The sequence below is a fragment of the Mycobacterium sp. NTMscope_MAC_269 genome, assembly GCF_976985695.1.
The window spans coordinates 1699313-1811865 of sequence record NZ_OZ335668.1 but is presented as its reverse complement, the minus strand read 5'-3'; the positions used below and the strand labels follow the sequence as shown (position 1 = coordinate 1811865).

General features: G+C 68.0%; 106 protein-coding genes, 4 pseudogenes and 2 riboswitches (1 of these 112 cut by a window edge). Of the genes and pseudogenes, 54 read left to right on the top strand and 56 right to left on the bottom strand.

The features are described from left to right. Positions 1-1085: the 3' portion of an MFS transporter gene (locus ACZ50Z_RS08470; protein ID WP_464483140.1), read on the top strand. It extends 259 nt beyond the left edge of the window; 1085 of the gene's 1344 nt are visible here — the last part of the coding sequence; its start codon lies beyond the left edge, outside the window; the stop codon is at positions 1083-1085. Here the strand turns inward: ACZ50Z_RS08470 and ACZ50Z_RS08465 are convergent. Beyond that, positions 1082-2368 carry a competence/damage-inducible protein A gene (locus ACZ50Z_RS08465; RefSeq protein ID WP_464483139.1) on the bottom strand — a complete coding sequence of 429 codons (1287 nt, stop codon included), beginning with the start codon at positions 2366-2368 and terminating at the stop codon, positions 1082-1084. The two genes, ACZ50Z_RS08470 and ACZ50Z_RS08465, sit on opposite strands and share 4 nt — an antisense overlap. Before the next feature lie 115 nt (positions 2369-2483). On the opposite strand from ACZ50Z_RS08465, the gene ACZ50Z_RS08460 reads away from it, so the two are divergent. After that, positions 2484-2978 carry a macro domain-containing protein gene (locus ACZ50Z_RS08460; RefSeq protein WP_464483138.1) on the top strand — a complete coding sequence of 165 codons (495 nt, stop codon included), beginning with the start codon at positions 2484-2486 and terminating at the stop codon, positions 2976-2978. On the opposite strand, the gene ACZ50Z_RS08455 is transcribed toward ACZ50Z_RS08460, so the two are convergent. Continuing rightward, positions 2975-3280, bottom strand: coding sequence for an MTH1187 family thiamine-binding protein (locus ACZ50Z_RS08455; RefSeq protein WP_464483137.1), 306 nt, complete (start codon positions 3278-3280; stop codon positions 2975-2977). The two genes, ACZ50Z_RS08460 and ACZ50Z_RS08455, sit on opposite strands and share 4 nt — an antisense overlap. A gap of 51 nt (positions 3281-3331) precedes the next feature. Here ACZ50Z_RS08455 and dtd point away from each other — a divergent pair, with 51 nt between their 5' ends. Beyond that, positions 3332-3763: a D-aminoacyl-tRNA deacylase gene (gene dtd, locus ACZ50Z_RS08450; RefSeq protein WP_464483136.1), complete on the top strand. Its 432-nt coding sequence runs from the start codon at positions 3332-3334 to the stop codon at positions 3761-3763. A 26-nt stretch (positions 3764-3789) separates the two neighbouring features. Then, positions 3790-4701, top strand: coding sequence for a class I SAM-dependent methyltransferase (locus ACZ50Z_RS08445; protein ID WP_464483135.1), 912 nt, complete (start codon positions 3790-3792; stop codon positions 4699-4701). Here ACZ50Z_RS08445 and ACZ50Z_RS08440 read toward each other — a convergent pair. From ACZ50Z_RS08440 to ACZ50Z_RS08430, 3 genes and pseudogenes are all read right to left on the bottom strand, one after another. Further along, positions 4612-5731: pseudogene (locus ACZ50Z_RS08440) on the bottom strand (alcohol dehydrogenase catalytic domain-containing protein). The gene ACZ50Z_RS08445 and the pseudogene ACZ50Z_RS08440 overlap by 90 nt on opposite strands. A 10-nt stretch (positions 5732-5741) precedes the next feature. Beyond that, complete coding sequence (locus ACZ50Z_RS08435) at positions 5742-7691, bottom strand: flavin-containing monooxygenase (protein WP_464483134.1); 1950 nt, start codon at positions 7689-7691, stop codon at positions 5742-5744. 185 nt (positions 7692-7876) lie between these two features. Continuing rightward, positions 7877-8536, bottom strand: coding sequence for a hypothetical protein (locus ACZ50Z_RS08430; protein WP_464483133.1), 660 nt, complete (start codon positions 8534-8536; stop codon positions 7877-7879). Between the two features lie 174 nt (positions 8537-8710). On the opposite strand from ACZ50Z_RS08430, the gene ACZ50Z_RS08425 reads away from it, so the two are divergent. Together ACZ50Z_RS08425 and ACZ50Z_RS08420 are read left to right on the top strand one after the other, a co-directional pair. After that, a complete protein-coding gene (locus ACZ50Z_RS08425; RefSeq protein WP_464483132.1) occupies positions 8711-9172 on the top strand; it encodes a hypothetical protein in 462 nt (153 codons plus the stop codon). Between the two features lie 113 nt (positions 9173-9285). Beyond that, positions 9286-10416, top strand: a complete 1131-nt coding sequence (locus ACZ50Z_RS08420; protein WP_067175477.1) for a nitronate monooxygenase — start codon at positions 9286-9288, stop codon at positions 10414-10416. 18 nt (positions 10417-10434) lie between these two features. On the opposite strand, the gene ACZ50Z_RS08415 is transcribed toward ACZ50Z_RS08420, so the two are convergent. From ACZ50Z_RS08415 to ACZ50Z_RS08405, 3 genes are all read right to left on the bottom strand, one after another. Beyond that, a complete protein-coding gene (locus ACZ50Z_RS08415; protein ID WP_464483131.1) occupies positions 10435-10656 on the bottom strand; it encodes an Rv1893 family protein in 222 nt (73 codons plus the stop codon). 90 nt (positions 10657-10746) lie between these two features. Further along, a complete protein-coding gene (locus tag ACZ50Z_RS08410) occupies positions 10747-11037 on the bottom strand; it encodes a hypothetical protein (RefSeq protein WP_464483130.1) in 291 nt (96 codons plus the stop codon). A gap of 11 nt (positions 11038-11048) precedes the next feature. Next, complete coding sequence (locus ACZ50Z_RS08405) at positions 11049-11453, bottom strand: hypothetical protein (RefSeq protein ID WP_238955845.1); 405 nt, start codon at positions 11451-11453, stop codon at positions 11049-11051. A 245-nt stretch (positions 11454-11698) separates the two neighbouring features. Here ACZ50Z_RS08405 and ACZ50Z_RS08400 point away from each other — a divergent pair. From ACZ50Z_RS08400 to ACZ50Z_RS08390, 3 genes and pseudogenes are all read left to right on the top strand, one after another. Next, positions 11699-12983: pseudogene (locus ACZ50Z_RS08400) on the top strand (cytochrome P450). Positions 12984-12992: 9 nt separating this feature from the next. After that, the gene (locus tag ACZ50Z_RS08395) at positions 12993-14006 is read left to right on the top strand and encodes an alcohol dehydrogenase (protein ID WP_464483129.1); all 1014 of its coding nucleotides are present in this window, start codon (positions 12993-12995) and stop codon (positions 14004-14006) included. 12 nt (positions 14007-14018) lie between these two features. Then, positions 14019-14579: a YceI family protein gene (locus ACZ50Z_RS08390; protein ID WP_464483128.1), complete on the top strand. Its 561-nt coding sequence runs from the start codon at positions 14019-14021 to the stop codon at positions 14577-14579. A gap of 18 nt (positions 14580-14597) precedes the next feature. Here ACZ50Z_RS08390 and ACZ50Z_RS08385 read toward each other — a convergent pair whose 3' ends face one another. Next, complete coding sequence (locus ACZ50Z_RS08385; protein WP_464483127.1) at positions 14598-15746, bottom strand: DUF7159 family protein; 1149 nt, start codon at positions 15744-15746, stop codon at positions 14598-14600. A 613-nt stretch (positions 15747-16359) separates the two neighbouring features. On the opposite strand from ACZ50Z_RS08385, the gene ag85B reads away from it, so the two are divergent. The 8 genes from ag85B to ACZ50Z_RS08345 all read left to right on the top strand — a co-directional run bounded on the left by ag85B (position 16360) and on the right by ACZ50Z_RS08345 (position 22236). Next, on the top strand, positions 16360-17352 hold the full coding sequence (gene ag85B, locus ACZ50Z_RS08380; protein WP_464483126.1) for a diacylglycerol acyltransferase/mycolyltransferase Ag85B: 993 nt from the start codon (positions 16360-16362) through the stop codon (positions 17350-17352). Between the two features lie 80 nt (positions 17353-17432). Beyond that, positions 17433-18017: a chorismate mutase gene (locus tag ACZ50Z_RS08375; RefSeq protein ID WP_464483125.1), complete on the top strand. Its 585-nt coding sequence runs from the start codon at positions 17433-17435 to the stop codon at positions 18015-18017. A 105-nt stretch (positions 18018-18122) separates the two neighbouring features. Next, positions 18123-18560 (top strand): resuscitation-promoting factor RpfC, encoded by a 438-nt coding sequence (rpfC, locus tag ACZ50Z_RS08370; protein ID WP_464483124.1) that lies wholly within the window; start codon positions 18123-18125, stop codon positions 18558-18560. Positions 18561-18595: 35 nt separating this feature from the next. Next, positions 18596-19075 (top strand): SRPBCC family protein, encoded by a 480-nt coding sequence (locus ACZ50Z_RS08365; RefSeq protein ID WP_179960340.1) that lies wholly within the window; start codon positions 18596-18598, stop codon positions 19073-19075. Continuing rightward, on the top strand, positions 19072-19905 hold the full coding sequence (locus ACZ50Z_RS08360; RefSeq protein WP_464483123.1) for an SDR family oxidoreductase: 834 nt from the start codon (positions 19072-19074) through the stop codon (positions 19903-19905). Before ACZ50Z_RS08365 ends, ACZ50Z_RS08360 begins: the two co-directional genes overlap by 4 nt. A 12-nt stretch (positions 19906-19917) precedes the next feature. After that, entirely contained in the window at positions 19918-20340 is a 423-nt protein-coding gene (locus ACZ50Z_RS08355) for a lipoprotein LpqH (RefSeq protein WP_464483122.1), read from the top strand. A 55-nt stretch (positions 20341-20395) separates the two neighbouring features. Further along, positions 20396-21718 carry a cytochrome P450 gene (locus tag ACZ50Z_RS08350; protein ID WP_464483121.1) on the top strand — a complete coding sequence of 441 codons (1323 nt, stop codon included), beginning with the start codon at positions 20396-20398 and terminating at the stop codon, positions 21716-21718. A 74-nt stretch (positions 21719-21792) separates the two neighbouring features. After that, positions 21793-22236 carry a nuclear transport factor 2 family protein gene (locus tag ACZ50Z_RS08345; protein WP_464486138.1) on the top strand — a complete coding sequence of 148 codons (444 nt, stop codon included), beginning with the start codon at positions 21793-21795 and terminating at the stop codon, positions 22234-22236. Positions 22237-22650: 414 nt separating this feature from the next. Here the strand turns inward: ACZ50Z_RS08345 and ACZ50Z_RS08340 are convergent, their stop codons facing one another. The 6 genes from ACZ50Z_RS08340 to bfr form a co-directional block, all read right to left on the bottom strand. After that, positions 22651-23784, bottom strand: coding sequence for an amidohydrolase family protein (locus ACZ50Z_RS08340; protein WP_464483120.1), 1134 nt, complete (start codon positions 23782-23784; stop codon positions 22651-22653). Positions 23785-23794: 10 nt separating this feature from the next. Continuing rightward, complete coding sequence (locus tag ACZ50Z_RS08335) at positions 23795-25147, bottom strand: type I glutamate--ammonia ligase (RefSeq protein ID WP_464483119.1); 1353 nt, start codon at positions 25145-25147, stop codon at positions 23795-23797. 65 nt (positions 25148-25212) lie between these two features. Further along, entirely contained in the window at positions 25213-26094 is an 882-nt protein-coding gene (locus ACZ50Z_RS08330) for a TIGR03854 family LLM class F420-dependent oxidoreductase (protein WP_464483118.1), read from the bottom strand. A 76-nt stretch (positions 26095-26170) separates the two neighbouring features. Further along, positions 26171-26665 (bottom strand): carboxymuconolactone decarboxylase family protein, encoded by a 495-nt coding sequence (locus tag ACZ50Z_RS08325; RefSeq protein ID WP_464483117.1) that lies wholly within the window; start codon positions 26663-26665, stop codon positions 26171-26173. Between the two features lie 65 nt (positions 26666-26730). Next, positions 26731-28803, bottom strand: coding sequence for an MDR family MFS transporter (locus tag ACZ50Z_RS08320; protein WP_464483116.1), 2073 nt, complete (start codon positions 28801-28803; stop codon positions 26731-26733). Between the two features lie 37 nt (positions 28804-28840). After that, complete coding sequence (gene bfr, locus ACZ50Z_RS08315) at positions 28841-29320, bottom strand: bacterioferritin (RefSeq protein ID WP_464483115.1); 480 nt, start codon at positions 29318-29320, stop codon at positions 28841-28843. A 328-nt stretch (positions 29321-29648) separates the two neighbouring features. On the opposite strand from bfr, the gene ACZ50Z_RS08310 reads away from it, so the two are divergent. Next, positions 29649-29834: a (2Fe-2S)-binding protein gene (locus ACZ50Z_RS08310; RefSeq protein ID WP_064934839.1), complete on the top strand. Its 186-nt coding sequence runs from the start codon at positions 29649-29651 to the stop codon at positions 29832-29834. A gap of 15 nt (positions 29835-29849) precedes the next feature. On the opposite strand, the gene ACZ50Z_RS08305 is transcribed toward ACZ50Z_RS08310, so the two are convergent. The 4 genes and pseudogenes from ACZ50Z_RS08305 to ACZ50Z_RS08290 form a co-directional block, all read right to left on the bottom strand. Beyond that, positions 29850-30599 (bottom strand): enoyl-CoA hydratase/isomerase family protein, encoded by a 750-nt coding sequence (locus ACZ50Z_RS08305; RefSeq protein ID WP_464483114.1) that lies wholly within the window; start codon positions 30597-30599, stop codon positions 29850-29852. 18 nt (positions 30600-30617) lie between these two features. Beyond that, entirely contained in the window at positions 30618-31061 is a 444-nt protein-coding gene (locus tag ACZ50Z_RS08300) for a PPOX class F420-dependent oxidoreductase (RefSeq protein ID WP_464483113.1), read from the bottom strand. Between the two features lie 19 nt (positions 31062-31080). Next, a pseudogene (locus ACZ50Z_RS08295) lies at positions 31081-31773 on the bottom strand (EthD domain-containing protein); the annotation flags it as partial. Positions 31774-31809: 36 nt separating this feature from the next. Then, positions 31810-32745, bottom strand: a complete 936-nt coding sequence (locus tag ACZ50Z_RS08290) for a hydrogen peroxide-inducible genes activator (protein ID WP_464483112.1) — start codon at positions 32743-32745, stop codon at positions 31810-31812. 102 nt (positions 32746-32847) lie between these two features. On the opposite strand from ACZ50Z_RS08290, the gene ACZ50Z_RS08285 reads away from it, so the two are divergent. Genes ACZ50Z_RS08285 through ACZ50Z_RS08275 form a run of 3 tightly spaced genes read left to right on the top strand, consistent with a single transcriptional unit; the run spans position 32848 to position 35361 of the window. After that, positions 32848-33435, top strand: coding sequence for a peroxiredoxin (locus tag ACZ50Z_RS08285; RefSeq protein WP_464483111.1), 588 nt, complete (start codon positions 32848-32850; stop codon positions 33433-33435). A 38-nt stretch (positions 33436-33473) separates the two neighbouring features. Beyond that, positions 33474-34010, top strand: a complete 537-nt coding sequence (locus ACZ50Z_RS08280; RefSeq protein ID WP_464483110.1) for an alkyl hydroperoxide reductase — start codon at positions 33474-33476, stop codon at positions 34008-34010. A gap of 10 nt (positions 34011-34020) precedes the next feature. Beyond that, positions 34021-35361 carry an alpha-amylase family glycosyl hydrolase gene (locus ACZ50Z_RS08275; protein ID WP_464483109.1) on the top strand — a complete coding sequence of 447 codons (1341 nt, stop codon included), beginning with the start codon at positions 34021-34023 and terminating at the stop codon, positions 35359-35361. Here ACZ50Z_RS08275 and ACZ50Z_RS08270 read toward each other — a convergent pair. Then, positions 35358-35840: a DUF1810 domain-containing protein gene (locus ACZ50Z_RS08270; RefSeq protein WP_464483108.1), complete on the bottom strand. Its 483-nt coding sequence runs from the start codon at positions 35838-35840 to the stop codon at positions 35358-35360. The genes ACZ50Z_RS08275 and ACZ50Z_RS08270 overlap by 4 nt on opposite strands. Before the next feature lie 18 nt (positions 35841-35858). Here ACZ50Z_RS08270 and ACZ50Z_RS08265 point away from each other — a divergent pair, with 18 nt between their 5' ends. The 8 genes from ACZ50Z_RS08265 to ACZ50Z_RS08230 all read left to right on the top strand — a co-directional run bounded on the left by ACZ50Z_RS08265 (position 35859) and on the right by ACZ50Z_RS08230 (position 43728). Continuing rightward, positions 35859-37103 (top strand): alpha-hydroxy acid oxidase, encoded by a 1245-nt coding sequence (locus tag ACZ50Z_RS08265; protein WP_464483107.1) that lies wholly within the window; start codon positions 35859-35861, stop codon positions 37101-37103. A 114-nt stretch (positions 37104-37217) separates the two neighbouring features. Further along, on the top strand, positions 37218-39539 hold the full coding sequence (gene lon / locus ACZ50Z_RS08260) for an endopeptidase La (RefSeq protein WP_464483106.1): 2322 nt from the start codon (positions 37218-37220) through the stop codon (positions 39537-39539). Between the two features lie 470 nt (positions 39540-40009). Then, the gene (locus ACZ50Z_RS08255; protein WP_464483105.1) at positions 40010-40219 is read left to right on the top strand and encodes a hypothetical protein; all 210 of its coding nucleotides are present in this window, start codon (positions 40010-40012) and stop codon (positions 40217-40219) included. A gap of 66 nt (positions 40220-40285) precedes the next feature. Next, the gene (locus ACZ50Z_RS08250) at positions 40286-40675 is read left to right on the top strand and encodes a nitroreductase family deazaflavin-dependent oxidoreductase (RefSeq protein ID WP_464483104.1); all 390 of its coding nucleotides are present in this window, start codon (positions 40286-40288) and stop codon (positions 40673-40675) included. Between the two features lie 39 nt (positions 40676-40714). Further along, positions 40715-41047 carry a TfoX/Sxy family protein gene (locus ACZ50Z_RS08245; RefSeq protein ID WP_464483103.1) on the top strand — a complete coding sequence of 111 codons (333 nt, stop codon included), beginning with the start codon at positions 40715-40717 and terminating at the stop codon, positions 41045-41047. 43 nt (positions 41048-41090) lie between these two features. Beyond that, positions 41091-41717 carry an HhH-GDP family DNA glycosylase gene (locus tag ACZ50Z_RS08240; protein ID WP_464483102.1) on the top strand — a complete coding sequence of 209 codons (627 nt, stop codon included), beginning with the start codon at positions 41091-41093 and terminating at the stop codon, positions 41715-41717. Positions 41718-41724: 7 nt separating this feature from the next. After that, the gene (locus ACZ50Z_RS08235; protein ID WP_464483101.1) at positions 41725-42450 is read left to right on the top strand and encodes a DUF72 domain-containing protein; all 726 of its coding nucleotides are present in this window, start codon (positions 41725-41727) and stop codon (positions 42448-42450) included. Between the two features lie 45 nt (positions 42451-42495). Beyond that, on the top strand, positions 42496-43728 hold the full coding sequence (locus tag ACZ50Z_RS08230) for an NAD(P)/FAD-dependent oxidoreductase (protein WP_464483100.1): 1233 nt from the start codon (positions 42496-42498) through the stop codon (positions 43726-43728). Here ACZ50Z_RS08230 and ACZ50Z_RS08225 read toward each other — a convergent pair. From ACZ50Z_RS08225 to ACZ50Z_RS08215, 3 genes are all read right to left on the bottom strand, one after another. Next, the gene (locus ACZ50Z_RS08225) at positions 43702-45861 is read right to left on the bottom strand and encodes a Rossmann-fold NAD(P)-binding domain-containing protein (RefSeq protein ID WP_464483099.1); all 2160 of its coding nucleotides are present in this window, start codon (positions 45859-45861) and stop codon (positions 43702-43704) included. The genes ACZ50Z_RS08230 and ACZ50Z_RS08225 overlap by 27 nt on opposite strands. A gap of 113 nt (positions 45862-45974) precedes the next feature. Continuing rightward, entirely contained in the window at positions 45975-47459 is a 1485-nt protein-coding gene (locus ACZ50Z_RS08220; RefSeq protein WP_464483098.1) for an acetyl-CoA acetyltransferase, read from the bottom strand. 94 nt (positions 47460-47553) lie between these two features. After that, on the bottom strand, positions 47554-49959 hold the full coding sequence (locus ACZ50Z_RS08215; protein ID WP_464483097.1) for a CaiB/BaiF CoA-transferase family protein: 2406 nt from the start codon (positions 49957-49959) through the stop codon (positions 47554-47556). A 193-nt stretch (positions 49960-50152) separates the two neighbouring features. Between ACZ50Z_RS08215 and ACZ50Z_RS08210 the strand changes: the two genes are divergently transcribed. The 4 genes from ACZ50Z_RS08210 to ACZ50Z_RS08195 all read left to right on the top strand — a co-directional run bounded on the left by ACZ50Z_RS08210 (position 50153) and on the right by ACZ50Z_RS08195 (position 55376). Beyond that, positions 50153-51076 (top strand): undecaprenyl-diphosphate phosphatase, encoded by a 924-nt coding sequence (locus tag ACZ50Z_RS08210; RefSeq protein WP_464483096.1) that lies wholly within the window; start codon positions 50153-50155, stop codon positions 51074-51076. A gap of 102 nt (positions 51077-51178) precedes the next feature. Continuing rightward, positions 51179-52039: an SDR family oxidoreductase gene (locus ACZ50Z_RS08205; protein WP_464483095.1), complete on the top strand. Its 861-nt coding sequence runs from the start codon at positions 51179-51181 to the stop codon at positions 52037-52039. 30 nt (positions 52040-52069) lie between these two features. Continuing rightward, the gene (locus ACZ50Z_RS08200; RefSeq protein WP_464483094.1) at positions 52070-54451 is read left to right on the top strand and encodes a phosphoketolase family protein; all 2382 of its coding nucleotides are present in this window, start codon (positions 52070-52072) and stop codon (positions 54449-54451) included. Between the two features lie 163 nt (positions 54452-54614). Next, on the top strand, positions 54615-55376 hold the full coding sequence (locus tag ACZ50Z_RS08195) for a lysostaphin resistance A-like protein (RefSeq protein WP_464483093.1): 762 nt from the start codon (positions 54615-54617) through the stop codon (positions 55374-55376). Between the two features lie 6 nt (positions 55377-55382). Here ACZ50Z_RS08195 and ACZ50Z_RS08190 read toward each other — a convergent pair whose 3' ends face one another. The 6 genes and pseudogenes from ACZ50Z_RS08190 to ACZ50Z_RS08165 all read right to left on the bottom strand — a co-directional run bounded on the left by ACZ50Z_RS08190 (position 55383) and on the right by ACZ50Z_RS08165 (position 60004). Continuing rightward, the gene (locus tag ACZ50Z_RS08190) at positions 55383-56411 is read right to left on the bottom strand and encodes a zinc-binding alcohol dehydrogenase family protein (RefSeq protein WP_464483092.1); all 1029 of its coding nucleotides are present in this window, start codon (positions 56409-56411) and stop codon (positions 55383-55385) included. A gap of 47 nt (positions 56412-56458) precedes the next feature. Then, entirely contained in the window at positions 56459-56758 is a 300-nt protein-coding gene (locus ACZ50Z_RS08185; protein WP_064938848.1) for a GlsB/YeaQ/YmgE family stress response membrane protein, read from the bottom strand. A gap of 147 nt (positions 56759-56905) precedes the next feature. Continuing rightward, positions 56906-57973, bottom strand: coding sequence for an alanine and proline-rich secreted protein Apa (locus ACZ50Z_RS08180; RefSeq protein ID WP_464483091.1), 1068 nt, complete (start codon positions 57971-57973; stop codon positions 56906-56908). 141 nt (positions 57974-58114) lie between these two features. After that, a complete protein-coding gene (locus ACZ50Z_RS08175) occupies positions 58115-58360 on the bottom strand; it encodes a TOBE domain-containing protein (protein WP_464486137.1) in 246 nt (81 codons plus the stop codon). Positions 58361-58777: 417 nt separating this feature from the next. Beyond that, a pseudogene (locus tag ACZ50Z_RS08170) lies at positions 58778-59149 on the bottom strand (ATP-binding cassette domain-containing protein); the annotation flags it as partial. Between the two features lie 78 nt (positions 59150-59227). Further along, positions 59228-60004 (bottom strand): ABC transporter permease, encoded by a 777-nt coding sequence (locus tag ACZ50Z_RS08165; protein WP_464486136.1) that lies wholly within the window; start codon positions 60002-60004, stop codon positions 59228-59230. A gap of 250 nt (positions 60005-60254) precedes the next feature. On the opposite strand from ACZ50Z_RS08165, the gene ACZ50Z_RS08160 reads away from it, so the two are divergent. Then, positions 60255-60935, top strand: a complete 681-nt coding sequence (locus tag ACZ50Z_RS08160) for a DUF2510 domain-containing protein (RefSeq protein ID WP_464483090.1) — start codon at positions 60255-60257, stop codon at positions 60933-60935. Between the two features lie 12 nt (positions 60936-60947). On the opposite strand, the gene modA is transcribed toward ACZ50Z_RS08160, so the two are convergent. Then, positions 60948-61724, bottom strand: coding sequence for a molybdate ABC transporter substrate-binding protein (gene modA / locus ACZ50Z_RS08155; RefSeq protein WP_464483089.1), 777 nt, complete (start codon positions 61722-61724; stop codon positions 60948-60950). A gap of 187 nt (positions 61725-61911) precedes the next feature. Here modA and ACZ50Z_RS08150 point away from each other — a divergent pair, with 187 nt between their 5' ends. The 3 genes from ACZ50Z_RS08150 to ACZ50Z_RS08140 all read left to right on the top strand — a co-directional run bounded on the left by ACZ50Z_RS08150 (position 61912) and on the right by ACZ50Z_RS08140 (position 65140). After that, positions 61912-62589 (top strand): SDR family oxidoreductase, encoded by a 678-nt coding sequence (locus tag ACZ50Z_RS08150; protein ID WP_464483088.1) that lies wholly within the window; start codon positions 61912-61914, stop codon positions 62587-62589. 63 nt (positions 62590-62652) lie between these two features. Then, complete coding sequence (locus ACZ50Z_RS08145) at positions 62653-63570, top strand: LLM class F420-dependent oxidoreductase (RefSeq protein ID WP_464483087.1); 918 nt, start codon at positions 62653-62655, stop codon at positions 63568-63570. 184 nt (positions 63571-63754) lie between these two features. Further along, on the top strand, positions 63755-65140 hold the full coding sequence (locus tag ACZ50Z_RS08140; RefSeq protein ID WP_464483086.1) for an NAD(P)/FAD-dependent oxidoreductase: 1386 nt from the start codon (positions 63755-63757) through the stop codon (positions 65138-65140). A 43-nt stretch (positions 65141-65183) separates the two neighbouring features. Here the strand turns inward: ACZ50Z_RS08140 and ACZ50Z_RS08135 are convergent, their stop codons facing one another. Next, entirely contained in the window at positions 65184-65606 is a 423-nt protein-coding gene (locus ACZ50Z_RS08135) for a PaaI family thioesterase (RefSeq protein ID WP_067248114.1), read from the bottom strand. 337 nt (positions 65607-65943) lie between these two features. On the opposite strand from ACZ50Z_RS08135, the gene ACZ50Z_RS08130 reads away from it, so the two are divergent. The 7 genes from ACZ50Z_RS08130 to mbtN all read left to right on the top strand — a co-directional run bounded on the left by ACZ50Z_RS08130 (position 65944) and on the right by mbtN (position 73430). Beyond that, positions 65944-66363 carry a BlaI/MecI/CopY family transcriptional regulator gene (locus ACZ50Z_RS08130; RefSeq protein WP_464483085.1) on the top strand — a complete coding sequence of 140 codons (420 nt, stop codon included), beginning with the start codon at positions 65944-65946 and terminating at the stop codon, positions 66361-66363. 14 nt (positions 66364-66377) lie between these two features. Further along, the gene (locus tag ACZ50Z_RS08125) at positions 66378-67328 is read left to right on the top strand and encodes a M56 family metallopeptidase (protein WP_464483084.1); all 951 of its coding nucleotides are present in this window, start codon (positions 66378-66380) and stop codon (positions 67326-67328) included. A 102-nt stretch (positions 67329-67430) separates the two neighbouring features. Beyond that, positions 67431-68900 carry an NADP-dependent phosphogluconate dehydrogenase gene (gene gndA / locus ACZ50Z_RS08120; RefSeq protein ID WP_464483083.1) on the top strand — a complete coding sequence of 490 codons (1470 nt, stop codon included), beginning with the start codon at positions 67431-67433 and terminating at the stop codon, positions 68898-68900. A 39-nt stretch (positions 68901-68939) separates the two neighbouring features. Then, positions 68940-70376, top strand: coding sequence for a GuaB1 family IMP dehydrogenase-related protein (locus tag ACZ50Z_RS08115; protein ID WP_464483082.1), 1437 nt, complete (start codon positions 68940-68942; stop codon positions 70374-70376). 53 nt (positions 70377-70429) lie between these two features. Continuing rightward, on the top strand, positions 70430-70684 hold the full coding sequence (locus ACZ50Z_RS08110) for an acyl carrier protein (protein ID WP_464483081.1): 255 nt from the start codon (positions 70430-70432) through the stop codon (positions 70682-70684). Then, positions 70677-72245: a long-chain-fatty acid--ACP ligase MbtM gene (gene mbtM, locus ACZ50Z_RS08105; RefSeq protein WP_464483080.1), complete on the top strand. Its 1569-nt coding sequence runs from the start codon at positions 70677-70679 to the stop codon at positions 72243-72245. Before ACZ50Z_RS08110 ends, mbtM begins: the two co-directional genes overlap by 8 nt. Before the next feature lie 9 nt (positions 72246-72254). Next, positions 72255-73430, top strand: a complete 1176-nt coding sequence (gene mbtN / locus ACZ50Z_RS08100) for a mycobactin biosynthesis acyl-ACP dehydrogenase MbtN (protein WP_464483079.1) — start codon at positions 72255-72257, stop codon at positions 73428-73430. Here the strand turns inward: mbtN and ACZ50Z_RS08095 are convergent. Then, positions 73388-74020, bottom strand: coding sequence for a GNAT family N-acetyltransferase (locus ACZ50Z_RS08095; protein ID WP_464483078.1), 633 nt, complete (start codon positions 74018-74020; stop codon positions 73388-73390). The genes mbtN and ACZ50Z_RS08095 overlap by 43 nt on opposite strands. Before the next feature lie 301 nt (positions 74021-74321). Here ACZ50Z_RS08095 and ACZ50Z_RS08090 point away from each other — a divergent pair, with 301 nt between their 5' ends. From ACZ50Z_RS08090 to ACZ50Z_RS08055, 8 genes are all read left to right on the top strand, one after another. After that, positions 74322-75695: a hemolysin family protein gene (locus ACZ50Z_RS08090; RefSeq protein ID WP_464483077.1), complete on the top strand. Its 1374-nt coding sequence runs from the start codon at positions 74322-74324 to the stop codon at positions 75693-75695. Beyond that, positions 75692-76732, top strand: a complete 1041-nt coding sequence (locus ACZ50Z_RS08085) for a hemolysin family protein (RefSeq protein WP_464483076.1) — start codon at positions 75692-75694, stop codon at positions 76730-76732. Before ACZ50Z_RS08090 ends, ACZ50Z_RS08085 begins: the two co-directional genes overlap by 4 nt. A gap of 322 nt (positions 76733-77054) precedes the next feature. Next, positions 77055-79262 (top strand): malate synthase G, encoded by a 2208-nt coding sequence (locus ACZ50Z_RS08080; RefSeq protein WP_464483075.1) that lies wholly within the window; start codon positions 77055-77057, stop codon positions 79260-79262. A 102-nt stretch (positions 79263-79364) separates the two neighbouring features. Then, complete coding sequence (locus tag ACZ50Z_RS08075) at positions 79365-81533, top strand: substrate-binding domain-containing protein (RefSeq protein ID WP_464483074.1); 2169 nt, start codon at positions 79365-79367, stop codon at positions 81531-81533. A 140-nt stretch (positions 81534-81673) separates the two neighbouring features. Continuing rightward, on the top strand, positions 81674-82525 hold the full coding sequence (locus ACZ50Z_RS08070) for an oxygenase MpaB family protein (RefSeq protein ID WP_464483073.1): 852 nt from the start codon (positions 81674-81676) through the stop codon (positions 82523-82525). Positions 82526-82553: 28 nt separating this feature from the next. Continuing rightward, positions 82554-83444: an oxygenase MpaB family protein gene (locus ACZ50Z_RS08065; protein WP_464483072.1), complete on the top strand. Its 891-nt coding sequence runs from the start codon at positions 82554-82556 to the stop codon at positions 83442-83444. A gap of 31 nt (positions 83445-83475) precedes the next feature. After that, complete coding sequence (locus tag ACZ50Z_RS08060) at positions 83476-84459, top strand: oxygenase MpaB family protein (RefSeq protein WP_464483071.1); 984 nt, start codon at positions 83476-83478, stop codon at positions 84457-84459. A 104-nt stretch (positions 84460-84563) separates the two neighbouring features. Continuing rightward, complete coding sequence (locus tag ACZ50Z_RS08055) at positions 84564-85208, top strand: TetR/AcrR family transcriptional regulator (RefSeq protein ID WP_464483070.1); 645 nt, start codon at positions 84564-84566, stop codon at positions 85206-85208. A 19-nt stretch (positions 85209-85227) separates the two neighbouring features. On the opposite strand, the gene gcvP is transcribed toward ACZ50Z_RS08055, so the two are convergent. From gcvP to ACZ50Z_RS07995, 12 genes are all read right to left on the bottom strand, one after another. Further along, positions 85228-88077, bottom strand: a complete 2850-nt coding sequence (gene gcvP, locus ACZ50Z_RS08050; RefSeq protein ID WP_464483069.1) for an aminomethyl-transferring glycine dehydrogenase — start codon at positions 88075-88077, stop codon at positions 85228-85230. 53 nt (positions 88078-88130) lie between these two features. After that, a riboswitch (glycine riboswitch) is annotated at positions 88131-88257 on the bottom strand. 1 nt (position 88258) lies between these two features. After that, positions 88259-88356: riboswitch (glycine riboswitch) on the bottom strand. 61 nt (positions 88357-88417) lie between these two features. Next, complete coding sequence (locus ACZ50Z_RS08045; RefSeq protein ID WP_464483068.1) at positions 88418-89047, bottom strand: MerR family transcriptional regulator; 630 nt, start codon at positions 89045-89047, stop codon at positions 88418-88420. 257 nt (positions 89048-89304) lie between these two features. After that, positions 89305-89799 carry a bifunctional nuclease family protein gene (locus ACZ50Z_RS08040; protein ID WP_008256980.1) on the bottom strand — a complete coding sequence of 165 codons (495 nt, stop codon included), beginning with the start codon at positions 89797-89799 and terminating at the stop codon, positions 89305-89307. Positions 89800-89911: 112 nt separating this feature from the next. Beyond that, positions 89912-90673: a transcriptional regulator FtsR gene (ftsR, locus tag ACZ50Z_RS08035; protein ID WP_464483067.1), complete on the bottom strand. Its 762-nt coding sequence runs from the start codon at positions 90671-90673 to the stop codon at positions 89912-89914. Continuing rightward, positions 90673-91146, bottom strand: a complete 474-nt coding sequence (gene garA, locus ACZ50Z_RS08030; protein WP_014382626.1) for a glycogen accumulation regulator GarA — start codon at positions 91144-91146, stop codon at positions 90673-90675. Before garA ends, ftsR begins: the two co-directional genes overlap by 1 nt. 238 nt (positions 91147-91384) lie before the next feature. Beyond that, positions 91385-91783: a glycine cleavage system protein GcvH gene (gene gcvH / locus ACZ50Z_RS08025; RefSeq protein ID WP_464483066.1), complete on the bottom strand. Its 399-nt coding sequence runs from the start codon at positions 91781-91783 to the stop codon at positions 91385-91387. 27 nt (positions 91784-91810) lie between these two features. Then, a complete protein-coding gene (locus tag ACZ50Z_RS08020) occupies positions 91811-92515 on the bottom strand; it encodes a DUF881 domain-containing protein (RefSeq protein WP_464486135.1) in 705 nt (234 codons plus the stop codon). Between the two features lie 183 nt (positions 92516-92698). Further along, complete coding sequence (locus ACZ50Z_RS08015; RefSeq protein WP_464483065.1) at positions 92699-93031, bottom strand: small basic family protein; 333 nt, start codon at positions 93029-93031, stop codon at positions 92699-92701. Between the two features lie 49 nt (positions 93032-93080). Then, a complete protein-coding gene (locus tag ACZ50Z_RS08010) occupies positions 93081-94007 on the bottom strand; it encodes a DUF881 domain-containing protein (RefSeq protein WP_464483064.1) in 927 nt (308 codons plus the stop codon). Beyond that, positions 94000-94629 (bottom strand): CDP-alcohol phosphatidyltransferase family protein, encoded by a 630-nt coding sequence (locus ACZ50Z_RS08005; RefSeq protein WP_464483063.1) that lies wholly within the window; start codon positions 94627-94629, stop codon positions 94000-94002. The genes ACZ50Z_RS08010 and ACZ50Z_RS08005 overlap by 8 nt, the downstream gene beginning before the upstream one ends. Positions 94630-94821: 192 nt before the next feature. Further along, entirely contained in the window at positions 94822-97146 is a 2325-nt protein-coding gene (secA2, locus tag ACZ50Z_RS08000) for an accessory Sec system translocase SecA2 (RefSeq protein WP_464483062.1), read from the bottom strand. 37 nt (positions 97147-97183) lie between these two features. Beyond that, positions 97184-98827, bottom strand: a complete 1644-nt coding sequence (locus tag ACZ50Z_RS07995) for an acetolactate synthase (RefSeq protein ID WP_464483061.1) — start codon at positions 98825-98827, stop codon at positions 97184-97186. Between the two features lie 71 nt (positions 98828-98898). On the opposite strand from ACZ50Z_RS07995, the gene ACZ50Z_RS07990 reads away from it, so the two are divergent. Continuing rightward, positions 98899-100818: an ABC transporter ATP-binding protein/permease gene (locus ACZ50Z_RS07990; protein ID WP_464483060.1), complete on the top strand. Its 1920-nt coding sequence runs from the start codon at positions 98899-98901 to the stop codon at positions 100816-100818. A gap of 3 nt (positions 100819-100821) precedes the next feature. Here the strand turns inward: ACZ50Z_RS07990 and ACZ50Z_RS07985 are convergent, their stop codons facing one another. The 3 genes from ACZ50Z_RS07985 to ACZ50Z_RS07975 all read right to left on the bottom strand — a co-directional run bounded on the left by ACZ50Z_RS07985 (position 100822) and on the right by ACZ50Z_RS07975 (position 103737). Next, positions 100822-102315, bottom strand: coding sequence for an FAD-binding protein (locus tag ACZ50Z_RS07985; protein ID WP_464483059.1), 1494 nt, complete (start codon positions 102313-102315; stop codon positions 100822-100824). Positions 102316-102417: 102 nt separating this feature from the next. Then, positions 102418-102921 carry a VOC family protein gene (locus tag ACZ50Z_RS07980; RefSeq protein ID WP_464483058.1) on the bottom strand — a complete coding sequence of 168 codons (504 nt, stop codon included), beginning with the start codon at positions 102919-102921 and terminating at the stop codon, positions 102418-102420. Between the two features lie 132 nt (positions 102922-103053). Beyond that, positions 103054-103737, bottom strand: coding sequence for a TetR/AcrR family transcriptional regulator (locus ACZ50Z_RS07975; protein ID WP_464483057.1), 684 nt, complete (start codon positions 103735-103737; stop codon positions 103054-103056). A 110-nt stretch (positions 103738-103847) separates the two neighbouring features. Here ACZ50Z_RS07975 and ACZ50Z_RS07970 point away from each other — a divergent pair, with 110 nt between their 5' ends. Beyond that, positions 103848-104294: a nitroreductase/quinone reductase family protein gene (locus tag ACZ50Z_RS07970; protein WP_464483056.1), complete on the top strand. Its 447-nt coding sequence runs from the start codon at positions 103848-103850 to the stop codon at positions 104292-104294. A gap of 27 nt (positions 104295-104321) precedes the next feature. Here the strand turns inward: ACZ50Z_RS07970 and ACZ50Z_RS07965 are convergent, their stop codons facing one another. From ACZ50Z_RS07965 to ACZ50Z_RS07925, 9 genes are all read right to left on the bottom strand, one after another. Then, positions 104322-104990, bottom strand: coding sequence for an Rv1815 family serine proteinase (locus ACZ50Z_RS07965; RefSeq protein WP_464483055.1), 669 nt, complete (start codon positions 104988-104990; stop codon positions 104322-104324). Positions 104991-105083: 93 nt separating this feature from the next. After that, positions 105084-106019: a sterol desaturase family protein gene (locus tag ACZ50Z_RS07960; protein WP_464483054.1), complete on the bottom strand. Its 936-nt coding sequence runs from the start codon at positions 106017-106019 to the stop codon at positions 105084-105086. Between the two features lie 31 nt (positions 106020-106050). Further along, positions 106051-106767: an MgtC/SapB family protein gene (locus tag ACZ50Z_RS07955; protein WP_464483053.1), complete on the bottom strand. Its 717-nt coding sequence runs from the start codon at positions 106765-106767 to the stop codon at positions 106051-106053. 120 nt (positions 106768-106887) lie between these two features. Continuing rightward, positions 106888-107205, bottom strand: coding sequence for a DUF732 domain-containing protein (locus tag ACZ50Z_RS07950; RefSeq protein ID WP_464483052.1), 318 nt, complete (start codon positions 107203-107205; stop codon positions 106888-106890). Next, a complete protein-coding gene (locus ACZ50Z_RS07945; protein WP_464483051.1) occupies positions 107202-108605 on the bottom strand; it encodes a PPE family protein in 1404 nt (467 codons plus the stop codon). The genes ACZ50Z_RS07950 and ACZ50Z_RS07945 overlap by 4 nt, the downstream gene beginning before the upstream one ends. A 157-nt stretch (positions 108606-108762) precedes the next feature. Further along, positions 108763-110007, bottom strand: a complete 1245-nt coding sequence (locus ACZ50Z_RS07940) for a PPE family protein (protein WP_464483050.1) — start codon at positions 110005-110007, stop codon at positions 108763-108765. A gap of 311 nt (positions 110008-110318) precedes the next feature. Next, positions 110319-110642, bottom strand: coding sequence for a DUF732 domain-containing protein (locus tag ACZ50Z_RS07935; protein WP_464483049.1), 324 nt, complete (start codon positions 110640-110642; stop codon positions 110319-110321). 96 nt (positions 110643-110738) lie between these two features. Then, positions 110739-111065, bottom strand: coding sequence for a DUF732 domain-containing protein (locus tag ACZ50Z_RS07930; protein WP_464486134.1), 327 nt, complete (start codon positions 111063-111065; stop codon positions 110739-110741). A 57-nt stretch (positions 111066-111122) separates the two neighbouring features. Beyond that, positions 111123-112526: a PPE family protein gene (locus tag ACZ50Z_RS07925; protein ID WP_464483048.1), complete on the bottom strand. Its 1404-nt coding sequence runs from the start codon at positions 112524-112526 to the stop codon at positions 111123-111125. Positions 112527-112553 lie beyond the last annotated feature (27 nt).

The window sequence follows — 112553 nt, the reverse complement described above, 5'->3', positions numbered from 1 at the left end:
TTGGCGCGTTGCTGTTCGGGCTGTGGGCCGACCGCGTCGGTCGGAGGCTGCCGCTGATGGTCGACGTCATGTTCTATTCCGTCGTGGGTTTCCTGTGCGCCTTCGCGCCGAACTTCACCGTGCTGGTGATCCTGCGCCTGCTGTATGGCATCGGCATGGGCGGTGAATGGGGGCTTGGTGCCGCGCTCGCCATGGAGAAGGTTCCGGTGGAGCGGCGGGGATTTTTCTCCGGGCTGCTGCAGGAGGGTTACGCGTTCGGCTACCTGCTGGCCAGCGTCGCCGCTCTGGTGGTGATGGATTGGCTCGAGCTTTCGTGGCGATGGTTGTTCGGCCTGAGCATCGTTCCCGCCCTGATCAGCTTGATCATTCGCTACCGGGTGGAGGAATCCGAGGTGTGGGAGGCGGCCCAGGACCGGATGAAGCTCACCAGCACCAGGATCCGCGACGTGTTGCGCGACGGCGCGATCATCCGGCGCTTCGTCTACCTGGCGCTGCTGATGACGGCGTTCAACTGGATGAGCCACGGCACGCAGGATGTCTACCCCACCTTCCTGGGCGCGCACGCAAATCAGGGCGCGGACCTGTCCAGCGCGACGGTCAAGTCGCTCGTGGTGGTCTACAACGTCGGCGCCATCATCGGAGGACTCGTCTTCGGAACGCTGTCGCAACGATGGAGTCGGCGTCACACGGTCGTCTTCTGTGCGATGTTGGCGCTGCCGATCGTTCCCCTGTTCGCCTACTCGCGCAGCGCGGCCATGCTGTGCCTGGGGTCGTTTCTGATGCAGCTGTTCGTCCAAGGAGCGTGGGGCGTGATCCCCGCCCACCTCACCGAGATGTCGCCGGATGCCATCCGCGGCCTCTACCCCGGTGTGACCTACCAACTCGGAAACCTGTTGGCGGCGTTCAATTTACCGATCCAGGAGCGACTCGCCGAATCCCACGGTTACCCGTTCGCCTTGGCGGCCACGATCGTGCCGGTGTTGACCGCGGTGGTGGTCCTGACGCTGATCGGAAAGGACGCGACGGGAATCCGCTTCGGCACGAAGGAAAGTGCTTTCCTTGCAACCGAAGTGACCCAACGCTAGTCGGTGCCGCTCAGCAGGCGCCGCAGCAGGTGCATGGCCACCGTCGTCGAGCGTTCCCGGATGTCGGACCGGTTGCCGGGAAGGCGCAGTGTGCGGGTATCGGTTTGACCGGCGACCGTTACGGTGAAACAGACCGTGCCCACCGGCTTTTCCTCCGTTCCCCCGCCCGGTCCGGCGATCCCGGTGATGGCGACCGCGGTGTCGGCGCCGAAGCGTTGCAGCGCGCCCGCGGCCATCGCCTCGGCCACCGGCTCGGACACCGCGCCGTGGGCTTCGATCAGCGCCGGGTCGACGCCTAGCAACTCCGCCTTTGCCTCGTTGGAGTAGGACACAACCCCGCCGGCCACGTAGTCCGAGGAGCCGGGCCGGTCGGTCAGCCGCGCCGCCAGCAGTCCCGCGGTGCACGACTCCGCCGTCGCGATCCGGTGCCCGGCGAGAAGCTTCGCGACCAGATCGTCGACACGCGAGCCGTCCTCGGAGTACAGCTGATGCCCGTGTCTTTCGCGCAGCAGCTTGGTGAGTTGGGCGTACGCGTCGACGGCGTCCGGCTCGTAGCGCGTGACCATTTCGATCTCCCCGCGCCGCAGACAGGTGGTGATCTCGAGCCGGTCGAAGCCGGGGACGGCCTTTTCGGCGTCGCGAAGCGTCTCGGCCAGCCCCGACTCGGGCAGGCCGAACATCCGCAGCATTTCCTGCCGATAAATGGTCCGGCCGGCGATCGCGTCCTGCGCCGCGGGCGTCTGGATGGCCGTGTGCCACATCGGCTGCAGCTCACGCGGCGGCCCCGGCAGCACGATCACGGTGGGCTCGCCGGGCACCACGACGCCGGGCGCGGTGCCGACCGGATCGAGCACCTGCGCCCCGGCCGGAACCATGGCCTGCTTGCGGTTGGCGGCCCGCAGCGACTCGAAAGTGCCGGGGTCCAAGGCCGATTGGAACGCGGGATTGCGCCCCATCAGCTTCTTGAGGATATTCGCAATCTTTTCTTCGACCTCGGCGTCCAACACCAGCTCGCGCCCGCAGAAGCGGGCCACCACCTCGACGGTCATGTCGTCGGCCGTGGGCCCCAGGCCGCCGCTGGTGACGATCAGGTCCACACCTTGATCGGCGAGGAACCGCAGCTGCGCTTCGATGTCGGCGGGCCGGTCGCCGCAGATCGTGATGTGCGCCAGCTCGACGCCCAGTTCCAGGAGACGATCGGCGATCCACGGGCCGTTGGCGTCTTGGACGCGTCCGGTGAGGACCTCGGTTCCGGTGACAACGATGCCTGCGCGTGCGCTCACCGGGATGAGCCTACGCATGGGCCTTCGCGACGCCCCTGAGAGACGACGCGCTGAGAGACGACGCGCTGAGAGACGACGCCACTCAGAGACGACGCCGCTGAGAGACAATGACTCGATGATCGAGTTGGAGGTACGTCAGGCCGACGTGACCAAGCTGGACGTCGACGCGATCGCCAACGCCGCCAACACCCAATTGCGGCACGGCGGCGGCGTCGCCGCGGCCATCGCCCGCGCCGGCGGGCCCGAAGTGCAGCGCGAATCGACCGAGAAGGCGCCGATCGGGCTCGGCGAAGCGATCGAGACCACGGCCGGCGACATGCCCGCCCGATACGTCATCCACGCCGCGACCATGGAGCTCGGGGGCCCGACCTCGGCCGAGATCATCGGCGCCGCCACGGCTTCGACGTTGCGCAAGGCGGACGAACTCGGCTGCCGCACGCTGGGGCTGGTTGCCTTCGGCACCGGGGTCGGCGGCTTCCCGCTCGACGAGGCGGCCCGGCTGATGGTCGACACCGTCCGGCGACACCGGCCGCGTTCACTGCGCAAGGTGGTGTTCGCCGTGCACGGCGATACGGCCGAGCAAGCGTTTCGGGCCGCGGCGCGGCGCTAGCTCTCCGACAGGTAGCGCTCGACCGAGGCGACCTTCTGCGTCATCGCGTCGTTTGCCCCGGTGCGCCAGTCGGCCTTGATCACCGTGCTGACCCGAGGCGCCCTTGCGGCCACGGCCTCGACGGCGCGCTGCACCACCGCCATGACTTCCTCCCACGTGTCGCCCTCGATCACCGTGAACATCGAATCGGTCTTGTTGGGCAGGCCGGACTCACGAACGACGCGGACCGCCTCGGCGACGATCTCGCCGACACCCTCGCCGACCCCCATGGGGGTGACGGAAAACGCGACGAGTACGGACACCCTTTCGAGCGTACCCACCCCATCGCGGTGGGTCTGGCACCATCGAGGGCCATGCGGGTGTTGGTGCAACGGGTCTCGTCAGCGACGGTGTCGGTCGAGGGCGCGGTGGTGGGCGCGATCCGACCGGATGGCCAGGGACTGTTGGCATTCGTCGGTGTCACCCACGCCGATGACCGCGATAAGGCGCACCGGCTCGCCGAGAAGCTATGGAACTTAAGGATTCTCGCCGAGGAGCGGTCCGCCGCCGCCGCCCGCGCCCCGATCCTGGTCATCAGTCAGTTCACCCTGTACGCCGACACCGCCAAGGGCCGCCGCCCCTCGTGGAATGCGGCCGCTCCCGGGGTGGTGGCCGAGCCGCTGGTGGCGGAGTTCGCCGCGGCGCTGGCGGGGCTGGGGGCCGAGGTACAGACCGGGGTGTTCGGCGCGAATATGCAGGTCGAGTTGGTCAACGACGGCCCGGTGACGGTGCTTCTCGAACTCTGAAGCCGCCCCGCAGGTACGTTGGCCCCGTGGGCACGACACCCGAATTCGGATCGCTTCGCTCCGACGACGACAACTGGGACATCGTCAGCAGCGTCGGCTACACCGCGCTGCTCGTGGCGGGATGGCGTGCGCTGCACGCCGTGAGCCCGCAGCCGTTGGTGCGAGATGAGTACGCGAAAGTCTTCATCGCCGCCTCGCGCGACCCGTATCTGGCGGGGGTGCTTGCCAATCCGGGCAGCTCCGAGGACGAGATGGCCTTTCCGCGCCTGTACGGCGTGCAGACCCGGTTCTTCGACGACTTCTTCGCCGCCTCCGGGCAGGCAGGCATCCGGCAGGCGGTGATCGTCGCCGCCGGCCTGGATTCGCGGGCGTTCCGCCTTGAATGGCCGGACGGCACAAGGGTCTTCGAAGTCGATTTGCCGAAGGTGCTGGAATTCAAGGCGCGCGTCCTCGGTGAGCAGGGTGCCGCGCCGAAGGCGCGCCGGATCGAGGTCGCCGCCGACCTGCGCACCGACTGGTCTCGGCCCTTGGAAGCCGCCGGTTTCGACGTCGAGAGCCCGAGCGCCTGGTCGGTGGAAGGGTTGCTGCCCTACCTGACCGACGAGGCGCAACACGCGCTGTTCACTCGGATCAGCGGGCTCAGCGCGCCCGGCAGCCGGATCGCCGTCGGCGCGTTGGGGTCGCGCCTGGACCACGACCAGCTCCACGCCCTGGAGACGAATCACCCGGGGGTCAACGTGTCGGGCAACGTCGACTTTTCGGCTCTGACGTACGAACCGCAGTCCGATCCCGCGGAGTGGCTGGCCGGGCACGGGTGGGCGGTCGAACCCGTCCGCACCACGCTCGACCTACAGGCCGGTTACGGGATGACCCCGCCGGAGGTCGACGTCAAGATCGACAGTTTCATGCGGTCCCAATACATCACCGCCACGCGCTGAGCACTCAGGGCTTCAACAGAATCTTCACGTCGTCGCCCGATCGCGACTCCGCCGTCGCGTAGCCCTTGGCCGCTTCGTCCAAAGGCATTGTCGTGGTGAAGATGCCGTCGACATCGAGGCGGCCGGACTGCAGCAGCGGGATCAGTTCCGGCCAGGTTCGCTGCACCGGCGCGGTGGTCATCCGCAGCGTGATGCTGCGGATCAGGCAGCCCAGCGCGTTGAGCGGAAACGGATTCATGTCGTGCACACCGACGACCGAGACGGTGCCACCCGGCCGAACGGCGTTGAGCGCCTCGGTCAGGGATGTGTCCGTGGCTACCGCGTCGATCACCGCGTCGACGCCGCGACCGCCGGTGGCGGCGAGAATGGCCTCGAGCGCCGGCGCCTTGACGGGGGTCGCCCCCCACCGGGCGGCGCGCTGCAACCGGCCGTCGACCTGGTCAACCGCGAAAACCGTTGCCGCGCCCTGAAAGAGCGCGCTGCGCAGCGAGCACAGGCCGACCGCCCCGAGGCCGATGACAGCCACTGTCCCGCCGAACGGAATGTCGGCGCGCTGCGCCGCGGCCCAGCCGGTGGCGAGATTGTCGGTGAGCAGCAGCGCCTGTTCGGTAGTGATGCCCTCGGGCACCTTCAGCAGCTGGAAATCGGCGGCGGGCACCGCGAGCAGATCGGCCTGCGCGCCACCGAGCACGCCGCCGCCAAAGATCTGAAAGCCGGAGTGGCACATGACCGGATCGCGGGTGGCGCACCCCGCGCAGGCCCCGCAGCCGGCGACCGAAGACACCATGACCTGATCGCCGATCTTCACGTTATGCACCCGCGGTCCGGCGTCTACGACTGTGCCGATGGCTTCGTGGCCGAGGGCGATGGGATCGGGCATCGGAAAGTCGGCCTCGTAGAAGTGCAGGTCCGAACCGCAGATTCCGGCGGCGCTCACCTCGACGATCGCTGCGTCGGGTCCCGGGAGCGTGGGGTCGGGGCGGGTGTCGACCCGGATGCTGCGGGGCCCATCGACGACTACCGTGCGCATATCGGTGTGCTCACTTTCCTTGTCGCGCTTGATCTTTCTGGCGCACCACAAACTGTGACCAGTCGGGTTCGCGCACCGCCGACCAGTACTCGTTGAGGCGCCACGGACTGACGGTGTGGATCTCGCCGTCGGCGTTCTTGAAATACGAGTGTGTGACCGCCGGGTGTGACCACACCATCTTCTTGATCTGGGTCTGCGTCCTTCGATGCCAGTCCGTGGCGGCGTCGGGTTTTGGCTCGATCGATTGCACGTCGGCCTCGGCCAGGCGCGCCAGGCACTGGTCGATGTAGCGCATCTGTAATTCGGACTGGAAGATCAGGCTGCCGCCGTGGGCGAGGTGGGTTCCGGGCCCATAGACGATGAAGAAATTCGGGAATTCCGGGACGGTGATCCCGAGGTAGGCATACGGCCTGCTCCCCCACATCTCGTGCAGGTCGAGGCCGTTGCGGCCGGTGACCTTGAGCGGCCACAGCACATCGGTGTGCCGGAAGCCGGTGGCGTAGACGATGACGTCAACGTCATGCGCGACTCCGCCCTCGGTGACGATCCCGTTCGGCGTGATCCGCTCGATGGCGGTGCGCACCAATTCGACGTTGTCGCGCTGTAGCGTTCGCAACCAGCTGCCGTTGTCCTGCAGGGTGCGTTTGCCACAGGCGGGATAGTCCGGCATCACCTTGGCCAACAGCTCCGAATCGTCGGCGACCTGGCTGGTGATCCACTGGGAGAACATCATGTGCGCGGCGGCGTTGATGTCGCTGACGGCGTGGCGTTGATCGGCGTAGTTCGGATCACCCTCGGCGGCGTCGAGGCCCTTGTCCGAGCCGGGCCACAGCACCAGGAACCGGTACCACCTGCCGTAGAACGGCAGGTGGCGCATCGCCCAGCGCACCCCGTCGCCGACCTCGTCGTGATACATCGCGTTCGGGAACATCCATTGCGCGGTCCGCTGGAACACCGTCAGGTGCTCGACGTCGTCGGCGATGGCGGGCGCGATCTGGAAACCGCTGGCCCCGGCGCCGACGAGCGCGACGCGCTTGCCCGTCAGATCGACCGAGTGATCCCAGGCCGCCGAGTGAAAGGCCGGGCCGCGAAACGTCCGCGCCCCGGGGAATTCGGGAATGTTGGGACGGTTCAGCTGGCCCACCGCCGTGATGAGCGCGCGTGCGCGCGCGGTGGTGGTGTGGCCGTCTGCCGAGCGCAGCGACACGTTCCAGGTGCCGTCGTCGTCGTCCCATTCGGCGGCGAGAACCTCGGTCTGCCAACGTATCCGGTCTGTCAGGTCGTGTTCGGTGATGACCTTGGTGAAATAGTCCTGCAGCTCGTATTGCTCGGCGAAGAAATGCGTCCAGTCGTTGTTGGGTTCGAAGCTGTAGCAATAGAAATGGTTCGCCACATCCACGCGCGCGCCGGGATAGCTGTTCTCCCACCATGTTCCGCCGGGGCCGGCATTCTTCTCGACGATGGTGAACGGAATGTTGGCCTGCTTGAGGCGGACGCCGGCCAGGATGCCGGATTCGCCGCACCCGACCACCAGGACGGGAAGCTGCTGCGCGCGCTCGGCCGGCAAGGCGGCCGGCCGCCGCGGATCGGCGCCGTCGAGGTCCAGCTCTTCGGCGACCAAGGACAGATAGTCGTCGGGAACGTGCTCACACGCCGCCCAATCCATCATTTCCCTGATGAGCTCCGCGCTAAGCGGCGCAGGCTCGGGGCAGCCGCGGTCCCGATACTCGGTGATCACCGATAGCGCCTCCGCGCGGGCGCGCGCCTTGTCCTCCTCCGACATGAACCCCTGGACCTCGTTGAGGAAGATGCCCATCTGCTTGTAGTCGCGGATGAACCGGGGGTCGCCGGTGATATGGACGAGGGAGAGCAACAGCGTCGGGATGCTGACATCCTCGAGGGCGGTAGCGATCTCGGGCGTGGGCGTGGTGAAGGGATCGCCGGCGTAGCGGCTGCGCATCAAGGGAGATCCTCTCGGTGGTGTGGAGGGCCAATTACGCTACGGATGGTTTCGTAATTGGCAGCATTACGCTACCCGGTCGCTCGGCGCGGGATCAAGGCATCGGACGCTACGGCTCGTCGGCCTCGCCGTCCGTATCCGCGAGGCGTTTCAACCGAAGGCGTCGGTCCGTGGTGGGCACCGATTCACTCGAGCCCGTATCCGCCGCGCAAGTCCTTGTGCGCGGCCTCCAGGGTGCGGTCGCACAGGTCCACGAGTGCGCCGAGATCGAGGTCCGATTCCCTGCCCAACCTCTCCAGCCAGACCGTCTCCACCTTCCTCAGCTCGGACCACTTGAGTTCGCCCTCGTAATACACGGTCACGTCCTCACGGGGAGCAGGGCAGGCCGTAGTCTGCGCCAATTCCCGCTTGCACGAATCCAATTGGGTCAGTGAGTAGCCGTGCTCGCGGAACTGACGATCCCACTGGTCGAGGAGCAGACTCACCAATTCGCGCACCGGCGGCGCGGCGTAGACCAACAGCTCGGCTACCCCGTCGTCCAGGCCCAGACGCATGCGGAAGTCGTAGAGCTCCCGGATGGCCTCGGCGCGGCGCTGGCTCGCGATCTCCTCGGCGGTGCCGACGCCTTCGTACTGGGCCGCGCGTTTGACGTATACGGTCGCAGAGATAAGCGACTTCAATACGGCCTTCTTGTCATCGGCCGCCCGCTTCTCGAAGTCGAGCGCGCGTTCGTGGCGGCGGTCTTCCGCCTTGTTCTTGGCGTCGATGCGCTTCGTCCAGATCGCGACGGTTGCGCTCGAAATCACGGATGCAAGCGGTACGACGGCGTTGAGCACCAGCGTCATCCAGTTCATTCGTCGACCCTAGGCTCACGTTTGTCGGTCCGCATGCGAATCGCGACCAGCGACCGCGGGCTTTGCCGGCGCCCCGACGCCCCTTGCGCCGCCGAGAACAATGGGCCCAAGTGGCGACTGCGGTGCGGCGCTGCGCCGGGGGTGAATCGGAAGTGGGTGAGCGCCATGGCCCCGTTGCTCACGGCCTGCAGCGGGTTCCTGCTCGCCGTGTTGTGGATGGACTTGATCTTTGACGTCCAGGTTCTGCGCTACCGAAACGCAACCGAACTGCCCGAGTCCGTGCTTGCGTCTATCGCGGCTTATTACCACCGCGCGACGACGTCATCGCGGCCGATGAGCCATGTGATCGCGCTCGTCATGGCCGCGCTGCTGGGAACGCTCGTGCTGAGGTCCGCGCGCGGCCACGACCCCGGGCGGCTGCTGGTGATCTCGGCCGCGCTCGCCGGAGTTCCGATCATGCTGGCGATGACGCACACCGTGCCCAACGCGGTGCGGCTCGGCCACCGTGAGGACAGCCCGCCCGAGCAGACGCGGCTGGCTCGGTCGGTCTGCCGGGACCATGTGCTGTGCGCCGGCTGCATGTTCGCGTTTCTCATCCTGTGGGCTGCGGTCAGCACCACAATCTGAATTGCACGACGGATCGTAGTAATAAGGCGCAGGTCAGGACCCGCTGGCCACGTCAGGAAGCTCCGTACTAAACTAGAACACGTTCCAATTCGGCGAGCATCCCAGGAGTTGTAATGCACACCCCTATTTGCGACGAACTCGGCATCGAGTTCCCGATCTTCGCCTTCACCCACTGCCGCGACGTCGTCGTGGCGGTCAGCAAGGCCGGGGGGTTCGGCGTGCTCGGGGCCGTCGGCTTCACGCCCGAGCAGCTCGAGATCGAGCTCAACTGGATCGACGAGAACATCGGTGACCACCCCTACGGCGTCGACATCGTCATCCCGAACAAGTACGAGGGCATGGACTCGCACCTGTCCGCGGAGGAGCTGGCCGACACGCTGCGCAAGATGGTGCCCCAGGAGCACCTGGACTTCGGGAAGAAGATCCTCGCCGACCACGGTGTGCCGGTCGAGGACAGCGACGGCGACAGCTTGCAGCTGCTCGGCTGGACCGAGGCGACGGCCACGCCCCAGGTCGAGGTGGCGCTCAAGCACCCGAAGGTGAAGATGATCGCCAACGCGCTGGGCACCCCGCCGGCCGACATGATCAAGCACATCCACGACGCCGGACTCAAGGTCGCCGCGCTGTGCGGCTCCCCCTCGCAGGCCCGCAAGCACGCGGACGCGGGCGTCGACATCATCATCGCCCAGGGCGGCGAGGCCGGCGGGCACTGCGGCGAGGTGGGCTCGATCGTGTTGTGGCCGCAGGTCGTCAAGGAGGTCGCCCCGGTTCCGGTGCTGGCCGCCGGTGGCATCGGCAGCGGTGAGCAGATCGCGGCCGCGCTGGCGTTGGGCGCGCAGGGCGCGTGGACCGGGTCGCAGTGGTTGATGGTCGAGGAATCCTCGAACACCCCGGTCCAGCAGGAGGCCTACGTCAAGGCCGGCAGCCGCGACACCGTGCGCAGCCGGTCGTTCACCGGCAAGCCCGCCCGGATGCTGCGCAACGACTGGACCGAGGCGTGGGAAGCCCCGGACAACCCGAAGCCCCTCGGAATGCCGTTGCAGTACATGGTGTCCGGCATGGCGGTTCGTGCCACGAACCGCTACCCCAACGAATCCGTCGATGTCGCGTTCAACCCGGTTGGCCAGGTCGTCGGGCAGTTCACCAAGGTGGAGAAGACATCGACGGTCATCGAACGCTGGGTGCAGGAGTACCTGGAGGCGACCAACAGGCTGGACGAGCTCAACGAGGCCGCCTCCGTCTGACGACGGGGGCGCCCGGGGCTAAACGTCGTCGACGTCTTGGCGGCCGGTGAACACTTCCTTCGTCCGGTCCAGCGCGTACGTGCCGATGTCGATGGAATTCTGAACGATTCCGCTGGCCCCGCCGGCGACGTCACCCCGGATGATGTCGCTGGCATGCTCGACGATGTCGGAGGCTTTCTCGACGGCGTTGGTCGCGATGTCCCTCGCCGCGTCGACCGCATCTTTGGGATTGAAGGCCATCTCCGGGTCTCCTTTGTCGCAGGTTCGTTGCCCTGAACTCTAGTCCGGGCGGCGCGCCATTTCTCGGCGACCTCGGGCCTGTAGTGGGCCTCAGTAGTGCACCAGGGTGCGCCAGTAGTCCTCGGGAATTTCGGCCCCGGAGCGCAGGATTCGGGCCAGCCCGATGGCCATCGCGATGCCCAACAGCCCTAACCAGAGCCCGGCCAACGCGATGATGCCCCACAACACCGTGGTGACCGCGGGCCACGGCGAGAACACGGCCAGGAGCGGCGCGAAGAAGAATCCGGTGCCGATGTACCACGCCGACCCGGCGCGATCCGAGGCCAAGACGAAGCGCAGCCAGCGGGGCACGGGCGACGCATCGGGCTGGCTACGCTTCATCGTCGTACCGATCAGTCGGAGGGCGGGAAAAACCCTGCCCCGGTAAACCATCCGGGTTGCCACCCCTGATCTCCCAGGCACAGCATGGGCAGCCCGTCCGGAGTCTGCGCCGCCGCCTGCGAGCCGGGGCATTTCGCCCCGGTCTGCTGGACGCCGTACAGCGGGTAGGAAGCCACCCAGTACCCGATGGTGGCCGCCGGGAACTGGTTGGGCGGCGGGAAATGACAGGCCTCGGCCTGGCCGCTGGGTCCTCGGCCGAAGATGAAGCGCTCGTAGTTGTCGCAGGGGGCGCCCAGCGAAGCTTGATAATTCATGCCCGGGACGTCGCCGTCGTAATGCGGGTCGGCGGCCGCGCACGGCGCCATGCCGATCGTGATGCCCGCTATCGAAGCGGCGCTCAGCAATTCCCGAATCATGTTCCACCCCGCCTGTCGTCGCCGGTGACCTGCACCAAAGCATATCGGTCGGGCCGCCGCCCACAAGACGGTTTGTGCGTGCGGCCGCGATCCCCGGCGGTGGCCCGCCGCGGCGGAAAAACCGCACCTGCGGAACACGTTCCAATTTGCCGCCGGCGATCTTGCGTCAATGCTTCCCAACCGTGGTCCGGCAATGGTTTCCTTGCACAAGGACGCCTAGACGACTTCGTATCGAGGAGTGCGGCATGTCAATCGTCGAGCCCAGCACCAAGCCGGTCCCCAATCTGCCTCCCGGCTTCGACTTCACCGATCCGGACATCCACGCCGAGCGATTGCCGGTCGAAGAACTGGCCGAGCTGCGCCGCACGGCGCCGATCTGGTGGAACGAGCAACCGATCGGCGCCGGCGGGTTCGACGACGGCGGTTTCTGGGTGGTGTCTAAGCACAAGGACGTCAAAGAGGTCTCGCTGCGCAGCGACGTGTTTTCCAGCCTGGAGAAGACGGCGCTGCCGCGCTATAAGGACGGCACGGTCGGCGAGCAGGTCGAGCGTGGCAAGTTCGTCCTGCTCAACATGGACGCGCCGCAGCACACCCGGCTGCGCAAGATCATTTCGCGGGCCTTCACCCCCCGCGCCATCGAGCGCCTGCGCTCAGACCTCGCCGAGCGCGCCCGCCACATCGTCGAGGAAGCGGCCGCCGAGGGCCGCGGCGACTTCGTCGAACAGGTGTCGTGCGAGCTGCCGCTGCAGGCCATCGCCGGGCTGATGGGCGTGCCGCAGGAAGAACGCAAGAAACTCTTCCACTGGTCCAACGAGATGGTCGGCGACCAGGACCCCGAATTCGCCAACAACGACGCCATCACCGCCTCGGTCGAACTCATCATGTACGGCATGCAGATGGCCGCCGACCGGACGGCGAATCCGGGGGAAGACCTCGTCACCAAGCTCGTCCAGGCCGACATCGACGGGCACAAGCTTTCCGACGACGAATTCGGCTTCTTCGTCATCCTGTTGGCGGTGGCCGGAAACGAGACCACCCGCAACTCCATCACCCAGGGCATGATGGCCTTCACCGACTTTCCCGACCAGTGGGAGCTGTTCAAGAAGGAGCGACCGGGCACCGCGGCCGACGAGATCGTCCGGTGGGCCACCCCGGTCACGTCGTTTCAGCGCACCGCGCTGGAGGACTACGAACTGTCCGGCGTCCAGATCAAGAAGGGCCAACGGGTCGTAATGGTCTACCGCTCAGCCAATTTCGACGAGGACGTCTTCGACGATCCGTTCACCTTCAACATCCTGCGCGATCCCAACCCGCACGTCGGGTTCGGCGGAACCGGCGCCCACTACTGCATCGGCGCGAACCTGGCGCGCATGACGATCGACCTGATGTTCAACGCGATCGCCGACGGCATCCCCAACCTCGAATCCATCGGCAAGCCCGAGCGGCTACGGTCGGGCTGGCTCAACGGCATCAAGCACTGGCAGGTCGACTACCACACCTGACGGGACGAAAAGTCCTGTCGCGCAGTAGCATCACGGCATGACAACCCATCGTGCTGTTCATGTCCAATCCGCCGGCGCACCGCTGGAACTCGTCGACGTCGATACGGTGCCGCCGGGCCGTGACGAGGTACGGCTGACAGTCTCCGCGTGCGGCATCTGCGGCACCGATGCCCATTTCGTCTCCGGCGGGTTTCCGGGGATGTCGTGGCCGCTGACCCCCGGGCATGAGATCGCGGGCAAGATCGCCGAAGTCGGCGACGGTGTCGAGGATTTCGCGGTCGGCGATCGCGTCGCGGTCGGCTGGTTCGGTGGGTGTTGCCAGCACTGCGATCAATGCCGCAAAGGCCTGTTCATTCACTGCGAGAACGGAAAGGTGCCGAGCTGGCAGTATCCCGGCGGATACGCGGAGTCGGTGACCGTGCCGGCGAACGCCCTGGCCCGAGTACCGGCCGAGCTCTCCGACGCCGAAGCCGCCCCCATGGGTTGTGCCGGTGTCACCACCTACAACGCCTTGCGTCACACCAAAGCGCTGCCCGGCGATCGCGTAGCGATACTCGGCGTCGGCGGCCTGGGGCACCTCGGCGTGCAGTTCGCCCGGGCCATGGGCTTCGAGACCATCGCGATCAATCGCGGTGCCGGAAAGGCCGATGACGCCCGCAAACTGGGCGCCCATCACTACATCGATTCCACCGCCAACGATCCCGCCGAAGCGCTGAAGGATTTGGGCGGCGCGACGGTCGTCCTGGCCACCGCGGGCAATTCGAAGGCGATGGCCGCCACGGTCGGCGGCATCGTCCCCCAAGGCGAACTGGTCACCATCGGCGTCACGCCCGAGCCGTTGCCGATCAGTCCCGTACAGCTGATCACGCCCGGACTCAGCATCGTCGGTCATCCCTCCGGGACGGCCAAAGATGTCGAGGAGACCATGCGTTTCGCGGTCCTGTCCGGCGTTCGGGCCTGGATCGAGGAGTTGCCGTTGACCCAGGCGGCCGAGGGCTATGCGGCGCTGGAACAGGGGCGAGCGCATTACCGCACCGTCTTGACCATGTGACACTGTCGGTCCGTGACTTCTGACAACGGTGCGACGTGGACGATCGGCCCGACCGACGGTGAATTGCTGCTCCACACCGGTGTCACCGGCCGGGCGGCACGAATGGGCCACCGCCTCACCATTGCCATGTCGCGCTGGCGTGCCACCGTGCACTGGGCGGGCACCCGCCCCGTCAGCGCCGAACTCGCGGTCGACGTCGATTCCTTCGCCGTGCGAAGCGGTGAGGGCGGCATCAAAGGCCTTTCCACGATCGAGAAGGCACAGGTACGGTCTAACGCCTTGAAGTCGTTGCGCGCCAAGCGATTCCCCGAGATTCGCTATATCGCGGATGCCCTCGAGCGGGCCGACGACGGGTTCCGCCTCACCGGCACGCTCGAGATCCGGGGCACCTCGCGAGACCACGTAATCGACTTGCGCACCGAAGATCTCGGGGAGTCATGGCGCATGTCCGGTGAAACCACCGTCCGTCAAACCGATTACGGCGTCAAGCCCTACTCGCTGTTGATGGGGTCGGTCCAGGTCGCAGACGACGTGTCATTGACCTTTACCGCGGTTCACGCCAAGGACGGGTGAGTTACCCGCCGGGGAGAATCAGGACTGTGGCTCAGTCGCTGTGCGGGGCGCCGGGTCAGTTGCCGCGTCGCCGGCGTCGCCGGGGATGTGCTCGAGCACCCGAGTCAAGTAGGGCTGCCCGTTGCCGGGGTCCGACTGGCGGTCGCCACCAACGCCCGGTTGCTCGTCGGGCGTGACCGGTCCGGCGGCGGGTTCGCCGGCGGGGGGCGCGGCGTGCGTGCCGGGGCGTTTGACCGGTGGGGGCGCCGGAAGCGGCGCGACGGCCTTGGCCGCCTCGGCGGCCTGGGGTATGGGTGGATGGGTGGTGTGCTTCGCCGCGGGCGCGCTGGCCGGACCGACGTGAATCCCCACCGCGAGCGACACCGAGCCGACGAAGGTGATCGCGCCGGCCGCCAACGCGGTGAGGGCCCCGGCGTAGGACAGGTGCCGCTGCCGTGCCGGGGCTGAAGGAACGGGTTCGCTGCGGTGCGCCACCAACTGTTCGTCGGTGAACTCGGTGCTGCGGGCCGCGGACAGCGCCGCGCCCCGCGCGATCGTCACCTGGGCCATCGACTGCACGAAAACCGGCACCGGCAAAGCCTTTTCGAGTTGCCAGGAGAACCCGTCGATGTCGCGGTGTGCGCCGACGACGACGACCCCACCCGGCTGCCATCCGTCGCGGTCGAACATGCCGGTCAGCCAGCGGGTGAGGCCGTCGAGGCCGCCGCGCACCTGCTTGGTCGCCGTCTGGGTCTGTCCGTCATGGGTGTCGACCATGACGACGGTCGTGGCGTCACGGTCGAGGATGCACACCGCGGTCTGTTCGTAGCCGATGACGGGTGCGATGGCCTGCGCCAGGGTCTCGACGGCCTCGAGGAACCGGACTGGCACGACGTTGTCGAAACCCGCGTCGGTCAACGCCTCCTGCACCAGCGCGGCCTGAGCCGACGCGTCGTCGTTCCAGGTGACCCCGATGACACGCAGGCGGTGATCGCTCGCGGCCGCCGCCGTCTCCACCCGCAAAACCTCGGCTACCACTTGCTCCGCGGTGCTCACGGCACGGACACCCCGGCCGGCGCGCAGCGCCAACTCCTGGTGATCCAGGATGGTGCCTTCTGCGCCGTGTCCCTCAGCGAGGACCCACCCGACGGCGGTCGGCGTCACTGACAGGCCAAGTACCGTGTCCAAATTCTATGCCCCAATCGGTCCCGCGCCTCGGCTCCCAGACACACCGGCGCGCACCAGGAAACCGCTGGTGCGGAGGTTCGTGAGAGCCGGAACAGACACGGGATAGCGTGGTCTTCATCGGCTTGCTTCGAGAGAGCCTACGCGCCCGGCGCAAGCCCGGCCGCCCCGGTCCACATCGCCTCGCGACACGCCGGTAATCCAATTTGTGGTTGATCGGTAAGGGGTGCCGCACCGTCTCATCGGATATGCACACAATTCCGGTGGCGCGGTCCGCCGATGGCGGGATCAAACCGTTGACGGCGCGGCGCGCGTCATCGCTGACTCCCGCCGAAATCGGATCGGTGCTTCGTTATCGCGCGGTATCAAGCGCTTTCGGCGCTCTGCACGCCGGACGGCGCAACCGGCGGGCCAATTTTGCGGCGGTCCGGTTAGTCGGACGTCGAGCGGGTACCCGCCGATCGTCGCCGCCCGGATCCCCGGGTGGCGAAATTGCGAGGTAAAAAGCGATGCGAAACCGAGACGCGTCCGCGTCCCAATCGACATTTGACGGACTCACACGGTAAATTCCTGTGAGACCGCGATCACATTCGACCACATCCGACAAGGGGCAGGTATGACAGATCTGAGCGAGAAGGTCCGGACCTGGGGGCGCCGACTTGTGGTCGGTGCAGCCGCGGCTGTAACCCTGCCGGGCCTGATCGGCATTGCCGGCGGCGCGGCGACCGCGAATGCATTTTCGCGTCCGGGCCTGCCCGTCGAATACCTGCAAGTGCCATCCGCGGGAATGGGCCGCGACATCAAGGTCCAGTTCCAGAGCGGTGGTAACGGCTCCCCCGCGGTCTACCTGCTGGACGGACTGCGAGCTCAAGACGACTACAACGGCTGGGACATCAACACCCCGGCGTTCGAGTGGTACTACCAGTCGGGCTTGTCGGTCATCATGCCGGTCGGCGGTCAGTCCAGCTTCTACGCCGACTGGTACCAGCCCGCGTGTGGGAAGGCCGGCTGCTCGACCTACAAGTGGGAGACCTTCCTGACCAGCGAACTGCCGCAATACCTGGCCTCGAACAAGAGCGTCAAGTCCACCGGTAGCGCCGCGATCGGCATCTCGATGTCCGGCTCGTCGGCGATGATCCTGGCCGTGAACCACCCCAACCAGTTCGTCTACGCGGGATCGCTTTCGGCGCTGCTGGACCCGTCCCAGGGCATGGGCCCCTCGCTGATCGGCTTGGCGATGGGAGATGCCGGTGGTTACAAGGCGGACGCCATGTGGGGCCCGTCGAGCGACCCGGCCTGGCAGCGCAACGACCCGAGCCTGCAAATCCCGCAGCTGGTCGGCAACAACACGCGGCTCTGGGTGTACTGCGGTAACGGGACACCGTCGGAGCTGGGCGGGGCAAACATGCCCGCGGAGTTCCTGGAGAACTTCGTGCGCAGCAGCAACCTGAAGTTCCAGGATGCATACAACGCCGCGGGCGGCCACAACGCCGTGTTCAACTTCAACGCCAACGGCACACACAGCTGGGAGTACTGGGGAGCCCAGCTCAACGCCATGAAGCCGGACCTGCAGAGCGCCCTGGGCGCTTCCTCGGGCGGCGGCGGATAACTTATTCACCTGACGCCACTACTGCGCTTGACGACACCGTCAGGCGCAGTAGTGCGTTAAGGGGCAGCAGAATCTTCGTCATGCCCAGCAGCACGCGTTCGCGCCGCATCACCCTGGCTGCGCTGTGCGTCGCCGTCGCCGGCGGCCTGGCGGTGTGGGCGGCGCCCGCTCGGGCCGACGGCGTCAATCCCCTGGCCCCCTTGGTCGACGCCGCCGCGCAGCGCTTACAGGTCGCCGATCCCGTGGCCGCGTACAAATGGAAGACCCATGGGGCCATCGAAGACCCGGTGCGTGTCCGCCAGGAGCTGGCAAAGCTGGGCGACGGCGCCGTCGCCGCGCACATCGAGCGCGACTACGTCACCCGGGTCTTCACCGACCAGATCAGCGCCACCGAGGCCATCGAGTACAGCCGGTTCGCGGACTGGAAGCTCAATCCGGGTGACGCCCCGGCCGACTCCCCGGACCTGGCGGCGTCGCGGTCGGAGATCGATGCCCTCAGCCAGGCGATACTGACCCAGATATCGGCCAACTGGGACACGCTGCATTCGCCGCTGTGCGCGCCGCAGCTCGATGCCGCGAGGGCCGACATCGTCCGGAGTCGTCAGCTCGACGGCGTTTACCGACGGGCCCTCTGGTCAGCGACGCAATCGTATTGCCAGCAATAATTTAATTTTTCCTCACCATTTCCTAACCGACGAATTTGGCCCGGCGATAAGCCGATTTCCGCAGATAGAAGGCATATCTCGCGCCATTTTCGAATAGGTAACGCTTTGGCCACACGCGCCGAAAAGCTTGACATGAAGAATCTCTGCAAGCTTCTCGTCAAGTCCGTAGCGGTCGGCGGGTTCGTTGCAGCATCGATGGCTTCGTCCACGGGTGTGGTGAGCGCGGACGCTGCTCCCAACTGGGACGCGATCGCTCAATGCGAATCCGGCGGCAACTGGCACGCCAACACCGGAAACGGCAATTACGGTGGACTGCAATTCAAACCCGGTACCTGGGCTCGCTACGGCGGCGTGGGCAACCCGGCGGCCGCATCCAGGGAGCAGCAAATCGCTGTGGCCAACCGGGTTTTCGCCGAGGAAGGCGTGGAGCCCTGGCCGAAGTGCGGTGCGCAGTCCGGCCTGCCGATCGGTTGGTACTCGCATCCGGCTCAGGGCATCAAGCAGATCATCAACGGGTTGATCCAGGCGGCCATCCCGCGCTGATGACACACCCGTGTGGTCTATGACCCGACACGAAGCTGTGTTTGGATCAGCCCATGGAAGGTTCGGCGACTGTTCACATGGCGGCGCCTGCGGCCAAGATCTGGGATCTCATCGCGGACGTGCGCAACACCGGACGGTTTTCCCCGGAGGTTTTCGAAGCCGAGTGGCTGGGCGATGCAACCGGCCCGGCCCTCGGCGCGAAATTCCGCGGCCACGTCCGGCGCAATGAAATGGGACCGGTGTATTGGACGACCTGCAAGGTCACCGCGTGCGAACCCGGCCGCGAATTCGGCTTCACGGTGCTGCTCGGTGATCGGGAGGTCAACAACTGGCACTACCGGCTGGCGCCCAGCGGCGGCGGGACCGACGTCACCGAGTCGTTTCGGCTCAACCCCGCGCCATGGCTCGGCATGTACTGGTTGTTCGGCGGCTTTCTGCGCAAGCGCCGCAACATCCGCGACATGACCAAGACGCTGAACCGCATCAAAGATGTGGTCGAGGCTGACGCGTCGTGAAATCGGTCTTCATCACCGGCGCGGGCAGCGGAATGGGGCGCGAAGGCGCAAAGCTGTTCCATGCCAAGGGTTGGCGGGTGGGTGCGGTGGATCGCAATGACGACGGCCTGGCCACGCTGACCGAAGAACTGGGTGGCGAGCGGCTGTGGACCCGCGCCGTCGACGTGACGGACAAGGCCGCCCTGGACGGTGCCCTGGCCGACTTCTGCTCCGGTAACACCGGCGGCGGCCTGGACATGATGTGGAACAACGCCGGCGTCGGCGAATCCGGGTGGTTCGAGGACGTGCCCTATGACGCGGCGATGCGCCTCGTCGACGTGAACTACAAAGCCGTGCTGACCGGCGCCTACGGCGCGCTGCCCTACCTCAAGAAAACCCACGGCAGCATGATGTTTTCGACGTCGTCCTCCTCGGGGACCTACGGCATGCCCCGCCTCGCCGTCTACTCGTCGACCAAGCACGCGGTCAAGGGGCTGACCGAGGCGCTGAGCGTGGAATGGCAGCGGCACGGGGTGCGCGTCGCCGACGTGCTGCCCGGTCTGATCGACACCGCCATCCTCACCACGACGACCAACCATTCCGATGACGGTGGCGCGCCGAGAACCGCCGAGGAGTTGCGCGCCACCGCTCCCAGAAAGGGCCCGCTGCGGTTGATGCCGGCCAGCAGCGTGGCCGAAACGGCGTGGCAGGCCTACCACCATCAGAAGCGGTTGCATTGGTATGTGCCCAAAAGCATTCGCTTGATCGACTTCTTCAAGGGCCTGAGCCCCGAATTGGTGCGACGCAGTATCGTCAAGGCCCTACCCGCGCTCTCGCCGAAGCGGCAGTAAGGAGGTCGGCTGGTGCAAAACCGCTTGCCCACAGTCGTTTTGGTCCTGGCGGCGGTGGTCGTCAGCGTCGCCGGATGCAGCGCGGCGCAGACCACACCACGCCGGGCCGCCCGCCTGACCATCGACGGCGCCACACACACCACACATCCCCCGGCGTGCCGCCAAGACCAGATGTACCGGACCATCAAAATTCCGGACCACGACGGTGGCGTCGAAGCGGTCGTGCTGCTCAGTGGCTACCGGGTCATGCCGCAGTGGGTGAAGATCCGCAATGTCGACGGCTTCACCGGCAGCTTTTGGCAAGGCGGCGTGGGGGACGCGCACGTCGACCTGACCAATGACGCGTACACCATCACCGGGAGTGCGTACGGCATCAACAGCAGCAATCCCAACAAAGTGGTGACCACCGACTTCAAGATCGTCGCGCAGTGCTGAGGGCCCCGATGCGCGAGGCCTACGCTCGTACCGACACCTGAGCGAGGGAGGGCCGGTGAAGGAGCGACTCCACTGGTTCGCGATGCACGGCTTCATCCGCGGCGTGGCCGCTTTCGGTGCCCGCCGCGGCGACGTCCAGGCCAGGTTGATCGCCGATCCGGCGGTGGCCGCCGATCCGGTGCGCTTCTATGACGAAGTCCGGGCCCGGGGCAAATTGGTCAAGGGCCGCGTCGCCTATCTGACGGCCGATCACGCGGTTGCCCAGGAGTTGTTGCGGTCCGACGACTTCCGGGTGCTGATCTTCGGATCGAACCTGCCCGCACCCCTGCGGTGGCTGGAGCGCCGCACCCGTGACGACCTGCTGCATCCGCTGCGCGCCCCCTCGCTGCTGGCGGTCGAGCCCCCCGACCACACGCGCTACCGCAAGACGGTGTCGGCGGTGTTCACGCCCAGGGCGGTCGCCGCACTGCGAGAGCGGGTCGAGCACACGGCCGCCGACCTGCTCGAGCGGCTCACCGGCGAGTCCGGCGTGGTCGACATCGTCGGACGCTATTGCGCGCGACTGCCGGTCTCGATCATCAGCGAGATCCTCGGCGTGCCCGAGTCGGATCGGCCGCGCGTCCTGGAATTCGGCGAGCTTGCCGCGCCGAGCCTGGACATCGGGTTGCCGTGGCGGCAGTACCGCAGCGTGCAGGACGGGATCGCCGGCTTCAGCTCCTGGCTCGCCGAACACCTGCAACGGCTGCGCCTGAATCCCAGCGACAACGTGATGAGCCAGCTGATCCAGAACGCCGAAAGCGGCTCTGCGGACACGTATCTCGACGAGAACGAACTTCAGGCGATCGCCGGACTGGTGTTGGCGGCGGGCTTCGAGACGACGGTCAACCTGCTCGGCAACGGGATTCGCATGCTGTTGGACGCGCCCGAGCACCTCGATGCGCTGCGGCGACGCCCGGAGCTGTGGCCCAACGCCGTCGAGGAGATCCTGCGCCTGGAATCGCCGGTGCAGCTGACCGCGCGGGTGGCGCGGGGCGATGTCGAGATCGCGGGACGCCAACTCGCCCGTGGTGACCTGGTGCTGGTGTATCTGGCCGCCGCGAACCGGGATCCGGCCGTCTTCAGCGACCCGCACCGCTTCGACATCGAAAGGCCAAACGCCGGAAGGCATCTCGCGTTCTCCGGCGGCCGGCACTTTTGTCTCGGCGCGGCGTTGGCCCGCGCCGAGGGCGAAGTGGGCCTGCGGACGTTCTTCGACCGCTTCCCCGACGTGCGCGCCGCGGGCACCGGAAGCAGGCGCGAGACCCGCGTGCTGCGGGGATGGTCGTCACTGCCCGTGACGCTCGGGCCGGCCCGGTCGATGGCTGCCGCCGGAGGCTGACTGGCCGCGATCCAGCGCGATGGTTGACACCGGCGCGGCGACCGAGTTTATTTGCCGGTATGACAGAGGTATCTATGATCGCGGTCGAGGACGTCGTCCGCGGGCTGTGGCAGGCCCTTTCGCAGCGTGATTGGGAGGCGATCCCGACGTTTTTGTCCGACGACTGCCTTTACGTCGACATGCCTGTTCCGGCCTTATCGGCCCGCGGTCCCGAGGGCATCGTCAAACGACTCAAGATGGGTCTCGAGCACCTGGCGGGCTACGAGAACCACACCGGCGTGCTGGTGTCCAACGGTTCCGACGTGCTCTACGAGCACTCCGAGACATGGACATTCGCGACGGGCGAGCAGGGCGTACTTCGATTCGTGACGGTCCACAAAGTCGTCGACGGCAAGATCACCGTCTGGAAAGACTATTGGGACATGAACAGCCTGGTGGCCTTCGCTCCCCCGAACCACTTCGAGGGTTTGGCGACCGGCGATGTGAGCTGGGTGTTCGACGCGTCAGCCCTCGTCTGAGCGTCCCTTTTCACGAGCGGCGCGTGATTTGCGCTGCTGCCCACGGCAATACGCCGATACGGCGCGTGGTGCCGTTGGAATGCCGGCATGGCCACCCCTCATAGACCATTCCGGCAATCCTCGGCACAAACGGCGATAGGGCGTGACTACAACGTGCCCTGTTGCGGATATGACACGCAGTCACCAGAACCGGCGGTGTAGCAACCCGCACTGGGTGACGCGTAGGTCGGAGGCGCCAAAGCGGCGGCGACGGTAACGATGGCTGCGTCGACGGACGCAGCGCGGGACAACATGTGCCCAAACCTCCTTGATGCCTCAGTTTGGTGACGTTGCCCGATTCGTCTCCCGAAGCCTATGCGCCCCGACGGTTGGTTACACCGGAATTTGTGAAAATTTTGTGCCGACCCCGATTCCTCACGGTCCGGCGCCGGGCGACGGGAGGTCGTAGATTCTGCGGGCGTTCTCGCGGGCGATGAGATCGACCACCCGGATGGCGTCGGCCTCGCTCCAGTCGCCGCCGTCGACGAAGGCACGCAGCACTCGGTTCAGCCCCCGGCGCCACAAAACCGCTCCGAGAAAGTGCAGTTCCGCGGGACCGAATCCGTCTGACGAGTAGAGAATCTTGGAAAAGGGCGCCAGCTCCAACAGGCGCGCGAGGAACGCCGGCGACCGCGCCCCCAGGTGGTTCACGCTCAATCCGCCGTCGAGGTAGACGTTGTTGAACGCCTGCGCCAGGTAGCCGGCCTCACGTTCGTAGGGATAACAGTGCAACAGCACGATCGGGACCTCCGCAGACCGGCGCAGAAAGTCAAGCAGCAGGAGCGGATTGGCCTTGTGCAGATCGCAGTCACGATCGCCGAACCCGACGTGGAATTGCAGCGGCTTGCCGAGTCGCAGCGCCTGGTGCAACCCGAACCGCAGCAGGACCCGATCCCGCAATCGCGTCCCGCCGCGCTCGCGCCACCGGTCGGCGGCTTCGGCGACCTCCGCCGTCGACGGCTCGCTGAGGTCGCCCTCGAAACCGCCCCGGTAGGCCAGGATCGATTTGGTGCCAACGGCGCCGGCCGCGCGTCCGTGCAGGATCTCCTCGAACGCCCCCGCATAATCACCCGGCGTTCGCGCCGCCTGTTCGGCCACCTCCTCGAGGCGCACGATTTCGTGCGCGCGGTTGCCCGACAACCGGGCCATCTGCCCGACCCCGGCGACTCCACCCCCGCCGATCCCGGTGTCCACCAACCAGTCTCCGACGCCGGCGCCGGCCAGGAACACCTGCGCCAGTTCCTCTTCCCCGAACTGGCGGCGACGGTCCCAATAGGCCTGCGGGTCGACGTGTTCGGGCAGACCCAGCGCGGGGGCGCAGTGAGCGCGCACGGCGAACCCGAGCTGTGAGTCGAAACCCGAATCGGTGATGGGTTCGGTGTTGGCCTCGTTGAGTGCGTTTTCGAATCGCTGCCGGTCTCCGGCCGTCGACCAACAACCGTGGACATGCTGATCGATCAGCGACACCGAGCCGATGTGCTCGGTCAGGTCACGGGTGTCGGCGCTCATCACCGGCCGCTCACAAGCTCCAGGCCATGCGGAACCGATCCGCCAGCTGCTCGGGGTCCAGATCGCCGTAGCGCTCGTGTTCCAGGCGGCGAACCGCGACCACCATGTCGACCGCCGGATCCCCCAGAATGCACCGCATTCGCGCCGAATCATCAAGTCTTGCAATCGCCTTGGCCTGCGAATCGGTCAGGCGCACGACGCCGTCCCGTGCAAGGTCGGCATCGGTCCGGGCGGCCGGATCGACCGTGATCTCCGGCGGCAGCGCGACCTGAGATCCGATGCCGTCCAACGCGAGTCCGAGGATGGCCGCCGACGCCAGGTACGGATCGGCGGAGGGATCGACGATCTTGACCTCGACGTTTGCACCGCGCGGGCTGGCGGGTCCGCCGGTGACGAATCGCACTGCGGCCTCGCGGTTTTCGGTGCCCCAGCATGCGTAGGCGCCGGCCCAGTTGCCGGGCCGCATCCGCAGACCCGAGACAATCGATCCGCACAGCACGCCCTGGGCCTCCGGCAGGCCGCGGATTACGCCCGCCACCGCGCTCTCCCCCGCCGGCGTCATGCCCGCGGCGCCCGCGCCGTCGGAGAACAGCGGACCGTCGGGTGTGGCCAGCGAAAAATGTTGGTGGGCACCGGATCCGACGTCACCGGCGAACGGGGCGGGCGACAGGCTGATGCCAAGGCCGTGGCGGCGCGCCACGCGGGCGACGATGAGCCGCACCAGGATCAGCTGATCGGCGGCGGAGACCGGCGGCTGCGGCGGCAGCGAGATCTCGAACTGGTTGGCGCCATACTCGGGGTGGAACTGTTCGATCGCGACGCCGGCGGCCGTCGCCGACCCGATCACCTCCCGGATGAACGTTTCGCGCTCGAGCACGCCGGCGAGGCCGTACGGGGCCCACGGCGTCGACGGCAGCCGGCCGCCGTCGGGCGAAACCAAGAGGAATTCGAGTTCGTGCCCGACGGTCGCCTCGATCCCGGCGTCGGCGAGCGCGGCCTCGACGCGCCGCAGCGTTCCCCGGCCACAGGTGGGTACAGGCGTGCCGCCCTGGGAGAAAAATGCGGCGGGGGCCCATGCCAGGCCGTCGCCGACGATGCGCAACGCCGACAGGTCGATCCGGAGCCGTTGGTCGCCCACCACGCCCACCTCAGCGGTGAAGGCGATCCCGCTCTGGTCGATGGCGAACGCGTGCCAGGACGGGCTGGCGCCCAGGCCGGGATCGGCGAAAGTGTTCGTCTGGCGGATCGGAACCGCTTTGGCCAGGGTGAGTCCGGCGGGGTTGACGACGGTGCCGATGACCGTGTCGACGCCCTCGGCCTCCAGCTGGGCGATCGCCGCGGCGGCAAGCGGTGTGCCGGTCATGGCAGTCATTCTGCAGCCTCGTGGTGCCCGGGTAGGGCAAACCGCGCCGTCACCCGCCTGGCCGGTCAGTTCTGGCGGGCGACGAGTTCGGAGACGAACCGATCGAGAAATTCGTCCACGGGTGTGCCACCGGCGGCCCGGATGACGAATTTTGTCAGCCCCGCCTCGAGGTAGGCGTCCAGTTGACGGTGCAGCTCATCCCATCCGGCGGCGATCAGGTCGGCGGGATCGAGGTCGGGGCGGCGGTTGCGGACCGCCGCGGCCAACGGCGCGGGCAGCTCGCCGTCGGTGACGGCCAGCGAGATCCCGTAGTGGTCGGGTTCGATGTGCCGCCCGGCCTGCGCCGCGGCCCGCTCGATCGTCTCGCGGCCGGCCTTGGCCTCGGCCGGGGTGAGGAAACTGCCCAGCCAGCCGTCGCCCAGCGCGCCGGTGCGCCGGAAGGCCGCCGGCGCCGAGCCGCCCAACCAGATGTCCAGCGGCGGTGCCGGACTCGGGGCGACGGCCGCGCCGGTGACGGTGAAGTATTCGCCGGTGAATGTGGCGGGACTGCCTTGCAGCGCCGCACGAAGCACCCGCAGCGACTCGTCGAAGACCGCCGCCCGCCGGCCGTCGGGAACCACGAACACCTCGCGCTCGGCCGGAATCGCCGAGCGCAAACCGAACACCGGAAGGACCCGCTTGGGGGCGACGGCCGCCAACGACGCGAGCTGCTTGGCCACCAGCACCGGGTGCCGGCCCGGCAGCACGGCCACCGAGGTGCCCACCTTCAACCGGCTGGTCCGGGCGAGCGCGTACGCCATCCCGATCATCGGATCCACCGCCGGCGAGTAGACCAGCTCGGAAAACCACAGCGAATCCACGCCGTTGGCCTCGAGGTGGTCGACGATGCCGGCGAGCTGATGCGGGGCGGTGTCCGCTCCCAGCCCGACGCCGAAGCGCACCTTCACCGGCGCCTCCCTCTGCGTTGCCTCACCCGTGGCGCCGGGCGTCGCCGGTCGCACGGTCTCGGAGAGCGCGAAACGGCTAGACGCGGCTGGGGATGGTCAGCTTGCAGGCCTGGCCGATGTCGAGGGTCCGCAACACCCGGCCCATCCCCACCCACAGCGCGCAGGACAGCGCCAGGTCGGCCAGCAGCTCATCGGAGAAGTGTCCGGCGCAGCGCGCCCAGAAGTCTTCGTCGTCGCGCAGGCCCGTGTGATCGGTGGCGAAGCGGTCGGCGAACTCTGCCGCCAGCCGCTCCTGGTCACTGTATCCGGGCCAGGTGCGCCATTCGTGGACGTGGTCGTAGAGCTCTTCGTCGACGCCCGCGGCGGGTCCGTCCTCGTCGCGGGTGTTGACGCAGACGACGCATTCGTTGCGATGCGCGATCACGGCGCGCGCCAATTCGCGAGTGCGCAACGGCAACCGGTTCTTGGTGTACACCGCCTGGCTGAAGGCGCCGAGGGCGCCGCCGATGTCCGGAGACTTCACAAACCAGCCGGCCAGGTCGTCGTCAGCAAATGTTCCGATTCGGCTCATGGCGTGATGGTACGCCCGGGCGCGCGCGCCGGTTGCGGTTGCCGGGAAACGGGTGGCGCCGCCGGCTAGCGGCCGGCCGAGCCGATGGCGGTGGTTGGCGTTTCGTCGTGCCAATCACGTTGGGCGAGAACCCGATGCGCAACGCGTTCGAGCGCGGCCTGCACCGCGCGGCGGTCGGGGCGGCCCTCGAAGCCCGGTGAGCGGGCGAGCTTGTCGACGAGCCAGGCGACCAGCAGCGAGTGCACGTAGCCGACCTGCTGGGCGCCGGCCGGGGTGAGCCACAGCTGTTCGCCGTCGCCGTGCGCGTAACCGCCGGCCACCAGGCGCGAGAAGGTGGGCTCGAGGACCTCGAACGGGATCCGGTGATAGTCGGCCATGTCGGTGAGGCGGGCGGCCCCGTACATCTGCGTGAAGCGGTTGATGCGCAGAACCCCCCACAGCCCGGCGACGTCGAGCCGGCAATCGGGCCGCATGGCGATGCTGCGCAACCGCATCCCGGTTTCGCCGCGCAGCATCCGCGCGATCGCGTTCTCCAGCATCTGTTCGGGTGTCTCGGTGGTCGGCATGCCGAACGCGTCGCCGAGATCGACTGTGCTGTCGTGGATATCCCGCAGTGGGATCTCGCGCAGGAACAGCGCGAGCACGAAACCGACCAGGGCGACCGGGGCGGCCCAGAAGAAGACCTCGGTGAGCGATTGGGCATAGGCCGCCACGATGGGCGCGGCCACGTCATGCGGTTGCCGGTGCAAGGCACCGGGCGAACTGACGGAGCCGGGCGGCACGCCGCTGGCCGCCAGGGCCGGGCCGATGCGGCGGTCGAGGAAGTTCACGAACAGCGATCCGAATATCGCCGCGCCGAAAGAACTTCCGATGGTGCGGAAGAACGTCACCCCCGACGTGGCGACGCCGAGGTCGTCGAAGTTCGACGTGTTCTGCACGATGAGAACCAGCACCTGCATGGACAATCCGATGCCGGCGCCCAGGATGACCAGGTACAGCGACTGGATCAGGGCGGACGTGGAGGGCTGCATCCGCGACATCAGCAAGAACGCCAGCGCCATCAGCGCGGTGCCGGCGACCGGAAAGATCTTGTAGCGCCCCGTGCGGCCGACCAGGGTGCCGCTGCCGGTCGAGGTGATCAGCATCCCGACCACCATGGGCAGCGTGCGCAGGCCCGAGGTGGTCGCCGAAACGCCGTTGACGTACTGCATATAGGTCGGCAGGAACGTCAGCGCGCCCAGCATGGCAAAGCCCACGACAAAGGACAGCACGCAGCACACCGTGAACACCGGACTGGCGAACAACCGGATGGGCAGGATCGGCTCGGCGGCGCGCCGTTCCACCACCGCGAAAACGCCCAGCGCCACCACGGCGCCGACGAACAAGCCGATGATCGTCGGCGACCCCCACGCGTACAGCGTTCCGCCCCAACTCGTGGCCAGCGTCAGGCCCGCCGCGCCCAGGCCGACGAACGCTATTCCGGAGTAGTCGATGAGCGGCTTGGCGGACGCGGACAGCGCCGGAATCGCCGCGGCGGCAACGAAAATCACGACCACTGAGATCGGCACGTTGATCCAGAACGCCCACCGCCAAGTCAGGTAGTCCGTGAAGTAGCCGCCCAGCAATGGACCGATAACGGTCGTGACGCCGAAGACCGCCCCGAGGATGCCCTGGTAGCGGCCCCGCTCCCGCAGCGGAACGACCTCGCCGATCAACGCACTGGCGGTGACGGTGATGGCGCCGCCGCCGATCCCTTGCAGGGCACGCGATCCCACCAGCATGGCCATCGACTGGGACAGCCCGCACAACGCCGATCCGATGACGAAGAAGACGATGGCCGCCTGGAACACCCGCTTGCGCCCATAGAGGTCCCCGAGCTTGCCCGCCAGCGCGGTGACGACGGTCGATGCGAGCAGATAGCTGGTGACGACCCAGGACTGATGGCCGGCGTCCCCCAGGTTGGCGACGATCGTCGGCAGCGCCGTGGCAACAATGGTCTGGTCCAGCGCCGCGAGCAGCATCCCGAGGACGATCGCGACGAAGATCAGGTTGCGCCGCTGCGGACTGATCAGCTCGCCGCTGGCCGCGGAATTCGCCGCCGGGCTCGCCTGGGTCACCGCTGCTCTCGGGCTCGTCATGCCGGCCCGACGTTACCGACTTTCGCCGCCGCCCGGGTCAGCTGGGTGGCCGCGAGACACACTGCGCCGAGTACAGCTCCACGCCCAGCTTGTCCATCAGCTCCAACTGCGTCTCGAGGTAGTCGATGTGCTTTTCCTCGTCGGCCACGATCTCTTCGAACAGGGTGGCGGTGGTGGAGTCCTGCTTGTCCCGGCACAGCACGATGGCCGGTTTGAGGCGGTCCATCACCTCGTATTCGATGGCCAGGTCGGCCTCGAACTGCTCGCGCAACGTCTGGCCGATGCGCAGCGAGAACAGGCGCTGGTAGTTCGGCAACCCATCGAGCAACAGGATGCGGTCGGTGATGGCCTCGGCGTGTCGCATCTCGTCGAAGGACTCGGCGCGAGTGTGCTCAGCTAACTCGGTGAACCCCCAGTTGTCCTGCATCTTGGAGTGCAGGAAGTATTGGTTGATCGCGGTGAGCTCGCTGGTCAACTGTTCGTTGAGTAGACGCAAAACTTCCGGATCCCCTTGCATTTTCACTCCTACGGTGTCTGCGGCTGTCATGTTCGGCCGCGGTCGGTGCGCTGGGCTGAAGCGCACAAACCTGGGCTGTAGCAGCACTTTGCCACGGCCGCCGCAAATGTTCTAGCAAGGTTTGGCTGCACTCAGTGCGTTGTCGAGCTAGTCTAAGCACCCCTTTGTTAGGTTAGACTTCACTAATCAGGTTAGGTTAGACTCCACTAATATGCGGCGTGTGTGTTCGGCCCCTTCGGCGGGCTCCCGAGTACCCCGGGAGGGCTGACATGCGATCGCCCGGCCGAGTCGTCGACGAAGGGGATGCCGACATGCAGGAGGTGCGCTGATGTACGTGTGCCTGTGCGTCGGGGCTACCAGCCAGACCGTGTGCGACGTCGTCGCGCAGGGCGCGTCGACCTCGAAAGAAATCGCCGCCGCGTGCGGGGCGGGCGGTGACTGCGGTCGCTGCCGGCGCACCCTGCGCGCGATCCTCGCCGACTCCGCAAAGTTGGAGACGGCGCCGTCGGCCTGACGCCGGAGCGTCGCGTCAGCCCTTATTGAAATCGGCCAGGGCCGCCGCGTTGGCTTGCGCGCCCATGAGCTCTGCGAAGTGCGCGTTTTCCCGCGCGGTGGCCGCCGCGATCTCCGGGCGGACCGGCTCCATCATCGTGTGTTTGACGGCCATCAAGCTCGAGATCGGCCGGGAGGCAAGGATTTCGGCGTGGTGGCGCGCCTGCGGCAGCAGCTCGTCCGGTTGGCACACCCGCCAGACCAGACCCATCCGCAGCGCCTCGTCGGCGTCGACCCATTCCGAGGACATCAACAGCCACGCGGCGTTCTGCCGGCCCACCAGCTGCGGCAGCAGATAGGACGACGCCGCTTCCGGGGCCACGCCCAGGCTGGTGAAGGGGCACTTCAGGCGGGCCGTCGATGACATGAACACCAGATCGGCATAGCCCAGAATCGTGGCGCCGATCCCCACGCCGACGCCGTTCACCGCGCAGATCAGTGGCTTGGGAAAGGCGCTCAGCGCGTTGATGAGTCCGATGAAGCCATGCTTGCCCGGGGTGAAGTCGGGGTCGGTGATGCGGGCCTGCATCTCGCCCAGGTCGGTACCGGCGCTGAACCCGCGACCCGCGCCGGTCAGCAAGACCACGGCCACCTCGGGGTCGTCGGCGGCGGCCAGCAGCGCCTCGGCCGTGGCGTCGTAGAGGGCTTCGTTGAAGGCGTTGAGCGCCTCCGGGCGGTTCAGCGTGAGGGTGCGTACCCGCTTGTCGTCATCGATCTGCAGCGTCACCCCCGCAGCCTAACGAGGCTAGCCGTTGCTGTAGACGCGGGTTGGGGCGATCAGCACCACGGCGCGGCCCTCGGAAGCCATCACCCGGTCGTACTCGTCCCAGTTGTCGTGGGTACCGCCGGCCGCGGTGAACACGTCGCGCAGCAGCGCCCGCAGCCGATCGGGATCCGCCAGCCATGGCTGGGCGTCGTCGGGGCCGATCAGCTCCGCGCGGCCCTCGACGGTCGCCCACTGCCAGCCGTTGCGGAAGGTGACGGCCAACTGCGGCCGGGCGCGCAGGTTGGCCAGCTTGACCCTGCCGTAGGTGGTAAAGCCCAGCACCGGTTGGTCATTCGCCGGGTGCGACAACAGTCCCACGTTGACCAGCGACGCCTGCACCGTCCCGTCAGCGCGAACGGTGGATACCACCGCCAGCCCGCTTTCCGCCGCGGCCAATGCCACGGCGTCGCGCAGTGTGGTCATCTGAACCCCTTATGCCATTGAACGGTGTGCTGATGACGTAGCGGCTCGTCGGCACGGTGTCGATGTTCTCGTTGGCGCCAAAGGCCGTCGTGCTGGCTACCATTCGTCCTAACCGATGTTGTAGATCGTCGTCGTCGGCGGCCCCGAAGAACGCCCGAAGATCGGTGATCGCCTCCGTAGGGAACAACTCCTCGACGATGCCGGCGATTCCCGGCGCATCCGGGGTGAGCGCGCGCACCACCCAATTCTGCGTGTAGCCGAACGTCGACTGCGTCTCGATGGCCACCGGCGTATGGTCGCGTTGCCAACGGGTCAGCCACGTCGCCTGGTCCATGCCCGCGGGCCGACGCAGCAACGCGATGTTAGCCAAACCCGGTGTGCGGGAACCGAACTCGACAGCCGGTGCGCTCAGCGGAACCGATTCGGTCACCAGATACGCGGCGAGCTGCTCACACTCCTTGGACAGCAGGTCGAGCGCGGCCGTCAGCTGCTCGCCGTAGCACTGCTGGGTCCACATGCTCACCACCGCGGCGACCGGCGGGTCCAGCGTCGTCAGAGTCATCAACGACTGGCGCACCGCGTCGTCACGGACGTTGACCGACAGCCCGAGCAGACCGAGCTCCAGCAGCGCATCGGCAACCGGCCCCCGCTGCCGCTCGCACCAGTCGTCCTCGGAGTCGGCGCGCATGAGCACCGCGATTACCTTTTCCATAGGCCGAACCTACCGTCGGCGGGGCCTCAGGTAGACCTACTTCACCAGCCGCACCTGGTGCTGGCTGCTGATCAACTTCCCGATGAGCGCGGCCAGCCGGCGGTAGGACTCGTCGCGGCCACTCGATGACCGGTAGACCAGGCCGATCCGCCGGCCCGGGCGCGGCGTCGCGAACTGTGCGAGGCCCAGGCGGCTTCTCGAGGCCTCGACCGGCACCGCGCTCTGCGGAATCAGCGTCACGCCCAGACCGCCCGTCACGCATTGCACCGCGGTCGCCAGTGACGCCGCCCGGGTGTTGGCCAGCTCCGCTCGCACCCCCGCCTTCTGGCACACATCCAGTGCCTGATCGCGCAAGCAGTGCCCCTCGTCGAGCAGCAGCAGCGGCAGGTCGGCCAGCGCGGTCGCGGGAACGCGGCGCTTGCCCGCCAGCGGATGGCCAGGCGGCAGGGCGAGAACGAAATCCTCGTCGTAGATGGGAATCGCGCTGACCCCGGCGGTCTCGGCGGGCAGGGCGATCAACGCCGCATCCAGCGCCCCCTCGCGCAACACCGCCAACAACCGCTCGGTCTGGTCTTCCGTCACCCGCAGCGTCAGCCCCGGCAATTGCTCGGCGACCCCGGCCAGCACGGTCGGCAACACGTAGGGCGCCACGGTGGGAATCAGCCCCAGGCGCATGCCGGCCCGCAACGGATCCGAGGCGCCCGCCGCGGCGGCGGTGAACGCGTCGGTCGCCTCGACGACGGCCTGGGCGTGCGGCAGCAGTTCCGCGCCTTCCGGTGTCAAGAAGACACGCCGTGTCGAGCGCTCGACGAGCCGGGTGCCCAGGCCCGCCTCGAGCGCCGAAAGGCCTTGCGACAGGGTCGACTGGCTGACGCCGAGAGCTACTGCAGCACTGCTGAATTGGCGCTTTTCGGCCACCGCGACGAACGCGCGGAGACCGGCGAGCGTCGGCTGATAACTCTTATCGGTCATACCTATAAGTATAGTGGGAAGTATCACCTTTACTTCAAGAAGGGTACGCGGCAACATGGGGGAAGAAAGCTAATCTTGAGTTATTCCAGATAAGGAGCGGACATGCCTCTGCTGACCATCGGCGACCAGTTCCCCGACTACGAGCTCACCGCGTTGATTGCCGGCGACCTGTCCCAGGTCGACGCCAAGCAGCCCGACGACTACTTCACCACCATCACCAGCGAGGACCACGCCGGCAAGTGGCGTGTGGTGTTCTTCTGGCCGAAGGACTTCACCTTCGTGTGCCCGACCGAGATTGCCGCCTTCGGCAAGCTCAACGACGAGTTCGCCGACCGCGACGCCCAGGTCCTGGGTGTGTCGATCGACAGCGAGTTCGTCCACTTCAATTGGCGTGCGCAGCACGAGGACCTCAAAAAGCTTCCCTTCCCGATGCTCTCGGACATCAAGCGGGAGCTGAGCCTGGGCACCGGCGTGCTCAACGCCGACGGCGTGGCCGACCGCGCGACCTTCCTCGTCGACCCGAACAACGAGATCCAATTCGTTTCGGTCACCGCCGGTTCGGTGGGCCGCAACGTCGAGGAAGTGTTGCGGGTGCTCGACGCGCTGCAGTCCGACGAGCTGTGCGCGTGCAACTGGCGCAAGGGCGACCCGACGCTGGATGCCACCGAGCTGCTCAAGCAGTCGGCCTGATTCGGGCCTGATCCCGTAGGGTCTGATTAGGAGGCGAGATGAGCGTAGAGAACCTCAAGGAAGCGCTGCCGGAGTACGCCAAGGACCTCAAGCTCAACCTGGGTTCGATCACGCGGACGACCGAGCTGAACGAGGAGCAGTTGTGGGGCACGCTGTTGGCGAGCGCCGCGGCGACCCGGAACACGCAGGTGCTCAGCGAGATTGGTGTCGAGGCGGCCGACACGCTGTCCGCGGAGGCATACAACGCGGCGCTGGGGGCCGCATCGGTCATGGCCATGAACAACGTGTTCTACCGTGGCCGGGGCTTCCTCGACGGCAAGTACGACGACCTGCGCGCGGGGTTGCGGATGAACATCATCGCCAATCCCGGTGTGGAGAAGGTCAATTTCGAGCTGTGGTGCTTCGCGGTCTCGTCGATCAACGGATGCCCGGATTGCGTGGCCGCTCATGAGCACACGCTGCGTGAGGCCGGCGTCAGCCGGGAAACCATCCAGGAAGCACTAAAGGCCGCGGCGATCGTTTCCGGCGTGGCCCAAGCGATCGTCGCTTCCCAGACGCTGGCGACCGTCGGCTGATCGCGCCGTCGTGACCAGCGCCGTGTCGGGACCCGACTGGGTCCAACACGCGATCTGGTGGCAGGTCTATCCCCTGGGGTTCGTGGGTGCGTTCCCCGTGCCGGAGTCAAACGAGCCGCCGCGACCGGAGGAACACCGGTTGCGGCGGCTCGTCGACTGGTTGGACCACGCCATCGAACTTGGGGCGTCCGGCATCGCGCTGGGCCCGATCTTCGCCTCGCGCACACACGGTTACGACACCACCGACCATTACCGCGTCGATCCCCGGCTCGGCGACGACGCCGATTTCGACCACCTCGTCGCCGAAGCGCATCGTCGCGGCCTGCGCGTCCTGCTCGACGGCGTGTTCAACCACGTCGGTGTGGATTTCGCGCGCTACCGCGAGGCCGCCGACGACGACTCCGCGGCGCGCTGGTTTCGCGGGCGTCCGGGGCGCTTTCATACGTTCGAGGGCCACGAGGGGCTGATCACCCTCAACCACGACAACCCCGAGGTCGTCGACTACACCGTCGAGGTGATGGCGCACTGGTTGGGGCGCGGCGCCGACGGCTGGCGGCTTGATGCGGCTTACGCCGTGCCACAACACTTCTGGGCCGCGACCCTGCCGCGGGTGCGCGAGCGGCATCCGGACGCCTGGTTCGTCGGCGAACTCATCCACGGCGATTACGCCGCCGTCGTCGAGGCTGCATCGTTCGACTCGGCCACCCAATACGAGTTGTGGAAGGCGACCTGGAGCAGCCTCAACGACGGCAACTTTTTCGAACTGGACTGGGCGCTGCAGCGCCACAACGACTTTCTGAGCCGCTTCGCGCCGCTGACATTCATCGGCAATCACGACGTCACCCGCGTCGCCAGCCGCCTGGAAAACCCCGCGCATGTGGCGCACGCACTGGTGTTGCTGCTCACCATCGGCGGGGTGCCCAGTGTCTACGCCGGCGACGAGCTCGGGTTCCGCGGCGTCAAGGAAGAACGGTTCGGCGGCGACGACGCCGTCCGCCCCGAATTCGGCTCTCCCCCACTGCAGCTGGATGACTTCGGCGTCGAGACCTGGGGGCTGCACCAGTACCTGGTCGGGCTGCGACGGCGCCACCCGTGGCTGCACCTGGCATCCACCACCGCGCTGCGGCTGCAAAACCGGCACTACGTCTACGAAACGCGCAATGGCGACGATGCGCTGCTGGTGGTGCTCAACATCGACGACGAGCCAGTGCATGTGTCCTTGTCAGAGCTGGGCACGGGACGCGCGCAGGTAATCGGCGGGTCGGCGGCACCGCCGCCGCAGGTCGTCGACACCGTTGCCGTCGAGCCGCATGGGTGGCGGATCCTAAGTCCGGTCCCCCATCTGGCCTAGGGGCGATCGCGAGCGCGGCGTAGCCGGGCGAAGCGGGTCGTCCCCATCTGGCCTAGCCGCTCCAAGGTCACCTCGTCCTGGCGTCCGTCGTAATACTTCTCGAGCACCGCGACGAAGTCCTTATCGTCCTCGGTGGCACGGGCGAACAGCGTCATCGACGAGCGCAGCTTGAGGTCGTCGGGCGAGCCGAAGATCTGGCCGACCGAGCGGCCCCGCACCGCGGTGACCAGCCGGGCGCACTCGCGCAACCGCTGCCCCAGCAGCTCATGGCGCAGGTAGGCGCCCGCTTCGTCGAGGGAGGAGATGCCGTAGTGAACGGCGGTCGGGCTGCCGCCCAGACCACGCAGCTGCGGGAAGACGAACCACATCCAGTGACTGCGTTTTCGTCCGTCGCGCAGCTCATCGACGACGTCGCTGTAGACCCGCTCCTGCGCGTCCACGAAGCGCTGAAGGTCGAACGGGTCGCCCACCGATTGCATATCACTACGGTTGCACACATGGCCGTCCACCGACGAGTGCCCAGAGTGCACGATCTTGCCCCGCTCATGCAGTTCAAGCGGCCGGAGCTCAACGCGACCAAGCGCCGCCTCGCCGCCGCCTACACCATCGAGGATCTGCGGCGCATCGCCAAGCGACGCACTCCCAAGGCGGCATTCGACTACACCGACGGCGCCGCCGAAGGCGAGCTGTCCCTTGAGCGCGCCCGACAAGCCTTCCGCGACATCGAGTTTCATCCGACGATCCTGCGTGACGTCTCCCAAGTCACCGCCGGCTGGAACGTGCTGGGCCAGCCGGTCGTGTTGCCGTTCGCGATCGCGCCCACCGGATTCACCAGGCTGATGCACACCGAGGGCGAGATCGCCGGGGCGCAAGCGGCGGCCAGGGCGGGGATCCCGTTTTCGTTGTCCACTCTGGGCACCTGCGCGATCGAGGACCTCGTCACCGCCGTCCCGCAGGGCCGCAAGTGGTTTCAGCTCTACATGTGGCGTGACCGCGAACGCTCGATGGAGCTGGTGAAACGCGCTGCCGCCGCCGGATTCGACACCCTGCTGGCCACCGTGGACGTCCCGGTCTCCGGCGCGCGGCTGCGCGACAACCGCAACGGGATGACGATCCCGCCCACGCTGACGCTGCGCACCGTGCTGGACGCGGTGCCCCACCCAAAGTGGTGGTTCGACCTGTTGACCACCGAGCCGTTGGCGTTCGCTTCGCTGGACCGCTGGCCCGGCACGGTCGCCGAATATCTGAGCACGATGTTCGATCCCAGCCTGACCTTCGACGACCTGGAGTGGATCAAGGAGCAATGGCCCGGGAAGCTCGTCGTGAAAGGGATTCAGACGCTTGACGATGCCCGCGCGGTCGTCGACCGCGGCGTCGACGGCATCGTGTTGTCCAATCACGGCGGCCGCCAGCTGGACCGCGCGCCCGTGCCCTTCCACCTGCTGCCCACGGTGGCACGGGAGCTGGGGCAGCACACCGAGATCCTGGTGGACACCGGCATCATGTCGGGCTCCGACATCGTCGCGGCGATCGCACTGGGAGCCCGGTGCACGCTCGTCGGGCGGGCGTACCTGTACGGCCTGATGGCCGGCGGTGAGGCGGGGGTGAGCCGCGCGATCGACATCCTTGCCGAGGGCGTGATCCGCACGATGCGGCTGCTCGGCGTCACGTGCCTCGAGGAACTGGCGCCCACGCACGTCACGCAACTCCGACGGCTCGGGCCGATTTCGCCGCCGGCGTAACGCCAGCGCGACGCTCGAGCTCCAGCGTCACGCCGACGTGATCACCGGGCGCCTCGGGAACAAACCGGCTTCCGGCTGGGTTAAGCGCATCAGACTCAACTTTTGGAGGATTTGATGGCTGAAGCAAAGTCGGTGCCGGTGCTGTTTGTCACTGACACCATCGTGCTGCCGGGAATGGTGGTGCCGATCGCGCTGGACGACGCCGCCCGCACGGCGATCGACGCCGCCCAGGCCAGCGAGTCGGGACAGCTGCTGATCGCCCCCCGGCTCGAGGACCGCTACCCATCGCATGGCGTGATCGCGAAGATCCTGCAGGTCGGGCGCATCGCCGGTGGCGGTACCGCCGCGGTCGTGCGCGGCGAGCGCAGGGCCCACATCGGGGCGGGTGCGTCGGGTCCGGGAGCGGCGCTGTGGGTCGAGGTGACCGAGGTCCCCGAGCTCGAGGCGACCGACGAGGTCAAGGCGCTGACGGCCGAGTACAAGAAACTGCTGCTGGCCATGCTGCAACGCCGCGAGGCCTGGGAGATCATCGATTACGTCAACCGGCTGTCCGATCCGTCGGCGCTGGCCGACACCTCGGGGTACGCGTCCTACCTGACCAACGCGCAGAAGCGGCAGCTGTTGGAGACCGTCGATGTCGCCGAGCGGCTCCGGGTGCTGATCGACTGGACCAGCGAGCACCTCGCCGAGGTCGAAGTCAGCGACAAGATCGCCGAAGACGTGCGCGAGGGCATGGAGAAGACGCAGAAGGAATTCCTGTTGCGCCAGCAGCTGGCTGCCATCCGCAAGGAACTGGGCGAGGGTGAGCCCGACGGTTCCGACGATTACCGCACCCGCGTCGAGGAGGCCGACCTGCCCGAAAAGGTGCGTGAAGCCGCGCTGCGCGAGGTGGGCAAGCTGGAACGCTCGAGCGACCAGAGCCCCGAGAGCGGCTGGATTCGCACCTGGCTGGACACCGTGCTCGACCTGCCGTGGAACGTCAGGACAGAAGACTCGACCGACCTCCAAGCGGCGCGGGAAGTCCTGGACGCCGATCACCACGGGCTCGAGGACGTCAAGGACCGCATCGTCGAGTACCTGGCCGTGCGGGCGCGCCGCGCCCAGCGCGGGCTGCAGGTGGTCGGCGGCCGCGGCTCGGGTGCGGTGATGGTGCTGGCCGGTCCGCCCGGCGTGGGCAAGACGTCGCTGGGTGAAAGCGTGGCCCGCGCGCTGGGCCGTAAGTTCGTGCGTGTCGCCCTGGGCGGTGTGCGCGACGAGGCCGAGATCCGCGGGCACCGTCGTACCTACGTGGGCGCGCTGCCGGGCCGGATCGTGCGCGCGATCGGTGAGGCGGGATCGATGAATCCCGTTGTGCTGCTGGATGAAATCGACAAGGTCGGTTCCGATTATCGCGGCGACCCGAGTGCGGCGCTGCTCGAGGTGCTCGACCCCGCGCAGAACCACACCTTCCGCGACCACTACCTGGATCTGGATCTGGACCTGTCCGATGTGGTGTTTTTGGCCACCGCCAACGTGATCGAGAACATCCCGTCGGCCCTGCTGGACCGCATGGAGTTGGTGGCCATCGACGGCTACACCGAGGACGACAAGGTCGCTATTGCGCGGGACTACCTGCTGCCGCGGCAGCGGGAGCGCGCGGCGCTGACCGAGGACGAGGTCGCGGTGACCGACGCGGCGTTGCGCAAGATCGCCGCCGACTACACCCGCGAGCCCGGTGTGCGACAGTTCGAGCGGCTGCTGGCCAGGGCGCTGCGCAAGGCGACCACCAAGCTGGCCGCCAGTACTGAACCGCTGAGCATCGACGAACCCGATCTCGTGGGTTACCTTGGCCGCCCGCGGTTTACGCCGGAGTCCGCCGAACGCACCGCGGTGCCGGGCGTGGCCACCGGGCTGGCCGTCACCGGCCTGGGCGGGGATGTCCTCTACATCGAGGCGGGGTCCACCGAGGGTGACCCGGGTCTTCAGCTGACCGGGCAACTGGGCGACGTCATGAAGGAGTCGGCGCAGATCGCGCTGTCCTACGTGCGCTCGCATGCCGCGGAACTCGGGGTCGACCCCCAGGCGCTGGACCGGCGCATCCACGTGCACGTGCCCGCGGGCGCGGTGCCCAAGGACGGCCCGTCGGCCGGTGTCACCATGGTGACCGCCCTGGTCTCCATGGCCACCGGGCGCCAGGTCCGCTCCGATGTCGGCATGACCGGCGAGGTCACGCTGAACGGCCGGGTGCTGCCCATCGGGGGTGTGAAGCAGAAACTGCTGGCCGCCCAACGCGCAGGTCTGTCAACGGTTTTCATTCCGTCACGCAACGAGCCAGATCTCGATGACGTGCCCGCCGAGGTGCTCGAGGCGCTGGACGTCCGGCCCATGACCGACGTCGCCGAGATCGTGGCCCAGGCGTTGGCACCGGCGGCCGGGGCCGACACGCTGGCCGCCTGATGCGGTGGGGTGCCTGACCGCGAGTCCCGCTGAATCCCTGTCGGGGTCATTCCTGACGCGCTGCCCCGGGGATGGCCAGAAGTTTTGGCCAACCCCGGGGACGGGTACGCGTTAGCGCAGAGGGAAGACCGGCCGAGGGGGGATGACCTCTATCCGACGTCAAAACGGCGCGGATGACGAACAACAAATCACTGCTGTGAGGCCGCCGGATGGCAGCCGATCGGCTCGACAAGGAGTTCATCATGAGGTTGAACAAAATCGCTGCTAGCGCCGTAGTTGCAGGTGCTCTGACGTCCGGTGCGCTCGGGATTGGTGCCGGCATGGCGCAAGCCGATCCGAACGGCCCGAACGTGCCCGGCCCGGGGCCCGTGCCTGGCCCGAATGTGCCGGGGCCGGGGCCTGTTCCGGGCCAGAATGTACCGGGACCGCTGCCGGGACAGGGCATGCCGATTTGTAACGGGGGACCTGGGGTGAACTGCAATGCCCCCGGCACGCCGCTTCCGCCCGGGCAGAACGGATTCCCGCCACCGGGCCAGTACAACGACCCGATCGGCTACGGGCTTCCGGCCCGCTGGATGCCGCCGGGTCAGCCGGGCGACTTTCCAGTCGTCTTTAACCCGGCCGTAAACCAGTGGGGCGTCTTCCTGCCCGGCGGTCAGTTCGTCGCATACGCGACTTAAACCCGCACGAGGGGACAGCCGCCGCTCACCTGCGGCGGCTGTTCTCGTGGGGCAGAATTGCTACACATGACTGACATCCGGGATCTGAAACGGCAAGTGGTCCATCGAGTTCAACGGATGGTGGTGAACCCCGTGGGCCGACAGCTGCCGGTGACAATGCTCGAGACCATCGGCCGAAAGTCGGGACAGCCCCGCCGCACCGCGGTGGGCGGGCGCGTCGTGGACAACCAGTTCTGGATGGTCTCCGAACACGGCGAACGTTCCGATTACGTCCGAAACATCAAGGCCGACCCCGCCGTGCGGGTGCGACTGGGCGGCCGGTGGGCAACCGGAACCGCCCACCTCATGCCCGACGACGACCCATTGCAGCGCCTCGGCAATCTGCCCAAGCTCAACAGCGCGGTGGTGCGCCTGATGGGCAGCGACCTGTTGACCATCCGGGTGGATCTGGACTGACACCGCGTGTACGTCGGCGGTCGGCCTTAAGGTCTGCGCATGGCCTACGACGAAGACCTGGCCAACCGGATCCGCGAACTCCTCGGGTCCGAGCCGGGCATCGAGGAAAAGCGCATGTTCGGCGGCCTGGCGTTCCTGGTCCACGGCAACATGTCGGTCGCCGTGAGCGGCCAGGGCGGACTGTTGGTGCGGGTGCCGCGCGAGGACACCGACAAACTCATCGGGCGCGCGCACGTCAGCCCCATGGTGATGGCCGGGCGGGAAACCCGAGGCTGGCTGCGCGTCGAGGCCGCCGGGGTGCACACCAAACGCCAGCTTCAGAGTTGGGTCACCCGCGGGGTCGACCACGCGCGCAACCTGCCGCCCAAATAGCACCTGCGGTTTGCCCCAGCGGCGTCCGGGTACGCCCCGCGGTATGGACAAGCGGGTGCGACGACTGCTCGATGTGGCCGGCACGACGTATGCGGCGCAGGCGCGCATCACGATGAGCGACAAGCCGATGCCGCTGTTTCAGCTTCTGGTGCTGTGCATGCTGGCCAGCAAACCGATCGATGCGGCCATCGCCACGGGAGCCGCGCGTGAACTCTTCGAGGCGGGCTTGCGGACGCCCAAAGCCGTGCTGGCCTCGGATCGACGAACCATGATCGACGCCTTCGGACGCGCGCATTACGTACGCTACGACGAGAGCTCGGCGACCCGGCTCACCGACATGGCCGAACGGCTCCGCGACGACTACTCCGGCGATATGCGCGAATTGGCCGATCGCAGCGGACATGACGTGGCCGCGGCGAAACGGATGCTCAAGAAGTTCAAGGGAATTGGCGACACGGGCGCCGACATCTACCTTCGTGAAGTGCAGGACGTGTGGACCTGGGTGCGGCCGTACTTCGATGACCGGGCCACCGGGACCGCCAAGCGGTTGGGTCTGCCCGCCGATCCGAAGAAGCTGGGAACTCTTGCGCCGCGGGCCAACGCGCGGCTGGCCGCCGCGCTGGTCAGGGCGTCGCTGGACGACGATGTGCGTCAGCAGGTGACCGGCTGAGCGCGCGGTGGCCATACGAATCGGAACCTCGGGGTGGTCCTACAACCACTGGATCAATGTGCTGTATCCACCGGGAACGCCGTCAGCGCGCCGGCTCGCCCGCTACGTCGAGGTGTTCGACACCGTCGAACTGAACGCGAGTTTCTACCGGTGGCCCAAGGATTCGACGTTCGAGGGTTGGCGCGATCAACTACCGGACGGCTTCACGATGTCGGTCAAGGCGCATCGCGGCTTGACGCACTATCGCAGGCTGGCCTCCCCCGAGCCGTGGATCGAACGGTTCGAACGCAGTTGGCAGCTGCTGGGTGATCGCCACGGGGTGCTGTTGGTGCAACTGCACCCCGACCAGCAGCGCGACGACGAGCGCCTGGATTCGTTCCTCGAGTGCATGCCCGCGTCGATACGCGTCGCGGTCGAGCTGCGGCACCCGTCATGGAACGACCCCGCGGTCTTCGAGATATTGGAGCGCCGCCGCGCCGCGTATGTGGTGATGAGTGGACTCGGGCTGCAGTGCATTCCCCGCGCGACCGCCGACCTGGTGTACATCCGGATGCACGGGCCGGATCCCGAGGCGAACTACGCCGGCTCCTACACCGACGACGACCTGCGACGCTGGGCCGAGCTGCTGGCCCGCTGGGACGGTGAAGGTAAAGACGTGTGGATGTATTTCAACAACGACCTGGGCGGCCACGCCGTCCGCAACGCGCTCGACCTACGCGAGCTGTTGCGTTGAGCGCCCACGAGTAGGCTCAAGATTGCACAGAACGGAGCACCGTCCATGGCCAATTCGACCAGCTTCGTCATCGTCGGCGGCGGACTCGCGGCAGCCAAAGCCGTAGAGGCGTTGCGCGACAACAATTTTGATGGACACATCATTGTGTTCGCCGACGAGGAGCATCTGCCCTACGAGCGACCGCCGCTGTCGAAGGAATATCTGGCCGGCAAAAAGTCGCTGACCGATTTCACGGTGCAGAATTCCGACTGGTACCGGGACAACCACGTCGACCTCCGGCTCGACACGCGGGTGGCCTCGCTGGACGCCGCCGCCCACACCGTGGGACTGCCCGACGGCACCACCGTCTCCTACGACAGGCTGCTGCTGGCGACCGGATCGGCCGCGCGGCGCCCCCCGATACCGGGATCGGACTCCGGCGGCGTGCATTACCTGCGCACCTATGAAGACGCCGCCGCGCTGAATGCCGTTCTCACCCAAGGGGCGTCGCTCGCGGTGGTGGGCGCCGGGTGGATCGGGCTGGAAGTCGCCGCGAGCGCACGTCAGCGCGGTGTGAACGTCACCGTGGTGGAGGCCGCCAAACAACCGCTGATGGCCGCGTTGGGTGAGACCGTCGGCGAGGTGTTCGCCACCCTGCATCGTGAGCACGGGGTGGATCTTCGACTCGAGACGCAGGTCGAGGAGATCACCCGGGCCGACGGTTCGGCGACCGGCCTGCGGATGCGGGACGGCGAGACGATCGACGCCGACGCCGTGCTGGTGGCCGTCGGCGCCAAGCCCAACATCGAACTCGCCGAGCAGGCCGGACTGTCGCTGGGTGAGGGCGGGGTGCTGGTCGACGCGTCGTTGCGCACCAGCGATCCCGACATCTATGCGGTCGGAGACATCGCCGCCGCCGATCACCCGCTGTTCGGTACCCGGATCCGCACGGAGCACTGGGCCAACGCGCTCAAGCAGCCCGCCGTGGCCGTGGCCGGAATGCTGGGCACGCCAGGCGAATACGCCGAGCTGCCCTATTTCTTCACCGATCAATACGACCTCGGGATGGAGTACGTCGGCCACGCGCCCGACTTCGAGCGGGTGGTGTTCCGCGGCGACGTCGCCGGCCGGGAGTTCGTCGCGTTCTGGCTCGACGGCGACAACCGGGTGCTGGCCGGAATGAACGTCAATATCTGGGACGTGCTCGACGACGTCAAAGCGCTGATCCGGTCCAAGGCTTCCGTCGACCCCGACAATCTCGCCGACCCGCGCTTAGCCCTGGGCGAGCTGCTCGGCTGAGCCCGCCTCGGCATCGGGCTCGGGTCCCGAGCCGTCGGCGCTGTGCGCAGTGGGCGCCCAGGCCCCGTCGATGACCTCCGGCGGGTGCTGCGCCTGCAGGCGTTCGCGTTCGGTGCGGCGACGTTTGATCCGCAGGCGCGCATCACCCGGCATGGTGACCAGTTCGTTGCACGTCAGGTAGTACATGTCGTCGACGGCGTCGATCATGTCCGCCTCGACGCGCAGAGATCCCAACGCGCGCAACGTCATCCGCAACTCGTGCGTGAACCGCATCGTGGTGTCGTGGGCCAGCTCCCGCGAACCGCGCGCGTTGGCGCTGAGCCGCTCGGACAGCGTGGCCGGCGCGGGCTCGGGGGGCGGGGCGGCCGCGGCCGCAGTTAACAACATCGTCGGGTCGTCGGCGAAGGTCTTGCTGGCCAGCTCGGCCTCGCCCGGGCCGCGGTGCCCGATTCGATCGACGACGGCATCCACGGTGGCGGCGGTCTTCGGCGACAGCGCGCGAATGCTCGCGAGATTGCCCTCGGCGGCCAGCGCGCGCAACGGCGGGTCCGCGCGCAGCACCGACGCCAACTGCGCGGTCTCCGCCGCGACGAGTCCGCTGTCGGTGATCATGCCCATCCCTGGCACACTGCGACCCGCCTGGCTGCGGACCAGCGCCGCCGCGGTGACACCGCTGTCGATCAACCAGAGCGCGTTGAGGATCCAGCCCTGGTGGATGCGATCGCGCAACAGCCGGAGCCGCACTTCCAGAGCGGCTTCCGGCAGCAACGCCAGTTGGCCGGCTTCGAGGTGCTCGGCGCCCGCGGCGGCGCAATAGGCGCGGGTGTCCGCCCGCAGGTGACGCAACAGCGCAACCGAGCGTCCCGCGGCGAGCGCCCTGGCGACCGAGCCGAGCGCCCCCGCCGTCCAGGCCGGCTCGCCGAACGGTAGAGGATCACCGACCTGGGGCTGACCGGTGAGGGTATCGCGGACGAGCGCGTCCTGATCCCAGCCGGGCAGCTGGCTGGCCGCCACCATGTTGACCGACACACCGACGTAGGGGCGGTGGCCGAACACCGCGATCGCCCTGCTGCCCCATTCGGCGTCGGCCACGCCGCCGAGCGCGAGCACCTGCCCCAGCACGCGGCTCGCGGCACGCAGTCCGCTCAATTGGACGTCCAGCGTGATCGGGGTGAGCGGTCCGGGCAGCGCCTCGGCCAATGCGGCGGCACTGAAAACCGGGAACCGCGAATCGATCTGATCGTCGAATTCGCCTTCCATACCTTCCGGCGCGGCGGTGTGCACGTCGTCGTCGGCCGGTCGCCGGGCGGGCGGCAGCACCTCGACGGGCAACGCGAGCTGTCCCCCCTGGTTGATCGCGCCGGCGGTGTCTAGCCGGCGGCCGACGAGCCCCCGCGCGGTATCGGCGACCGCGTCGAGCGCGTGCCAGCCGTATGAGAACATCCAGTCCTCTTGTGCCGCAGCGACTTCGAACTCCGGCGTCAGCTGCGCCCAACTGCGGACCCGATGCAGCCGGGAGCGCGGGTCAGCGGCCCGCAACACCCGCCAGGCGGTGACCATGTTGACGGTGTCCGGGCTGGCGAGGTCCACCACGCCGGTGCGGTCGGTGTTCAGCGACAGCACCAGAAAACGCATCAGGTCGTCGAGATGCAGCACCCGCATGGGTCGCGCGGAGACCTTGCTGCGCAACAGCGTGGCCACGGTACGGCACACCATCCAGTCGAGTTGGCGTCCGACCGGCGGTGCGATCCGGATGACCGCGGTGGGCCCCCAGCTCGAAGACACCAGGTCCTCGGCCGGCCGATACAGTTCGGGTCGCCCCGCGGCCTGCGACACGAACAACAGGCGGGAGCCGGCGCGGGCGGCCGCATCGGTGACCAGGGCAAGCCCGTCCATGCCGGCGCTGCCGGGCGCGGTGGGATCGATGGGGGCCAGGTGGATGACCGCGTCGGCCGCGTCGGCGAGCTCGCGCAAGACGCGGTCGCGCAGCGATCCGCAAACAAATTCGACGTTGCGGTCGAGGCAGGGATGCGGGAGCTCAGCAATGCCGCTGACCGTGTGCCCGGCAGCGATGAGCTGCCCAGCGACCAGGCGCCCGAGTGCGCCGGTGGCGTCGGTTACCAGGATGTGCACCTGGGCTCACCTCCCCCAACCCTCAGGAACTCAACAATAGGCACGTCGGCATGGGCTACGCGACCGTTACCCCACGATGGGCGCACGGACCCGGCGTCGTGCCCGCGACGGGGCTACTGCAGCGTCGCGCTGCCGTCCGCGGCGACGGCAACCTTGGCGCCACCGAGATCTTCACGCACCGAGGCTCGCGCCGCGGCGGCATCGGTGACCACGGCCAGCGCACGCGACCCTTCGGGCGTGCGGACCGCCAGAAAGGCCTTCTCCGGCTGTCCCTCGCGGTCATACGGCGTGGTCCACGCCTCGACGGTGCCGATGCCTTCCCATTCGACCACCGCCTCGGTCGTGGGCTCCCGATCGACGGCCGGTTGCGTGTCCTCCCAACGAAATTCGGCCGGCGGTTCGGTGCTGTAGACGCCGAAGCTGTGTTTGGTCAGGTAACCGCCGTTCGCGGTGATCAGACCGCGCCGGCCCGGATTGGCCACCAGCAACTCCGCCATCGTGGCGATCGAGTGCATCACGTAGTTGCTCCACGGACCACCGGCGAACGTCAGCCCGCCGGTCACGGTCAGCGGCCGGGCGGGGTCGTCGGCGCTGAGCCCGAGTTCGGCGGCCGCCACCTGCACCGCGGAGGGAAAGCACGAGTACAGGTCGACGTAATCGAGATCGTCGACGCCGAGGCCGGCCAGCTCGAGCGCCCGCGCACCGGCGATCCGGATGGCCGTGGACCGGTGCAGTTCGTGACGCTCGGCGATGGACGGTGTGTCGTGCGCGTCGGTGCCCGAGTGCGGGTATACCCACCGCTGCGCCGGGATCTTCAGCCTCCTCGCCTGCTCCACCGAGGTCACAACGAGCGCAGCGCCCTGGTCGACCATGTTGTTGGAGTTCATCAACTTGGTGTAGGGCCAGCTGATCATCCGGTTCTGCGGGCCCGCGTGGCGGATGTCGTCGGCGGTCGACGGCTTGCGGATCCACGCGTGCGGGTTGTCCACGGCCACCTCGTTGAACCGCGCCCACAGCTCCCCGATGCGCTTGAGGTGATCGTCGATCGACTCGCCGTTCGCCACCCGTAGCGCCTGCTCGAACAGGGGGTAGACGTAGGCCGGGCGATCGAGAGAGATCCTGATTTCGGCGTCGCCGGCCATCGGGACGTCGTCGCCGCTCACCTCGGCCATCGGGACGGAGCGGTCCTGTTCGGTCCACACCAGCTTGCCGCCCTGGGCCCGCAGCCCGCGCCGGGTGCGCCACGTTTCGGCGCCGGCGAGCAGCACGACGCCCGCGCGGCCCCGCTGGATGTCCAGGCAGGCCTGGTTGAGCAGCGATTGCGGCACGTTGCCGCCGACCGGGCTGTACAGCGTGGTGAAGTCGGAGGCGCCGATGCGCTGGCCGAGCAACAGACCGGGATCCCGATATTGGGCCGACAGGATGTTGACCACCCGGATCGAATCGATCGCTTCGATCACCGCGGGGTCGGCGGCCCGCTCGACGGCGGCCACCATCAGGTCGACGGGCTCGACGGACCGCTTTGACGGATCGATGTCGTCGCGATGGTTGACCTGGCCATAGCCGATCAAAACCGGGGTCCTGGGGTCGACGGTCATAGGACGAATTTATCGGACCCCGAACATGCGGCTCGCCGCACAGTCGGGCGCGAGGGTGCGGCCGGCCGCACATTCGGGCGAACGGCGGCGGGCGTCAGTTGTCGACCGGGCCGAAGAGCACGCGGTCGTCGATCAACCGCTGGACGTCGGCGGCGTTCATTCCCAGCACGTTTCGGCAGACCTCGACGGTGTCCTGCCCGGGCTGAGGCGCCGGGGCCTGCCGGGCCGACGGAATGTGGCGGTAGGGCGCCGGTCCCGTCTCGGCAGGCAGCGGGTTCTCGATCAGCGGATGGGTCATGGCGCTGTACACGTTTCGCGCGATCAGCTGTGGGTCCTCGAGTATGTCGGGCGGACGGTTCATCGGCCCGGCCGGAACTCCCGCCGACTGCAGCAGCTCGGCGGCCCGCAGCGGGGTGCGGGTGCGGGTCCAGGCCGAGACCAGTTCCACCAACTCGCCCCGATTGTCCAGCCGCGCTTGGCCGGCGGTGAACCGTGGGTCGTCCGACCATTCGGGGTGATCGAAAACCGAAGCGGCGCGCCGCCATTCGTCGTCCGAGCGGATCGAGACGACGCACCATTCGTCGTCGCCCGCGCACGGATAGACGGCGTGCAGGCCGGTGTCCTCGCGGATCTGGGCGACGCCCGCCGCCAGCGCGGCCTGCGTGACGTAGAGCGTGTCGAGCTGATTGACCACGACTTCGGCCTGCGAGATGTGGACGTGGGCTCCCCTGCCGGCCCGGTCGCGGTGGATCAGCGCGGCCAGTGCGGCGATCGCGGTGACGCGGCCCACCACGTGGTCGGGGAACACCGTCGTCGCGTCGTAGAACGCGTGCCGCGCCGAGTCGGACTCGTCCGCCGGGCGCTCGGATGTCCAGAGCGCGGTGACGCCGGTGGTGGCGCGCACCAGTGGGCCGTACCCCAACCGCGCGCTCCACGGCCCCGCGTCGCCGAAGGCGCTGCTTTCGGCCAGCACGATCCGCGGGTTGACGGCGCGGAGCTCGTCGTAGGAAAAGCCCAGCGCGGCAAGGGTTCCCGGCTTGAAGTTGGCGAAGACCGCGTCGGCTTCGGCGACCAGCCGGCCGAAGATTTTCTTGCCCTCCGCGCTGCGCAGGTCCAGCCCCAGCGCCCGGTGGTTGCGGTGTGTCCAGGCGAAGGACTCGCTCATGGCCTCGCCGGCGCGGGCCTGCCGCAATCCGTCGGGGTAATCGGCGCTTTCGATCTTGATCACCTCGGCGCCCAGGTCGCCGAACAGCCGGCTCAGTTCGCCGCCGGCGACGATGATGCCCAGATCCAAAATCCGCAGTCCCGCAAAGGGATAGTTGCCGAGTCGGCCCGAGGCCGACGGCACCACCGACGGATTGCCTCGCCAGTACGGTTCGTCGTGCCCGGCGGCGGGCACCGGCGTGCGGAAACCCGCGCGGTGGCCGTCGACCACGAAATACCCGGTCGGCACGCCGGTGCGCACGCCGGGGACGAGCTCGGCGTCGGTGATCGCGCCGACCGCCTGGAAGTGTTCGGAACCCAGGATCCGCGCCGGCGTCAGCACCGCCGCGATCGGCACCCCGTGCGCCTGTCCGGCGGCCACCAGGTCCTTCATGGTCTGCCCGGCGAACAGATTCTCCAGCAGCTCGCTGATCTGCGGCCAGACCGCGAACCGCGCGCCGATCACGTCGTATTCGGGATCTTGGAAGTCTGCCGGCTCCCCCAGCCAGCGCCGAAGGCCGCGCCATTGCCGCGGCGCCATCACGCACAGCCGGACGTAGCCGTCCCGGCACGGATAGATCGGGTAGGCATCCTGGTTCTTCGGGCGACCCCGCCACCGCCCGGTGCGCCGGATGCCGGCGGCGGCCTGCCCGTGCGCGCCGAATGCCGGGTCGAGGGCCATGACGACGGCATCGAACCACGAGAAGTCGATGTAATCGCCTGTGCCGCAACGTAATCGGTTGTAGTACGCCGCGAGCGCGGCCCAGGCCGCCTGCACGGCCGCGGTGGCCGAAGCGATGCCGTCCGGCGGCAACACCGGGGTACCCGTGGTGGGGCCGGACCGCGACAGCGCTCCGCACATCGCGTAGAGCACGGGATCGGTGGCGCGCCACGAGGACCGCGGGCCCGTCGCGCCGAAGTCGGTGATCGAGAGCACCACCAGGTGCGGGTAGCGGCCGGCCAGCTCCTCGCCGGACGTCCCGAACATGGCCCCGCGCTCGTCGGCGCCGGTGTCCACGACGATGTCGGCGTCCGCGGCCAACTCAAGGAAGCGGGCGCAGTCCTCGTCGTCGAACGGGTCGAGCACGGCGCTGCGCTTGTTGGCGTTGTGCACGGCGAACGCGATGCTGGCGCCGCGCAGCGTCGGCAGCGCGTCGCGCGCCAGGCAGCCGCCCGGCGGTTCCACCTTCAGGACGTCGGCGCCCAGATCGGCGAACAGGCGGGTCACCGCATCGGCGACCCCACCCGACAAGTCGAGGACGCGCACGGCATCGAGCAACCCGTCGACCATCTGCACACCGTACCTGCCTGGTCAGGGCGCTGCACGGCGGGCGCTCACCCGCCGGACGGGGTGTGAAGGCGGCCAAAATGCCGGGTGGGCAAGCGGATTCGGCGCGCCCCCCGGGTCCGGCCCGGACGATGACTCGCGGACTCGCGTGGGCTATCGTCACAGGCCGACCGCGACCCGTCGTCTGATGGAGGCATCTGCTATGACCGCGCACCTGAGCTACGTCGAGGCCGTGGTGGTCGGCGCGTTCCAGGGCGTCACCGAGCTGTTCCCGGTCTCGAGCCTGGGACACGCGGTGTTGGTGCCGGCGCTCGTCGGCGGGCGGTGGGCTCAGGACCTCAGCGTCTCGGCCCCCCACTCGCCCTACCTGGCCTTCATCGTGGGCCTGCACGTGGCGACCGCCGCCGCCCTGCTGCTCTTCTTCTGGCGCGACTGGGTGCGCATCCTGTCCGGGTTCTTCACGTCGCTGCGGCATCGCCGCATTCAGACGGCCGACGAGCGCCTGGCCTGGCTGATCGTGGTGGGCACCATCCCGGTGGGCCTGGCCGGCCTGGCGCTCGAGCATATGTTCCGCACCACGCTCGGCAAACCCGTGCCGGCGGCGACGTTCTTGTTGCTCAACGGCATCGCCCTTTACGTGGGCGAGGTGCTGCGCCGCCGCATCGCGCCCGCTCCCGCCCCGGGGCAGGCCGCCCCGGCCGACGCCGACCTCGAACACGGCGACGAAGCCTCGGATCAGCGGCTCGCCCAACTTCCGCTGCCGCGCGGCCTGGTGATCGGTGCCGCGCAGATCCTGGCCCTGTTCCCCGGCATCAGCCGGTCGGGTATCACCATCGTCGCCGGCCTGTGGCGTGGTCTGTCGCACGAGGACGCCGCGCGCTTCTCCTTCCTGCTCGCGACCCCGATCATCCTGGCCGCCGGCGTGTACAAGATCCCCGAACTCTTCGGGCCGCTGGGCGCCGGCGTCGGCGGCCAGGTGCTCGCCGGCAGCATCGCCTCGTTCGTCTGCGCCTACCTCGCCGTGCGCTTCCTCACCCGGTACTTCCAGACCCGGACGCTGACCCCGTTCGCGATCTACTGCGCCCTGGCCGGCGGAGCCAGCCTGGTGTGGCTCGCCGTGCGCTGAGGCCACCCGCGGTCCGACCGGCTGTTGCGCGGCCGGACTTCGAGTGCTGTGCTTACCGGATTGTCTAGTTGACACCCGTCAAGAATCTGGAAGGCACCGAATATGGCAGACACGGGTTCCCTCGCCCTCAAGGTCCGCGGAAAAGTTCGCGACAAGGTGGTAGTCATCACCGGTGGAGCCCGCGGGATCGGGCTGGCCACCGCGACCGCGCTGCACAACCTGGGCGCCACGGTCGCCATCGGTGACGTCGACGAGGTGCGGGTGAAGGAGTCGGGCGCGGACCTGGGCCTCGACGTCTACGGGAAGCTCGACGTCACCGATCCGCACTCGTTCTCCGACTTCCTCGACGAGGTCGAACGCCAGCTCGGCCCCATCGACGTGCTGATCAACAACGCCGGCATCATGCCCGTCGGCCGCATCGTCGACGAGCCGGACGCGGTCACGCGGCGGATTCTGGACATCAACGTCTACGGCGTGATGCTGGGCAGCAAGCTGGCGGCCCAGCGCATGGCGCCCCGCGGCGCCGGCCACGTCATCAACGTCGCCTCCCTGGCCGGTGAGCTCTACATCGTCGGCCTGGCGACCTACTGCGCCAGCAAGCACGCGGTGCTCGCGTTCACCGACTCGGCACGGCTGGAGTACCGCTCGTCCGGGGTGAAGTTCTCCGCGGTGCTGCCGACGTTCGTCAACACCGAACTGGTCGCCGGGACGCCGGGAATGAAGGGGTTCCGCAACGCCGAACCCGCCGAGATCGCCGACGCGATCGTCAGGCTGGTGGCCCACCCCAAGCCACGGGTGCGGGTCACCAAAGCCGCGGGCGCGATGGTGGTGTCCCAGAAATTCTGGCCGCGACGAGTCGCCGAGGGCCTCAATCGGATGCTCGGCGGCGACCACGTCTTCACCGACGACGTCGACGTCGAAAAGCGCCAGGCGTACGAAGCCCGCGCCCGCGGGGAGGAATAGCGGAAGGGATCGGTGGGAACAATCGGTGAGATGACCGCCGCAACCGCGCTCTCCGACGACGAACTCGACCTGATCGACAAGTACTGGCGCGCCGCCAATTATTTGTCGGTCGGGCAGATCTACCTGCTGGACAACCCGCTGCTCGCCGAGCCGCTGACCATCGATCACGTCAAACCGCGGTTGCTGGGGCACTGGGGCACCACCCCCGGGCTCAACCTCGTCTACGCGCACCTGAATCGCGTCATCCGGAGCCGCGACGCCGACGTCATCTACGTCACCGGGCCGGGGCACGGCGGGCCCGGGCTGGTCGCCAACGCCTACCTCGAGGGCACCTACAGCGAGGTCTACACCGGGATCGAAGAGGACAGCGAGGGCCTGCGCAAGCTGTTCCGGCAGTTCTCCTTTCCCGGCGGCATCCCCAGCCACGTCGCGGCCCAGACGCCGGGATCCATCCACGAAGGCGGCGAGCTCGGCTACGCGCTGGTGCACGCCTACGGCGCCGCCCTGGACAACCCGTATCTGGTGGTGGCCTGCGTCGTCGGTGACGGCGAGGCCGAAACCGGGCCGCTGGCCGCCAGCTGGCACTCCAACAAGTTCCTCAACCCCGTGACCGACGGCGCCGTGCTGCCCATCCTGGCGCTCAACGGCTACAAGATCGCCAACCCGACGGTGCTGGCCCGCCTCCCGCACGCGGAGCTCGAATCGCTGCTGCGCGGCTACGGGTACCGGCCGATCACCGTTGCCGGTGACGACCCGGCCGCCGTGCACCGACAGCTGGCCGCCGCCCTCGACGAGGCCTTCGACGACATCGCGGCCATCCAGAGCGCGGCGCGCGGCGGCAACGAGGTCGGGCGCCCGGTTTGGCCGATGATCGTGCTGCGCACCCCCAAGGGCTGGACCGGGCCAAAGATGGTGGACGGCAAGAAGGTTGAGGGCACCTGGCGCTCGCACCAGGTGCCGCTGGCCCAGACCCGCGACAATCCCGAGCACCGTGCCCAGCTCGAAGAGTGGCTGCGCAGCTATCGGCCCGAGGAGCTTTTCGACGAAACCGGCCGGCTGCGCCCGGAGCTGCGGGCACTGGCACCCGCCGGGGATCGGCGGATGAGCGCCAACCCCCACGCCAACGGCGGGCTGTTGCTGCACGACCTCGACCTGCCCGACTTCCGCGACTACGCCATCCCGGTCGAGCGGCCGGCCGCCGTCACCCACGAGGCGACCCGGGTGCTGGGCACCTTCCTGCGCGACGTCATCGCCCGCAACAAGGATCGGTTCCGGCTCATGGGGCCCGACGAGACGGCCTCCAATCGGCTCGACGCCGTTTACGGTGCGACCGACAAGGTGTGGCTCTCGGAGGTCGAGCCCGACGACGAGCACCTGGCGCCCGACGGCCGCGTGATGGAGGTGCTGTCCGAGCACCTGTGCCAGGGCTGGCTGGAAGGCTACTTGCTGACCGGGCGGCACGGCCTGTTCAACTGCTACGAAGCGTTCGTACACATCGTCGACTCGATGATGAACCAGCACGCGAAATGGCTTGCGACCAGCCGGGAATTGCCGTGGCGGCGGCCGATCGCTTCGCTGAACTACCTGCTGAGCTCCCACGTGTGGCGCCAGGACCACAACGGCGCGTCCCACCAGGACCCCGGCTTCATCGACCTCGTCGCCAACAAGCGACCCGAGCTGACCCGGGTCTACCTCCCGCCGGACGGCAACACGCTGCTGTCGGTGGCCGATCACTGCCTGCGCAGCCGTGACTACATCAACGTCATCGTCGCCGGCAAGCAGCCCGCGCTGGCCTATCTCGACATGAACGAGGCCATCGCGCACTGCACCCGCGGCGTGGGCATCTGGGAGTGGGCGAGCACGGCCACCGACGAACCCGACGTGGTGCTCGCGTGCGCCGGGGACATCCCGACGCTGGAGACCCTGGCCGCCGCCGACATCCTGCGCGTCGACCTGCCGGAGCTGGCCGTCCGGGTGGTCAACGTCGTCGACCTGATGCGGTTGCAGCCCGATACCGAGCACCCACATGGCTTGCCGGACCGCGAGTTCGACGCGCTGTTCACCCCGGACCGGCCCGTCATCTTCGCCTACCACGGCTATCCGTGGCTGATCCACCGGCTCACCTACAGCCGCACCAACCACGCGCACATGCACGTGCGCGGTTTCAAGGAGCGCGGCACCACGACGACGCCCTTCGACATGGTGATGCTCAACGACCTGGATCGCTTCCATCTGGTGATGGATGTCATCGACCGGGTCGACGGCCTGGCCAGTCGCGCCGCCATGCTGCGGCAGCGCATGGTCGACGCCCGCCTGGCCGCGCGGATGTACACCCGCGAGCACGGGGAGGACGACCCGAAAATTTCGGGGTGGACCTGGGAGGCGAGCGAGCAGAACGAGCGTAGTGAGTGATGCGAGCGAGGCGACCCTTCTAACTGGGAGGCGAGCGAGCAGAACGAGCGTAGTGAGGGATGCGAGCGAGGCGACCCATCTGACTGGGAGGCGAGCGAGTGAGCTTCGCGTGACGGCAATTGCCTTGGCCGGTCGGGCGCGGTCCCGCCGGTAGACTGGCCGGATGCTTGAGGCCACCGGGACAGCCGACGTTCACCCGCTGGTGTCCCAGCTTTCGGCGCTGCACCGGTTCCGGATTCATCTGGACATTGCCGTCGTCGTCGTGGTGCTCGTACTGACGGACCTGATCGCGCATTTCACCACGCCGTGGGCCAGCGTCGCCACGGTCCCGGCCGCCGCCGTGGGCCTGGTCATCTTGATGCGGTGCCGCGGTTTGGGCTGGGCGGACCTCGGCCTCGGCCGCGAGCACTGGAAGCCGGGGCTGGGTTATGCGCTGGCGGCCGTGGCCGTTGTGGCGTCGGTGATCGCGGTCGGCGTGCTGCTGCCGGCGACCCGGCCGATGTTCCTGAACAACCGTTACGCCACCATCTCGGGCGCGATGGTTGCCTCGATGGTCATCATCCCGCTGCAGACCGTCATCCCCGAGGAGTTGGCGTTTCGCGGCGTCCTGCACGGCGCGCTCAATCGGGCATGGGGTTTCCGTGGCGTGGCGTTGGCGGGGTCGCTGCTGTTCGGGCTGTGGCATGTGGCGACGTCGTTCGGACTGACCAGCAGCAACGTGGGTTTCACCCGGCTGTTCGGTGGCGGGATCGTGGGGATGCTGGCGGGGGTGGCCGGCGCCGTGTTGGCGACGGGGGCCGCGGGGTTCGTCTTCAGCTGGCTTCGCCGGCGCAGCGGCAGTCTGATCGCGCCGATCGCGTTGCACTGGTCACTGAATGGGCTCGGTGCGCTCGCCGCCGCGTTCGTGTGGCACCTGACCACCTGACGCCGGTCACACGAGCAGTACCGCTGCGCCCGCGATGCGCCCGGCGCTCAGGTCCCCCAGGGCCCGATCGGCTTGCCCGAGAGGGTATTCCGGCGTCGTCACTTCGAGGTGGTGTTGACCCGCGAAGTCGAGGAAGGCCCGCGCGTCGGCCCGGGTGTTTGAGGTGACCGACCGGACCTGGCGCTCCTGAAACAGGTGGCGCTGGTAGTTCAGCGCGGGGATATCCGACAGATGGATGCCCGCGATCGCCAGCGTGCCACCGCGATCCAGCGCCTGAAGCGCGGGCAGCACCAGATCACCGACCGGGGCGAAGAGGATCGCGGCGTCCAGCGGCGCCGGTGGCGGATCCGCCGCGCCCTGTGCGGATGCGGCGCCGAGGTCCAATGCCAGTTCGCGCGCCCGGGAGCCGCGGGTCATCACGTGCACCTCGGCGCCCTGCGCCACGGCGACCTGCGCGGTGATGTGCGCGCTGCCGCCGAAACCGTAGAGACCCAGGCGCCCGCCGGGCGGTAGCTCGGCGCGAAGGAGCGAGCGGTAGCCGATGATGCCCGCACACAACAACGGGGCGAGTTCGCTGTCGCTGTAGCCATCGGGCAGGGGGTGAGCGAAAGCGGCCGGGACGGTGGCGAATTCGGCGTAGCCGCCGTCGGCGTCCCAGCCGGTGTAGCGGGACTGCGGGCAGAGATTCTCGTCGCCACGTCGGCAGTATTTGCACAGGCCGCAGGTGTGGCGCAGCCAGGCGATGCCCACCCGGTCCCCCACCCGAAACTCGTCGCCGGCCTCGGGGCCGAGTTCGACGACCTCTCCGACCACCTCATGTCCGGGGGTGACCCGGTCGCGGTGGACGGGAAGGTCGCCTTCGGTGACATGCAGATCGGTGCGGCACACCCCGCACGCGCGCACGGCCACCAGCAGTTCGGACGGGCCCGGTCGCGGCACCTCGGTGGTGACCTGCTCGAGCGGGCCGGTATCCATCGGCCCTGGTCGACGCACGCGCCAGGCGCGCATTGCCGTGGTGGTCACCGGTGATGCCATCGCTCCATCATGCCGCTAACCACCACGGCCGCAACGGGTTCGGCAGACTACGTCCTGCGCACCATGCCGACGATCCAGAGCAGGATCAACGAGCCGAGCAGCGCGGTGAAGAAGGTGAAGAAGTAGCCGCCACTCGCGGTGTCGACGAAGAAGCTCAGGATGAAGCCGCCGACCAGTGCGCCCACAATGCCGATCACAATGTCCATCAGGATGCCGGCTCCGCTACCGCGGATGATCTTGCTGGCGATCGCACCGGCGATACCACCGATGATGATGTAGCCAATCCAGCCGACGCTGGTGAGTGTGCTTGATCGAGCGAGGAATTCCGTAGCTGCCATGATGTCCATCGCGGGTCTCCTTGCAATCGCTGGCAAAGCCCAGCGCTTTGCTGGGCCGTCACTTCGGTATACCCAGTTTGGGTCACGAAACGAGTGCCGAATCGGAGACGGTTGACCAACCGGTTTTCCGTCGCGCCTGCGATCAGGCCGTGACGGTCAGGCTGAGCGAGTTTGCTGCGGTGCCGGCGCGGGGCTCGGGCCGACCTCCACGGCTGGTGCCTGGCCCGGAACCGGCGCGGGAGCCGGTGCTGGCGCTCCTGGCGCCACCGGTGCTGCGGGCGCCCCGGGGACCGCGGGCGCGGGGGCTCCCGGAGGCGCAGGCGGAGCAGCCGGCGGCGTCCAAGCCTGGATCGACTCCGTGAGCGCCTTGGCCGCGCCCCGGTCCACCGGGTCGTTGGAGGTTCCGAGCCACACCACGAACCAGCGTTGCGCATTCCCGCCATTGGCCGAGCCGATCACGCCCGTCCAGATCTGCCCGTTCGGCTTGGAGGCGTCACTGAATTTGACTTCGTAGAACGACCCACTGCCGGTGCTTCCGTTGGCGCCGGCGAGCGGGGTGCTCTCCTGGTTGATGCGCGTGCCGGGATAGGGCATGAAGAACTCACCCATGTCGGAACCCAGCCGCACCGCGGCCTTGGCGTTGTCGGCTTCCGCACTGGCGTAAAGCTTTTGGTCGAGGCGGCCCATCACGATGCGGGTGTCGTTGGCCACCTGCGGCGGTTGGTCGGGCATCGGCGGCGGACCGGTCACCTTGCTCAGCAGTGCCGAGCCGTAGTCCAGGTGGGAAGCGTCCGACTCCACCCAGCCTGCGGGCAGGACGTAGCTGAATCCACCGACGGCGTTGTTGATCCGTCCGGCGTTCGGGTCCACCGGCGGTGGCGGCGGCGCGTTCGGATCGACGGGCGGCGGCGGGGGTGCGTTGGGGTCGACGGGCGGCGGCGGTGCCCCGTTGGGGGCGGGCGGCGGCGCGACCGCGTTGGGATCACCCGGTGCCGGTTGCCCATTCGGCGCCGGCGCGGCGGGCGCACCAGGTGCGGCCGGTGCCCCTGGCGCCGCGGGCGGGGCCGTGGCCGTGCTCGGCGGGACGGGGGTCGGGACTTCGGGATCGGCGTTCGAGGTCGCCGGCAACGCGATGGCGAGCGCGCTGGCCCCGCTCACCGTGGTGATCGCCAGCGTCGTCCACAGTCCTTTGCGGCGTGTCGAGGTCGGTTCCACCTGCTCCATGGCGACGAACCTACCGTGTTACCGCTGTGACGCAAGGAGCTTTGCGGACTATTGCAGCGCAGTTGTGTCGATGTTGCCAATGTGCAACCTGCCGAGCGCCGCCGGGACATCGAGTGCTACCGGACTTTGCGCGACCGATGCTCAGTGCGCGGCCGGATACAGCGTCACCTCATGGGCTTTCACGGAGAACCACACCCGGTCCCCCGGCGTCAACCGCAACTCCGCGGCGGCGTCCGCGGTGATCTCCGCGGCCAGGCCGGGCGCCCCATCGGGTTGCTGAGCGCCGCGCACCAACACCGCCGAGCCGCGGACGTCCATCTCGGCCACGGCGACCTCAACGGCGTTGCGGGGGCTGCCGTGCGGCCGGTCGCGATAGACGGCGACCACCGTGGGCGGGAAGACCGCGATCGCGTGCCGCCCGGCTGGGACCAGCGCACCTTGCTCTCGTGGGGCCGCGTACCAGCGGTCCCCGGAGTGCGCGACCAGCGCGCCGTCGGGGTCGACCGTTCCATTGACCAGATTGACACCGGTGATGCGGGCCGCGAAATGACTGCGGGGCGCGGTGAGCACGTCGGGCACCGGGCCGATTTCGGCGACCTTGCCGGACTCGAGGACCAGCACGCGATCGGCCAACGTGAACACGTCCAGGAGGTCGTGGGTGACCAGGATCGCGGAGCAGCCGCTGCGGCTGACGACCTTGCGCAGCACCGCCCGGATCGCTGCGGCCGCGGCGACGTCGAGCCCGGCCAGGGGTTCATCGAGCAGCAGCACGTCGGGTTCGGCTGCCAGCGCTCGCGCGATCGCGACCCGCTGAGCCTGTCCGCCCGAGAGCTGTCGCGGTTTTCGGTCGGCGAAGCGCTCGGCGTCCACCTCGCGCAACCAGCGCGCCGCCGTCGCTTTCTGCGCCGCACGGGCCGGCCGCAGCCGCGCGCGACGGCTGTGCGGTCCGAAGGCGACGTTGGCGGCAACACTCATGTGCGGGAACAGCAGTGCGTCCTGCAGCAACAGCCCCACCCGGCGGTCGTGCGTCGGGATGTCGATCCCGGTCGCGGTGTCGGTCAAGACCCGCTCGCCAAGCCGCACCGTTCCGTGGTCGGGTCGAAGGAGACCCGCGATGACATGCAGGACAGTCGATTTGCCCGCGCCGTTGGGGCCGAGCACCGCGAGCACCTCCCCCGCGGCAACGGAGAACTCCACATCCACCTGGCGGTCGGAGACGACCGCGTGCAGCTCCAAGTCGCTCATGATCCGGCCCTACCTGGCGTCGGCCCCGGTCAGCCGGCGTGTGCCCAGCCCCAGCACCACCAGGGCGGCCACCACCACCAGCAGGATCGACAACGCCACGGCGGCGTCGGCGTCGGTCACTCGCTGCAAATAGATCTCCAGCGGCAGCGTGCGGGTCACCCCTTGCCGCGAGCCGGCAAACGTCAGGGTGGCGCCGAACTCACCCAGCGATCGGGCGAACGCCAACACCGCGCCCGACACGACGCCCGGCACCAGCAACGGCAACGTGACGCGCCACCAGACCGCGCCGGGCCGCGCCCCCAACGTCGCGGCCACCACCTCGAAATCGGCCCCCGCGGTGCGCGCCGCCCCCTCGAGCGAAATCACCAAAAACGGCAGCGAGACGAACGTCTGCGCCAGCACCACGGCGGTGGTGCTGAAGGCGATGCTGACGCCGGCGGCCTCCAAGTACCGGCCGAGCAATCCGAGCCGCCCGAACGCATACAACAAAGCGATCCCCCCCACGACCGGCGGCAGCACCAGCGGCAGCAAGATCAGCGGGCGCAGCAACCGCACCAGCCGAGCCGTGCTGCGGGCGAGCACCAGCGCCATCGGCACGCCGAGCGCCACGCACAACACCGTGCTGGCGGTGGCGGTCTGAAGACTGAGCGCCAGCGCGGTGCGTGACGACGAGCTCGTGATCAGCGACCAGAAATGCGGCCAATCGACCTTGACCGCGATGGCCAGCAATGGCAGCACCACGAAGACGGTCCCCGCGGCCGCAGGCACAAACACCCAGCGAGGCAGACCCGAGCTATGCGCGCTAATACCTACCCTCCTGCCGACGGTCGCTTCGACGACTCACGCGGGACTGCTCACCCACCCCTCGCATTAGACCGGAATGCGCTGGGCTCCGTGCCGTCGTGGCACCGAAACCCGCCGACGCGCGGTAAGTGGTGGGCCCGGCGACCGGTGGTCAGTGGGACCGGCGAGAATGGTTTTGCGCGGCCATCGCCGCGGGTAGCCCGAAGGTCACCGTCAGGACGAAGGTGCATGGATGCCATCTGAACAGGCGCCGCCCCCGCCCAAATCGGCGCCGGGCTGGTACCCCGATCCCGCAGGGGTAGGCCATGGGCTGCAACGGTATTTCGACGGCACCAACTGGACCAGCGAATGGGCTTTCGCCGCCGAGCCGCCCAAGAAGCCGGTCTCCGGAAAGGTGGCCCTGGCGCTCGCGGTACTCACCGTGCTCGTCCTCCTCGTCATTGTCGGCAGAAGCTGGGGTTTCGACGGAAGAAACGACAGCCAATCCTCATCGGGCAGTGCGACCACGGCGGGACCGTCGACACTGACCGAGGCGGCGCCACCGACGCCGGCCGGGCCCAAGAAACCCGACGGGGTCACCTTCACGACCGCTCCAGGCCCCGACGGCGACATCGTCGACGCCCGATTCGCCATTCGGGACAACTACACCGAGCAGCTGATCAGAGACGGTGCGCGCCTGGACACCATCGACATCCTCCGATACGCCCGAGCGACCTATCCCGATGCGTCCGCCGTGAACGTTCAGGGCACCTTCCCGATGACCGACCCGTACGGCAATACCTCGACCCAGGTCGCCATCGACCTCACCTACTCGCGGGCGACGTTGAACAAGATCAACTTCGATGGCGTGACCAAAAGCAGCATCTGGGAGATTCGCGATTCCGGCTCCATTCTTCCGGCCTTTCAGCCCTAGGCGCCGCGGCGATCAGGGCTTGGCGAAGCCGGCCCCAGCCAGGATCTGCTGGCCGGCCGGGGACGTCACCAGGTCGACGAATTTCTGTGCCTGCGTGGGATGGGCGGCCTTCTTCAGCACCCCGAGGGGGTAGACGTTCACCGCGCCGGCGGCCTCGGGGAAGTACACGGTCGCGACCTTGCTCCCGGCCGTCTTGGCGTCGGTGACGTAGACCAGCGCGGCGTCGGCTTGGCCGCTGGTGACCTTGTTCAGGGCGTCCGTCACGCTGAGTTCCTCGCTGACGGGATTGAGCCGCACCCCGGTGCTGTCTTCGATGCGCCGCGTGGCTGCGCCGCACGGTACCGGCCGCTGGCAGATCACCACGTTGAGGCCGGGCCTGGCCAGGTCGGAGAAGGATCCGATCTTTTTCGGGTTGCCCGGCGCGGTGACGATGACCAACGTGTTCGACGCGAAGTTCCTCGCGTCGCCGCTCAGCAGGCCGGCCTTGCTGACCGTGTCCATCTGCGCGGTGTCGGCCGACGCGAAGACATCGGCGCTCGCGCCCTGCGTCAACTGGGTGGCCAGCTCGGAGGAGCCGGCGAACTCGAATTCGACGCCGCTGCCCGGGTTTTCGGCGGTGAACCGCTGGCCCAGCCGCGTGAACGCCGGTTTGAGCGATGCGGCGGCAAACACCATCACTTTCCCGGACGCCTGCGACGACTGCGCCGGGTGCGGTGTGGAACCGCAGCCGAGGAGTCCCGCCAGCAGCACCGTCGAAGCCAACCCGGTCAGGAACCCGATCCGACGCATGGATGCACCCTAGCCCGCCGATGATGCGGTCCGGTTGGTGGCTGAATCGCCGCAAAAAGTGACGCACAAATAGTTACCCAAATGATCCGCGCGTCGCGGCGGCGAAAATTTCGCCAGCTAGCTACTGTCCAGTAACATAAACGGGGATTGACGCCATAACGCGCTGAGGTCCCAGGTAGAGGAGGTCATGGCAGTGGAGGTACTGGTTACCGGCGGAGACACGGAGCTGGGGCGCGCGGTGGCCGAGGGCTTCCGCGATGACGGCCACAAAGTCACCCTGGTGGGCGCGCGCAAGAGCGATCTGGAGATCGCCGCCAAGGAACTCGAGGTCGAGGCGATCGTCTGCGACACCACCGATCCGGCCAGCCTCGAAGAGGCCCGCCCGCTGTTCCCCCACCACCTGGACACCATCGTCAACGTGCCGGCGCCCACCTGGGAGGCCGGCGACCCGCGCACCTACTCGATCGCCGACACCGCCAACGCGTGGCGCAAAGCGCTTGACGCGACGGTCCTTTCGGCGGTGCTGACGCTGCAGACCGTGGGCGATCACCTCCGCTCGGGCGGGTCGATCATCAGCGTGGTGCCCGAGAACCCGCCGGCGGGCAGCGCCGACGCCGCAATCAAAGCGACGCTGACGAATTGGACCGCGGGACAGGCAAGCGTCTTCGGCACACGCGGCATCACGGTCAACGCCGTCGCCAGTGGTCGCAGCGCTCAGGCCGGCTACGACGGGCTCACCCACACGCCGGCGCCGGTGGCCGCGGAGGTCGCGCGCCTGGCGCTGTTCTTGACCACGTCGGCGGCGCGCCACATCACCGGTCAGACGTTGCACGTGAGCCACGGCGCGCTGGCGCAGTTCGCCTGAGGCGTAACCCGCGCCGGTCGCAAACCCTTCTCCCCCGCCCGGCCGATCGCTACGGTGATCAGCGTGGCTATTCGACTCGGTTTGCAGATTCCCAACTTTTCCTACGGCACCGCGGTGGAGCAACTCTTCCCCACCGTCATCGCCCAGGCGCGCGAGGCCGAATCCGCTGGCTTCGACTCGGTTTTCGTGATGGACCACTTCTATCAACTGCCGATGTTGGGGTCGCCCGACCAGCCGATGCTGGAGGCCTACACCGCGCTGGGGGCGCTGGCCACCGCCACCGAGCGGGTCCAGCTGGGCACCCTGGTGACCGGCAATACGTATCGCAACCCCAGCCTGCTGGCGAAGACCATCACCACGCTGGACGTGGTGAGTCAGGGTCGCGCGATCCTGGGCATCGGCACCGGTTGGTTCCAGCTCGAGCATGACCAGTTGGGTTTCGAATTCGGCACCTTCACCGATAGATTCAACCGGCTCGACGAAGCCCTGGAGATCATCCTGCCGATGATCAAGGGCGAGCGGGCGAGTTTCTCGGGCAAGTGGTATCGAACCAGCGAGGCGTTCGCCAATCCCCGCTTCCGAGACCACATTCCGCTGATGATCGGCGGCAGTGGCGAGAAGAAGACAATCCCGCTCGCCGCACGGCATTTCGACCACCTCAACGTGATCGCGGGCTTCGACGAGCTGCCCGGCAAGCTGGAGGCGGTGCGGCGCTCCTGCGAGGAGGTGGGCCGCGACCCCGCGACCCTGGAGACCAGCACGCTGACCACTGTCCTGATCGACGACAATGCGAGCCTCGACCAGATTCCCGCGGAGATGAAGCAGCGCATGGTGGTCGGCACCCCGGACTCGGTCGCCGACCAGATCAAGACCAAGGTGGTCGACGCGGGCGTCGACGGCGTGATCATCAACCTGCCCTTCTACACACTCGGCGTCGTCGAGGCGGCCGGCGAAGCGCTGCGCCCACTCGTCGGGCTGTAGGCCGCCGGGCCCGCGCCGCACCGGCCGGGTGGACATGACGAGAATCACGTTCGACGACCAGGAGTGATGCGCACGGTGTGGTTGATTACACATGTTGTGAGTTAGGTTTCGGGTATCCGCCTGACTAGCGTGGTTGCTAATTGCAGTCGCGCGTCCAAAAGCCCTCGTCAGGAGCAGCGGAAACATGAGCCCCCAGCCAGGTCGCACAGCTGAACCGGAGCGCCGCCACCAGGTCGTCATCATCGGGTCGGGCTTCGGCGGGCTCAACGCTGCAAAGAAACTCAAGCACGCGAACGTCGACATCAAGCTGATCGCCCGCACCACGCACCACCTGTTCCAGCCGCTGCTCTACCAGGTGGCGACGGGCATTGTGTCCGAAGGCGACATCGCCCCGCCCACCCGCGTCGTCCTGCGCCGGCAGCGCAACGTCCAGGTGCTGCTCGGCGACGTCACCCACATCGACTTGGCCGGCAAGTTCGTCGTGTCGGATCTGCTCGGCCACACCTACGAAACCCCTTATGACAGTTTGATTGTCGCCGCCGGCGCGGGCCAGTCATATTTCGGGAACGACCATTTCGCCGAGTTCGCCCCGGGCATGAAGTCGATCGACGACGCCCTCGAGGTGCGAGGGCGGATCCTGAGCGCCTTCGAACAGGCCGAGCGGTCCCGCGATCCGGAACGACGGGCCAAGCTGCTGACCTTCACCGTGATCGGCGCCGGCCCCACTGGCGTCGAAATGGCCGGGCAGATCGCGGAATTGGCGACCTACACGCTCAAAGGCTCGTTCCGTCACATCGACTCCACCAGGGCGCGCGTGATCCTGCTCGACGCCGCCCCCGCGGTGCTGCCGCCCTTCGGCGACAAGCTGGGTCAACGGGCCGCCGACCGCCTGGAGAAGATGGGCGTGGAGATTCAGCTGGGCGCCATGGTCACCGACGTCGACCGCAACGGCATCACCGTCAAGGACTCCGACGGCACCGTCCGGCGCATCGAATCCGCTTGCAAGGTATGGTCCGCCGGCGTTTCGGCCAGTCCATTGGGGCGCGACCTTGCCGACCAGTCGACGGTCGAACTCGACCGGGCCGGGCGGGTCAAGGTGCTGCCCGACCTGTCCGTCCCGGGCCACCCCGACGTGTTCGTCGTCGGCGACCTGGCCGCGGTCGAAGGCGTGCCGGGAGTGGCCCAGGGCGCCATTCAGGGCGCCAAGTACGTCGCGAACACGATCAAGGCCGAGCTCGACGGCGCCAACCCGGCCGAGCGGGAACCGTTCCAGTACTTCGACAAGGGATCCATGGCCACGGTCTCGCGATTCTCCGCGGTGGCCAAGATCGGTCCCGTCGAATTCAGCGGCCTGTTCGCCTGGTTCGCGTGGCTCGTCCTGCACCTGGTCTACCTGGTCGGGTTCAAGACCAAGATCAGCACGCTGCTGTCGTGGACGGTGACGTTCCTGAGCACCCGGCGGGGTCAACTCACCATCACCGAACAGCAGGCGTTCGCCCGCACCCGGCTCGAGCAGCTGGCGGTGCTGGCCGCGGAGACCAAGCGACCGGTCGCCCGACGGGCCAGCTAGGCTCGGCTCCCCAGTCCTGTTCCCGGACTTCGCGATTCGGCGATCAGCCCTCGCGTAGCTCGAGATTCTGCAAGCGCACCTGGCCCCGGGCGACAACGCGATCGTCGTCGTCGGTGATGGTGACCAGCCACAGCTGCTGGCTCCGGCCGCGGTGGATCGGTTCGACGGTGCCGTAGACCATCCCCGAGCCGATCGAGCGCAGGAAGTCGGTGTTGTTGTTGACTCCCACGACATTTCCGCCGCCGCGGGTGGCCAGCCAGGTGTAGGCCGCCACGCTCGCCATGCTTTCAATCATCGAGCAGTAGACGCCGCCGTGCACGAGACCCATCGGCTGCAGCAGCTTGGGCGTCACCTCGAGTTGGGCGCGCGCGCCGTCGGGGCTGAGTTCGGTGAACTGCAAGCCGATCTCGCGGTCGAAGGGCGCGGAGAAATGCGGCGGAATGATGGTTTCCTGCGGCTCTGGCACGCCCCTGTGTCTACACCATGGCGTGCGGGACGGCTTACGCGGCAGGACAACTGGCCGCAGAACACCCCCGGAAACGGCTGAGCCCCGTGCACTAGGCACGGGGCTCGCCGATCGAGTAAGACCGGGGGTCACTGCAGCCCTCAGGACTCTCACGCGGTCCGTTATCGCTCGACTCGATTAGCATAGGCAAGGCTGCCCTAACTTTGCAAGGGGTATTGTTCGACTTGTTCGTAACGGGCGCGCGCGGAGGCCGGCACAGTGATTTGTCAGCTTTCCGTACGACGGCCGGTAGTAAGCGGGAGTAGTCTGGTTTCGACGCTCAGGAGATGAACGAACTATGGCCAAACTGACACGGCTGGGGGATCTGGAACGGGCCGTCATGGACCATCTGTGGTCGACGCCCGAGCCTCAGACGGTTCGCCAGGTCCATGAGGCGTTGTCCGCGCAGCGCGACCTGGCCTACACCACGATCATGACCGTGCTGCAGCGGCTGGCCAAGAAGAACCTGGTCTCCCAGATCCGCGACGATCGGGCACACCGGTACGCCCCCGTGCACGGCCGCGACGAACTGGTCGCCGGCCTCATGGTGGATGCGCTCGCCCAGGCCGAAGACTCCGGGGGCCGGCAGGCCGCGCTGGTGCACTTCGTCGAGCGCGTCGGCGCCGACGAGGCCGAGGCCCTTCGGCGCGCGCTCGCTGAACTGGAAGCCAATCAACGCAATAACTCGCCATCTGCTGGCGCAGGCCCGGAGGGCTGAGGGACACTAACAGTGTGTCCGCGCTGGCTTTCATCATTCTCGCGGTGCTACTGACCGGCCCGGTGCCGGCCATGTTGGCACGTGCGCGCTGGCCGCTGCGCGCCCCCCGCGCCGCAATGGTGTTGTGGCAAGCCGTCGCGCTGGCCGCGGTTCTGTCGGCGTTCAGCGCCGGGATCGCCATCGCCACCCGCCTGCTCATGCCCGGTCCCGACGGGCGCCCCACGACCAGCATCATCGGCGCCGCCGACCGGCTCGGATGGCCGCTGTGGGCGGCCTACATCGGGGTGTTCGCCTTAACCGTGCTGGTCGGCGCCCGGTTGATGGTCGCCATCGCCCGGGTGGCCATCGCCAATCGGAAGCGACGGGCCCACCACCGAATGGTCGTTGACCTGGTCGGGGTCGGCCACGACGCGGCGCTCTCCCAGTCCTGCACCCGCACCCGCGATCTTCGCGTGCTGGATGTCCCGCAACCGCTCGCCTACTGCTTGCCGGGCGTGCGCAGCCGAGTGGTGGTCAGCGAAGGAACGCTGAGCACGCTCGCCGACGCGGAGGTCGCGGCCATCCTCACCCACGAGCGGGCCCACCTGCGGGCCCGGCACGATCTGGTGCTCGAGGCGTTCACCGCCGTGCACGCGGCCTTCCCGCGGTTGGTGCGAAGCGCCAACGCGCTCGGCGCGGTCCAGCTCCTGGTCGAGTTGCTCGCCGACGATGCCGCGGTGCGTGCCGCCGGGCGCGCTCCCCTGGCCCGGGCGCTGGTCGCCTGCGCGTCGGGGCGGGCCCCGTCGGGCGCGCTTGCGGCCAGCGGCCCCAGCACGGTGCTGCGCGTGCGCCGGCTGGGCGGCCGCGGCAACAGCGCCGCCCTGTCGGCGGCCGCCTACCTTGCCGCGGCGGCGGTATTCGTGGTGCCCACCATCGCGCTCGCCGTGCCCTGGCTCACCGAGCTGGAACGCCTGTTCAACCTCTGACGCCGCCGACGGCCGATCACCCCGGGCGCGCATCCATGCGCTGTGCCACAGTGTCACCGAAAGCTTTTGCCGAAGAAGTTCTCCCGATTGAGAGGCGAAGACATGAGTTCGTCGGACACCCAGGCGGGTTCCAAGACCGGCACCGCGCAGATCGGCGTCACGGGCCTGGCCGTGATGGGGTCGAACATCGCCCGCAATTTCGCCCGGCACGGCTACACCGTGGCGCTGCACAACCGGTCGGTCGCCAAAACCGACGCGCTGCTCAAAGAGCACGGTGACGACGGCAAGTTCGTGCGGTCGGAGACCATCGCCGAATTCCTCGACGCGCTGGAAAAGCCGCGACGCGTGCTGATCATGGTCAAGGCCGGCGACCCGACGGACGCGGTGATCAACGAACTGGCCGACGCGATGGAAGACGGCGACATCATCATCGACGGCGGCAATGCCCTCTACACCGACACCATCCGCCGGGAGAAGGCGATGCGCGAGCGCGGCCTGCACTTCGTCGGCGCCGGCATCTCCGGCGGCGAGGAGGGCGCGCTCAACGGGCCGTCGATCATGCCGGGCGGGCCGGCCGAGTCGTACAAGTCGCTGGGCCCCCTCCTCGAGGAGATCTCCGCGCACGTCGACGGCGTCCCGTGCTGCACCCACATCGGCCCCGACGGCGCCGGGCACTTCGTCAAGATGGTGCACAACGGCATCGAGTACTCCGACATGCAGCTGATCGGCGAGGCCTACCAGCTGCTGCGCGACGGGCTCGGCAAAACCGCGGGCGAGATCGCCGACGTGTTCGCCGACTGGAACAAGGGCGACCTGGACAGCTACCTCATCGAGATCACCGCCGAGGTGCTCAAGCAGACCGACGCCAAGACCGGCAAGCCGCTCGTCGACCTCATCCTCGACGAGGCCGAGCAGAAGGGCACCGGGCGCTGGACGGTGAAATCGGCCCTCGACCTCGGTGTGCCCGTCACTGGCATAGCCGAGGCGGTCTTCGCGCGCGCCTTGTCGGGATCGGTCGCCCAGCGCAAGGCCACCACCGGGTTGGCGTCCGGCGACCTCGGCGAAAAGCCCTCCGACGCAACACAGTTCACCGAAGATGTGCGCCGCGCGCTGTACGCGTCGAAGATCATCGCCTACGCCCAGGGCTTCAACCAGATCCAGGCCGGCAGCGCCGAATACGACTGGAACATCACCCCCGGCGACATGGCCACCATCTGGCGCGGCGGCTGCATCATCCGGGCCAAGTTCCTCAACCGCATCAAAGAGGCCTTCGACGAGAACCCCGACCTGCCGACGCTGATCGTCGCCCCGTACTTTCGCGAGGCCATCGAGGCCTCGATCGACAGCTGGCGCCGGGTCGTGGTGACCGCCACTCAGCTCGGCATTCCGATCCCGGGCTTCGCCTCGGCGCTGTCCTACTACGACGCACTGCGCACCGAGCGGCTGCCCGCCGCGCTGACTCAGGGGTTGCGGGACTTCTTCGGCGCGCACACCTACGGCCGCATCGACGACGAGCCCGACAAGCGCTTCCACACGCTGTGGAGCGGCGATCGCACCGAAGTGCCCGCCTAGCTTTGCCACACTGGAGGGCGTGAGGGGGTTCGAGTTGCGATGAGGTTTCTCGACGGGCACCGGCCCGGCTACGACTTGACCTACAACGACGTCTTCATCATGCCTACCCGCTCGGAGGTCGCGTCGCGGTTCGACGTCGACCTGTCCACCGGGGATGGGTCGGGCACCACGATCCCGGTCGTCGTCGCCAACATGACCGCGGTGGCCGGCAAACGGATGGCCGAGACGGTGGCGCGCCGCGGTGGGCTGGTGATCCTGCCGCAGGACCTGCCCATCACCGCGGTCGAGCAGACGGTCGAGTTCGTCAAAGGCCGCGACCTGGTTCTCGACACCCCGGTGGTGCTGGGGCCCGACGACTCGGTCTCCGACGCGACGGCGCTGATCCACAAGCGGGCGCACGGTGTCGCCGTCGTCGCCTTCGAGGGTCGTCCCCTGGGATTGGTGAGCGAATCGTCCTGCCTGGGGGTGGATCGCTTCACCCGGGTGCGCGACGTGGCGATGACCGACTTCGTCACCGCCCCGGTGGGCACCGAGCCGCGCAAGATCTTCGATCTGCTCGAGCAGGCCCCCATCGGTGTCGCGGTCGTCACGCACGCCGACGGCACGCTGGCCGGGGTGCTGACCCGCACCGGCGCCATCCGCGCCGGTCTGTACACCCCGGCCGTCGACGCGCGCGGCCGGCTGCGGGTGGGCGCGGCCGTCGGCATCAACGGCGACGTCGGGGCCAAGGCGCGATCCCTGGTCGAGGCCGGAATCGACCTGTTGGTCATCGACACCGCCCACGGGCATCAGGTCAAGACGCTCGAGGCGATCCGCACGGTCGCGTCGCTCGATCTCGGTGTGCCGCTGGCGGCGGGCAACGTGGTCTCGGCCGAGGGCACCCGCGACCTGCTCGGCGCCGGGGCGAGCATCGTCAAGGTCGGCGTCGGCCCGGGCGCGATGTGCACCACCCGGATGATGACCGGCGTCGGGCGCCCGCAATTCTCGGCTATCGTCGAATGCGCTTCGGCCGCAAGGGAATTGGGCGGTCATGCGTGGGCCGACGGCGGCGTCCGCCATCCGCGCGACGTGGCGCTGGCACTGGCGGCCGGCGCGTCCAACGTGATGATCGGGTCGTGGTTTGCCGGCACCTACGAATCGCCCGGTGACCTGATGCGCGACCGCGAGGACCAGCCCTACAAGGAGAGCTACGGCATGGCGTCCAAGCGCGCCGTGGTCGCCCGCAGCGGCGCCGACACCGCGTTCGACCGTGCCCGCAAATCGCTGTTCGAGGAAGGCATTTCGACGTCCCGGATGGGGCTGGACCCCGCCCGCGGCGGTGTGGAGGATCTGCTCGATCACATCACCTCGGGCGTGCGTAGCACCTGCACCTACGTCGGCGCCGCGAACCTGGCGCAACTGTACGAGCGGGTCGTGGTCGGGGTGCAGTCGACCGCGGGCTTCGCCGAGGGCCACCCGCTACCGCTGGGGTGGTGACACGCGCGGGTAAGGCTAGCCTTGCCTAATAGGGCCTGCTAACCTACTGCGCCATGGCCTCCTCTTCCCCTACCGTCAGCGCCGAGCTGCTGAGCATCCTGCGCGATGAACTCAACGTCGACGCGTCCCGCCTGACCCCCGACGCCCGGCTGGTCGACGACGTCGGGCTGGATTCTGTGGCCTTCGCCGTGGGCATGGTGGCCATCGAAGAACGGCTGGGAGTCTCGCTGTCCGAAGAGGAACTGCTGAACTGCGAGACGGTCGGCGACCTGCAGGCCGCGATCGCCGCCAAACATCGCGATGAGTGAGCTGGCCGCGGCGCTGACGGCGGCGATGCGCGGTGGCACCAGCGATCTGGTGGTCTTCGACCGCGAGACCTCGGCGTGGCGCCGCCACCCGTGGCCCGAGGTGCACGGGCTGGCCGAGAGCATCGCCGCGTGGCTGCTGGACCGGGGCCGGCCGGCCGCCATCGGGCTGGTCGGCGAACCGACCGTCGAGTTCGTCGCCGCCATCCAGGGTGCGTGGCTGACGGGCGCGAGCGTGTCGATCCTGCCCGGGCCGGTGCGCGGCGCCGATGGCCGGCGGTGGGCGGAGGCGACGCTGACCCGTTTCCGCGGCATCGGCGTGCGCACGGTCCTCAGTCACGGCTCCTACCTGGACGGCCTGCAATCGCTGGATCCGGCGGGCCTCGACGACGGCATGCTCGTCGAAGACGTTGGGCCCGCGGCACGTACGGGACGCTCATGCGGTGAGCCGCCGGCCCGAAGCGACAATCCGGCGATCTTGCAGGGGACCGCGGGCTCCACCGGCTCGCCCAAAACCGCGGCGCTGTCGCCGGGCGCGGTGCTGGCCAACCTGCGCGGCCTCAATCAACGGCTCGCGGTCACCCCGGCGGACGTCGGCTGCTCGTGGCTGCCGCTCTACCACGACATGGGTCTGTCCTTCTTGCTCGCGTCAACGCTGGGTGGCATGTCGGTATGGCTCGCCCCCACATCGGCTTTCACCGCCTCGCCGTTTCGCTGGCTGGGCTGGCTGTCGGAAGGCCGCGCCACGATCACCGCGGCACCGAACTTCGCCTACAACCTGGTCGGCCGCTACGCCCGCCGCGTCTCCGGCGTCGACCTCGGCGCCGTGCGGGTGGCGATCAACGGCGGCGAGCCGGTCGACTGTGACGGATTCGGCCGATTCGCCGAGGCGATGGGCCCCTTCGGGTTCGACGCCGGCGCCGCCACCCCGTCCTACGGCCTGGCGGAGTCGACGTGCGCGGTGAGCGTGCCCACCCCGGGCGCCGGGTTGCGGTTCGCCGACGTCACCGACGAGACGGGGTCGCGCCGCCACGCGGTGCTGGGCGCGCCCATTCCAGGCACCGAGATTCGGATCTCGCCGCGCGACGGCGCACCGGGCGACATCGGTGAGATCGAGATCCGCGGCGCGTCGATGATGGACGGCTACCTGGGCCACGACCCCGTCGACCGCGAAAGCTGGTTTCCCACCGGCGATCTCGGCTTCTTCGCCGACGACGGGCTGGTGGTGTGCGGCCGGGCCAAGGAGCTCATCACCATCGCCGGACGCAATATCTTCCCGACCGAGATCGAGACGGTCGCCGCGCAGGTCCGCGGGGTGCGCGAAGGCGCCGTGGTGGCGCTGGCCACCGGCGAGCATTCCGCGCGCCCCGGCCTGATCGTCGCCGCCGAATTCCGGGGGGCGGATCAGGCGGGCGCGCGCGCCGACGTCATCGCGCGGGTCGCCTCCGTGTGCGGCGTCGTTCCCTCCGACGTCATCTTCATGGCACCGGGGTCGCTGCCCCGAACGTCGTCGGGCAAACTGCGCCGCCTGGACGTGCGGCGCTCTCTCGAGACCGTGGACTAAGTGACGGCAATGACCCAGACAACCGAGACCGACCTCGACGGCTACCGGTCCCTGCTCGCCGACGCGTTCAACGAGCAGGTCCTGGCATGGACGACGGAAGCCGAGGCGCGGCAACAGTTTCCACGTGAGTTGATCGAACACCTCGGCGCCCGCGGGGTTTTCAGCGAAAAGTGGGGCGACGGCCCACTACCCGACGTCGGTAAGTTGGTCGCACTCGCGTTCGCCCTGGGCGGGCTGTCCTCAGCCGGCATCGGGGTGGGCGTCAGCCTGCACGACTCGGCGATCTCCGTCCTGCGCCGGTTCGGCAAGTCGGAGTATCTGCGGGACATCTGCGAACGGGCCATACGCGGGCAGGCCGTGCTGTGCCTCGGCGCCTCCGAGGAGTCCGGCGGCTCCGATCTACAGATCGTCGAAACCGAGATCTCCTCGCGCGACGGCGGTTTCGATGTCCGCGGCACCAAGAAGTTCGTCTCGCTGTCCCCCATCGCCGATCACATCATGGTGGTGGCGCGCAGCGTCGACCACGACGCGACGAGCAAGTACGGCAACGTCGCGCTGATCGCGGTGCCGACCGCCCAGGTCAGCGTGCAGCGGCCCTACAACAAGGTCGGCGCCGGTCCGCTGGACACCGCCGCCGTGCACATCGATACCTGGGTTCCCGCCGACGCCCTGGTCGCGCGCGCCGGCACCGGGCTGGCGGCTATCAGTTGGGGGCTGGCCCACGAGCGGATGTCGATCGCCGGTCAGATCGCCGCGTCGTGCCAGCGGGCGATCGGGATCACGTTGGCCCGCATGATGACTCGACGCCAGTTCGGCCACACGCTGTTCGAACACCAGGCGTTGCGCCTGCGGATGGCGGATTTGCAGGCACGTGTCGACCTGCTGCGGCTTGGCCTGCACGGCATCGCGGCCCAGGGCCGGCTGGACCTGCGTGCGGCCGCGGGGGTCAAGGTGACCGCGGCCCGCCTCGGCGAGGAAGTGATGTCGGAATGCATGCACATCTTCGGCGGCGCGGGCTACCTCATCGACGAGACGCCGCTGGGCGCGTGGTGGCGCGACATGAAGCTCGCCCGGGTCGGCGGCGGCACCGACGAGGTGTTGTGGGAGTTGGTCGCCGCCGGGATGGCGCCCGATTACAGCGGCTATGCGTCGCTGGTCGGCGATGCCGGGGCTTTTAGCGCGTAGAGCGTCATGCGCCGGTTCGTCGTGTCGTGCTCGCCGAGAAACGTGCAGCCCACGTACTCGCACAGTCTGCGCGCGGCGGTGTTGCGGTGATCGGGGTCGAACATGATCCGGCGGCTCCGCGGCTCCGCCGCAAAGGCGCTGGCCACGATGCGGGGCAACAGCATCGGTCCCAGGCCCCGGTTCACCAGCTTCACATCCGCGATGGCGGCGTGCAGCCCCAGATCGTAGGGGTCGGCGTCGTAATAGCGCGAGATGAGATCTTTTGCGCCCCAATATAGTTCGAGGTAGGCGCAATCTTTGCCGCGTATGGTTCCGATCAGCGGCAGGGAGTAGGTGCCTTCGAGTTGGGCATCCAGGTGCTGCCGCCAGCGCGGTGTCGGCCAGTCGTACTCCCACGCCTCGGCCAGGTGTGGCCGGTTCATCCACTCGGCAACCATGTCCGCGTCCTCGAGCTGGGCGACGCGCAGCGCGAAGGGGGCATCCAGGGACGGCGTGGGCGGGCGGGGGATCTGGGCGACCTCGTCGGCGATGTCGGAGCGCTGGCGCGGCAGGATCTGAACGGACGGCGTTTCCGCTGGGGCGTCGGGCATAGTGCGCAGAGCGTACCTGAGTAAGGGTAGGCATACCGTAGTTGGGCCCGCTCAGCGGTTGTTTCCGGGGCCGGCTGCGGCGACGCCGCGAACGGTCGGCGCCGAAGCGCCGTAACCCGGGCTAGCATAAGGCAGCAAAGACGGAAGCAACCGCGTCCGCTCGGCCACCAGGCAGCGAAAGGATCGACGTGCCGCAGGCACCCGCGCAGGCCATCGGCTTGCCGGCGCACGGGCCGTCGGACGAGCCGCCCGATGCGGAGCCTCCCCCGGCGCGTTCCTCGACCCGCGGGCGGCGTAATTCATGAACGTCACCGTCACCGTGATCAGCATTGTGGCGATCGCGGTGCTGATCTTCGGCAACGCCGTGTTCGTCGCCGCCGAATTCTCGTTGACCACGCTGGACCGCAGCGCCGTGGAGGCGAACGCCCGCGGCGGCGGCCGCCGCGACCGGTGGATCCGGCGCGCGCACCAGCGCCTGTCGTTTCAATTGTCGGGCGCCCAGCTCGGGATTTCCGTCACGACGCTGGCGGCCGGTTACCTGACCGATCCCATGGTCGAGGACTTGCCGCACCCGTGGCTGGACGCGCTCGACATCCCCGACAGGGTCGGCGACGCGATCATGGCCGCCCTGGTGCTGGTGATCGTGACGTCGGTGTCGATGGTGTTCGGCGAGCTCGTCCCCAAATACCTGGCGGTGGCGCGACCCCTGTCGACCGCCCGCGCCGTCGTGGCCGCCCAGCTGCTGTTCTCGCTGCTGCTGACCCCGGCGATCCGGTTGACCAACGGCGCGGCGAACTGGATCGTGCGCCGGCTGGGCATCGAGCCCGCCGAGGAGCTGCGGTCCGCCCGATCCCCCCAAGAGCTGTTGTCGCTGGTGCGTTCGTCGGCACGCAGCGGAGCGCTGGACGCCCCGACGGCGGCCCTGGTGCGCCGATCGTTGCAGTTCGGAACCCTCAGCGCCGAGGAGTTGATGACGCCCCGGTCCAAGATCGTCGCGCTGCAGACCGATGACACCGTCGCCGACCTGGTGGCCGCGGCCGCGGAGTCCGGGTTTTCCCGTTTCCCCATCGTCGACGGCGACCTCGACGAGACCGTCGGCATCGTGCACGTCAAGCAGGTGTTCGCGATCCCGCGGGCCGAGCGGGCGCGCACGCTGCTGACCACGGTGGCGCAACCCGTCGCGGTGGTGCCGTCCACGCTCGACGGTGACGCGGTGATGGCCGAGATCCGGGCCAACAGCCTGCAAACCGCGCTCGTCGTCGACGAATACGGCGGCACCGCGGGCATGGTGACCGTCGAGGACTTGATCGAAGAGATCGTGGGCGATGTCCGCGACGAGCACGACGACGCCACTCCCGACGTGGTGCCCGCCGGCACCGGATGGCGGGTGTCGGGCCTGTTGCGCATCGACGAGGTGGCCACCGCCACCGGCTTCCGGGCACCCGAAGGCCCCTACGAGACGATCGGCGGGTTGGTGCTGCGCGAGATCGGTCACATCCCGGCGGCCGGTGAAACCGTGAAGCTGCCCGGCCTGGACGCCGACGGGTTGCTGGAAGCGGTGACGCGCTGGCAGGCGCGGGTGATCCGGATGGATGGCCGCCGCATCGACCTGCTCGAATTGACCGAACTCAGCGGTCACGACGACGAAATCCCCGCGGCAGGGGGGCACCGATGAGCGACACCATGGGCGTGCTGCTCGCGTGCCTGCTGATCGCCGTGAACGCGTTCTTCGTCGGGGCCGAGTTCTCGCTGATCTCGGCGCGGCGCGACCGGCTCGAAGCGCTGGCCGAACAGGGCAAGGCGGCCGCGGTCACGGTGATCCGCGCCGGGGAGCAGCTGCCGGCCATGCTGGCCGGCGCCCAATTGGGCGTCACGGCCGCGTCGCTGCTGCTCGGCCGGATCGGTGAGTCGGCGGTCTCGGACCTGCTGAGAACGGCGCTCGGGCTGACCGCGATCCACCCCGCGCTGTTGCACACATTGTCGTTGGTGGTCGCGCTGGTCATCGTGGTGACGCTGCACGTGCTGCTGGGCGAGATGGTGCCCAAGAACATCGCGTTGGCCGGCCCCGAGCGCACGGCGATGCTGCTCGTCCCGCCGTATCTGGCCTACGTGCGGGCGGCCCGGCCGTTCATTGTGTTCTACGACAAGTGCGCCAGCGTGGTGGTGCGCGCGCTGGGCGTCGAGCGCAAGGAGGAGCTGGAGATCACGGTCTCCCCCGTCGAGCTGAGCGAGATGATCGCCGAGTCCGCGTCGGAAGGGTTGCTGGACCAGGAGGAAGGCACCCGGCTGGCCCGGGCGCTGCAGATCCGCCACCGGGTGGTCGGCGACGTGGCAGTACCGCTGTCCGGGGTGCGCGCGGTGCCGGTGGCCGGCGCGGGCAAGGGCCCCACGGTCGGAGCGGTCGAGGACGCCCTGGCCCAGAGCGGCTACTCCCGCTTCCCGGTGGCAAACCTCGACGGCAGCTTCGTCGGCTATCTGCACATCAAGGACGTTCTGACGCTCGACGATGATCCGCAGACGGTGATCGATCTGGCAAAGGTGCGGCCCCTGCCGGGGCTGCCGCGGTCGCTGCCGCTGGCCGATGCGCTGTCGCGGCTGCGCCGCAACAACAGTCACCTGGCGCTGGTCACCGACGAGCGCGGCGCGGTGGTGGCCATGGTCGCGATGGAAGACCTGGTCGAGGACTTCGTCGGGACCATGCGCGAGGCCTAGCCGCACTGTCCGGCGGGGCCGACCGCGCGCAGCCCGTATGATCTTTCACGGCTACCAGTTAAGAAAGTGCTGGAGGGCGCTAGCGCACACAGTGCCGCGTGCGCGCGGAATGTGCGTTGCTGGACATCGATTCCGGCGCCCGTCGCAGCATCGTTCTTGGGGCTGTCAGCGTGTCCTGACCTGCTATGGCGGGTCGGCGAATAACGCTCGCCAGGCTGAGCTCGGTAGGCTGATGACATTGCCATTCTGGGGCCATGCTGGGCCTTTCCGGCCCGTGGATGGCCCATGGACGGTCCAGGGCGGCCCATGACGGAGGAGAATCATGACTGATCGCGTGTCGGCGGGGAACTTGCGCGTCGCCCGGGTGCTGTACGACTTCGTGAACGAAGAGGCCTTGCCCGGCACCGATATCGACCCGGACAGCTTCTGGGCGGGCGTCGACAAGGTGGTCACCGACCTCACTCCCAAGAACCAGGACCTGCTGCGCCGGCGTGACGAGCTGCAGGCGCAGATCGACAAGTGGCACCGGCAGCGCGTCATCGAGCCGCTCGATATCGACGCCTACCGCGAGTTCCTCACCGAAATCGGTTATCTGCTACCCGAACCCGCGGATTTCACCATCACGACCTCGGGTGTCGACGACGAGATCACCACGACCGCGGGCCCCCAACTTGTGGTGCCGGTGCTCAACGCCCGGTTCGCGCTGAACGCCGCCAACGCCCGCTGGGGTTCGCTCTACGACGCCCTCTACGGCACCGACGTCATCTCCGAGGATGACGGCGCCGAAAAGGGGTCGAGCTACAACAAGGTTCGCGGCGACAAGGTCATCGCCTATGCGCGCAAATTCCTGGACGAGGCCGTGCCCCTCGAGTCCGGCTCGTGGGCCGATACGACCGGCCTGTCCGTCGAGGACGGCCACCTGAAGGTGGCGACCGCCGAGGGCTCGACCGGTCTGGCCGACCCGGACAAGTTCGCCGGCTACACCGGCGAGCTCGGCTCCCCCAACTGGTCGGTGCTGCTGGTCAATCACGGCCTGCACATCGAGATCCTCATCGATCCGGACTCGCCGATCGGCAAGACCGACGCCGCGGGCATCAAGGACGTGATCCTGGAATCGGCCGTCACCACGATCATGGACTTCGAGGACTCGGTGGCCGCCGTCGACGCCGACGACAAGGTGCTCGGCTACCGCAACTGGCTCGGCCTGAACAAGGGCGACCTGTCCGAGGACGTCGACAAGGGCGGCGAGACGTTCACCCGCGTGCTCAACCAGGACCGCACCTATTCCACGCCCGACGGCGAGGGCGAACTGACCCTGCCGGGCCGCAGCCTGCTGTTCGTCCGCAACGTCGGGCACTTGATGACCAACGACGCGATCGTCTCCGTCGGCGACGGTGACGAAGAAAACGAAGTGTTCGAGGGCATCATGGATGCGCTGTTCACCGGCTTGACCGCGATCCACGGGCTCAAGACGACCGAGGCGAACGGACCGCTGGCCAACAGCCGCACCGGGTCCATCTACATCGTCAAGCCCAAGATGCACGGGCCCGACGAGGTCGCGTTCACGTGCGAGCTGTTCAGCCGGGTCGAAGACGTCCTCGGCCTGCCGCAGGGCACCCTCAAGGTCGGCATCATGGACGAGGAGCGGCGCACCACCGTCAACCTCAAGGCCTGCATCAAGGCCGCGGCCGACCGGGTCGTGTTCATCAACACCGGCTTTTTGGACCGCACCGGCGACGAGATCCACACCTCGATGGAAGCCGGTCCGATGATCCGCAAGGGTGCGATGAAGAGCACCGCCTGGATCAAGGCCTACGAGGACGCGAACGTCGACATCGGCCTGGCCGCCGGCTTCAAGGGCAAGGCGCAGATCGGCAAGGGCATGTGGGCGATGACCGAACTGATGGCCGACATGGTCGAGCAGAAGATCGGCCAGCCGAAGGCCGGCGCGACCACGGCGTGGGTGCCCTCGCCGACGGCGGCCACCCTGCACGCGATGCATTACCACTACGTCGACGTGGGCGCGGTGCAGGAGGAGCTGGCGGGCAAGAAGCGCACCAACATCGATGAGCTGCTGACCGTCCCGCTGGCCAAGGAATTGGCCTGGGCTTCCGAGGAGATCCGCGAGGAGGTCGACAACAACTGCCAGTCCATCCTCGGGTACGTGGTGCGCTGGGTCGCGCAGGGTGTCGGCTGTTCGAAGGTGCCCGACATCCACGACGTCGCGCTCATGGAAGACCGTGCGACACTACGGATTTCGAGCCAGCTGCTGGCCAACTGGCTGCGCCACGGCGTGATCACCGAGGAGGACGTGCGGGCCAGCCTCGAGCGGATGGCCCCGTTGGTGGACGAGCAGAACGCCAAGGATGCGGCATATTTGCCAATGGCGCCCAACTTCGACGACAGCCTGGCATTCCTCGCGGCGCAGGACCTGATCCTGACCGGAACGCAGCAGCCCAACGGCTACACCGAGCCGATCCTGCACCGCCGCCGGCGCGAGGCCAAGGCGCGCGCCGCGCAGTCGAATTGAGCCTGCGCTCGAATCGGGTTCGCACGTGTAGGAGGCCGCGGATGGCTAAAATCGGCGGCGAGTTCATTCGGATGGATCGACGGAAAGGCCGCGGGCACTGCTATGGGTAGGCACAGTGCGCCCGACCCTGACGACTCCCTCGACGAGCCTTCTCGCGACGACATGGTCGACGAGCCGTCCCGAGGTGACGACGCAGGACATCAGCATCGGGATGACGGCGCCGACGAGGCGGCCGATTACTACTCGGACGCCGATGACACGGACGCCGATGACTTCGACGCCGATGACTCGGGCGCCGATGTCTACACGGACGAGGATTACTACTCGGACGAACGCCACTACGCCGACGACGATGAGCCCTACGCCGACGACGAGCCGTACGCCGCGGGCGATGCGTTCGCCGCGGGCGATGCGTTCGCCGACAGCACGGCCGACGAGTACCCGGAGTTTCCGCCGCGCCGCGGCGGCCCGTCGGATTCGGAGCCACCGGCCGCCTCACCGTCGTCGCTGTTCCGGGGCGGGCATCGGGGGCTGGCCGATTGGCGGGGCGGTCATCGCAGCGAGGGCGGACGCCGGGGCGTCAGCATCGGCGTGATCGTCGCGCTGGTCGCCGTCGTCGTGGTGGTGGGCTCGGTCATCCTGTGGAGCTTCTTCGGCGACGTGCTGTCCAAGCGGTCGCACAAGGCGGCCGGCCGCTGCGTGGGCGGTCAAGAGACCGTCGCCGTCGTCGCCGATCCCTCGATCGCCGCCTCCGTGCAGGAACTCGCGGAAAGTTACAACAAGTCGGCGGGACCGATCGGCGACCGCTGCATGGTGGTCAACGTCAAGCCGGCCGACTCCGACGCCGTGCTCAACGGTTTCATCGGCAAGTGGCCCGCGGAACTGGGCGGCCAACCGGCACTGTGGATCCCGGGCAGCTCGATCTCCGCCGCACGGCTGGCGGGGGCCGCGGCCCAGAAGACGATCAGCGAGAGCCATTCACTGGTCAGCTCCCCGGTGGTGCTTGCCGTACGCCCCGAGCTGGCGCCTGCGCTCGCCAAGCAGAATTGGGCGGCACTGCCCGGGCTGCAGACCAACCCGAATGCGTTGGCCGGGTTGAATTTACCCGCGTGGGGTTCGCTGCGACTGGCGCTGCCGATGGGCGCCAACGGCGACGCGGCGTTTCTCGCCGGTGAGGCGGTAGCGGCCGCATCGGTGCCGCCCGGCGCCCCGGTGACGCAGGGCACCGGTGCGGTGCACACCCTGTTGAGCGCGCAACCCAAGCTCGCCGACAATTCGCTGAGCGAGGCGATGAACACGCTGCTGAAGCCCGGTGACGCCGCGACCGCACCGGTGCACGCGGTGATCACCACCGAACAGCAGCTGTTCCAGCGCGGCCAATCGCTTCCGGACGCCAAGGGCGCCTTGGCGTCCTGGCTTCCGCCCGGGCCCGCGCCGGTGGCCGACTACCCGGCCGTGCTGCTCAGCGGTTCGTGGCTCACCCGCGAACAGGCCACGGCGGCCAGCGAGTTCTCCCGTTACATGCGCAAGCCCGACCAGCAGGCCAAGCTGGCGAAGGCGGGCTTCCGGGTCGACGGGGGCAAAACCCCCAGCAGCCCGGTGACCAATTTCCCGGCGCTGCCGTCCACCCTTTCGGTCGGCGATGACCCGATGCGCGCCACCCTTGCCGAGGCGATGGCCGCCCCGTCGACCGGACAGGCCACGACCATCATGCTCGACCAGTCGATGCCCGGCCAGGAAGGCGCAAAGTCCCGGCTGGCGAACGTGATTGCGGCGCTTCAGGACAGGATCAAAACCCTGCCCCCCAGCGCGGTCGTCGGCCTGTGGACCTTCGACGGTCACGAGGGTCGCTCCGAGGTGGCCAGCGGCCCGCTGGCCGACGCCGTCAACGGCCAGCCGCGCTCGGCGGCACTGTCGGCCGCGCTGGACAAGCAGTACTCGTCGGGTGGCGGTGCGGTGTCGTTCACCACGCTGCGCATGATTTACCAGGATATGCAGGCTAATTACCGTGCGGGCCAAACGAATTCGCTGCTGGTGATCACCGCCGGACCGCACACCGACCAAACCTTGGACGGGCCGGGGCTACAGGATTTCATCCGCAAAAGCGCCGACCCGGCCAAGCCGATCGCGGTGAACGTCATCAACTTCGGCGCCGATCCGGACCGGTCGACCTGGGAAGCGGTCGCCCAGCTCAGCGGCGGCAGCTACCAGAACATTGCCTCATCGGCGACCCCCGAGCTCACGACGGCGGTCAACGCGTTCTTGAGCTAACCCGCAGGGCCGGCGCCACCGCGCGCGTCGCCAGATAAATTCCGGCCGCCATCTATCCAATCGCGATCGGCTGTGCCACACTCCTGATAGAACTTACCGTTCTTTCTATCAACGTTGATCCAGAAAGACGCAGCGCAAAGATGTCCTCTGCACCACCGGACGCCGCCGCGGCGCCGGCATTGCGCCCGATCGGACCCGGTTCGGCCACTTGGCGGCGCGGGATCGACTGGCGCGCGCTGCTCGGCAGCCGGGCGGCGCTGCTGCTGGAAGTGGCCCACCCGGTCGTCGGCGCCGGCGTGATCGATCACTCCGAGTTTTTGCGGGACAGGTGGGGCCGCATCTCGCGGACCTTCGCCGCGATGCGCCGTTATACCGGTTTCCACGGACCCCAGGCCGCCATCGACGAGGGGCAGCGGCTGCGCGACCTGCATCGCAACATCTCCGGGGTCGACTCGCTCGGACGGAGCTATCACGCGCTCAACGCGGACGCCTACCTGTGGGTGCACGCGGTCGCCTATTCGAGCGCCGCCGACGTCCGCCGGGTGTTCGGCGGAACGCTCGATGACGACGGTGAGGACGCGTTATTCCGCGAATGGCGCGACGTCGCCGCGATCTTGCGCATCCCCGAACGGGTCGTCCCGTCCACGCGCGCCGAATTTTGGGCCTACTACCACGAGACCGTCGAGCATCGCCTCGAACGCACCGCCGCGACGGAGCTGCTCCTCGAACTCGACCGTCATCCGATGCCCGCGCCCCCGACGCTGCGTGTGCCGCAACTGATGTGGAACTCGGCCGCGATCCCGCTGGCCGCACTGCTGAGGTTGACCACCGCCGGGTTGCTGCCCGATACGGTCCGGGCCCGGCTTCGCGTCGAATGGTCCACCGACCGCGAACAACGTTTCCAGCGCGCCGTGACCGTGGTGCGTGCGCTCGACCGGGCGCTGCCCGACCGCATCCGTTACCCAGCCGCCCACCGCACCGAATCCCGTTGAGCCGTTGTCTGATCCAGGAAGGCACACCATGGCCCATCCCCTGCCCACCGATCCGGACGATGTCGGAGCCCGGCTTGACCGGCGCGCGCAACGCGTGGATACGGATTCGGCGGACACATCGTTTCTCGCCGAGGAGATCTCGCCGTGGCTGTCCCCCGCCTACGGCGCGGCGAATGTCGTGATGCAGCTGGCGAATTCCGGTGTGGCCTATGGCGTGATGGAAAGCAAGGTCGACAGCGGCAACCTGTACAAGCACCCCTTCAAACGGGCCCGCACCACGTTCACCTACATCGCGGTGGCCATCGCCGGCAACGCGCAGGACCGCCGGATATACCGGGAGGCCGTTAACGCCGCACACACCCAGGTGCGCTCCGGCCCGCAGAGCCCGGTGCGCTACAACGCCTTCGACCCGGGGTTACAGCTGTGGGTTGCCTCCTGCATGGCCGCCGTTTTCGAGGACACCCGCAGGCTGCGGGGCGGGCGCTCCCGACGCGACCCCGAAACCGTCCACCAAGCGGCATCGGTGTTCGCCACCATGCTGCAGGTCCCGCCCGACATGTGGCCCGTCGACCGGGAAGCCGCCGACCGCTACTGGCAGGAGCAACTCGATCGGCTCGACTTCGACGACCGCATGCGCAGCTACCTGATCGGCATCGCGCGCCTCACCTTCCTGCCCGCCCCCATTTCGGCGCTGTTCGGCGGATGGAATCTCTTCATGACGCTGGGGTACCTGCCGCCGCAGCTGCGCGAAAAACTCGGATTCGGCTGGTCGGAAAAGCAGCAACGCCGATTCGCCCGCTGGCAGCGCGTCCTCGGGGCGTTGGACCTGTTCACACCGCGGTTCTTGACGCGCCTCGGCGTTCAGGCGGTCGTGTGGGACATGCGTTTACGGCACCGCATCGGGGCCACCGTCGTGTGACAACCGACCGACGCGCACAAGGAGGAACGGGATGACGACGACAACCCGAATCGAACGACGCGGCAACGCTTCCGCAGCGACGTTCGTTCCGCCCGAAGCGGAATGGAATTCCGCACACCGGGCGCTCGCCGACGACGTCAGATGGTTCGCCGGGTCGCCGCTGGCGGCGGCATTCGGTCGCCTGGCCCTCGACCAGGTCGCGCATCGCGAAATCGCGGCCGCGGTGGATCGCAGCGGACGCTTCGCCGACAACTTCACCGATCGTGGGATCCGCAGCGCCGCATTCACCGCCCTCGCCGCCTTCGGCGACAGCTCCGACGTGAAGGCGTCGCGCGCCGATCTCAAACGGTTGCACCGCGACGTGCGCGGCACGGGCAAAGACTCGTTCAGCGATACCCGCTACAGCGCGCTCAAGCCCGAGGTGTGGACCTGGGTGGCCGTGAGCGGACTCAACCTGCTGTACCAGGGTTATCTGCGGGTGTGCGGGCGGCGCCTCACCCTCGCCGAAAAGGAGGTCGTCTATCAGACGCTGCGCTCGGAACTGCAGTTTCTGGAGCTTCCCAGCAAGCAGGGGAAGCTACCGGCAACCCTGCACGACATGCTCGGCTACTACGACGCTGTCGCCACAAATGACTTGGGCGACAACGAGTTTCTGCAATTCGCCAACCGCAGCTTCGTCGCCCCGCCGATCCCGAAGTTATTGGTTTCCCGGCAGCTGCGGCCCGTGCTGCAATTGGTCTGGCCGGTGCTGACCACGCTGGCCTCCCGCCCGGTGGTCGTGTGTTCGGCCGCCGTCGCCCACCCCACGATGCGTCGGCTGCTCGGGGTGCGGTGGGGCGCGCGCGAGCAGGTCGAGTTCGTCGTCTACGTCGCCGCGTTGCAGATGGGCTGGCGCTGGCTGCCGCGCCGGCTCACGCTGGAACCCCTGGCCTACAACCGCTACCAGTACGAGCGGCTGCGCGACCGCTACCGTTCGGTGCTGCTGGATTCCTTCGCGGCACCCAACCCCACCTGAACCGGCACGGCCGCTGCAGCGACCGCGCCGCGATCGCAAACCTCCCGGCGAATACGCTGATGGAGCGCAGAATTGACGTGAGACCCCAATCGGCTGGAGGGCAGATGGTAGACCCCGCGATGCTGCTCGGCGTGCTGCCCGACGGTCTGGCCACCCTCGATCCGACCGCCCGCACGATCGTCACCGCCGCACGAACCTGCTTCACCGAGCGCGGCTTTTCCAACACCACCATGCAAGACATCGCCGAGGACGCCGGCGTCGGCGTCGCCACCGTGTACCGCCGGTTTCGGCACAAGCGAAACCTGGTGCGGCTGACCATCATGGACGAATCGCTTCGGCTGAGCACGCTGGTTTCCGAGGTCGCGGGTCGCGCGGGATCACCGGAAGAAGGCATCGCCGAAGTCTTCGCCGCGTTCGTTCACGAGGCCTCGGCCCCCAAGCTGCTGACCCGAAGCATCCGCGAGTCCCCCGCCGCCGGCGAGCTGTCCGCGTACCTGACCGACGAGAACCTGATCGCGATGACGCGCGGCTACATCGCGACGTGGCTGCGCCGCTGGCAGGAGCGTGGCGAACTGCCCGCCGATCTTGACACCGAGGTCGTCGGGGAGATGATCGGACGGCTGATCATCTCGCTGATCAAGACGCCCCAGTCCGTCATCCCGATCTACAACCTGAACAAGGCCCGCGATTTCGCCCGCCGGTACCTGGTGCCGCTGGTGTTGCAGGCCCCGGCGCGAACGCCGGGGTGATTCCGCACCGACCCCGCCGTCAGGCGTACGCCTCCACGGGCGGGCACGAGCAGACCAGGTTGCGGTCGCCGTAGGCCCCGTCGATGCGGCGCACCGGCGGCCAGACCTTGGGCCGGAAGTCCTTGCCCAGCGGATAGGCGGCCTCGTCGCGGGAGTACGGGTGGTCCCACTCGCCGATCACCAGACACTCGGCCGTGTGCGGGGCGCCCCGCAACGGGTTGTCGTCGACCGGCCACTCCCCCGCGCCCACCCGGTCGATCTCGCCGCGAATCGCGATCATGGCCTCGCAGAAGGCGTCGACCTCCGTGAGGGTCTCGCTCTCGGTGGGTTCCACCATCAGCGTGCCCGCCACGGGGAAGCTCATCGTGGGAGCGTGAAAGCCATAGTCCGCCAAGCGTTTTGCGACATCGTCCACGGTCACGCCGGTGGCCTTGGTGATGCCCCGCAGGTCCAGGATGCACTCGTGTGCCACCATGCCGTTCTCGCCGGTGTAGAGCACCGGGAAGTACTCGTCGAGGCGACGGGCGATGTAGTTGGCCGAGGTGATCGCGGTCAGCGACGCCGCGCGTAAGCCCTCGGCACCCATCATCCGGATGTAGGCCCAGCTGATCGGCAGGATCGAGGCGGACCCGTACGGCGCCGCGGACACCGGATGCCCCTGGGGCAGTTCGGGGGCGTGCGGGTGCCCCGGCAGGAACGGCGCCAGGTGCGAACGCACCGCCACCGGCCCGACGCCCGGGCCGCCGCCCCCGTGCGGAATGCAGAACGTCTTATGCAGGTTCAGGTGGCTGACGTCGCCGCCGAACTTCCCCGGCCGCGCCAGGCCGACCAGTGCGTTGAGGTTGGCGCCGTCCACGTAGACCTGACCCCCGGCGTCGTGGGTGGCCGCGCAGATGTCGGCGATGTCGTGCTCGTAGACGCCGTGCGTCGACGGATAGGTGATCATCAGCGTCGACAGCCGGTCACCGTGTTCGCCCACCTTGGCGCGCAGGTCGTCGAGGTCCACGTCGCCGTTCTCGTGGCAGCCCACCACCACCACCCGCATCCCGGCCAGGGCCGCCGACGCCGCGTTGGTGCCGTGCGCGCTCGACGGAATCAGGCAGATGTCGCGGTGCGGTTCGCCGCGGCTGGCGTGGTAGTCGTGGATCGCCAGCAGGCCGGCGTACTCGCCCTGCGACCCGGCGTTGGGTTGCAGCGAGACGGCGTCGTACCCGGTGATGTGCACCAGCCAGGTCTCCAGGTCGGCGATCAGGCGCCGCAGCCCGGGGGTGTCGGAGGCCGGCGCGAACGGATGCTGACGCGCGAATTCCGGCCACGTGATCGGCTCCATCTCGGCGGCGGCGTTGAGTTTCATGGTGCACGAGCCGAGTGGAATCATGCTGCGGTCCAAGGCGATATCTTTGTCCGCCAGCGCGCGCAGGTAGCGCATCATCGCCGTCTCGGTGCGGTACTGGGTGAACGCGGGATGGGTCAAAAACTCCGACGTGCGGGTGATGATGCCCGCACACACCGGATCGGCGGCCCGCGCGCCGAATGCCTCCAACACCGCATCGACGTGCTCGGCGGTGGTCGCCTCGTCGCAGGCCACCGAGACGTGGTCGGCGTCGACGCGCCACAGGTTGATGCCGTGAGCTTTCGCCGCGGCGAGCACCTCGTCGGCACGGCCCGGCACCCGCGCCAGCACGGTGTCGAAATATTTCTCGTGCACCAGCGCTGTGTCCGCCGCCGAGCCCAGCCCCGCGGCGATCGCCTCGGCGTGACCGTGGACGCGGCGCGCGATCGCGGTCAACCCCTCGGCGCCGTGATAGCTGGCGTACATCGCGGCCATCACCGCCAGCAGCACCTGTGCGGTGCAGATGTTGCTGGTCGCCTTGTCGCGGCGGATGTGCTGCTCGCGGGTCTGCAGCGCCAGCCGGTAGGCGGGCGAGCCGTCGGCGTCCAGCGACACCCCCACCAACCGCCCCGGCAGTTGGCGCGCGTGGTTTGCGTGCACCGCCAGGTAGCCGGCGTGCGGACCGCCGAATCCCATTGGCACACCAAATCTTTGGGTGCTGCCGAAGGCGACGTCGGCGCCGATCTCCCCGGGAGGGGTGATCAGGGTCATGGCAAGCAAGTCGGCGCCGATGGCGACCAGCGCGCCGCGCTCGTGCGCCTGCTGAATCAGGGAGGTCCAGTCGGTGACCCGGCCGCTGGCGCCGGGCAGCTGGGCTATCACACCAAAGAAGCCGCCGTCCGAGTCGCCGTCGGGCAGGCCGTCCCGCAGGTCGGCGGTGACGATCTCGATGCCCAGCGGCCGGGCGCGGGTGGCCAGGATGGCCGCGGTCTGGGCGAACACGTCGGCGTCCACGGCCAGCCGGTTGGTCTTGCCGCGGGCGGCGCGGTGCATCAACGTCATGGCCTCGGCGGCGGCGGTGCCCTCGTCGAGCATGGAGGCGTTGGCGACCTCGAGGCCGGTCAGGTCGGCCACCATCGTCTGAAAATTCAGCAGCGCCTCGAGCCGGCCCTGGCTGATCTCAGGCTGGTACGGCGTGTACGCCGTGTACCAGGCCGGGTTCTCCAAGATATTGCGGAGCAGCACCGGGGGCGTGAGCGTGTCGTAGTAGCCCTGCCCGATCATCGACACGGCCACCGTGTTGGCCTCGGCCAGGGCCCGCAACTCCGTCAGCGCCTCGGTTTCGGTGGCGGGCGCCGGCAGCTGGTCGAGGCCCGGCGCGGCGCCGCCGTCGGTGAGGCGGTCCAGGATGCCCGCCGGGACCGCCTTGGACGCCAGCTCGTCGAGGGAGTCGACACCGATGACGGCGAGCATGGCCGCGACCGCCTGGCTGTCCGGGCCGATGTGCCGGGCTGCGAACGTGGATTGATCGGGCACTGGAAACTCCTGAGTAGGCGGACGAAGACAGATCAAGGGCAGAGGACGAACGGTCCTCCCCCTCTGTCTTCACCCATTCGCCGGGCGCCTGAGAGATTCGGCACCGGACGCTGCTGCCAAGTGCCTTTCCCCATCGGCGGGCGTCGACCCGCAAAGGTCTCCACCGCTTTCCAGAGGCATCACTTTTCGCGCGGTCCGGGTGCCTGAGAGGTTGACGGAGAGGTGTTGCTCCTTCGGCGTCCGTGACTGGCCGTCACGGAACTCTCCCGCTCGAATACGATGCGCGGCCTAGTTTACTCGGCCGCGTGCGCGGCCAGGTGTGCGCTCTCGGGGCGCGCCGTCAGCCGATCTTGCGGTCGCGGTGTTTGCGCCGGGATGCCAGCTCGTCCTCTGGTTCGGCGATCGACTCGCCGCCGTCGGCCCGCTCGCCCGGGAAGTCCGCGATGACGCCGGTCAGTTCGCGCATGGCGCCGGACACGGCGATGCCGAACACGCCCTGCCCGCCCTGCAGCAGGTCGACGACCTCTTCGGCCGACGTGCACTCGTAGACGGTGGTGCCGTCGGAGAACAGGGTGATGTTGGCCAGATCCTGGACACCGCGCTGACGCAGGTGGTCGACCGCGACGCGGATGTTGTGCAACGAGATGCCGGTGTCGAGCAACCGCTTGACGATCTTGAGCACCAGGATGTCTTTGAACGAGTAGAGCCGCTGGCTCCCGGAGCCCGCCGCGCTGCGGATGGACGGGACCACCAGCGAGGTGCGCGCCCAGTAATCCAGCTGCCGGTAAGTGATGCCGGCGATCTGGCACGCGCTGGGCCCTCGATAGCCGACCAGTTCGTCCGGCACGGAGTCGTCCGGGAATAGCCCGGGCTGCACGGGGGCGCTGGCCGCGGTGACGCTGCGGTCGCTACTCGCGGCGGTTCCCTGCTCAGCTAGGTTGAGCTGCTCTTGGCGTGGCTGCTCGCTCACGGTGGTTCCTCTCCGCGATCGCGCTCTCGTCGTTAGCTGCGTCTTTGGCTGCACCGCAGCCACGTCTGCTCAGGCCCGAGTGCTAGTGAGCTTACGCTTTCCGATAGCCGCCGCGCCTGAAGTCGTGATCAAAGTATGGCCGCCTCGGGCCCAACTGGGCGGGCTATCCGCCAGCGTGTCGAGATCACGTTGCCAGTTGAGACGCATCCGTGATGTCCCCACCAGGCTAGTCCAGCGGCGCCTGCCCGCTGCGCGGGCTAGGTGGCTTTGAAATCGTCGGGAGACACGCTGTCGAGAAATTCTTTGAACTTCTCCACCTCGTCCTCGCGGACGGCGGTGCCGCCCTCCTCGTCGGTCTCGTCGGGGATCAGCAGCCCGGCCTGGGCGAGCACGGGCTCCTCAACGTAGATGGGAACGCCGACGCGCAGCGCGATCGCCACCGAATCCGAGGGACGCGCCGACACGGTGATGTTGCGGTCGAACACCAGGTCGGCGTAGAAAGTGCCTTCCTGCAGATCGACGATCCGCACTTCTTTCAGCGAATGCCCAAGCGCCGCAATGACATCCCTGATCAGATCGTGCGTCAGCGGACGCGGCGGCTCGACCCCCTGCTGCTCGAGGGCGATGGCGGCAGCCTCCGACTGGCCGATCCAGATTGGCAGGTAACGGTCACCGTCGGTTTCGCGCAGCAACAACACCGGCTGGTTTTGCGGCTGCTCTACGCGAATGCCGACAACACGAACCTCACCCATTTGTGTCTGTCCTCCGCATTCGTGGCGCCCGGTTGGATTGGTGTTTCCAGCGACGGCGAGGTCAGAAATCCGCCCTACCGCCGAAACCAAGCTGTCGAACGAAGTCTAGTCCTCAGCGATCCAGAACGTCGCGAACGGCGGATTTGATCAGCGACGTGTGCAACGTGATCGCCAGCGCCGCAACTTCACGCGCCAAATCGTCGGCGCGATCGCGGGCACCGGCTTTGCCGGCTTTGACTACCGGCCCGGCGATTTGGGCGATCAGGTCCGACTGGCGGTCGGCGGCCGACCGGAATGCGCGCAGATGCCGCGGCTCGACGCCGTAATCCGACAGCGCCCGCGCGCATTGCAGGATGACGACCGCGTGCTCGTCGAAGAAACCCGCAGGCCCGGTGGTGATGACGCCCGCCTTGAGCAATGCGATCAGCAGCTCGTCCTCCACGCCCGCACGCGCCAGTAGGTCTTCGCGGCTCAGCCGGACGTGCGTGGGCGCCACCGCCGAGGTGTCGGAGCGCATCCCCCCGTCCGCGCCGTCGGCGGTGTCTCCGGATCTCGTCACCGACACCAGGCGCGGGGCGCCATACGAGGTCTTGAACGGCGGTAGCTCGCCGTCGGGCTGGGCGTCGAGTTGCGCCCGGATCACCTTCAGCGGCAGGTAGTGATCGCGTTGCGCGGTAAGGATGAAACGCAACCGCGCACAGTCGTACGCGGTGAATCTTCGGTAACCCGACGCGGCCCGTTGCGGCGTCACCAGCCCCTCGGCCTCCAAGAAGCGGATCTTGGAGATGGTGACATCGGGGAAGTCCGGCCTCAACAATTCCAGGACCGCCCCGATCGACATCCCGGCCAGTGCCGAGCTATCGGGTGCGCTCACTAGCCTGAAGATCCTCCATCCTCACCCTGCTTGGGTCCGGTCAGAAACACCAAGCGGAACTTGCCGATCTGCACTTCGTCGCCGTTGGCGAGCACCGCGGAATCGACAGGCTCACGGTTGACGTAAGTGCCGTTGAGACTACCAACGTCGACCACGCTGAATTCGTTGTTTTCCAACCTGAATTCGGCGTGCCGGCGGCTGACGGTCACGTCGTCGAGGAAGATGTCGCTGTCGGGGTGCCGTCCGGCCGACGTGGTGGGCTGGTCGAGCAGGAACCGCGATCCCGCATTGGGACCCCGTTTGACGACCAGCAGCGCCGAACCCGCCGGGAGTCCTTCGACCCCGGATACCGCGCTTTCCGTGCCCGCTTGCGCGGGTGCGTCGAGCTCGTTGAGGAAGTCGGCGCGAAAGACAGAGGTCGTCTCTACCGTGACTTCGTCCGAATTCTGGTCTTGCTGACTTCCTGAGTCCATGTCCGTCACGCGCTGCTCCTCACTGGCCGCTGTGGCGTTGTCTGTCCGGGCCGCTCGGCCGGCTTCCGCACCAGGTCTTGTTGCCCGGTGTGCCGGTCTTCAAAAGGTAGATCTGTCGACGGTACCGCGCACCTGCCTGTAATGCGCCCACCACCTGACGATCCGAAACTTCGGTTCCCCCATGTGCCGGCTGCACCGTTCGCCTCGCCGTGCGGGGCTGCAGGGACATTAGCAATCGTCATTCGGTCAGCGTTCCGCGGTAGGCCTCCGCGTCGAGCAACGAAGAAATGGCGGACTCCACTTCGGCGACGTCGGATACCTGCACATCCAGCAACCACCCTGCCCCGTACGGATCGGAGTTGACCAGTTGCGGGCTGCCTTCCAGATCGGCGTTGACGGCCGACACTTTGCCCGACACCGGCGCGTACAGGTCCGACACCGATTTCGTGGATTCGACCTCCCCGAAGGATTCACCCGCGGTCAGCTCCGCGCCCACGTCGGGCAGCTGAACGAAGACGACATCGCCCAACGCCGACTGCGCAAAGTCGGTGATGCCCACCCGCACGGTGTCATCACCGCTTCGACGAACCCATTCGTGTTCGGCGGTGTAGTGCAGATCGGGCGGGATATCGCTCACGAGTGATCCTGTCTGTTCGGAAATTGCTCACTTGACGGGCTGAGCGTATTGGTGCGGTTTTGGTTGCCGCAAGGTGGTCACGTCCACCCGGTCGGCCTGCTGGACGGACATCCGCGCACCGACGCGCTTGACGGTGTCCTGGGCGCCACCGGGAATGTTCATCGCCGCGGCCAGGGTGGGCGGATCACCAATCGCCAGAATCGAATACGCGGGCGACAGCGTTTTGGAGTCGACCGTCAGCGACCCGGGCATGCCCGCGACCCAGGTGTCGACGCCCACCCGTACGGACTGGTGAGCATCGTTGACTTCGATCGCCTCGGCGCCGGCGGCACGCAACTCGTTGATCACGTCGAGCATCGCCTCGGGGGAAACCCCCGGCCCGGGGTCCTCGATGGTGACGGTCACGCCGGGCCCGGTGGCGCCGACGGCGCCGACCAGGATGGACAGCGCCGCCAGCCGCGACTGGGCGGACTGGATGGCGGCCTGGTCGTTGTTGCCGGACGCCTGCAATGCATTCAGCGTGTTCTCCAGCTCGTTCACCTCGCCGCGCAGCGTGCCTTCGCGCTGGCGCAACGAATCCAGCAGTACCAGCAGGTCTGCGGGGCGAGCCGTGTCCAGCGAATCGCCGGATTCGGTCTGGCGGACCTGGGTGACGATGGCGACGCCGAGAAGCAGACACAACAGGACGGCCAGCGTCCCGAAACCCAGCCGGGAGCGGCCGCCGGCCAGCATGCCGGACAGCCCGGTACGGGGTCGTTTCCCGCGCAGTTCGTGACGTCCGCGCGCCGCGTCCTGATCCGGCGTCGCGTCGGCGCCGGGATCGGTCGGGTCCTGGCTCACGTCGACCTCGCCGGGATCATGGCGCCGATCCTCCTCATCGCGTCGCTCTGCATCGTCGCCGGTGCGGTCATGGCCTCACGCCCCGAAGAGCCGGCGGCGCAGGGCCGCGGCGTTGCCGAAGATGCGGATGCCCAGCACGACGATGATGGCCGTGGACAACTGGGTGCCCACGCCCAGCTGGTCGCCGACGTAGACGATGAGCGCGGCCACGAAGACGTTGAACACGAACGAGATCACGAAGACCTTGGGGTCGAAGATCCGTTCCAGATAGGCACGCAGCCCACCGAACACGGCGTCGAGGGCCGCGACCACCGCGATCGGCAGATAGGGCTGCACGACTTCGGGGACCGCGGGGTGTAAAACCAGGCCCAGCACGATGCCGATCGCCAGCGCCGCGATACCGATCATGCGGGGTTTCCCGTCTCGCACAGGCGAAGCTGTCTGTTCGGGACTTTTCTCACTGTGGCCCAATCTGCTTGGCGAACTTGACATCCCGGACGGATCCGGCAGGCAGCGAAAGACCGTCGGCGACATCCACCGTAACCACCACGCCGTAGGAAATCTCCAGCAGCCTCAGGCGCTGCAACCCCGGGCTGTTGTCGAAGACATCGCGCATCGACCGCGGCGGCCCGATCGCCAGGATCGTGTACGGACTGCTGGTCGGGTTGTTGTCGACGAGGATCGCGCCGCCGGCTTGCCGGATGGTCACGTTGGGCCCGATCCGCACGCCGCCTACCGAGATGGCCTCGGCGCCGCTGGCCCACAACGAGTTGACGACCAGCTGCAAGTCGCGGTCGAGGATGATCTGCCTGCTGCCGCTGACCCGCTGCTTGGACACGTCGGAGAGGTTCGGGCTGGCGCCTGGATCGGTCACGGTCAACTTCAGGCCGGGACCGATGATCGCCGTGCTGGCCGCCGCCAGGCTGAGCGCGTCGAGGCGTTTCAGCAGCCGCTGCCCCTCGGCGTCGTCGGCCAGCGCGTGGCGCTGCACGTCGTCGAGTTGCGTCGAGAGGTGGTTGCGGCGCTGGGCCAACTGGGTCGCGGAGCCTTCCGTCGCCCGCACGTTGCCCAACAGCAGTTGCTGGGCGTCGCGCACCCCGGGGGCTACCGAACGGGCCTGCGCGACCGCGGCGGCGAAGACCGTGGCGATGAGCAGCGCGGCAAGGGCCTGCCAGAGCCAGCCGAGGGCCCCTGGGCGTCCGCTGCGCGAGCCCTCGGTGTCGGCTCGCCTGGCCGCCGCCGCGGCGTAGCCGGGATCCAGGTGCTCGGACAGCAGCGCGCGCAGCAGCGAGGGCACCGGAATCTGTGGTGGCCGCGCCGCCACGTGCGCGCTGTGACCGGCGTTGGGGTCATAGCCGCCGAGCAGGCGGTCCGCGTCAGCCATGGTCGGCCACCTTCGCCGCGGCCGACGGGCGCGAACCGCGATCGACCTTGGGCATGCGACGTAATACCAGTGTCATTTGAACCGCATACTGCACGAACGCCCACAGGTAGGCGTACATACCCCAGATCAGGAAGGCCCACCCGCAGGCGCCCACCACCCGGCTCCACAGCGCATCCCACGTGCCCAGTAGCACCAAGGGGAAGCCCGACATGAGGGCGAACGTCGCGGCCTTGCCGATGTAGGTCACCGGCAGCGCCGACAGTCCGCGGCTCCACAGCAGCGGGAGCGTCGCCGCCAGCAGGCCATCGCGTGCGAGTAGGACGGCGACGAACCACCACGGCACGATCCCGCTGAACGCCAGCACCACCGGAACGGCGACCATGTAGAGGCGGTCGACGGCGGGGTCGAGCAGCACGCCGAGCCGCGAGGACTGATTCAGTGTCCGGGCGATCTTGCCGTCGGCCCAGTCCGAGGCGCCGCTGAACATCAGGATCGCGACCGCCCACCCGGGGGCGTGCGCGACCAGCAGGACGTAGATGAACACCGGAATGAGCGCCAAGCGGATAGCGCTGAGCGCGTTGGGGACCGTCAGCACCCGGTTGGGCGGAAGCACCGGCTCCATGAGCCGTGACCTTAGCCCGGTGACGATGCGGTCCGCACGACGGACCGCTGAGGAGGCGGGCCATCGGGTACGCCCGGCGACGATGCGGTCCGCACGACGGACCGGCGACGCGAGCGTAACGGCACTGCGATTTCCGGCTCGATTTTTCGCAGTGACGTCACGCTCGCGGCGGTGGCTGATCAGCGCCTCAGCTCAGCGGAACACCCCGGGCAGGCTCAGGGTGGACAGCGTGTCATCCGACAGCGGGTTGTCGTTGACCATGTACGTCCACGTCGAGGTCGGCCGCGCCAGCTTGGACAGGTCCAGCCCCGGCTCCTCGTCGAGGACGTTGGCGGTTTCGAAGGTCTGCTGGGCCGCCTCGATCGCGTCCGCGGCCAGTGAGGCGAACGCGTCGACGGCCATCCGGTGGAACTCGTCGAGCGGGTTTTGCCGGCCCAGCGCCCGCAGGTGGATGCTCTCGCGGATGTCGGCCAGATACGCCAGATGGTCGGCCCAACCGCGGTCCAGGTGATAGAGCATGATCTGCCGGCAGATCGTCTCGAGGCGTTCTTCGGAGATTTCCCCGGCCAGTTCCTCGTAGCGCTTCGGCGCCAGTTCGGCGAGTTCCTCGCGCGCGGTTGCGGTGCGCAGCAACGTATTCCGTCGATCGACGATGATGGCGCGCTGCTGGGCGATCAACTGGTTGTAGCGCCAGGTGTTCGCGTGCACGTCGAGCATGCGGCCCTCGGCGACCCGCTGGGCGTGGTCGAGCAGCCCGGCCGCCTTGGGGCTGACGATCCGGCCGTCCTCGTCGGTGTCCATCGGCAGCTTGTTGTGGTCGAGGTTGGCCGCCACGACGTCGTCTTCCCAGCTGGAGAAGAACACCGACGACCCCGGGTCGCCCTGCCGCCCGGCGCGGCCCCGCAACTGGTTGTCCAGCCGCTCGGTGTGGTGGCGGCCGGTGCCGACCACGTGCAGCCCGCCCAGCTCGGCGACGCGGTCGTGGTCGGCTTCGTCGGAGCCCCCCAGCCGGATGTCGGTGCCGCGCCCCGCCATCTGCGTCGATACGGTGACGACGCCGAACTTGCCGGCCTCGGCGATGACCTGGGCTTCTTCGGCGTCGTTCTTCGCGTTGAGCACCACCGCGGGCACACCGCGGCGCAGCAGCCGTTCGTGCAGATCCTCGGACTCGGCGACATCGCGGGTGCCGACCAGCACCGGCTGCCCGGTCTCGTGGACGTCGGCGATGTGCGCGACGATCGCGTCATTCTTGGCCGCGCCGGTGATGTAGACCCGGTCGGACTCGTCTTCACGAATGTTGGGCTTGTTCGGAGGAATCGGCGACACACCGAGCTTGTAGAACTGGCGCAGCTGTTCCCCGGCGGCCAGCGCGGTGCCGGTCATGCCGCACACGGTGGCGTAGCGGTTGATCAGCGCCTGCACCGTGATGGTGTCGAGCACCTCGCCGGTTTCGGTGGTCTCGATGCCCTCCTTGGCCTCGACGGCCGCCTGCAGCCCGTCGGGCCAGCGCTGAAGTTGGGCGATGCGCCCGCGCGAGGAATTGATCAGGTGCACCGCGTCGTCGCGCACGATGTAGTGCACGTCGCGCTGCAGCAGCACGTGCGCGTGCAGCGCGACGTTGACCTCGGTCAGCGTGGTACCGACGTGCTCCTCGGAGTACAGATCGATGCCGCCGAGCGCCTTTTCGACCTTGCGCGCGCCCACCTCGGTCAGATGGACGTTGCGGCTGTCGGAGTCCGTGTCGAAATCGGTGTCTGCGCTCAATTCGCCCACCAGCCTGATGATTTCGAGCCGCGGGGTCTCCCGATGGGTGGTTCCCGCCAGCACCAGCGGCACCAGCGCCTCGTCGACCAGCACCGAGTCGGCCTCGTCGATGAGCGCGACGTCGGGGTTGGGCGACACCAGGTCGTCGACGTCGGTCACCAGCTGATCGCGCAGCACGTCGAAGCCGATCTCGTTGACCGAGGCGTAGGTGACGTCGCAGCCGTAGGCGGCCTTGCGCTCCTTGCTGGACGACTCGGCGGTGATCCAGCCGACGGTCAGCCCCATGGCCTCGATGACGGGGCCCATCCATTCCGCGTCACGGCGCGCCAGGTAGTCGTTGATCGTCACGACGTGCACGTGCCGCCCGGCCAGCGCGTACCCGGCGGCGGCGATCGCGCCGGCCAGGGTTTTGCCCTCGCCGGTGGCCATCTCGATCACGTCGCCGGCCAGCATGCGCAGCGCGCCCAGCAACTGAACGTCGAACGGTCGCAGCGCGCTCGCCCGCTCGGCCGCCTCCCGGGCGATGGCCAGGAACTGCGGAATGTCCTCGGAGTCCGCGAGATCCTCGAGGTTGAGCAGCCCGGCCGCCTTGCGCAGCTGCTCGTCGGTCAGACCGGCCGCCTCGTCGTCGTATTCCGAGGAGTCGTTGACCTGGGTGAGAGAGCGGCTGCGGTCCTTTTCGGTGCTGGCGCCGAGCAGCTTCCAAAAGCGGCTGCTCAGCCGGCCGGGTTGAGCGCGGGTCGTCTTAGGCACAGGTCAACGGTACGCGGTGGGCCACCGCGCACCCTCATCAAGCGAGGTTGGATCGGCGTGGATAGGCGATGTTGGGGTCGGTGAGCACGTTGACGACGGCGGGCAGGCCGCTGGCGAAGGCCCGCTCCAGGGCGGGCCGCAGCTCGCCGGGCGCGGCCACCAACTCGCCGTGGGCGCCCAACGCGCGCGCCACCTCGTCGTAGCGGGTCCCGGGGCGCAATTCGGCCACCACCGAATAGCCGTACAACGCCTCCATGGGGTGTTTTTCCAAGCCCCAGATTCCGTTGTTGCCGACCACCGAGACGACGGGCACGTTGTGCCGGACCAGGGTGTCCCATTCCATGCCGCTGAAGCCGAACGCGCCGTCGCCCTGCAGCAGGACCACCTGGCGCTCCGGCCGGGCCAGCTTGGCGGCCAGGGCGTAGCCGGGCCCCGAACCCAGGCAGCCGAACGGGCCGCTGTCCAACCAGCATCCAGGCAGGTAGCTGTCGATCACCCGGCCGGCGTAGGAGCCGAAATCGCCGGCGTCGATGACGACGATGGCGTCGCGGTCGAGCATGGGCGCCAACTCCGCGTACACCCGCATGGGGTGTAACGGGACGCTGTCGTCGGCCAGCTCGGCCTTCTCCGTGGCGCGCGCCGCGGTCTCGGCCGTGCGGAGCTCCTCGATCCAGTCTCGGTGCCCGCCGCCCCCGGCGGTGGCCAGCGCCGCCAGGCTCGTCAGCAGGTCGCCGTAGAGCTCGGCCTGCACCTGGCGCGGATGGCGGCGCTCGGGTTGGACACGGTCGACGACCACGAGCTGGGTCTGTTGCCCGAACACCGCGCCGAAGCCCAGCCGGAAATCCATGGGCACGCCGACAATCAGCGCAATGTCGGCCTCCCCCAACGCTTTTCCGCGAACCCGGGAGAATGCCAGCGGGTGATCGGCCGGGACCGCGCCGCGGGCCATCCCGTTCATCAGCACCGGGATCTGGAGCTCCTCGGCGAGGCGCAGCAGGGCGGCCTCCCCGTGCCCCCACCACACGTTGGTGCCGGCCATGATCACCGGGCGCTGGGCCGCCGACAGCAGTCCGGCGGCGCGGGCCACCGCCTGGTCATCGGGTGCGGGCCCCGGCGGGACGTCGACGAGGGCCCCGGGGTGCCCGTCATCGTCCGACATCGAGAACACGTGGTCCATCGGGAAGTCGACGAATCCCACACCCGACGGCGCACCGACCGCGGCGCGCAACGCGTCGTCGACGAGGCGGCCGGCGTCGTCCGCCGACTGCGCGGTGGCGGCGAAACGGGACAGGGGCGCCACGAATGGCACATGGTCGATCTCCTGCAACGAGCCCATGCCCCAACGCTGAGCCGGGGCCCGGCCGCCCAGCACCACCAACGGCGACTGGTTCTGCTGCGCCGCCGCCATCGCGCTCATCCCGTTGGTGATGCCCGGCCCCGCGGTCAGCGCCGCCACCCCCGGAAGCCTGGTGACCTTCGACCAGCCCTCGGCGGCGAAGGTCGCCGTCTGTTCGTGGCGGGTGTCGATCAGCCGGATACCCTCGTCGCGGCAGCCGTCGTAGATCGAGAACAGGTGGCCTCCGGACAGCGTGAAGACGGTGTCGATTCCGCTGGCTTTGAGGCGACGCGCGACGAGGCGGCCGGCATGTACGGTCTGGCTGGACGGAGCGTCGATGCTCATCTGCGCAGCCTATTCGAGAACCGCTCGGGTAGCTTGCGGGAAGTGCCGACCGCTAGAAGGAGACGCCGAAATTGGACTCGAAGCTGTTCAAACCGTCCATCGATTGGTCGTCGGCATTTCAGGATTCCCTGCGGTGGCTCGCCATCGCGTGGGTTATCGGTGCCGTCTGCCTGCTGGCGGCGTTGGTCGCCGCCAGGTATCTGACCCCGTGGGGCCGCCAATTCTGGCGGATCACGCGCGGCTATTTCGTCGGACCGACCAGCGTCAAGGCGTGGTTGGGGCTCGGGGTGCTGCTGCTGCTGGTGCTTTTCTCGGTCCGGCTCAACGTGCTGTTCAGCTATCAGAGCAACGACATGTACACGGCGTTGCAGGTGGCACTAAAAGGGCTCGCCACGGGTAACGACGAAGTCAAACACTCCGGGATCCACAACTTTTGGGTCTCGCTCGGGATTTTCATCCTGCTGGCGGCCATCTTCATCGCCCGGGTGATCCTCGACATCTACCTGACGCAGCGGTTCATCATCGCCTGGCGCATGTGGCTGACGGGCCATCTCACCGACGACTGGCTGGCAGGCCGCGCGTATTACCGGGACCTGTTCATCGACAACACCATTGACAACCCCGACCAGCGCATCCAGCAGGATGTCGACATCTTCACCGCGGGGGTGGGTGGCACACCGAACATCCCCTCCAACGGGACGACCAGCACCCTGCTGTTCGGCGCCGTCAACGCGGTGGCGTCGGTGATCTCGTTCACCGCAATCCTGTGGAATTTGTCCGGCGACTTCAACCTCTTCGGTGTGAACGTGCCGCGTGCGATGTTCTGGACCGTCCTGATCTATGTCTTGATCGTGACGGTGGTCGCGATTTGGCTTGGGCGCCCGCTGATTTGGCTCAGCTTCAACAACGAGAAACTCAACGCCGCGTTCCGCTACGCCCTGGTGCGGTTGCGCGACGCCGCGGAGGCGGTCGGCTTCTACCGCGGCGAGCGCGTCGAACGTGCCCAATTGTGGCGGCGCTTCACGCCGATCATCGACAACTACCGCAGGTTCGTCCGCCGGACCATCATCTTCAACGGATGGAACTGGTCGGCGACGCAGACCATCATTCCGCTTCCACTGGCGATTCAGGCGCCGCGCCTGTTCGCCGGGGAGATCGCCTTCGGTGATGTCACCCAGACCGCGCAGGCTTTCGGCAACATCAACGACTCACTGTCGTTCTTCCGCAACAACTATGACGCGTTCGCGGCCTTCCGTGCCGCGATCATCCGGTTGCACGGCCTCGTCGACGCCAACAGCAAGGGCCGCGCGCTGCCCACTATCTTGGTCAAACCCAGCGAGGAGACCGCGGTGGAGCTACGCGGCATCGAGGTGCGGACGCCGGAGGGCGACCCGCTGGTCGACTCCCTGGATATCCAGCTCGATTTGGGTGACAGCCTGGTGATCACCGGACGCTCGGGGGCCGGCAAGACGACGTTGCTGCGCAGCCTGGCCGAATTGTGGCCGTACGCCTCGGGGACGCTGTGCCGCCCGGACGGCGACAACGAGACGATGTTCTTGTCGCAGTTGCCGTATGTGCCGCTCGGCACTTTGCGCACCGTGGTGTGTTATCCGAATTCGCCGGACGGCGTCTCTGATGACCAGCTGCGCGACGTGCTCACCAAGGTGGTGCTGGCGCCACTCATCGACCGCCTGGACGAGGAGCAGGACTGGGCCAAGGTGCTGTCCCCCGGCGAGCAGCAGCGCGTCGCGTTCGCGCGCATCCTGCTCACCCGACCGAAGGCGGTCTTCCTCGATGAGGCGACCTCCGCGCTGGACAGCGGCCTGGAATACGCGCTGTATCAACTGGTTCGGGCCGAGCTGCCGGAGTGCGTCATGGTCAGCGTGAGCCATCGGCCTGCCGTCGAGCAGCACCACGAGCAGCAGCTGCACCTGCTCGGTGGCGGCGCGTGGCAGCTGGGTCCGGTCGAAAAGGAGCCCGCGCAGGTCTAGCGCCTACGCTCCCCCGGCCCGCCTAGCCGCGTGCGCTCCGGCGCGGCGCCCGAAGAACGAGCCCTCACCCAGCTGTGTCCCGCTCGCGTACCCCTTGCCGTCCTGCGCGAGGTTGGCCGCACACGCGCCCGCGGCGTAGAGGCCGGGCACCACGGTGCCGTCGGCCCGCTGCACCTCGCCGTCGACGCTCACGGCAAGACCGCCGATCGTGAATCCCGAGTACATCGCGCGCCCCAGCGACAAATCGAACACTGCCCACGGCCCATTGTCTTGCGGCGCAAGGAATTCCGGCTGCTTGTGGAAATCAGGGTCCTCGCCGGTGGCGGCGAGCTCGTTGTAGCGGTCCAGGGTGGCCGCGAGGTTGCCCGCCGGGATGCCCAGCGCGGCTTCCATTTCCGCGATCGTCTCGTAACCGTCGAGGAATCGGATCAGCGGCATCGCCGGCATCTCGGTGTGTGCCTCGTCGACGATCAGGTATGCGGTCTGTTCCGGCTGCTCGAGCACGAAAGCGGAAGTGCGCGAATGGTAGGAGTCCTCGGCGACGAAGCGCTTGCCCTCCTTGTTGACGATGACACCGGTCAACAGGATTTCGGGCGGATAGGCCGCCGCGGTGATGAACAACTCATCCATGTGCTTGGTGGCGCCGCCCGCCGAGACCCCCATCCGGATGGACAGCCCGTCGTCGTTGGGGTTGCCCAGGATGTAGGGCGCCGCGAGTCCGTGATGCTTGGTGCGCCGCGGCTGGCCCAGAGCGGGAGTGTGCTCGGCAACCATCTCCGGATTCATCGCGAAACCACCGGCCGCGATGATGACGGCTTTGGCCTTGACGGCGCCCGTTTCGGTGAAGTGCTTCCACGCGGCGCCAACCACGGCGCCGTCGTCGTTCAAAATGAGATTGGTCGCCCCGGTCTCGTAACGGGTCTGCACGCCCAGAGCGTCGGCGCGTTTCACCAGCAGGTCGATGACCATGGCCGCGCCGCCTAGCTCGCCCGGCACCGGCACGGAGTGCCCGCGCGGCGCCGGCTTGGCCCGCTCGCAGAAGGGCCAGACCTTTTCGTTGCCCGTGTAGCTGAGGCCCTCGGTGCCGGGCGGCACGACGACTTTGCCCGGGTAGTAGCTGCGCTCGAACTGAAAGCCCAAGTCTTCGAGCCAGTTGAAATGCTCGACGCTGCCGTCGCAGTAGGCGCGGATCTTGTCGAGTTCGGGCTCACGCGATACCTCGACGAGGTACTTGTACATCTCTTCGGCCGAGTCGTCCTGACCGGTCGCCTGCTGCACGGCGGTCCCGCCGCCGAGGTAGAAGTGCCCTCCGGCAAGCGAAGTGGTGCCACCGGCCACGGCAGCCCGTTCGAGCACCAGCACCCGCGCCCCTTCGGCCGCCGCGCTGACCGCGGCGCAGCCGCCGGCAATGCCGAAGCCGATCACCAACACGTCGACCTCGTCGGACCACGACGTCACGTCGTTAGCACTGACTGTTGCCGGTATCTCGGTGCTCATCGGCGCCACTCCTTCTCATCGCTGCGCTCTGCATCGTCGTTGGCGCGGCTCATCGGCGCCACTCCTTCTCATCGCTGCGCTCTGCATCGTCGTTGGCGCGGCTCATCGGCGCTGCTCCTGTTTGATGTAGTCGTAAAACGCCCTCATTTCGGGCGCGACGTACGCGAACTCCACAAACGGGACTCCCGCCTGCGGCGCTGCGACATAGGCGAACTGGATTCCGCCGGGCATCACGCCTTGCTGCACAACCGCGGCGCCTCGCTCGGCGGCGTGGACCAATGCCGCCGCGAATTGGTCGGGGCTTTCGGCCTCCATGCAGACGTGATGCAGACCCGGGCCGCAATCGCGCAAAAAGTCACTATAGATGTTCTCGCCCCGCATCGGTTGGATCAGCTCCAACTGCATGTCGCCGAGGTAGCTCAGGGAGATGCTGGCGACGAAATCCGCGGGCTTGCCGTAGTAGCTGCAGGCGTCCGGAGCAAAGTGGACGTCGGGGATGCGCACCCACTTCCGCACGCCTAACAGGCCGGTGAGCGCCGTTTCTGTGGCGTCGAGGTCGGCGGTGACCCAGGCGATCTGCGTCGGCGATTCAGCGGGGACGGTCATCGTCTCGCAGAATAGTCCAGCCGCCGGGCCGACAGAAAGGGGCCGAACGACTTTGCCGTGCCGAGCCGTACCGGGCCGGAAATCCCGGGGTGAACACGTTCTATTTTCGCTCGTTCGCTCCGCGCGGGGGCATCAATGTTGGCTCAGCACGTCCACCAGCAGCCGCAGCTGGGTGTCGAAGATCGCTTCCGGGTCGGTGAGGGTGTCCGCGCCGTACTGCCCGAACACCTCGAGGCTGATGGCGCCCAGCACCCCGGCCCACAACACGAAGCACTTGGCAAGCACGTGATCGTCACCGGGGAACCCGAATTCGTGCCGGATCCGTTCGAAGTCCGATGACATAGGTTGCGGCGCAACATCATTGGTGAGACGGATGTCCCCGGTGGCGATTCCGGCCGCCACGGCGTCGAACAGCGCCGCGACCACCCGGGTGCCGACGGCAACCGTGCGCTCGGGGGGCGCGTGATATCCGGGGACCGGGCTGCCGTACAGCAGGGCCCAGCATGCCGGGTGCGCGACGGCCCATCGCCGGGTCGCCCGCGCGATGGCGATCACGTCGTCGCTCCACAGTTCTCCGACGGTGTCGCGGGCGCGTTCCACGGCGTCGGCCAGGTCGGAATAGGCGTCGACCAGCAGCAAGGTCAGCAGCTCGTCGCGGCTGGAGACGTACCGGTACACCGCCGAGGACACCATGCCCAGGTCGCGGGCTATCGCCCGCACGGACAATCCGGCCGCGCCGCGCTCGACCAGTTGGCGGCGACCGAGTTCGATGATCCGCGCCTCGATCTGTTCGCGTGACTCCTGGCGTTTGCCCACGCCGCCAGTCTGACACAATCGAGAACACTGCTCTTGCTTTTCGGGCCGGGGTGTGGCAACGTCATCACAAGCGAGAGCACCGCTCTCTGAATCTGTCGAGAGGACCCGCCATGTCCACGCGCTATGAGCAGCCGAACCGGGCCGCCCGGGCCGCCAACGTGGTGATCCGCTGGCTTGCAGAGGCGGGGATCAGCATCGCCGGCACCCGCGCGCTGCGCGTTCGCGGCCGCAAGTCCGGCAAGCAGCGCGCGGTCGTGGTCAACCTCCTGACCGTCGACGGCGTGGACTATCTGGTCTCGCCGCGCGGCAACACCCAGTGGGCGCGCAACGTCCGAGCCGCGGCCGCCGTCGAGGTGGGTCCACGGTGGCGCCGGCAACGTGCTCGGGTCAGTGAGGTCGACGACGCGGCCAAGCCCGATCTGCTGAGGCGCTACCTGGCCCGGTGGTACTGGCAGGTCAAGGATTACGTCGCGGGGCTGACGCCGGACAGCAGCGACGAGCAGTTCCGCGCCGCGGCGCCCACGATTCCGGTGTTCGCGCTGACCAAGGCAGGCTGACGGGACCCAGCGGGCCGCTGCGGCGCGTTACCCCCGCACCCCGAGGTCTTGGCGAACCTCCTCGGAGGTGGCCCGCCATGACACCGCCGCCGGGAAGTCCCCCCAGACGCTGTTGAAGATGCCGACCAGCTGAGCCGGCCCGCCGTTGGGCGCCAGATATACCGGCCCACCCGAATCGCCGTTGTGGCTCTGCACGCCGTGCGACATGGTGAACCAGCCGTTGTTCACGCTCTCCACCGTGCCGCAGGTTTCGCCGGTGATCACGCCGTAATGGCAGATCGGCTGGCCGGGCGTCAGCGCCGGCGCGGGGTCGGAGACCAGCGGGCGCCCGCCGGGCAGGATGTTGTTCGCCGTGACGTCGTTGTCCAGCACGATCGCCTCGTAGTCGCTGATGACCTGGCTCGTGGACACCGTCGTCCCGCTGGGGGTGTTGTCCCGGAAGGCGGCCAGGCGGCCGATGACGGTGCCGCCGCGATCCGTGACGACCCCACCCCCGCCCCGGCAGTGTCCCGCGGTGAATGCGATTTTCAGGCTGGGGTCGACGTATCCCAGGGTGCAGACGCGGTTGTCCTGGCGGATCTCCATGCCCGGATACACCAGTACGTCGGCTTTTGCCGGCGCGGCCGGCGACGAGGAGGCGAGCGCGGCGACAGTAACCGACGCGGCGAAGGCGCGCAGTGCCAGGCGATGCACCATGAACTCCGATCCATCGGGCGGATACCGACGGGAGGTCGAGGTTACGGCCTGCCCGTCCTCCCCTTCGGCTTTTCGCGCCGGGCCGCCCCGATGTTACAGAGAGGTCACGAGCGAGGCGGCGGCCTCGGTTTGACCAGCGGTGCGCGGGGCCCAGCCGGGCGGGCCGAACACGTAGCCCAACCGGTCCCGCAACCGGGTCGCCGTTCGCCAGTCGCGGGCGATCGCGACGTATTCGCGCGTCTGCAGCTTCCAGATGTTGAAGGTGTCCACCTGCTTGGTCAGGCCGTAGTGCGGGCGGAACAGTTCGGGCTGGAAGGTGCCGAAGAGCCGGTCCCAGACGATGAAGATGCCGCCGTAGTTCTTGTCGAGGTACGCCTTGTCCATCCCGTGGTGCACCCGGTGGTGCGACGGTGTGTTGAAGACGAACTCGAAGGGCCGCGGCAGCTTGTCGATCCGCTCGGTGTGGATCCAGAACTGGTAGATCAGGTTCACCGAGAAGGCGAAGAACACCATCCACGGCGGAATTCCCAGCAGCGGCAACGGAATCCACATCAAGATCTCACCGCTGTTGTTCCATTTCTGCCGCAGCGCGGTGGCGAAGTTGTAGTACTCGCTGGAGTGGTGGGCCTGGTGCGTCGCCCAGATCAACCGCACCCGGTGGGCGATCCGGTGATAGGCGTAGTACAGCAGGTCCACGCCGAGAATCGCGATCACCCAGGTGTACCAGCGGGTCGCCGACAGGTGCCACGGCGCCAGGTAGGCATAGATGGCGGCGTAGCCGAGCAGCGCCAGGGTCTTCCAGCCGGCGGTGGTGGCCACCGAAACCAGCCCCATCGAGATGCTGGTCAGCGAGTCGCGGGTGCGGTGCGCGCCGGATGCCGGGCGGTCGGCGTCGGCCGTGAGGTGTTCGAGCTTGCGGGCCGCGGTCCATTCGAGGGTCAGCAGCAACAAGAAGAACGGAATGGCGAGCAGCACCGGATCCCGCATCTGCGGAGGCAGCGCGGACAGGAAACCGGAGACGGCACTCACAGAGGTAAGACTACGACGAACGCCGCGATGCTCAGCGACGATCGTCGGACTGCATGTCGCTCCCGGCGTACCACTGGACCGCCCGGACGCCGGGCAGCAGGGATAGCTCCGCTACCAGCCGCTCCAGCCGGGCCGGGGCGTCGCCGTCCATCAGCAGGTGCGCCGTCAGGGTGATCTCGTCATCGGCCGGATGCCCGGTGTGGATCCCGCGAAGCGTGATGTCATTGCCGCCGGCGTGCTGGACGATCTGCGCGCGCGCGTATTTCTCGTGCTTGGGTCGGCAGACCACCTGCACCAGGTAGGGCAGCAGGCTCTCGTCTTCGTCGGCGCTGTTGTCGCGATCGATCAACCGGCCCAGCGGACGCCCCAGCACGTGAATGCCGATGACCGTTCCGGTGCCGATCAATGCGAAGACCAGGTGCCCGGAAGCGGCCAGCACGCCGATGGCCGCCGAGCACCACAGGGTGGCGGCGGTGTTGAGGCCCCGGACATTGACGCCCTCCCGCAGGATCACCCCACCGCCGAGGAAACCGATCCCGGACACCACATAGGACGCCACCCGGGTGGGGCTGGAATCCGACGTGGCCGCCGCGTAGAGAACGAACAGGGTTGCGCCCCCGGCAACCAGCGCGTTGGTGCGCAGCCCGGCCCGACGGGCCCGCCACTGCCGTTCCAGGCCGATGAGGGCGCCGCAGCCCACGCCGACGCCCAGGCGAAGCGCGAAGTCGACGGCACTCAGCGTTTGCACGACACGCTCCTTCCCGGTGGCAAGACGGCGAAGGGAGCTAACCAAATCCGGGTTAACCGCAAGTGGAGCCCAACCGAACCGCTGACGTCGGGCGGTATCGCCCGACAGGCGGCTCTCAGGCTAACCGGCTTTGGGCGTGATGTGGCGGGGGCAGTAGGCGCTCGAGGCGAGCGCCGCGAATTTGGCGGCGGCGTCCATCGTCATCCCGGGGTTTTGATCCTTGATGTCGCTGACGACCTGCAACCCGGTTTCGCCCCTGCCCATCAACCCGCACACGGCCTTGGCGGACGTGATGACTTGGCTGGGACTGCTGTAGGTGATGCCGGAATTGCTCAGGGTGGCCAAGAACGCCGCATCGTCGCCCTGCGGCTCGGCGTGCGCGGGTGCCGCGAAACTGATCGCCCCAAGGGCGCCGAGCAGCGCTACGAGAAGTTTCATGCCGTTCCCGCCTTTCCGAGCCGGGCGTCGGGCAAGGTCACCGTGGGCTTGTCGCCGCTGGACACATGGACCGCATGGATGCCGGGCTTCTTTGACAATTGGTCGAGCAGGGCGTCGAGTCCTGCCTTGTCGACGTTCCAGTGCTGCACGGCCTCGGGTTGCTTTTGCAGCTTCGCGATGACGTCGTCGAGCTTGACGGGTTCGGCGGCCTTCGTCGCTCCCCCGGCGCGGGCCCGGACGCCCCTGCCGCTCACGACTTGCGGCGCGACAGCGCCGAGCGCACCCCCGGTCATGCTGCCCAGTGCCATCTGACCGAGCAGGCTTCCCGGGATGCCGACCGCGGGCGCCGCGGCGATACTGGCGCTCGGCGCCAGCCCGCTGGCCAACCGGATGGCCGGGGTGGCCGACGCCCAGGTCGGTGGCACCGACAGCCTGCCCACCACGTTCGCCTCACCCATGCCCGCCGATACAGCGCTGGTCAGGCTGGCACCGGCCGACCGTAACCCGAGCCCGGCTCCCAGCGCGGACTTCGGGATGTCGGCGCCCTCGACCGGGAGGTTATAGAAATATTTGAACTCGGTCATAGCAAGGTTGAACGGGGCCAGGGCTTCGCTGGCTACCGTGTTGAACCGGCCGATGTCGGCCAGGATCCCGAAGGTGTTCTGCCACGTCGTCCCGGCCAAGGGGGAACCCGTCAGGCTATTGAGCACCTGGTCCCAAAAGTCCATGTAGCCGCGGGAAGCATTGCCGATGGCCTCGAGTAGCTGGCTGAAGATGCCCGACGGTGGGGCCGTGGCGTCCGTGGCCGCCGCGGTACCGCTCGCCAGGCCGGTGGCTTCGCTCAGTGTGGCCGCCTGCGCGGCGATGCCCGCTTCGTTGGTGGTCGGGGGTGCCTCGGTGAACGGTGCCAGTCGCGTGGCGGCCGCCGACGCGCCGGCATAGGCGTACATCGCGGCGGCGTCCTGCGCCCACATTTCCCCGTATTCGGCCTCGGTGGCGGCGATCGCGGCGGTGTTCTGCCCGAAAGCGTTGGTCGCCAACAACATCGCCAGGCGCGTGCGATTGGTCGCGATCTGGGTCGGTGGTACCACCGCCGCGAAGGCGCTCTCGTAGGCGCCCGCCGCCGCGGTGGCTTGCACGGCTGCCGTCTTGGCCTGCGCCGAGGTCTCCGACATCCATGCCACGTACGGTGCGGCGGCGGCGGCCATGGCGACGGCTGACGGGCCGGCCCACGCCTCGTCGGCCAGTCCCTCGACGATCGCACCGTAGGACGACGCCGTGGACTGCAGCTCGGCCGCCAACGCGTCCCACGCGGCAGCGGCCGTCAACATCGGCCCCGCGCCCGGGCCCAGGTACATCCGACCGGAGGTGATTTCGGGTGGTTGGAACGCGAAATTCATCGGCGTGCCCTTCCCGTGCCTGCCGCCGACGAATCGGGAGTACTGGCAAACATCCCGTGCATCGCCGACGTTTGCGGCGGTGACATCACGGAGGACATGGCGCGTCCTCCGCTGTCCGTTGGATCGGTGCCGACCGGGGTGTCACGTCGAAGGCCCATCAGTCCGCCGGCACCACGATGATCGTGGCGGTGGTCGCGACGCCGTCCGCAGCGGGTGCGGCGACGCCGGTGGTGCCGTTGCTAACGGTGCGCACACCCGCGCCCGCCAGCGCGCGCCCTGCGACACTCGCCATGGCCATCTCGCCGAACATGGCCCCCTGTGACGTGGCGGCCATCGCCGGGACGGCGCCCAGACTCGCACCCGGCAGCACCGAGGCAACCGTCTTCATGACGGGGGCGGCGGCGGCCCAGCCCCGCGGAACCGAGAGCGCTCCGACCAGGGTGGCGCGGCCCATCGAGCCCGCCACGGCGCCGATGTCCGGCGTCACCGCGGACACATAGCCGCCCCGCAGCGGCGCCAGCGGCGACAATCCCCCGGCGATGTCCTTGCCGCCGCCGAGCAATTCGGCGACGCCTGGCACGTTTTGGGCGACACCTAAGGGCTGGAGGGCGAACAGGAACCAGCCCCCGGGCACGATGAGTGCCCCGATGGGGCTGTAAGCGCCGGTGACGGCGGCAAAAAAGGGCCGCAGCGCAGCGGTGATCGGGTAAATCGCTTCGATGATCGAGGCCGCCGGCGTCGCTGCCGTTGCCGACGGGGTCGCCGCCAGGGTTTGCAACATTGTGGGCGTCCCGTCGACAAGCGCCGACAGCTCGGATCGGAGGTCCGACGCGGCCGTTTGCGTCACGGCGGCGGATTGTCTTGCCACCGCGGACGAATCGGTAGTCTGCGGCGGCTCGGTGAAGGGCGTCAGCTGCGTGGCCGCTGCTGACGAGGCGGCGTAGGCATACATCGCAGCGGCGTCCTGCGCCCACATTTCGGCGTACTCCGCTTCAGCCGCCGCGATCGCCGCGGTGTTCTGGCCGAGCACGTTCGTGGCGATCAAGGTCATCAACAGGCTGCGGTTGGCGGCGATCACCGGCGGAGGCACCGTCGCTGCGAACGCGGCCTCATAGGCTGCGGCAGCGAGCCCGGCCTGCACCGCCACCTGCTCTGCCTGGGCAGCACTCGCCGCGGCCCACGCCACGAAGGGCGCGGCCGCCGCACTCATCGACGCCGCTGCCGGTCCTAGCCAGGACCCGACGGTCATGCCTGCGATCGTCGAGCTGTAGGCCGCCGCGTACGAATACAGTTCGGCCCCCAGCGCATCCCATGCCCCGGCGGCGGCCAGCAGGGGCCCCGATCCGGCACCCACGTACATCCGTCCTGAATTGACCTCTGGTGGCAGAGCCCCGAAGTCCACCCGTCGCCTCCCGTCCTGCTCTGGTGCCAGGGTAGGAGCGAATATGCGGCCATCCCGCAAATAAGCTGCGGCTCAAATGGAATTCATGAGATTCGCCGGTGCAGCATATGTGTATTCCATGTGTTCCACCGACGGCTCCCAGACCGTCTCCGACTGAGAAATTCTCAGGATTGGCATTCCGCGCGGCCAGCGGACGCGACGTATCGCTTGCGGACCGGCATGGTTCGTCCTACCGAAACCTGTTGAGTGTGAGACGAATTGTGTTGTACACCAGCGTTCCGGTCGGAATATCCGGCCGACGGGTTACGGAGCTACCGTCTGTTAAGTTGCTGCGGGCAATAGTATTTCGCCGCGATCGCCAAGAACGACGTCGCGTGTTCGTTGGTGAGTCCGGGGTTTTCGTTCTTCAATTCGTCCACCATCTGGGGCCCCAACTCGCCGTTCCCCATCGACACACATACAGCCTTGGCGAACTTCACCGCCCCGTCCGGGGTCGCGTACGTGATGCCCGCGCCGCGCAGCGACGCAAGAAATCCGGCCTCGTCGCCACCGCCGGTTCCCGGTTCGCCGTGCGCGAGCGGGGCCAGACCCAGGGCGGCCGAAACGCCGACGCCCAGCGCCAGCAGCAGTCTCATGACTCATGATTCTCCCATGCCGCGACCACGCGTGCAGCGCCGGGCGTGGACACCGCAGACATGCTGCGCGACAACGTATTCAACCGGCCCGGCGGTTCAGGCTTTGGAGAGTTGCTGGGGGCAGTAGAACTTCGCGGAAAGCAGGGCGAAATCGGATGCCATCTCCATATCCATGCCGGGGTTGTGGGTTTTCACGTCGTGGACGACCTCCAGGCCGGATTCGCCGTTGTCCAAACACGAGCACACCGCCCGTCCGGCGGCGACGGCCGAACCCGGTGTGGCAAAGCTGAAGCCGGCTTGCTGCAGCGCAGCGACGAAGCCGCCATCGTCGCCGTCCGGTTGCGGCACAGGGCTCGCGTAAGCCGGCGGGGCCAGGCCGATCGTTGTGAACGCGCCGAGAAGCGCCAGTAGTCGTTTCATGATTCATTACCCTTCTGTTGTCACCATCGCCAGCGGCGTGAACGATGATTACGTTGTCCCCTAACCCAATTGGGCTTCGGTCGGCAGGACTTTGGACTTGTCTCCCTTCTTCAGATGCACCGCGTGAATGCCGGGCTTCTTGGCAAGCTGCTCGAGCAGCGCATCGAGGTTTTCCTGATCGACGTTGTGGTGCTGTACGCTTTCGGGCTTCTCCGAGATCTGGGCGACAAGGCGTTTGAGCTGTTCCGGCGACTGCTTGTCTTTGAGGTCCTTGATCGGGGCCATCCGGTTGCGCACGCCGCCGCGGACCACCGTCGGCCCCCCGGAGCCCACCGCGCTGCCCAGCATCCCGGCCAGGCCCATCGAACTGAACAGGCTTCCCTCGCCCAGCGCGGCCGCCGGCACGGCCTCGGCCCCGGCGGCCGATAGCGCCGCGGCGACGGTCCTGACCGACGGTGTGGCCGTGGCCCAGCTGGGCGGGATCGACAGCTTGCCCACCAGCGTGCCCGCATTACCCATGCCGGCAATGGGGCTGACCGCGCTGTACAGGGTCCCGCGACCGAAGCCCAACGCCCCGAGCCCGGCGCCGAGCGCGTCTTTGGGCAACGCCCCGTAGGCGACGGGTGGGGCGAACTTGAGCCACTGCGACAACGGAAAGTTGACCAACAATCCGATGTCGTTGAACTGCGTGGTCAGACCCAACGGCACCTTTACGGCGTTGTACATCGCCGTGTAGAAGCTCGCCCCGCCCGGGACGGTGTTGAAGAGATTCGTCATGAACGTCTGGTAGAGGTACGCCAGGTTGGCCGCGCCGGAGAAGGCCCCGCTGTAGGGCAGCGTGGTCGTCGCTGCCGCCGCCGCGGTACTGGCCACATTGGCGGCCGGCGCGGCGGTGGCTGACGTCACCGCGGCCGCTTGCATCGGTTCGGCTGCCGCACTTGTGGTCTCGGGCGCCGGGCTGAACTCCGTCAATTTGTTGGAGGCGGTCGCCGACGAGGCGAAGTAGGTGTCCATCGCCGTAGCGTCCTGAGCCCAGAACTCGCCGTATTGGGCCTCGTTCGCTGCGATCGCCGAGGTGTTCTGCCCGAAGAGGTTCGTCGCCACCAATTGCGCTAGCAGCGCGCGGTTTTCGGCGATCACCGCCGGCGGCACATGTGCGGCGAATGCCGTCGCGTAAGCGGTTGCGGCGTCGGTGGCCTGGGCCGCGGATTGTGCGGCCGCGGCGGCGGTTTGCTGCATCCACGCCACGTACGGGGCGGCCGCGGACGCCATGGCAAACGACGACGGGCCCACCCAGGGCCCAGCCGTCAGGTTCGCAAGCACCGATGAGTAAGACGTTGCGGTGGACTGCAATTCGGTGGCCAGGCTCTGCCAGGCCGTCGCCGCGGCCACCAGCGACCCCGCACCCGGACCGCTGTACATCCGCCCCGAATTGAACTCCGGCGGAAAAGCTCCGTAAAACATCCCTGCTACCCCCTACCTCGGCGTTCG

Excerpts from the sequence above, each read along its gene's own strand:
- ACZ50Z_RS08140 (WP_464483086.1), top strand. The coding sequence starts at position 63,755 with ATGAGCCCCCAGCCAGGTCGCACAGCTGAACCGGAGCGCCGCCACCAG.
- ACZ50Z_RS08335 (WP_464483119.1), bottom strand. The coding sequence starts at position 25,147 with ATGACCGGCACACCGCTTGCCGCCGCGGCGATCGCCCAGCTGGAGGCC.
- ACZ50Z_RS08180 (WP_464483091.1), bottom strand. The coding sequence starts at position 57,973 with ATGGAGCAGGTGGAACCGACCTCGACACGCCGCAAAGGACTGTGGACG.
- ACZ50Z_RS08060 (WP_464483071.1), top strand. The coding sequence starts at position 83,476 with ATGACGACGACAACCCGAATCGAACGACGCGGCAACGCTTCCGCAGCG.
- ACZ50Z_RS08325 (WP_464483117.1), bottom strand. The coding sequence starts at position 26,665 with ATGAGCCGAATCGGAACATTTGCTGACGACGACCTGGCCGGCTGGTTT.
- ACZ50Z_RS08210 (WP_464483096.1), top strand. The coding sequence starts at position 50,153 with ATGACCGCGCACCTGAGCTACGTCGAGGCCGTGGTGGTCGGCGCGTTC.
- mbtM (WP_464483080.1), top strand. The coding sequence starts at position 70,677 with ATGAGTGAGCTGGCCGCGGCGCTGACGGCGGCGATGCGCGGTGGCACC.
- ACZ50Z_RS08200 (WP_464483094.1), top strand. The coding sequence starts at position 52,070 with ATGACCGCCGCAACCGCGCTCTCCGACGACGAACTCGACCTGATCGAC.
- ACZ50Z_RS08300 (WP_464483113.1), bottom strand. The coding sequence starts at position 31,061 with ATGACCACACTGCGCGACGCCGTGGCATTGGCCGCGGCGGAAAGCGGG.
- ACZ50Z_RS08270 (WP_464483108.1), bottom strand. The coding sequence starts at position 35,840 with ATGCAATCGGTGGGCGACCCGTTCGACCTTCAGCGCTTCGTGGACGCG.
- ACZ50Z_RS08240 (WP_464483102.1), top strand. The coding sequence starts at position 41,091 with ATGGACAAGCGGGTGCGACGACTGCTCGATGTGGCCGGCACGACGTAT.
- ACZ50Z_RS08160 (WP_464483090.1), top strand. The coding sequence starts at position 60,255 with ATGCCATCTGAACAGGCGCCGCCCCCGCCCAAATCGGCGCCGGGCTGG.
- ACZ50Z_RS08395 (WP_464483129.1), top strand. The coding sequence starts at position 12,993 with ATGACAACCCATCGTGCTGTTCATGTCCAATCCGCCGGCGCACCGCTG.
- ACZ50Z_RS08435 (WP_464483134.1), bottom strand. The coding sequence starts at position 7,691 with ATGCGCAGCCGCTACGCCGGCGATCCCTTCACCACGCCCACGCCCGAG.
- dtd (WP_464483136.1), top strand. The coding sequence starts at position 3,332 with ATGCGGGTGTTGGTGCAACGGGTCTCGTCAGCGACGGTGTCGGTCGAG.
- ACZ50Z_RS08460 (WP_464483138.1), top strand. The coding sequence starts at position 2,484 with ATGATCGAGTTGGAGGTACGTCAGGCCGACGTGACCAAGCTGGACGTC.
- ACZ50Z_RS08040 (WP_008256980.1), bottom strand. The coding sequence starts at position 89,799 with ATGGGTGAGGTTCGTGTTGTCGGCATTCGCGTAGAGCAGCCGCAAAAC.
- ACZ50Z_RS07945 (WP_464483051.1), bottom strand. The coding sequence starts at position 108,605 with ATGAATTTCGCGTTCCAACCACCCGAAATCACCTCCGGTCGGATGTAC.
- ACZ50Z_RS08425 (WP_464483132.1), top strand. The coding sequence starts at position 8,711 with ATGGCCCCGTTGCTCACGGCCTGCAGCGGGTTCCTGCTCGCCGTGTTG.
- ACZ50Z_RS08280 (WP_464483110.1), top strand. The coding sequence starts at position 33,474 with ATGAGCGTAGAGAACCTCAAGGAAGCGCTGCCGGAGTACGCCAAGGAC.
- ACZ50Z_RS08290 (WP_464483112.1), bottom strand. The coding sequence starts at position 32,745 with ATGACCGATAAGAGTTATCAGCCGACGCTCGCCGGTCTCCGCGCGTTC.
- ACZ50Z_RS08415 (WP_464483131.1), bottom strand. The coding sequence starts at position 10,656 with ATGGCCTTCAATCCCAAAGATGCGGTCGACGCGGCGAGGGACATCGCG.
- ACZ50Z_RS07965 (WP_464483055.1), bottom strand. The coding sequence starts at position 104,990 with ATGGTGCATCGCCTGGCACTGCGCGCCTTCGCCGCGTCGGTTACTGTC.
- ACZ50Z_RS07995 (WP_464483061.1), bottom strand. The coding sequence starts at position 98,827 with ATGAGCATCGACGCTCCGTCCAGCCAGACCGTACATGCCGGCCGCCTC.
- ACZ50Z_RS08065 (WP_464483072.1), top strand. The coding sequence starts at position 82,554 with ATGGCCCATCCCCTGCCCACCGATCCGGACGATGTCGGAGCCCGGCTT.
- ACZ50Z_RS08010 (WP_464483064.1), bottom strand. The coding sequence starts at position 94,007 with ATGGCTGACGCGGACCGCCTGCTCGGCGGCTATGACCCCAACGCCGGT.
- ACZ50Z_RS08195 (WP_464483093.1), top strand. The coding sequence starts at position 54,615 with ATGCTTGAGGCCACCGGGACAGCCGACGTTCACCCGCTGGTGTCCCAG.
- ACZ50Z_RS08115 (WP_464483082.1), top strand. The coding sequence starts at position 68,940 with ATGAGGTTTCTCGACGGGCACCGGCCCGGCTACGACTTGACCTACAAC.
- ACZ50Z_RS08410 (WP_464483130.1), bottom strand. The coding sequence starts at position 11,037 with ATGAAGCGTAGCCAGCCCGATGCGTCGCCCGTGCCCCGCTGGCTGCGC.
- ACZ50Z_RS07950 (WP_464483052.1), bottom strand. The coding sequence starts at position 107,205 with ATGAAACTTCTCGTAGCGCTGCTCGGCGCCCTTGGGGCGATCAGTTTC.
- ACZ50Z_RS07925 (WP_464483048.1), bottom strand. The coding sequence starts at position 112,526 with ATGTTTTACGGAGCTTTTCCGCCGGAGTTCAATTCGGGGCGGATGTAC.
- ACZ50Z_RS08405 (WP_238955845.1), bottom strand. The coding sequence starts at position 11,453 with ATGATTCGGGAATTGCTGAGCGCCGCTTCGATAGCGGGCATCACGATC.
- ACZ50Z_RS08150 (WP_464483088.1), top strand. The coding sequence starts at position 61,912 with ATGGCAGTGGAGGTACTGGTTACCGGCGGAGACACGGAGCTGGGGCGC.
- ACZ50Z_RS08015 (WP_464483065.1), bottom strand. The coding sequence starts at position 93,031 with ATGATCGGTATCGCGGCGCTGGCGATCGGCATCGTGCTGGGCCTGGTT.
- ACZ50Z_RS07985 (WP_464483059.1), bottom strand. The coding sequence starts at position 102,315 with ATGAGCACCGAGATACCGGCAACAGTCAGTGCTAACGACGTGACGTCG.
- mbtN (WP_464483079.1), top strand. The coding sequence starts at position 72,255 with ATGACCCAGACAACCGAGACCGACCTCGACGGCTACCGGTCCCTGCTC.
- ACZ50Z_RS07980 (WP_464483058.1), bottom strand. The coding sequence starts at position 102,921 with ATGACCGTCCCCGCTGAATCGCCGACGCAGATCGCCTGGGTCACCGCC.
- ACZ50Z_RS08420 (WP_067175477.1), top strand. The coding sequence starts at position 9,286 with ATGCACACCCCTATTTGCGACGAACTCGGCATCGAGTTCCCGATCTTC.
- ACZ50Z_RS08185 (WP_064938848.1), bottom strand. The coding sequence starts at position 56,758 with ATGGACATCATGGCAGCTACGGAATTCCTCGCTCGATCAAGCACACTC.
- bfr (WP_464483115.1), bottom strand. The coding sequence starts at position 29,320 with ATGCAAGGGGATCCGGAAGTTTTGCGTCTACTCAACGAACAGTTGACC.
- ACZ50Z_RS08055 (WP_464483070.1), top strand. The coding sequence starts at position 84,564 with ATGGTAGACCCCGCGATGCTGCTCGGCGTGCTGCCCGACGGTCTGGCC.
- ACZ50Z_RS08310 (WP_064934839.1), top strand. The coding sequence starts at position 29,649 with ATGTACGTGTGCCTGTGCGTCGGGGCTACCAGCCAGACCGTGTGCGAC.
- ACZ50Z_RS08070 (WP_464483073.1), top strand. The coding sequence starts at position 81,674 with ATGTCCTCTGCACCACCGGACGCCGCCGCGGCGCCGGCATTGCGCCCG.
- ACZ50Z_RS07970 (WP_464483056.1), top strand. The coding sequence starts at position 103,848 with ATGTCCACGCGCTATGAGCAGCCGAACCGGGCCGCCCGGGCCGCCAAC.
- lon (WP_464483106.1), top strand. The coding sequence starts at position 37,218 with ATGGCTGAAGCAAAGTCGGTGCCGGTGCTGTTTGTCACTGACACCATC.
- ACZ50Z_RS08345 (WP_464486138.1), top strand. The coding sequence starts at position 21,793 with ATGATCGCGGTCGAGGACGTCGTCCGCGGGCTGTGGCAGGCCCTTTCG.
- ACZ50Z_RS08430 (WP_464483133.1), bottom strand. The coding sequence starts at position 8,536 with ATGACGCTGGTGCTCAACGCCGTCGTACCGCTTGCATCCGTGATTTCG.
- garA (WP_014382626.1), bottom strand. The coding sequence starts at position 91,146 with ATGGACTCAGGAAGTCAGCAAGACCAGAATTCGGACGAAGTCACGGTA.
- ACZ50Z_RS08205 (WP_464483095.1), top strand. The coding sequence starts at position 51,179 with ATGGCAGACACGGGTTCCCTCGCCCTCAAGGTCCGCGGAAAAGTTCGC.
- ACZ50Z_RS08085 (WP_464483076.1), top strand. The coding sequence starts at position 75,692 with ATGAGCGACACCATGGGCGTGCTGCTCGCGTGCCTGCTGATCGCCGTG.
- ACZ50Z_RS08075 (WP_464483074.1), top strand. The coding sequence starts at position 79,365 with ATGGGTAGGCACAGTGCGCCCGACCCTGACGACTCCCTCGACGAGCCT.
- ACZ50Z_RS08090 (WP_464483077.1), top strand. The coding sequence starts at position 74,322 with ATGAACGTCACCGTCACCGTGATCAGCATTGTGGCGATCGCGGTGCTG.
- ACZ50Z_RS08375 (WP_464483125.1), top strand. The coding sequence starts at position 17,433 with ATGCCCAGCAGCACGCGTTCGCGCCGCATCACCCTGGCTGCGCTGTGC.
- ACZ50Z_RS08130 (WP_464483085.1), top strand. The coding sequence starts at position 65,944 with ATGGCCAAACTGACACGGCTGGGGGATCTGGAACGGGCCGTCATGGAC.
- ACZ50Z_RS08095 (WP_464483078.1), bottom strand. The coding sequence starts at position 74,020 with ATGCCCGACGCCCCAGCGGAAACGCCGTCCGTTCAGATCCTGCCGCGC.
- ACZ50Z_RS08245 (WP_464483103.1), top strand. The coding sequence starts at position 40,715 with ATGGCCTACGACGAAGACCTGGCCAACCGGATCCGCGAACTCCTCGGG.
- gndA (WP_464483083.1), top strand. The coding sequence starts at position 67,431 with ATGAGTTCGTCGGACACCCAGGCGGGTTCCAAGACCGGCACCGCGCAG.
- modA (WP_464483089.1), bottom strand. The coding sequence starts at position 61,724 with ATGCGTCGGATCGGGTTCCTGACCGGGTTGGCTTCGACGGTGCTGCTG.
- ACZ50Z_RS08220 (WP_464483098.1), bottom strand. The coding sequence starts at position 47,459 with ATGACCGTCGACCCCAGGACCCCGGTTTTGATCGGCTATGGCCAGGTC.
- ACZ50Z_RS08340 (WP_464483120.1), bottom strand. The coding sequence starts at position 23,784 with ATGAGCGCCGACACCCGTGACCTGACCGAGCACATCGGCTCGGTGTCG.
- ACZ50Z_RS08110 (WP_464483081.1), top strand. The coding sequence starts at position 70,430 with ATGGCCTCCTCTTCCCCTACCGTCAGCGCCGAGCTGCTGAGCATCCTG.
- ag85B (WP_464483126.1), top strand. The coding sequence starts at position 16,360 with ATGACAGATCTGAGCGAGAAGGTCCGGACCTGGGGGCGCCGACTTGTG.
- ACZ50Z_RS08250 (WP_464483104.1), top strand. The coding sequence starts at position 40,286 with ATGACTGACATCCGGGATCTGAAACGGCAAGTGGTCCATCGAGTTCAA.
- ACZ50Z_RS08285 (WP_464483111.1), top strand. The coding sequence starts at position 32,848 with ATGCCTCTGCTGACCATCGGCGACCAGTTCCCCGACTACGAGCTCACC.
- ACZ50Z_RS08320 (WP_464483116.1), bottom strand. The coding sequence starts at position 28,803 with ATGACGAGCCCGAGAGCAGCGGTGACCCAGGCGAGCCCGGCGGCGAAT.
- ACZ50Z_RS08190 (WP_464483092.1), bottom strand. The coding sequence starts at position 56,411 with ATGGCATCACCGGTGACCACCACGGCAATGCGCGCCTGGCGCGTGCGT.
- ACZ50Z_RS08005 (WP_464483063.1), bottom strand. The coding sequence starts at position 94,629 with ATGGAGCCGGTGCTTCCGCCCAACCGGGTGCTGACGGTCCCCAACGCG.
- ACZ50Z_RS08265 (WP_464483107.1), top strand. The coding sequence starts at position 35,859 with ATGGCCGTCCACCGACGAGTGCCCAGAGTGCACGATCTTGCCCCGCTC.
- ACZ50Z_RS08080 (WP_464483075.1), top strand. The coding sequence starts at position 77,055 with ATGACTGATCGCGTGTCGGCGGGGAACTTGCGCGTCGCCCGGGTGCTG.
- ACZ50Z_RS08230 (WP_464483100.1), top strand. The coding sequence starts at position 42,496 with ATGGCCAATTCGACCAGCTTCGTCATCGTCGGCGGCGGACTCGCGGCA.
- ACZ50Z_RS07935 (WP_464483049.1), bottom strand. The coding sequence starts at position 110,642 with ATGAGACTGCTGCTGGCGCTGGGCGTCGGCGTTTCGGCCGCCCTGGGT.
- ACZ50Z_RS08020 (WP_464486135.1), bottom strand. The coding sequence starts at position 92,515 with ATGCTGGCCGGCGGCCGCTCCCGGCTGGGTTTCGGGACGCTGGCCGTC.